Source organism: Paenibacillus sp. FSL R7-269 (genome assembly GCF_000517865.1).
GTDB lineage: Bacteria > Bacillota > Bacilli > Paenibacillales > Paenibacillaceae > Paenibacillus_AQ.
In genome coordinates this window covers 1-115343 of the sequence record NZ_ASPS01000031.1, presented here as the reverse complement: position 1 = coordinate 115343, position 115343 = coordinate 1, and the positions used below count along the sequence as shown (strand labels likewise).

General features: G+C 52.9%; 107 protein-coding genes and 1 pseudogene (1 of these 108 running past the window's edge). 33 read left to right on the top strand and 75 right to left on the bottom strand.

What is annotated here, in order from left to right; genetic code table 11:
• The 20 genes from C162_RS16525 to C162_RS16430 all read right to left on the bottom strand — a co-directional run.
• A protein-coding gene (locus tag C162_RS16525; RefSeq protein ID WP_036695603.1) for a cysteine protease StiP family protein crosses the window boundary here: on the bottom strand, positions 1 to 866 show its 5' portion. The gene continues 289 nt to the left of window position 1, outside the view; the window shows 866 of its 1155 coding nt (coding positions 1-866); its start codon is at positions 864 to 866; the stop codon falls past the left edge of the window.
• A complete protein-coding gene (locus C162_RS16520; protein ID WP_036695640.1) occupies positions 863 to 2155 on the bottom strand; it encodes a phosphoribosyltransferase family protein in 1293 nt (430 codons plus the stop codon). Before C162_RS16520 ends, C162_RS16525 begins: the two co-directional genes overlap by 4 nt.
• Positions 2156 to 2231: 76 nt before the next feature.
• Entirely contained in the window at positions 2232 to 3440 is a 1209-nt protein-coding gene (locus C162_RS16515; protein ID WP_051493581.1) for an HpcH/HpaI aldolase/citrate lyase family protein, read from the bottom strand.
• A 232-nt stretch (positions 3441 to 3672) separates the two neighbouring features.
• The gene (locus C162_RS16510) at positions 3673 to 4416 is read right to left on the bottom strand and encodes a TerC family protein (protein WP_036695602.1); all 744 of its coding nucleotides are present in this window, start codon (positions 4414 to 4416) and stop codon (positions 3673 to 3675) included.
• A gap of 27 nt (positions 4417 to 4443) precedes the next feature.
• Positions 4444 to 5766: a TerD family protein gene (locus C162_RS16505; RefSeq protein WP_036695601.1), complete on the bottom strand. Its 1323-nt coding sequence runs from the start codon at positions 5764 to 5766 to the stop codon at positions 4444 to 4446.
• Positions 5767 to 5860: 94 nt separating this feature from the next.
• A complete protein-coding gene (locus C162_RS16500) occupies positions 5861 to 6442 on the bottom strand; it encodes a TerD family protein (protein WP_036695600.1) in 582 nt (193 codons plus the stop codon).
• Positions 6443 to 6492: 50 nt separating this feature from the next.
• A complete protein-coding gene (locus C162_RS16495; RefSeq protein ID WP_036695599.1) occupies positions 6493 to 7068 on the bottom strand; it encodes a TerD family protein in 576 nt (191 codons plus the stop codon).
• Positions 7069 to 7097: 29 nt separating this feature from the next.
• Positions 7098 to 7694, bottom strand: a complete 597-nt coding sequence (locus C162_RS16490) for a TerD family protein (RefSeq protein ID WP_036695598.1) — start codon at positions 7692 to 7694, stop codon at positions 7098 to 7100.
• Between the two features lie 112 nt (positions 7695 to 7806).
• Positions 7807 to 8253, bottom strand: a complete 447-nt coding sequence (locus tag C162_RS16485) for a tellurite resistance TerB family protein (RefSeq protein WP_036695597.1) — start codon at positions 8251 to 8253, stop codon at positions 7807 to 7809.
• A gap of 257 nt (positions 8254 to 8510) precedes the next feature.
• Positions 8511 to 9233 (bottom strand): amino acid ABC transporter ATP-binding protein, encoded by a 723-nt coding sequence (locus C162_RS16480; protein WP_036695638.1) that lies wholly within the window; start codon positions 9231 to 9233, stop codon positions 8511 to 8513.
• A 14-nt stretch (positions 9234 to 9247) separates the two neighbouring features.
• Complete coding sequence (locus C162_RS16475; RefSeq protein ID WP_036695596.1) at positions 9248 to 9895, bottom strand: amino acid ABC transporter permease; 648 nt, start codon at positions 9893 to 9895, stop codon at positions 9248 to 9250.
• Between the two features lie 96 nt (positions 9896 to 9991).
• Positions 9992 to 10807, bottom strand: coding sequence for a transporter substrate-binding domain-containing protein (locus C162_RS16470; protein ID WP_036695595.1), 816 nt, complete (start codon positions 10805 to 10807; stop codon positions 9992 to 9994).
• A gap of 220 nt (positions 10808 to 11027) precedes the next feature.
• Positions 11028 to 11903 (bottom strand): N-carbamoylputrescine amidase, encoded by an 876-nt coding sequence (aguB, locus tag C162_RS16465; protein ID WP_036695594.1) that lies wholly within the window; start codon positions 11901 to 11903, stop codon positions 11028 to 11030.
• A gap of 28 nt (positions 11904 to 11931) precedes the next feature.
• On the bottom strand, positions 11932 to 12960 hold the full coding sequence (locus tag C162_RS16460; protein ID WP_036695637.1) for an agmatine deiminase family protein: 1029 nt from the start codon (positions 12958 to 12960) through the stop codon (positions 11932 to 11934).
• 241 nt (positions 12961 to 13201) lie between these two features.
• On the bottom strand, positions 13202 to 13753 hold the full coding sequence (yfcE, locus tag C162_RS16455) for a phosphodiesterase (RefSeq protein WP_036695593.1): 552 nt from the start codon (positions 13751 to 13753) through the stop codon (positions 13202 to 13204).
• A gap of 506 nt (positions 13754 to 14259) precedes the next feature.
• Positions 14260 to 15744: a glutamate synthase subunit beta gene (locus C162_RS16450; RefSeq protein WP_036695592.1), complete on the bottom strand. Its 1485-nt coding sequence runs from the start codon at positions 15742 to 15744 to the stop codon at positions 14260 to 14262.
• A 293-nt stretch (positions 15745 to 16037) separates the two neighbouring features.
• A complete protein-coding gene (locus C162_RS16445) occupies positions 16038 to 17018 on the bottom strand; it encodes a permease prefix domain 1-containing protein (RefSeq protein WP_036695591.1) in 981 nt (326 codons plus the stop codon).
• A 5-nt stretch (positions 17019 to 17023) separates the two neighbouring features.
• Entirely contained in the window at positions 17024 to 17350 is a 327-nt protein-coding gene (locus C162_RS16440; RefSeq protein ID WP_036695590.1) for a PadR family transcriptional regulator, read from the bottom strand.
• Between the two features lie 307 nt (positions 17351 to 17657).
• Entirely contained in the window at positions 17658 to 17837 is a 180-nt protein-coding gene (locus C162_RS16435) for an aspartyl-phosphate phosphatase Spo0E family protein (RefSeq protein WP_036695589.1), read from the bottom strand.
• Positions 17838 to 18098: 261 nt separating this feature from the next.
• Positions 18099 to 19490, bottom strand: coding sequence for a helix-turn-helix domain-containing protein (locus tag C162_RS16430; protein WP_051493580.1), 1392 nt, complete (start codon positions 19488 to 19490; stop codon positions 18099 to 18101).
• Positions 19491 to 19746: 256 nt separating this feature from the next.
• Between C162_RS16430 and C162_RS37620 the strand changes: the two genes are divergently transcribed.
• The 3 genes from C162_RS37620 to C162_RS16420 all read left to right on the top strand — a co-directional run bounded on the left by C162_RS37620 (position 19747) and on the right by C162_RS16420 (position 22278).
• Positions 19747 to 20178, top strand: coding sequence for a helix-turn-helix domain-containing protein (locus tag C162_RS37620; protein WP_442792445.1), 432 nt, complete (start codon positions 19747 to 19749; stop codon positions 20176 to 20178).
• A 570-nt stretch (positions 20179 to 20748) separates the two neighbouring features.
• A complete protein-coding gene (locus C162_RS16425; RefSeq protein WP_036695588.1) occupies positions 20749 to 21270 on the top strand; it encodes a TetR/AcrR family transcriptional regulator in 522 nt (173 codons plus the stop codon).
• Between the two features lie 114 nt (positions 21271 to 21384).
• Positions 21385 to 22278, top strand: coding sequence for a hypothetical protein (locus tag C162_RS16420; protein ID WP_036695587.1), 894 nt, complete (start codon positions 21385 to 21387; stop codon positions 22276 to 22278).
• Positions 22279 to 22294: 16 nt separating this feature from the next.
• Here the strand turns inward: C162_RS16420 and pulA are convergent, their stop codons facing one another.
• The 3 genes from pulA to C162_RS16405 form a co-directional block, all read right to left on the bottom strand.
• The gene (gene pulA, locus C162_RS16415; protein ID WP_036695586.1) at positions 22295 to 24247 is read right to left on the bottom strand and encodes a type I pullulanase; all 1953 of its coding nucleotides are present in this window, start codon (positions 24245 to 24247) and stop codon (positions 22295 to 22297) included.
• A 573-nt stretch (positions 24248 to 24820) separates the two neighbouring features.
• Positions 24821 to 25447 (bottom strand): C39 family peptidase, encoded by a 627-nt coding sequence (locus C162_RS16410; RefSeq protein WP_051493578.1) that lies wholly within the window; start codon positions 25445 to 25447, stop codon positions 24821 to 24823.
• A complete protein-coding gene (locus tag C162_RS16405) occupies positions 25444 to 28917 on the bottom strand; it encodes a PAS domain S-box protein (RefSeq protein ID WP_063829031.1) in 3474 nt (1157 codons plus the stop codon). Before C162_RS16405 ends, C162_RS16410 begins: the two co-directional genes overlap by 4 nt.
• Positions 28918 to 29222: 305 nt before the next feature.
• Here C162_RS16405 and C162_RS16400 point away from each other — a divergent pair, with 305 nt between their 5' ends.
• The 3 genes from C162_RS16400 to C162_RS16390 all read left to right on the top strand — a co-directional run bounded on the left by C162_RS16400 (position 29223) and on the right by C162_RS16390 (position 31869).
• Positions 29223 to 30047: a hypothetical protein gene (locus C162_RS16400; protein ID WP_156949643.1), complete on the top strand. Its 825-nt coding sequence runs from the start codon at positions 29223 to 29225 to the stop codon at positions 30045 to 30047.
• 104 nt (positions 30048 to 30151) lie between these two features.
• Positions 30152 to 31258 carry a glycosyltransferase family 4 protein gene (locus C162_RS16395; RefSeq protein ID WP_036695585.1) on the top strand — a complete coding sequence of 369 codons (1107 nt, stop codon included), beginning with the start codon at positions 30152 to 30154 and terminating at the stop codon, positions 31256 to 31258.
• 284 nt (positions 31259 to 31542) lie between these two features.
• Positions 31543 to 31869: a P-II family nitrogen regulator gene (locus C162_RS16390; protein WP_036695584.1), complete on the top strand. Its 327-nt coding sequence runs from the start codon at positions 31543 to 31545 to the stop codon at positions 31867 to 31869.
• Positions 31870 to 32089: 220 nt separating this feature from the next.
• Here C162_RS16390 and C162_RS16385 read toward each other — a convergent pair whose 3' ends face one another.
• Positions 32090 to 33331 carry a DUF445 domain-containing protein gene (locus tag C162_RS16385; RefSeq protein WP_036695583.1) on the bottom strand — a complete coding sequence of 414 codons (1242 nt, stop codon included), beginning with the start codon at positions 33329 to 33331 and terminating at the stop codon, positions 32090 to 32092.
• A 395-nt stretch (positions 33332 to 33726) separates the two neighbouring features.
• Between C162_RS16385 and C162_RS16380 the strand changes: the two genes are divergently transcribed.
• Positions 33727 to 34602 carry a Cof-type HAD-IIB family hydrolase gene (locus C162_RS16380; protein WP_036695582.1) on the top strand — a complete coding sequence of 292 codons (876 nt, stop codon included), beginning with the start codon at positions 33727 to 33729 and terminating at the stop codon, positions 34600 to 34602.
• A gap of 13 nt (positions 34603 to 34615) precedes the next feature.
• Here the strand turns inward: C162_RS16380 and C162_RS37340 are convergent, their stop codons facing one another.
• Positions 34616 to 34741 (bottom strand): hypothetical protein, encoded by a 126-nt coding sequence (locus tag C162_RS37340; RefSeq protein ID WP_256707949.1) that lies wholly within the window; start codon positions 34739 to 34741, stop codon positions 34616 to 34618.
• Between the two features lie 136 nt (positions 34742 to 34877).
• On the opposite strand from C162_RS37340, the gene C162_RS16375 reads away from it, so the two are divergent.
• Complete coding sequence (locus C162_RS16375; protein ID WP_036695581.1) at positions 34878 to 35348, top strand: Imm30 family immunity protein; 471 nt, start codon at positions 34878 to 34880, stop codon at positions 35346 to 35348.
• A gap of 93 nt (positions 35349 to 35441) precedes the next feature.
• Positions 35442 to 37787: a UvrD-helicase domain-containing protein gene (locus tag C162_RS16370; protein ID WP_036695580.1), complete on the top strand. Its 2346-nt coding sequence runs from the start codon at positions 35442 to 35444 to the stop codon at positions 37785 to 37787.
• A 156-nt stretch (positions 37788 to 37943) separates the two neighbouring features.
• Here the strand turns inward: C162_RS16370 and C162_RS16365 are convergent, their stop codons facing one another.
• The 3 genes from C162_RS16365 to C162_RS16355 all read right to left on the bottom strand — a co-directional run bounded on the left by C162_RS16365 (position 37944) and on the right by C162_RS16355 (position 39830).
• Positions 37944 to 38525, bottom strand: coding sequence for a 50S ribosomal protein L25 (locus tag C162_RS16365; protein WP_036695579.1), 582 nt, complete (start codon positions 38523 to 38525; stop codon positions 37944 to 37946).
• A gap of 95 nt (positions 38526 to 38620) precedes the next feature.
• On the bottom strand, positions 38621 to 39568 hold the full coding sequence (locus C162_RS16360; RefSeq protein ID WP_036695578.1) for a DUF1861 family protein: 948 nt from the start codon (positions 39566 to 39568) through the stop codon (positions 38621 to 38623).
• Complete coding sequence (locus tag C162_RS16355) at positions 39534 to 39830, bottom strand: helix-turn-helix domain-containing protein (protein ID WP_063829030.1); 297 nt, start codon at positions 39828 to 39830, stop codon at positions 39534 to 39536. Before C162_RS16355 ends, C162_RS16360 begins: the two co-directional genes overlap by 35 nt.
• A 198-nt stretch (positions 39831 to 40028) precedes the next feature.
• Between C162_RS16355 and C162_RS16350 the strand changes: the two genes are divergently transcribed.
• Genes C162_RS16350 through C162_RS16340 form a run of 3 tightly spaced genes read left to right on the top strand, consistent with a single transcriptional unit; the run spans position 40029 to position 43391 of the window.
• Positions 40029 to 41210, top strand: a complete 1182-nt coding sequence (locus C162_RS16350) for a glycosyltransferase family 4 protein (protein ID WP_036695577.1) — start codon at positions 40029 to 40031, stop codon at positions 41208 to 41210.
• Positions 41210 to 42316, top strand: coding sequence for a glycosyl transferase (locus C162_RS16345; protein ID WP_036695576.1), 1107 nt, complete (start codon positions 41210 to 41212; stop codon positions 42314 to 42316). The genes C162_RS16350 and C162_RS16345 overlap by 1 nt, the downstream gene beginning before the upstream one ends.
• Positions 42309 to 43391, top strand: a complete 1083-nt coding sequence (locus C162_RS16340) for a mannose-1-phosphate guanylyltransferase (RefSeq protein WP_036695575.1) — start codon at positions 42309 to 42311, stop codon at positions 43389 to 43391. Before C162_RS16345 ends, C162_RS16340 begins: the two co-directional genes overlap by 8 nt.
• A 148-nt stretch (positions 43392 to 43539) precedes the next feature.
• Here the strand turns inward: C162_RS16340 and C162_RS16335 are convergent, their stop codons facing one another.
• The 11 genes from C162_RS16335 to C162_RS36930 all read right to left on the bottom strand — a co-directional run bounded on the left by C162_RS16335 (position 43540) and on the right by C162_RS36930 (position 52864).
• Positions 43540 to 43776, bottom strand: coding sequence for a DUF6953 family protein (locus C162_RS16335; protein WP_036695574.1), 237 nt, complete (start codon positions 43774 to 43776; stop codon positions 43540 to 43542).
• Between the two features lie 121 nt (positions 43777 to 43897).
• A complete protein-coding gene (locus C162_RS16330) occupies positions 43898 to 44941 on the bottom strand; it encodes an ABC transporter ATP-binding protein (RefSeq protein ID WP_036695573.1) in 1044 nt (347 codons plus the stop codon).
• A 41-nt stretch (positions 44942 to 44982) separates the two neighbouring features.
• Positions 44983 to 45783 carry an ABC transporter permease gene (locus tag C162_RS16325; RefSeq protein ID WP_036695572.1) on the bottom strand — a complete coding sequence of 267 codons (801 nt, stop codon included), beginning with the start codon at positions 45781 to 45783 and terminating at the stop codon, positions 44983 to 44985.
• Entirely contained in the window at positions 45780 to 46709 is a 930-nt protein-coding gene (locus C162_RS16320; protein ID WP_036695571.1) for an ABC transporter permease, read from the bottom strand. Before C162_RS16320 ends, C162_RS16325 begins: the two co-directional genes overlap by 4 nt.
• Before the next feature lie 98 nt (positions 46710 to 46807).
• On the bottom strand, positions 46808 to 47914 hold the full coding sequence (locus tag C162_RS16315) for an ABC transporter substrate-binding protein (RefSeq protein WP_036695570.1): 1107 nt from the start codon (positions 47912 to 47914) through the stop codon (positions 46808 to 46810).
• Between the two features lie 228 nt (positions 47915 to 48142).
• On the bottom strand, positions 48143 to 48919 hold the full coding sequence (locus tag C162_RS16310; RefSeq protein ID WP_036695569.1) for an ABC transporter permease: 777 nt from the start codon (positions 48917 to 48919) through the stop codon (positions 48143 to 48145).
• A gap of 18 nt (positions 48920 to 48937) precedes the next feature.
• Complete coding sequence (locus tag C162_RS16305; protein ID WP_036695568.1) at positions 48938 to 49726, bottom strand: ABC transporter ATP-binding protein; 789 nt, start codon at positions 49724 to 49726, stop codon at positions 48938 to 48940.
• 22 nt (positions 49727 to 49748) lie between these two features.
• On the bottom strand, positions 49749 to 50777 hold the full coding sequence (locus C162_RS16300; protein ID WP_036695567.1) for an ABC transporter substrate-binding protein: 1029 nt from the start codon (positions 50775 to 50777) through the stop codon (positions 49749 to 49751).
• Positions 50778 to 50824: 47 nt separating this feature from the next.
• Positions 50825 to 52279, bottom strand: coding sequence for an aryl-sulfate sulfotransferase (locus C162_RS16295; protein WP_036695566.1), 1455 nt, complete (start codon positions 52277 to 52279; stop codon positions 50825 to 50827).
• A gap of 42 nt (positions 52280 to 52321) precedes the next feature.
• Positions 52322 to 52696 carry a hypothetical protein gene (locus C162_RS36940; protein ID WP_268748805.1) on the bottom strand — a complete coding sequence of 125 codons (375 nt, stop codon included), beginning with the start codon at positions 52694 to 52696 and terminating at the stop codon, positions 52322 to 52324.
• Between the two features lie 15 nt (positions 52697 to 52711).
• Positions 52712 to 52864 (bottom strand): hypothetical protein, encoded by a 153-nt coding sequence (locus C162_RS36930; RefSeq protein WP_235218452.1) that lies wholly within the window; start codon positions 52862 to 52864, stop codon positions 52712 to 52714.
• 331 nt (positions 52865 to 53195) lie between these two features.
• Here C162_RS36930 and C162_RS16285 point away from each other — a divergent pair, with 331 nt between their 5' ends.
• Complete coding sequence (locus tag C162_RS16285) at positions 53196 to 53789, top strand: RNA polymerase sigma factor (RefSeq protein WP_036695565.1); 594 nt, start codon at positions 53196 to 53198, stop codon at positions 53787 to 53789.
• Positions 53755 to 54903 (top strand): DUF4179 domain-containing protein, encoded by a 1149-nt coding sequence (locus C162_RS16280; RefSeq protein WP_036695564.1) that lies wholly within the window; start codon positions 53755 to 53757, stop codon positions 54901 to 54903. The genes C162_RS16285 and C162_RS16280 overlap by 35 nt, the downstream gene beginning before the upstream one ends.
• Before the next feature lie 110 nt (positions 54904 to 55013).
• Here the strand turns inward: C162_RS16280 and C162_RS16275 are convergent, their stop codons facing one another.
• From C162_RS16275 to C162_RS16265, 3 genes are all read right to left on the bottom strand, one after another.
• Positions 55014 to 56135, bottom strand: coding sequence for a TolB family protein (locus tag C162_RS16275; protein WP_036695563.1), 1122 nt, complete (start codon positions 56133 to 56135; stop codon positions 55014 to 55016).
• 103 nt (positions 56136 to 56238) lie between these two features.
• Complete coding sequence (locus C162_RS16270) at positions 56239 to 57711, bottom strand: sensor histidine kinase (protein WP_036695562.1); 1473 nt, start codon at positions 57709 to 57711, stop codon at positions 56239 to 56241.
• Positions 57708 to 58400 carry a response regulator transcription factor gene (locus C162_RS16265; RefSeq protein WP_036695561.1) on the bottom strand — a complete coding sequence of 231 codons (693 nt, stop codon included), beginning with the start codon at positions 58398 to 58400 and terminating at the stop codon, positions 57708 to 57710. Before C162_RS16265 ends, C162_RS16270 begins: the two co-directional genes overlap by 4 nt.
• Positions 58401 to 58638: 238 nt before the next feature.
• Here C162_RS16265 and C162_RS16260 point away from each other — a divergent pair, with 238 nt between their 5' ends.
• The gene (locus tag C162_RS16260; RefSeq protein WP_235218451.1) at positions 58639 to 59049 is read left to right on the top strand and encodes a hypothetical protein; all 411 of its coding nucleotides are present in this window, start codon (positions 58639 to 58641) and stop codon (positions 59047 to 59049) included.
• A 200-nt stretch (positions 59050 to 59249) separates the two neighbouring features.
• Positions 59250 to 59699, top strand: a complete 450-nt coding sequence (locus C162_RS16255) for an SMI1/KNR4 family protein (protein WP_235218450.1) — start codon at positions 59250 to 59252, stop codon at positions 59697 to 59699.
• 4 nt (positions 59700 to 59703) lie between these two features.
• On the opposite strand, the gene C162_RS16250 is transcribed toward C162_RS16255, so the two are convergent.
• Together C162_RS16250 and C162_RS16245 are read right to left on the bottom strand one after the other, a co-directional pair.
• Positions 59704 to 63291, bottom strand: coding sequence for an ATP-binding cassette domain-containing protein (locus tag C162_RS16250; RefSeq protein ID WP_084648942.1), 3588 nt, complete (start codon positions 63289 to 63291; stop codon positions 59704 to 59706).
• Between the two features lie 197 nt (positions 63292 to 63488).
• Entirely contained in the window at positions 63489 to 64178 is a 690-nt protein-coding gene (locus C162_RS16245; protein ID WP_036695558.1) for an ArsR/SmtB family transcription factor, read from the bottom strand.
• A 95-nt stretch (positions 64179 to 64273) separates the two neighbouring features.
• Here C162_RS16245 and C162_RS16240 point away from each other — a divergent pair, with 95 nt between their 5' ends.
• Positions 64274 to 64894: a flavin reductase family protein gene (locus tag C162_RS16240; RefSeq protein WP_036695557.1), complete on the top strand. Its 621-nt coding sequence runs from the start codon at positions 64274 to 64276 to the stop codon at positions 64892 to 64894.
• Here C162_RS16240 and C162_RS34405 read toward each other — a convergent pair.
• From C162_RS34405 to C162_RS16205, 7 genes are all read right to left on the bottom strand, one after another.
• Positions 64891 to 65415, bottom strand: a complete 525-nt coding sequence (locus C162_RS34405; protein ID WP_051493573.1) for a helix-turn-helix transcriptional regulator — start codon at positions 65413 to 65415, stop codon at positions 64891 to 64893. The genes C162_RS16240 and C162_RS34405 overlap by 4 nt on opposite strands.
• 196 nt (positions 65416 to 65611) lie before the next feature.
• On the bottom strand, positions 65612 to 68485 hold the full coding sequence (locus C162_RS16230) for an S-layer homology domain-containing protein (RefSeq protein WP_036695556.1): 2874 nt from the start codon (positions 68483 to 68485) through the stop codon (positions 65612 to 65614).
• A gap of 245 nt (positions 68486 to 68730) precedes the next feature.
• Positions 68731 to 69846: a DUF4037 domain-containing protein gene (locus C162_RS16225; RefSeq protein ID WP_036695555.1), complete on the bottom strand. Its 1116-nt coding sequence runs from the start codon at positions 69844 to 69846 to the stop codon at positions 68731 to 68733.
• Between the two features lie 207 nt (positions 69847 to 70053).
• The gene (locus tag C162_RS16220) at positions 70054 to 70611 is read right to left on the bottom strand and encodes a hypothetical protein (RefSeq protein ID WP_036695554.1); all 558 of its coding nucleotides are present in this window, start codon (positions 70609 to 70611) and stop codon (positions 70054 to 70056) included.
• Positions 70612 to 70626: 15 nt separating this feature from the next.
• Positions 70627 to 71511: a DegV family protein gene (locus tag C162_RS16215; protein WP_036695553.1), complete on the bottom strand. Its 885-nt coding sequence runs from the start codon at positions 71509 to 71511 to the stop codon at positions 70627 to 70629.
• 250 nt (positions 71512 to 71761) lie between these two features.
• Complete coding sequence (locus C162_RS16210) at positions 71762 to 72775, bottom strand: S66 family peptidase (protein ID WP_036695552.1); 1014 nt, start codon at positions 72773 to 72775, stop codon at positions 71762 to 71764.
• Between the two features lie 171 nt (positions 72776 to 72946).
• Positions 72947 to 73981, bottom strand: a complete 1035-nt coding sequence (locus C162_RS16205; protein ID WP_036695551.1) for an AI-2E family transporter — start codon at positions 73979 to 73981, stop codon at positions 72947 to 72949.
• A gap of 233 nt (positions 73982 to 74214) precedes the next feature.
• Between C162_RS16205 and C162_RS16200 the strand changes: the two genes are divergently transcribed.
• Positions 74215 to 75054, top strand: coding sequence for an SDR family oxidoreductase (locus C162_RS16200; RefSeq protein ID WP_036695550.1), 840 nt, complete (start codon positions 74215 to 74217; stop codon positions 75052 to 75054).
• A 59-nt stretch (positions 75055 to 75113) separates the two neighbouring features.
• Here C162_RS16200 and C162_RS16195 read toward each other — a convergent pair whose 3' ends face one another.
• The 8 genes from C162_RS16195 to C162_RS16160 all read right to left on the bottom strand — a co-directional run bounded on the left by C162_RS16195 (position 75114) and on the right by C162_RS16160 (position 81789).
• Positions 75114 to 75560 (bottom strand): hypothetical protein, encoded by a 447-nt coding sequence (locus tag C162_RS16195; RefSeq protein WP_036695549.1) that lies wholly within the window; start codon positions 75558 to 75560, stop codon positions 75114 to 75116.
• A 53-nt stretch (positions 75561 to 75613) separates the two neighbouring features.
• Positions 75614 to 76531: an ABC transporter ATP-binding protein gene (locus C162_RS16190; protein ID WP_036695548.1), complete on the bottom strand. Its 918-nt coding sequence runs from the start codon at positions 76529 to 76531 to the stop codon at positions 75614 to 75616.
• The gene (locus C162_RS16185) at positions 76528 to 77538 is read right to left on the bottom strand and encodes an ABC transporter ATP-binding protein (RefSeq protein ID WP_036695547.1); all 1011 of its coding nucleotides are present in this window, start codon (positions 77536 to 77538) and stop codon (positions 76528 to 76530) included. The genes C162_RS16190 and C162_RS16185 overlap by 4 nt, the downstream gene beginning before the upstream one ends.
• A 14-nt stretch (positions 77539 to 77552) precedes the next feature.
• Entirely contained in the window at positions 77553 to 78398 is an 846-nt protein-coding gene (locus tag C162_RS16180) for an ABC transporter permease (RefSeq protein WP_036695546.1), read from the bottom strand.
• A gap of 4 nt (positions 78399 to 78402) precedes the next feature.
• A complete protein-coding gene (locus tag C162_RS16175) occupies positions 78403 to 79353 on the bottom strand; it encodes an ABC transporter permease (RefSeq protein WP_036695545.1) in 951 nt (316 codons plus the stop codon).
• 85 nt (positions 79354 to 79438) lie between these two features.
• Positions 79439 to 81052 (bottom strand): ABC transporter substrate-binding protein, encoded by a 1614-nt coding sequence (locus C162_RS16170; RefSeq protein WP_036695544.1) that lies wholly within the window; start codon positions 81050 to 81052, stop codon positions 79439 to 79441.
• A gap of 96 nt (positions 81053 to 81148) precedes the next feature.
• Positions 81149 to 81574 (bottom strand): peptidylprolyl isomerase, encoded by a 426-nt coding sequence (locus tag C162_RS16165; RefSeq protein WP_036695543.1) that lies wholly within the window; start codon positions 81572 to 81574, stop codon positions 81149 to 81151.
• Entirely contained in the window at positions 81571 to 81789 is a 219-nt protein-coding gene (locus C162_RS16160) for a hypothetical protein (RefSeq protein WP_036695542.1), read from the bottom strand. The genes C162_RS16165 and C162_RS16160 overlap by 4 nt, the downstream gene beginning before the upstream one ends.
• 232 nt (positions 81790 to 82021) lie before the next feature.
• Here C162_RS16160 and C162_RS16155 point away from each other — a divergent pair, with 232 nt between their 5' ends.
• The 6 genes from C162_RS16155 (at position 82022) to C162_RS16135 (ending at position 86890) form a co-directional block, all read left to right on the top strand.
• Positions 82022 to 83791 carry a glycosyltransferase gene (locus tag C162_RS16155; RefSeq protein ID WP_036695541.1) on the top strand — a complete coding sequence of 590 codons (1770 nt, stop codon included), beginning with the start codon at positions 82022 to 82024 and terminating at the stop codon, positions 83789 to 83791.
• A gap of 208 nt (positions 83792 to 83999) precedes the next feature.
• Positions 84000 to 84341, top strand: coding sequence for a sigma factor-like helix-turn-helix DNA-binding protein (locus C162_RS16150; RefSeq protein ID WP_036695540.1), 342 nt, complete (start codon positions 84000 to 84002; stop codon positions 84339 to 84341).
• Positions 84284 to 84505, top strand: a complete 222-nt coding sequence (locus tag C162_RS35985) for a hypothetical protein (RefSeq protein ID WP_156949642.1) — start codon at positions 84284 to 84286, stop codon at positions 84503 to 84505. The genes C162_RS16150 and C162_RS35985 overlap by 58 nt, the downstream gene beginning before the upstream one ends.
• A gap of 187 nt (positions 84506 to 84692) precedes the next feature.
• On the top strand, positions 84693 to 85583 hold the full coding sequence (locus tag C162_RS34400; RefSeq protein ID WP_051493572.1) for a diguanylate cyclase domain-containing protein: 891 nt from the start codon (positions 84693 to 84695) through the stop codon (positions 85581 to 85583).
• Positions 85584 to 85616: 33 nt separating this feature from the next.
• Positions 85617 to 86321 (top strand): MBL fold metallo-hydrolase, encoded by a 705-nt coding sequence (locus C162_RS16140; RefSeq protein WP_036695539.1) that lies wholly within the window; start codon positions 85617 to 85619, stop codon positions 86319 to 86321.
• Positions 86322 to 86440: 119 nt separating this feature from the next.
• Complete coding sequence (locus C162_RS16135) at positions 86441 to 86890, top strand: GNAT family N-acetyltransferase (protein ID WP_036695538.1); 450 nt, start codon at positions 86441 to 86443, stop codon at positions 86888 to 86890.
• Here C162_RS16135 and C162_RS16130 read toward each other — a convergent pair.
• The 5 genes and pseudogenes from C162_RS16130 to C162_RS16110 form a co-directional block, all read right to left on the bottom strand.
• Positions 86887 to 87267 (bottom strand): hypothetical protein, encoded by a 381-nt coding sequence (locus tag C162_RS16130; RefSeq protein WP_156949641.1) that lies wholly within the window; start codon positions 87265 to 87267, stop codon positions 86887 to 86889. The genes C162_RS16135 and C162_RS16130 overlap by 4 nt on opposite strands.
• Before the next feature lie 324 nt (positions 87268 to 87591).
• A complete protein-coding gene (gene clpB, locus C162_RS16125) occupies positions 87592 to 90234 on the bottom strand; it encodes an ATP-dependent chaperone ClpB (RefSeq protein ID WP_036695536.1) in 2643 nt (880 codons plus the stop codon).
• Positions 90235 to 90311: 77 nt separating this feature from the next.
• A complete protein-coding gene (locus tag C162_RS16120; RefSeq protein WP_036695535.1) occupies positions 90312 to 91307 on the bottom strand; it encodes a DnaJ C-terminal domain-containing protein in 996 nt (331 codons plus the stop codon).
• A 268-nt stretch (positions 91308 to 91575) separates the two neighbouring features.
• Positions 91576 to 92028, bottom strand: a pseudogene (locus tag C162_RS16115) (Hsp20/alpha crystallin family protein).
• A 175-nt stretch (positions 92029 to 92203) separates the two neighbouring features.
• The gene (locus C162_RS16110) at positions 92204 to 92758 is read right to left on the bottom strand and encodes a GNAT family N-acetyltransferase (protein WP_036695534.1); all 555 of its coding nucleotides are present in this window, start codon (positions 92756 to 92758) and stop codon (positions 92204 to 92206) included.
• A gap of 105 nt (positions 92759 to 92863) precedes the next feature.
• On the opposite strand from C162_RS16110, the gene pdxR reads away from it, so the two are divergent.
• Positions 92864 to 94321, top strand: coding sequence for a MocR-like pyridoxine biosynthesis transcription factor PdxR (gene pdxR, locus C162_RS16105; RefSeq protein WP_036695533.1), 1458 nt, complete (start codon positions 92864 to 92866; stop codon positions 94319 to 94321).
• Positions 94322 to 94642: 321 nt separating this feature from the next.
• Here the strand turns inward: pdxR and C162_RS16100 are convergent, their stop codons facing one another.
• Complete coding sequence (locus C162_RS16100; RefSeq protein ID WP_036695532.1) at positions 94643 to 95605, bottom strand: helix-turn-helix transcriptional regulator; 963 nt, start codon at positions 95603 to 95605, stop codon at positions 94643 to 94645.
• A 114-nt stretch (positions 95606 to 95719) separates the two neighbouring features.
• On the opposite strand from C162_RS16100, the gene C162_RS16095 reads away from it, so the two are divergent.
• Together C162_RS16095 and C162_RS16090 are read left to right on the top strand one after the other, a co-directional pair.
• Positions 95720 to 96145: a VOC family protein gene (locus tag C162_RS16095; protein ID WP_036695531.1), complete on the top strand. Its 426-nt coding sequence runs from the start codon at positions 95720 to 95722 to the stop codon at positions 96143 to 96145.
• A gap of 67 nt (positions 96146 to 96212) precedes the next feature.
• Entirely contained in the window at positions 96213 to 96452 is a 240-nt protein-coding gene (locus C162_RS16090) for a hypothetical protein (protein ID WP_036695530.1), read from the top strand.
• Here C162_RS16090 and C162_RS16085 read toward each other — a convergent pair.
• Genes C162_RS16085 through C162_RS16075 form a run of 3 tightly spaced genes read right to left on the bottom strand, consistent with a single transcriptional unit; the run spans position 96449 to position 98484 of the window.
• Entirely contained in the window at positions 96449 to 97348 is a 900-nt protein-coding gene (locus C162_RS16085; protein ID WP_036695529.1) for a DNA-3-methyladenine glycosylase family protein, read from the bottom strand. The two genes, C162_RS16090 and C162_RS16085, sit on opposite strands and share 4 nt — an antisense overlap.
• Complete coding sequence (locus tag C162_RS37455; RefSeq protein WP_083677835.1) at positions 97329 to 97913, bottom strand: methylated-DNA--[protein]-cysteine S-methyltransferase; 585 nt, start codon at positions 97911 to 97913, stop codon at positions 97329 to 97331. Before C162_RS37455 ends, C162_RS16085 begins: the two co-directional genes overlap by 20 nt.
• Positions 97894 to 98484 carry a bifunctional transcriptional activator/DNA repair enzyme AdaA gene (locus C162_RS16075; RefSeq protein WP_051493571.1) on the bottom strand — a complete coding sequence of 197 codons (591 nt, stop codon included), beginning with the start codon at positions 98482 to 98484 and terminating at the stop codon, positions 97894 to 97896. Before C162_RS16075 ends, C162_RS37455 begins: the two co-directional genes overlap by 20 nt.
• Positions 98485 to 98707: 223 nt before the next feature.
• Between C162_RS16075 and C162_RS16070 the strand changes: the two genes are divergently transcribed.
• Together C162_RS16070 and C162_RS16065 are read left to right on the top strand one after the other, a co-directional pair.
• Positions 98708 to 98974, top strand: coding sequence for a hypothetical protein (locus C162_RS16070; protein WP_036695527.1), 267 nt, complete (start codon positions 98708 to 98710; stop codon positions 98972 to 98974).
• 22 nt (positions 98975 to 98996) lie between these two features.
• Positions 98997 to 99875: an AraC family transcriptional regulator gene (locus tag C162_RS16065; RefSeq protein ID WP_036695526.1), complete on the top strand. Its 879-nt coding sequence runs from the start codon at positions 98997 to 98999 to the stop codon at positions 99873 to 99875.
• 121 nt (positions 99876 to 99996) lie between these two features.
• Here the strand turns inward: C162_RS16065 and C162_RS16060 are convergent, their stop codons facing one another.
• Complete coding sequence (locus C162_RS16060; protein WP_036695525.1) at positions 99997 to 100479, bottom strand: hypothetical protein; 483 nt, start codon at positions 100477 to 100479, stop codon at positions 99997 to 99999.
• A 134-nt stretch (positions 100480 to 100613) separates the two neighbouring features.
• Between C162_RS16060 and C162_RS16055 the strand changes: the two genes are divergently transcribed.
• Positions 100614 to 101471, top strand: coding sequence for a copper amine oxidase N-terminal domain-containing protein (locus C162_RS16055; RefSeq protein ID WP_162174466.1), 858 nt, complete (start codon positions 100614 to 100616; stop codon positions 101469 to 101471).
• A gap of 5 nt (positions 101472 to 101476) precedes the next feature.
• On the opposite strand, the gene C162_RS16050 is transcribed toward C162_RS16055, so the two are convergent.
• Positions 101477 to 102109, bottom strand: a complete 633-nt coding sequence (locus tag C162_RS16050; RefSeq protein WP_036695524.1) for a copper amine oxidase N-terminal domain-containing protein — start codon at positions 102107 to 102109, stop codon at positions 101477 to 101479.
• A 269-nt stretch (positions 102110 to 102378) separates the two neighbouring features.
• Between C162_RS16050 and C162_RS16045 the strand changes: the two genes are divergently transcribed.
• Together C162_RS16045 and C162_RS16040 are read left to right on the top strand one after the other, a co-directional pair.
• Positions 102379 to 104016: an SWIM zinc finger family protein gene (locus C162_RS16045; RefSeq protein WP_036695523.1), complete on the top strand. Its 1638-nt coding sequence runs from the start codon at positions 102379 to 102381 to the stop codon at positions 104014 to 104016.
• Positions 104013 to 107054, top strand: coding sequence for a DEAD/DEAH box helicase (locus C162_RS16040; RefSeq protein ID WP_036695522.1), 3042 nt, complete (start codon positions 104013 to 104015; stop codon positions 107052 to 107054). The genes C162_RS16045 and C162_RS16040 overlap by 4 nt, the downstream gene beginning before the upstream one ends.
• A gap of 112 nt (positions 107055 to 107166) precedes the next feature.
• On the opposite strand, the gene C162_RS16035 is transcribed toward C162_RS16040, so the two are convergent.
• Positions 107167 to 107961, bottom strand: a complete 795-nt coding sequence (locus tag C162_RS16035) for a hypothetical protein (protein WP_036695521.1) — start codon at positions 107959 to 107961, stop codon at positions 107167 to 107169.
• 613 nt (positions 107962 to 108574) lie between these two features.
• On the opposite strand from C162_RS16035, the gene hflX reads away from it, so the two are divergent.
• Positions 108575 to 109846, top strand: coding sequence for a GTPase HflX (gene hflX, locus C162_RS16030; protein ID WP_036695520.1), 1272 nt, complete (start codon positions 108575 to 108577; stop codon positions 109844 to 109846).
• Between the two features lie 348 nt (positions 109847 to 110194).
• On the opposite strand, the gene C162_RS16025 is transcribed toward hflX, so the two are convergent.
• The 4 genes from C162_RS16025 to C162_RS16010 form a co-directional block, all read right to left on the bottom strand.
• Entirely contained in the window at positions 110195 to 110506 is a 312-nt protein-coding gene (locus tag C162_RS16025) for a hypothetical protein (protein WP_036695519.1), read from the bottom strand.
• A 94-nt stretch (positions 110507 to 110600) separates the two neighbouring features.
• Entirely contained in the window at positions 110601 to 112616 is a 2016-nt protein-coding gene (locus C162_RS16020) for a hypothetical protein (RefSeq protein WP_036695518.1), read from the bottom strand.
• Positions 112613 to 113872 (bottom strand): glycoside hydrolase family 88/105 protein, encoded by a 1260-nt coding sequence (locus C162_RS16015; protein ID WP_063829029.1) that lies wholly within the window; start codon positions 113870 to 113872, stop codon positions 112613 to 112615. The genes C162_RS16020 and C162_RS16015 overlap by 4 nt, the downstream gene beginning before the upstream one ends.
• 27 nt (positions 113873 to 113899) lie before the next feature.
• Positions 113900 to 115343, bottom strand: a 1444-nt coding sequence (locus C162_RS16010; protein WP_036695517.1) for a glycoside hydrolase family 3 N-terminal domain-containing protein, incomplete at its 5' end; no start/stop codon positions are given.

Here is a 115343-nt window from a genome sequence, read left to right as displayed (position 1 = left end):
ATCTCCGCAGCCTGTGCTAGCGCCTCTGCCGCTACTTCAGCGAAATACGGGGTAATTGCTTCAACGAATACGTTGGACAGGTCACTGTCCAGCCATTCCTTGTAGAATTTGGCCCCGTGGAATTCCTCAGGCCCGATCAGATCATCACGGAGCACCGTACGGCTCATCAGGCCGGATACCGTGGAGTTCAGGCAGGCGCTTGGAATCAGATAATCCTCCCGGGTTCCGTAGGTACCCGAGCAGTGACCGGGATCAGCAAGTACCGCCAGATCATCATTTAGCGTAAGGCCATATTTCTTATACATACTCTCACAGGCCTCTATCAGCACCTGCCGGATGGCCCCCTTGCCGGTCCAGCCATCGATGAATTGCAGCTCGGCATCCCCTCCATGCTGCTGCAGCATATAGAGCACCGCATTCTCATCAATCCCCTTGCCGCGGATAATGGAGATGCTATAATGCGGAAGGTCCGCTCCATATTTCTCAAGAATATAACGTTTGATCAGTACCCCGATCGGAGTGCCCGCTCTCGCCAGAGAGACCAGCACGGTATTCGCCGTTCCCCGCCGGGCAACAATCATCTCGGACACCCCAGCTACAGCCAGCGCCACCTTCCTCGCAGTCTGCTGCAGCGTCTCATGAAACAATTCGATATACTGCTCTGTCGGCTGGTATTCCACCGGAAGCATCTCCGAATAATGCACGCCGGACTGGATCGCTTCCTCCCGCTCCGCCGTCCCCCGCTCAAGGGATACATTGCTTAGATCCTTGAGCAGGAAGGTAACGTCGGAAGCAGGATAGCTGCCCAGTGCCACCGGAGGAGATATTCTTCTATTGTGAATGGCTTCGATATCTATTCCCTTCATAGCCCTGAGCCTCCCGTAACTGGTTCTGGGCTGAACACAACAAGATGTACCTTATTGCCCGCCAGCCTCTGTAAAATATCCGTCATCGGCGCAATCCGCTGCCGGGGCACCTCGCGCTCCAGCAGGACGAAGATATCGTCATACTGGCCGGGGTCCACATTATAGATGAAATTCGTGATCTCCGTATCGCCTGCGGACGGATAGGCAGCGGCGCTGTGCACACCGTAATCCGCACGCCGCTCGGGATGGATCGGACTGCGGGTCGAGGACTGGTACAACACGCCCTCTCCCATCTCTGCGGCGATCCGCATCGGCAGATACATGAACTCGCCTACGCCCATCACCAGCGTACGGGCACCTTCACGCAGTCCCCGAAGCTGCCTGGCCACATGGCTTACAGCTACATCAATCTGCGCATTATCCGCAGACTCCAGACCGAAGCGGCCGCTGTGCTTCAGATATGGCGATGGATTGATAACGCCCTGCCCATCCGCCGAGGTTACAAGAAGCCGCTCTAAGCCGTCGAATGCATAAGTGGTTACAAGCTCTGCGCCTGTGGAAGCAGCGGCTCCGCTATCAGCTGCGGCTTGCAGCTGCGGTATTCCCTCAACCTTGATACTTCCCTGAAGCAGGGATAAAGCGGTTATACGAATTCCCAGCTCCTGCTCCAGATCACGGTAAGCCTGGATATTAGCTTCACTCCGCCAGTCCAAGAGAGAGGCCACTACATAGTCCCTGCGCGGAAATTTGGACTGGATGTCACGGATCGTATTAATCGCCGTATTACCGGTCGTAATCTCGTCATCCACCAGCACAATCGGCTCTGTCCCCGATAACAGTTCAGCATTCAAGGCATAGCAGAGATGATCTACGGCGTGGGAATGCTCCTCTTCAAAGGTGACCACCGATTCCAGCTCAGGAATCAGCTCACGCGTGGTATGAATATAAGACGCACCGCCAGCGAACGCATTATACATGCTATGGCCCAGGGCGGTAGCGGTTTCGGCGAACCCTATAAACAGAACCGGCTGCGGCAGAACCAGGCGCGCAGCAAGCAGCGCATGATAAGCTTCTTCCGCAACTTCAGGATGGATCAGGCCATGAACGGCCTGGTTCATCAGCGGGTCCATAATCTCCCGGTCAACGGTATCCGCGCCCATCTCCAGATACAGAAGCAAGGCGAGTGCAGCTCCGCTGAGCAGCGGGGTATACGGTCCTACGGGAATATGCTTGCCAAGTACTTTGCTGACGAACAGGAAGGAACGCTTCTTATTGATTCGTGCAGCCATGGAGAACAAGGAATCCACAGGCATATGAAAAGGATTCGAGGTTTCTGTTACCGTAACCTGCAGATTCTCGACGATATTAAACGTGTGTGTATTCGTTCTCGGGTAGTAATCCGACAAAATGCTGTTGTTCATGTAACACCCCGTATATTTGAGATCGTAATAAAATTCGTCTGGCCCAGTTCAAATGAGGCTTGATTTCATTCATTTTGTTATAATATTCACTCTTGAACACGCCGCGGCTGCCATCGTTGCTGTCTACAATACTTAAGGCGTCCACATACTCTTCATGCATTACAGTATACATGGCCTGCACCGGTCTGAGGTGGGAGGGGTGGATAATAGTTTTGCCCACAATGCCGTTCTCCTTGTCCAGAATCACTTCCCGGATCAGTCCGTCCATCGAGCTGGAGATGAAATTATTGCGCATCTCGCGGCCATGCTTGCCGTAGGTATCCTCGAAGGGCGTCTCCCGCAGCTGCGGGCGGAGGACACGGTGTCCTTTGCTGGCAAAATACTCCCACACAGGTCCCGAGATCACGTAGCCTTCCTCTACACGGCCAAATACGTTAATGATATCCGACATGCAGTCACGGATCGGCGTCAGGTCATAAATACTGATATCCGGACTGCGCCGCAGTCCGAACAGACTGGAGAAGTCCGTCGCCCCAATCCGGACATTCAGCACATACTCGCGGTATTGCCCGAGCAGATCCCGGACCCCAAGCAGAGTGTCCATCCGGCTCTCCCGGTAGATGATCGGCGCATTCTCCAGAATCGGCATCCCGTACAGCACCGGGGCGGAATAGCTGCGTGTGTCATTGTAATCGGCAATAGCCTCGAAATAATCTGTACCGTTCTCTACGGAGAATTTGGGGAAGACGAAGCCGGTCAGCATGGTGATTAATGATCCCAGCCGGAAAATCAGATCTCTTAGCTGTGCAGGGTTACGTACGCGGATGAACAGCAGCGGAAGACTGCCGAGCTGGTCCGGCTCATTCTCCGCATAAGCGGACAGGAACGCCAGATGCCTGACGATGGACTCTTCGGCATAATCCACTTCACCGTCCCCGATGGCATCCTCCAAATCTATGATTACCGTGATAAGCCCCGAGGCTCTCAGCTTAATAATATCTTCGGCAACACTGGCACGGGTGGCCGGCATATACAGGGCTGCTCCGACGGCATAAGCCAGTAAATCCTTACGGGTAGTATGATCAAATGAAACCGGCGGAACATGGAATAATGAGGCTTCCTGTTCTTGTGTGAGGTAATCGAAATATCTCAAAGCCCTTCCCCCTTAATGTTGTGCCAGCACAATACAAATGGCCTTTGGCTTCGAGCAGAACCAGCTATGCCGTCCTCTCGGGGACGGTATCCGGCTTTCTTTGAACCCAAGCAAAGGCCATGCTATAAACACCTATTACGATTACCCGAAAGGCGCGCCGGAGTCCACCCTTCCCGTGAACCCCGCGCCTTCCTGCACAGCTATAAGGATAAAAATATGAAGCAGAGGTGAATCAGGCTTTGTGGTTCTCGGCCTTCTTCCGTTTGCTTGCGCTATACACGATAGTACCTGCAAACACCGCAATTAGAATACCGAAGAAAATTACATGCGGCAATTCATAGCCGAAGGCTCCGGCAAGCATTTTACCGGCAATCAGTGCAATAAGCAGGAATGCCGTTTGTTCCAGTTCAGGATATCTTGCGATCAGCTTGAGGAACACCTGTGCCACACCGCGCATCATCAGTACGCCGAGAATACCGCCAAGGAAGAGTACCCAGACTTCAGAACTAAGACCGAATGCTGCTACCACGCTGTCAATACTGAAGGCAATATCCATTAATTCAACCAGAAGGACCGTCTTCCAGAAAGAGGCACCTTTATTCTTAATCTCGCCATCTTCACCGCTGCCCTTGAACAGCCCTTTGTAGGCAATATAGAAGAGATACAAGGCCCCGAGCACCTTAACCAGCGTAAATTTGACGAGATAGGTCCCCAGACCAATCGCCAGGAATCTGAATAAATAAGCGCCGAGTATCCCGTAGAACAAAGCCTTACGCTGCTGCTCCTTCGGAAGGTGCTTAACCATAACCGCCAGTACAAGCGCGTTATCAGCGGACAACAGACCCTCCAGCAGAATCAGACTTCCGATAATTCCCCAGCTGACAGGGTCGGAGAGCGTTCCTGCAATATCACTCCATGAGAAGAAATGCCCGTAATTCTCACCGATACTCCTAAAAAAATCACTGAACCAGTCCATTCCACTTGCGCCTCCGGTAATATCAAATTATTTGCTTCCCGCTACCCAGCGAAGCCCCCAGCCATAAGCCTCATCCATCTCCCGGTGACCGCTGAAATATTGCACGAGCCGTTCAATACTGAAGGTCTCATTGTCCACATTCCGGATCAGCGCGATGGCACACATGCCTTTACGGTTGTTATGCTCGTCCAGATTAACGATAATATCCGGTCCTCCATCCTGCTTCAGGGTAACCACTCCATCCGCCTCAGACCAGTTGGTAACTCCTTTGTAAATAAAGGCAAACACCAGAATCCGTTCGATCTGGGCAACCTTACTTCCGTTTATACGCAGATTCTCGCCGGATGTTACGGAGCCGGTCCGGTCATCTCCATCGAGCATCATATAAGGCTGCTGCTGCAGGTTACCGAACGCATTGCCCAGTGCCTGCACCACGCCTTTGCTGCCGTTCTTCAGCTCATACAGACAGGCCAGATCGAGATCCACCCCGCCCTTGTTACGGCTGAACAGCCCTCCGCCCTGCTTCTGGTTCCAGTTGAGGTTAATCAACAGCTCACCCAGTCCGGAGGCGGATTTCTTCAGGTTAATCGAATCGCCCTTCTTCTTCAGCTCAATCTTCTTCAGATTGAGATTCAGCGCCGGTGCGGGAGCAGCCTCCTGCTTAGGCGGTGCCGGTGCAGGCGGTGGCGGAATCACAATATTCGGTCTGGATGACTCCGCGCGGGGCGGCGGCACTTGAAGCGGCGGGCGTCCCGGCGGCGTCTGTTCCTGCGGCTTCGGTGCCGGTGCAGGCTCATCCTCAACTTCTATGCCGTAGTTGCCGCAGAGCGCCTTAAGCCCGCCCGAGAAGCCCGCAACAATCGCACTGTATTTCCATTCTTCACCATGTCTATATAATTCTCCAACTACAACAGCCGTTTCCACAGAGAACTGATTTCCGAGGTTACACCGCAGAAGCTGCGCACCTGTCGCCTGATTTACGACCCGGCACTCCGCTTCGCTCATTTGTCCGAACATCTGCTTGCGGTTTTCTCCGTCATACAGAGTAAGGGTGAAGGCAATCTTCACTATGTTTGCCGGAATCCGCTCCAGCGAGACCTCGAACTGCTTCAATCCGCCCGAAGCCGTCCCCGGCACATCCTTATAGGTGATATAGGGAGTAGACGGGTTATTATAAAAAATCAGATCATCGTCACTGCCCACTTTACCGCCAGCTCCAAGCAGGAATGCGGAAGCATCAATATCCATGGAAGACGGAGCTTTCCACCCGATCTCAACCGTAATGCTGCGGAGCCCCGGGCTCCCTTTGGTCAGGTCTGCTTTCTGCCCTTTGACTACTTCTGTATTCATTCTTACGCCACCTTTATACATGGATAAGAGCGCAACTTATCAGATTTTGTGTATAAAAAGGGCAGGATCGATGATGATCCCGCCTTTGAAGCTCTTATTGCGCGTCCAGCCCGTAGTTTTTGCATAATGCGCTTAGTCCGCCGGCGAAGCCGCTGCCGATCGCCTGGAATTTCCAATCCGCCCCCTGGCGGTAGAATTCACAGAAGACTACAGCCGTCTCGGTGGAGAAATCCTCGCCCAGATCGAACCGCAGAACCTCACGGTCGCTGGATGCATCTACAACGCGGACAAAAGCATTGGAGACTTGTCCGAAGTTCTGCGCCCGGGTCTCATAATCATAGATCGTGACCGTGATCCCGATACGCTGAATATTCGCAGGCACCAGACTGAAGTCTACGATGATCTGTTCATCATCCCCGTCGCCTTCACCTGTACGGTTGTCGCCTGTATGGGTTACAGAGCCTGTACCGCCAGTCGGGTTGTTATAGAATACAAAGTCATTTTCGCTTTTGGCTTTGCCGTCCTCATGCAGCAGGAATGCTGATGCATCGAGGTCGAAATCCTTGCCGCCGCTATACTTGTTTGTATCCCAGCCCAGTCCTACTACAACTTTGGTCAGACCCGGATTCGTCTTGGTAAGATCAATCCGCTGTCCTTTGGAAAGACTGATCGTCACTGTCAAAAACCCTCTTTCCTTACAGATTTAATTCCCGTAATGTCAGAGTCTTATTGCAGGCCGTAATCACGGGTCAAGCCGGCCAGACCGTCCTTGTAGCCGCTGCCGATCGCGTTGAATTTCCATTCTGCGCCGTTACGGTACAATTCACCGACAACTACGCCTGTTTCAACGGAGAAATCTTCACCCAGGTCAAAGCGGATCAGTTCCTCACTATTCGCATCGTTAACGATACGCACATAAGAACGGGAGACTTGTCCGAAGTTCTGGCTTCTGGACTCTGCTTCATAGATGGTAATGGTGAAGGCAATCTTGTCCACATCTGCAGGAACATTAAGCAAATCGACTTGAACCTGCTCATCGTCTCCGTCGCCTTCTCCTGTACGGTTATCGCCGGTGTGAACGACAGATGCGTTCTCGTTCTGCTTGTTGTTGAAGAAGATGAAGTTGGTTTCTTTATCTACTTTACCGCTGGCATTGGTCAGGAACACGGAAACGTCAAGGTCAAAGTCCTTACCGCCATCGTATTTATTCGTATCCCATCCTAGGCCGACTGTGATTTTGGATAAGCCCGGGTTGGTTTTGGTCAGATCGATTTTTTGTCCCTTGGATAAGTTGATAGCCATGAATAGAGCCCTCTTTTCTCAAATTGGATTTAGATATAGCGTTCTGCCAGCTGATTGATATGCGCTGCGTGGGCGCCTTCACCGATGGCGGCGAATTTCCACTCATCGCCGTGACGGTACAACTCACCGCAGATCAGTGCCGTGAAGCCTGTATAATTGTCTGTCAGATTAAACTTAACCAATTCTGCGTTGCCTGCCGCATTAATAATGCGGATATACGCAGATTTGATCATCCCGAAATCCTGCTTGCGGTTCACAGCATCGTAGATGTTGACTACAACCAGAACCTTATGGACATCGGCAGGAATCGACTTCAGATTCACATTAATCTGCTCGTCGTCCCCGTCTCCCTCACCCGTCAGGTTATCTCCCGAGTGAACCACGGAGTTGTTCGTATTCTGTTTGTTGTGAAAGCAGACGAGGTTCAGCTTATTGGTCAGCTTGCCGTTCTCATTCAGCAGCAGCGCTGAGGCATCGCAGTCCACGTTCGCCTGTTTCTTGACGCCAAAGAATCCTCTTGCCGGTTCGGCAGGGTCCCAACCCAGTCCTACAATTACGTTAGACAGTCCGGCATTGCCTTTGGTTAAATCGATCTTCTGACCTTTTACCAGATTAATTCCAGCCAACTTGAAGTACCTCCGTTTCCAGATAGAAGTGTGCTTGCGGGTGTTACATCAGTGATACGGCGATGAATCGCCTAAAGTTTCACCTAATTAGCAAATGGAATCCAGCCTGTAATTACAGGCTGAATTCACTAGGGCTAAGTGACAGCACATTGCAGATATTCCGCACAACCGCTTTCTCATGCTCATCGAAGTCACCGTCAGCCGCACCAATCGCGGAGCATACGCCTACAATAACGCGGCCAATCTCCGGTTTGCTGCTGAACTTTGCAATCGCCTTGAGCGCTTCCTGCTTGCCGATTTCGGGCGAGAATTCGAAGTTGCTCACATAGAAATTAAACTGGGCGATGACATCTCTCATATCAAATACCTTAAGTTCATTGCTGAGATTCATGTACCCCGCCATCTTGTTCTTCTCGGATTCCTCAATCTTGCCGTCAGCCGCAGCCACCAGTGCGCAGCCTGCCACTACAGCATTCATGAAGTCTTTATTTTTAAATTTCTTAACCTGTTCTGTCAGTCCGTTTTTTGTCGTATTCAGCCAATTTTTAAATGTGCTCATCGTATTCTCCTTCTATCATTATGGAATTATGACCAGCAGAAAGCCTATGCGGTCTTATTAAGCACCCTATCCTTGTCTGCCGGAAATATAAGGATAAATCATTATGCAGAACCGCTGTCATCCTTATACTTTAAAAAAAGATATCCCCGAGCCTCCTCCCCGCCACCCTGGGCAGCTATTCACGCTTGGACTTATTGCCTATTTCTTACTCTTCTAATATAACCGATTAAATAACAATATTCTACTTTGGGCGATTCTTACAGCACCTTGGACAGAAACTCCCGTGTACGCTCATGCGACGGGCTGCCGAACAACTGCTCCGGCGCACCCTGCTCGACTATGGCCCCTTGCTCCATAAAAAGCACCCGGTCCCCCACTTCACGGGCGAAGCCCATCTCATGGGTCACCACAACCATGGTCATCCCCTCGCGGGCCAGCTCCTTCATAACCGCCAGGACCTCGCCCACCATCTCGGGGTCCAGGGCCGAGGTCGGCTCGTCGAACAGCATGATCTTCGGCTCCATCGCCAGCGCCCGGGCAATCGCCACCCGTTGGGCCTGACCGCCGGAGAGCGAGGAAGGGTACATCTCCGCCTTCTCGCTAAGACCCACCTTCTGCAGCAGCTCTAATGCCTTCTGCCTCGCTTGATCCGCCGTCCATTTCCGCACCTTCATCGGGGCCAGCATGATGTTCTCGATCACTTTCCGGTGCGGAAACAGATTGAACTGCTGAAAGACCATCCCCAGCTCGGTACGGATATCGTTAATCCTTGTGCTCTTGGCGATCAAGGAAGTGCCTCCAATGATAATATCGCCCGCTTGCGGCTGCTCCAGCAGATTAAGGCAGCGCAGAAAGGTCGATTTGCCCGAGCCCGAAGGCCCGATGATGACCACAACCTCCCGGCTGTGAATGTCGACGCTGATATCCGTCAGTACCTGATGGGCACCGAATGATTTGTACAGATGCTTGACTGAAATAATCGGTTCCATAGGGGTTACACCTTCCGTTCAATATAATTAAGCAGCTTGCTGAGCGAATAAGTAAGAATGAAATAGATCAGTGCAGCGGTCAGATACGGCTCCCAGATCCGCAGGTATTGGCCTTTCATGGTATTGCTCCAGTACATAATCTCAGGGGCGGCAATCAGCGCCAGCAGCGAGGAATCCTTAACCAGCACAATGAATTCATTCCCGAACGCGGGAACCATCCGTTTGATCGCCTGGGGCAAAATAATGAAGCGCATCGCCTGCTGCCGGGTCATTCCGAGGGACAGGGCCGCTTCCCGCTGTCCGGGGTCGATGGACTGGATACCGGCGCGGAAGATCTCCGCAGAATAGGCGGCGGAATTGAGCGACAACGCCACGAATGCGCTCATCAGTACGTAGGTTTTGCCGTAGAACAACGGGATCAGGCCGAAATGGACGATCAGAATCTGCACATAGAGCGGCGTACCGCGGAAGATGTTGATATAGGCATGGAAGGGCCAGCGGAAATACCATTTGGGCGCCATTTTACCGAAACCGATAATCAGCCCCAGCAAGGAGCCGCACAGAATGGAGACCAGCGATACGCCGATGGTGAACAAGGTCCCTTTTAGCAAAACCGGTAAATAATGAACGATGATGTCGAATCTGAAATCCATAGAATTCTTCCCTTCTCTTCTGCTTCTGACTTACTCAAAAAAAGAAGCACGCGCAATAGCAATCATTACGCATGCTTAGTTGTTGCGGTTCTTAGGCTACTTCGCGTTCATAAGCGCCGCCGTGTCCGGCTCTTCGCCGAACCATTCCTTGTAGATCTCCGCATATTTGCCGTTCTCGATGACCTTTTTGATCGCCGGGTCCAGCTTCTCCTTCCATTCGCTGCCCTTCGGATACAGGATACCGTAGTACTCGGAGCCGAAATTCTCCTTGTCGATAATGCCTGTCAGCTTCTCCTTCGGGTTGTTCTTGATGTATTCGTTCACGATGGCGATATCCGCGACCACCGCATCCGCCCCGCCGCCGTTCAGCTCCATCAGCGCTACCGCATTGCTGTCGAACCGCTTCAGGTTGCCGTTGTCGACGCCCATAATGCCGCTCATCAGCTCATCTGCTGTCGTAGCCGCCTGAACCGCAACCTTCTTCCCCTTCAGGTCCAGGGCGGATTTGATGTCGCTGCCTTCCTTCACCATGATCATGTTCGTAGATTCGAAATAAGGGATAGAGTAGTCATAGGTTTCCTTGCGCTCATCTGTAATCGATACCGAGGATACGCCCGCCTGATATTCAGTGCCCTGCTTCACACTGGTCAGCATGGTATCCCAGCCTGTGTTGGTGAGCGTGTAATCGATGCCGGCCTCCGCCATTACCGCCTTGATGAAATCAATGTCAAAGCCCTTGATCGTATCGGTATCCATATACTCCATTGGTGCATAGCTGGCATCAGTAGCGATTTTGAGGCTTTTCCCGTCCGCACTGCCGCCTTTTGCATCATTATCAGAGCCACAACCCGCTATTGCCAAGACCAGGAGTGCCACCATACCTGACATCGCCCACTTTTTTCGGATTCCCATTCTCCAATCCCCCTACTTATTTGTAAAATAACTTAAGGAGATTTTATCAGATTAAAGTAATGATGACAATTAACTTTATCCATTCATGTAATATAATATGACACTATTATCGATATATTGTAACATATCATGCAAAAAAGCAGCCAAAACGTCCCGGAGAGAGCTCCCCGGTAGCATTTTGGCTGCTTACTGAATTGGTCAATACATATTAGCGCATAAGTTAGAAGGTCAGATCACCGTCATACGAAGCAATCATCCGGTACAGCTCCGGACGGCGGTCACGGAAGATCCCCCATTCAATCCGTCCTACCTCAAGAGCATCCAGATCGAATTCGCTGACCAGCACGGTCTGCTCATCCCGTCCGGCTTCGACAATCTTGTTGCCCTGCGGACCAGCAATGAATGACGAGCCGTAGAAATCAATGCTGGAATCCTCGTCAGTCTCCTTGCCGATCCGGTTGGAGGCCACGACAGGAATCAGGTTAGCGGCAGCATGACCGAGCATGCAGGTCTGCCAGTGATCCTTGGAATCAATCGACCCGTCCTGCGGCTCCGAGCCGATGGCTGTAGGATAGAACAGAATCTCCGCCCCCATCAGGCTCATCACCCGGGCAGCTTCCGGGTACCATTGGTCCCAGCATACACCGACTCCGATTTTGGCATAACGGGTATTCCACACCTTGAAGCCGGTATCGCCCGGGTTGAAGTAGAATTTCTCTTCATAGCCTGGACCGTCAGGAATATGGCTCTTGCGGTATTTGCCCATCACGGTTCCGTCCGCATCAATTACCGCCAGCGAGTTGTACCGCGCATAATTCTTCTTCTCATAAAAGCTGATCGGCAGCACCACCTCAAGCTCCTTGGCGATAGCCTTGAAGTGGTTCACCGCCTTGTTCTGCTCAAGCTCCGTAGCATAGGCATAGTAATCCGACTTCTCCTTCTGACAGAAATACGGCGTCTCGAACAGCTCCTGCAGCAGAATAATCTGCGCGCCTTGGGCAGCCGCCTCTCTAACCAGTGTCTCCGCTTTGCGGATATTCTCATCAATGTCGCCGGAACAGCTCATTTGCGTCGCGGCTACTTTTACTTGTCTCATGGTTGTTCCTCCTTGGTTGGATCTCAGTCTAATCCACCGCAGGCATCTGCTGGGTGGTGCAATGCACGTTCCCGCCTTCGCCGATCACGGCCATTCCGTTCACGGTACGGATGCGACGGTCCGGGAACAGCCCGGCCAGCGTCTCTTCAGCCAGCTTGTCCGTTTCAGCCGCTGTACCGCCGAAGACTGGCAGGATAATTCCGCCGTTCACGAAATAGAAATTCAGATAGCTCAGCGTCAGGCGGCTGCCCTCGAAGTCCACGCGGGGCGGCTGCTGGATGCGGATAATCTCCAGCTTCCGGCCTTTGGTATCAACCGTCTGCTCCAGAATACGCAGATTCTCCTGCGTAATCGCATAGTTCTCATCCTGCGGGTCCTCGCAGACCTGGATAATCACCTTACCCGGTGCCGCGAAGCAGGCGATATTATCGACATGCCCGTCCGTCTCATCCCCGCTGAGGCCGCGCTTCAGCCAGATGATGGACTCGGTCCCGGTATATTGCTTGACATAATCAGCAATCTCTTCGCGGCTAAGCTCAGGATTACGGTTCGTATTCAGCAGGCATTCCTCTGTGGTCAGCAGGGTGCCCTCGCCATCTGTATGAATGGAGCCGCCCTCCATCACCAGCGGAGCATCGAACGCATTGACCTCCAGGTGCTTCAGAATCTGCGGAGCCACCTCATCATCGAGATCCCAAGGCGAATATTTGCCGCCCCAGGCATTGAACTTCCAGTTGACCCCGGCCAGCTTGCCGTCAGGACCCGAGAGGAAGGTCGGCCCATTGTCCCGCAGCCAGGCATCATTGTGCCGGATCGGGAGCAGCGTCACGTTAGCGCCAAGTGCTAATTCCTCAACAGCTTCCAGCTCATCCGGATTGACGATAACCGTCACCGGCTCGAATTCGGCAATCGCGCGGATAATCTCGGCATAGCCCCCGCTAACCGCTTCATGATTATCAGGGTGTACCATCGAGTCCTTCACCGGCCAGGAAATGAAGGTCCGTTCATGCTTGGCCCATTCGGCAGGCATTGTATAGTGTAAATCACGTGGATGCATCATTTAGTTACCTCTGCTGTTTAGTTTTTGAAGCCCGGGATCTCCCCCGCAAGCTCCTCACCCATCATACATGAATATGCTGCTGGGCTCAATTGCTGCGCAGCAATAATCCCTCTGGAAATATCCAGAGGGACTGCCATAGAAGCATAATAATCTGCGGTACTGTAATCAGAAAAACTGTGAGACTCTAATCAGAGAGATTGCGAGACTACAATCAGAGAACCTCAGGGATGAATCGATTTTACAGAGTGATACGCTTGATTATATTCCCCTCAAAATCCTTAATGCTGAACTCCCCGTTCTCCAGAATGCCATAGGAATTCGGATTGTTCTCCTTGGGCAGCGCGATCGATCCGGGGTTGAGCAGGGTAATGCCGTCCTTCACCTCTGCCACAGGCAGATGCGTATGCCCCTGAATGAACACATCCTGCGGGGTGAGCGCCGGTAAATTGTCGATGCTGAAGCCATGCCCGTGGGTGGCGAAGATTTTGCGGCCTTCATGTAGAATCAGCACATAGTCGCCCATCATCGGGAAGTGCAGCAGCATCTGATCCACCTCGGCATCACAGTTACCTCTTACCGCCGCCAGTGATTTGCCCGATTCGCTGTAAGCATTCAGCCTGTCGGCGACCCCCTGCGGATTATACCCCTCCGGCAGCGGATTCCTCGGTCCGTGATACAGGAAATCCCCCAGAATAACCAGCGTGTGCGGCTGCTCCTCGTCCGCCTTCGCCAGCGCCTGTTCCAGCCAGTACAGTGATCCGTGAATATCGGAAATGAACATCAGCTTCATTCTTACGCTTCCTCTCTATCCATATAGGTTGAACAACTGCTGTGACTCTCTATAAAATCCTGCCCTAAATGCAACATTCCGCGCACCATTCCGGCACAAATCAGCTATTGTTGCATAAAAGGCAGGATTCCTTCTCCTCGCAGCGAAAATACATTATAAATCCTGCAGTTTGTACAACAATCCACCTATATGCCGCATATCGTTAAACCAAAATTGTACTATATACAAAAATCGGATGCATCACAGCGCACGTAAGATAAGACTAGAATATCCGGGTAAAAGCCTGCCTCCATTGTAAACGCCTCAGCCGGATGAACGCAAAGCAAGACGCCCTGACGGGCGTCTTTTAGCAGGCCTTCTCGTAACAGGGCGTTCCGTAACAGAGCCTCTCGTAACAGGACGTTTCTTGCCAGGGCGCCCCGTAACAGGGCCTCTCTAGAAGAGACATTCCTTGAAGGGTAACGCTTGCCTTAGCGTCTACTTGCAACTTACTTAATCAGCAAGCCTCAAGGCAGATTGGACGAGCCCATCAGGAAGCGGTCTACCTCGCGGGCAGCCTGGCGGCCCTCGTTAATCGCCCAGACCACAAGGCTCTGGCCGCGCCGCATGTCGCCGGCTGTGAAGACGCCCTCCACATTCGTTGCCTGCGCGCCGAACTCTGCCTTCACGTTGGAGCGCTCATCGCGCTCCACGCCAAGCTGTTCCAGCACCGTCTCTTCCGGTCCGGTGAAGCCCAGCGCCAGCAGCACGAGCTGCGCCTGAACAACCTCTTCGCTGCCCGGCACTTCTACCGGGGCCATCCGCCCGTCTTCCGTACGCTTCCATTCAATACGCACTGTATGCAGCTCCTGCACATGTCCGCCTGCATCGCCCACGAAGCGCTTGGTATTGACCAAATAGCGGCGCGGATCTTCTTCATATAACGAAGCCGCCTCCTGCTGTCCGTAGTCCACCTTCAGCACCTTCGGCCATTCCGGCCACGGGTTCCCCGGCTGGCGGGTCAACGGTGACTGCGGCATAATCTCCAGTTGGATCACACTGCGGCAGCCGTGGCGGATCGAAGTGGCTACACAGTCCGTCCCCGTATCTCCGCCGCCGATAACGACAACATCCTTGCCTGCCGCGGACAGATACTCTCCGTCAGCCAGTTCGGAATCCAGCAGGCTCTTCGTGTTCAGCGTCAGGAACTCCATCGCCTGATGAATGCCGCGCAGCCCGCGGCCTTCGAGCGGCAGATCACGCGCTTTGGTCGATCCGCCGCAGAGAACCACTGCATCATGTTCCTCCTGTAACTGAGCCGCTGTAATATCTCTGCCGATCTCGGTCCGGGTGACGAAGGTCACGCCTTCCGCAGCCAGCAGATCTACCCGGCGCTGCACCTTCTTCTTATCCAGCTTCATGTTCGGAATACCGTAGGTCAGCAGTCCGCCGATCCGGTCAGCCCGCTCATAGACCGTTACACTGTGTCCCGCCTTGTTCAGTTGGGCAGCGCAGGCAAGCCCGGCAGGGCCGGAGCCTACGACGGCAACCTTCTTGCCTGTCCGGGTAAGCGGCGGCTCAGGAACGATCCAGCCTTCCGCGAACCCTCTATCTACAATCGCTTTCTCGATCGATTTAATCGTTACCGAATCACCGTTCTTCCCTACTGTGCAAGAGCCTTCACAAGGCGCAGGGCAGACGCGTCCCGTAAATTCCGGGAAGTTATTCGTCTTGTGCAGGCGCTTCAGCGCAACCTGCCAGTTGCCGCGGTAGACCATGTCATTCCACTCTGGAATCAGATTATGCAGCGGACAGCCGCTGGCCATCCCTGACAACATACGCCCGACATGGCAGAACGGTGTTCCGCAATCCATACAGCGGGCACCCTGCTCACGCAGCTGTTCTTCCTCCATCGGAACCGAGAATTCATTCCAGTTCTTAATCCGCTCCAGCGGCTCGCATTCAGCAGGCGTGCGCCGCTGATATTCTATAAATCCGGTTGTTTTACCCATCCCTGTCATCCTCCGAGTCTCTCTGATTGGCCGCCGAAAGGTAATAGACGGCATTCATGCCCACACCCGGCTCCAAAAAGAAACACACTCTTCTGTCACCGTCCGTTATTCTGTCACTGTAAAGCAGCGAAGCAAGAGGCTATAACGGGGCTTCATATCACCCCGGTACAGGCTCTTGCACGGTTATAATAAGGGGAATAAATGCCTTCATATTACCACCTACCCGCAGGGAGGGAACATGAGCAATATCACCTTTTGTGTTAACGTTATGTGGCAAATCGTGCACAGCAGACTCAGGCAGCATCCTTTTTCTTGAACATATTGTAGACCGAGCTGAACACCCCGAACAGAATGCCAGTTAACGGGAAGACGATCCAGTTGATCTCCCACTGGTCGAACACAAAACCGCTCACCAGAAAAACACAAGTAACCAGCGGCCAGATCACAGCGGCAACCGCACCGACAAACCGGTCCTCCTCCTTCTTCGCTTCACTAAAATCCCCGGTCTTCAGCAGTCTCTGATAAGCCCCCCGGATATTCCCGTAATACACAAAGAGGAACACGGCAACAGCCACCATAATCAATAGAACGGCTACCCCGTAGGAGCTGTATTCATCTCCGAACGCAGCAGATACAAAGATGGCAATCGGCGATACTACGCATAAACAGACCCCCATGATAAGCGACAGCGTATAGGTGGCGGCAAAAGCCGACTGTCTCTGCTCAATATATGCCTCCAGCGGATACGGCAGACTGAACCCGGACTCCAAATATTTGTATTTCTCCATTTTCGTGCCACTGTAGATGAATAACGCGATAGCAGGAACGAGGAGCAGTAACAGGGAGACCAGCCCGATCATGCTCATCGCATCCTCAGAGAATACAGAGTCCATGAACCCGTTCTCCCCCAGACCTGAGATCAGGATAAGCAGAGCAGCGCCTAGCATAATCAGCCCTACACCCCAGCCTACGAGCAGGCCGGATCTTTTTTTGGCAGCGATAAATCCCTCTACAGCAAGCTCATCCAACATGGGCAGCCCTAGTCCTTCCTCCTTACGAACCTCTCCAAGCCCCAGCTCGCTTACCAGCTCATCAATGTTTCCGAATTCGGAAATGACGATGCCGACCGCCTCATTCTCCGACTTCCCTTCACTCTTCTGTTCATGGTATTTCTCCTCCATGTTGCCAAGCAGCTCCTGCTTCAGCATAAACATCTGTTCTGTTCTGGGCAAAGATGCGAACATATTGTTCAAGTATCCAATGATGGTATCCAAGTTCCTCACAGCTCCTTTATGAATTTGTTGATAACTTCCTGCGTTACCTGCCATTCTTCGCATTTTGCCCGGTAGTAGGCCAGGCCCAGGGGAGTGATGCGGTAGTAGGTGCGTCTTTTGCCAAATGTCTCATCCAGATAGAAGGAATCGATATAACCGTTCTTCTCCAGCCGGGTGAATGCCGAATAGAGTGTGGTCTCCTTCATAATGTATTTCTCATCCGATAGCTTCCGTATATTCTTGGAAATCTCATAGCCGTAAGACTCCCCGCCCAGAAGCATGTAGAGGATCATCGTGTCGTTGTATCCCCTAATCACATCACTGCTGATCAATTGCCTGCCTCCTATTACTTCATCTGTCGTAGTAATTAAGTTCAGTTTAGCACAATTACTACGACAGATGAAGTAGTTTTTTTACGTGGGAATACTATTTATATTAAAAGCGGGCTTATGGGCGGTTTCCGTGCTAAAGCAGGCTCGGATAAACCCTTGACATAAAAGCGCCCCTTGGAGAGTTTCCTCCAAAGGACGCTTAAAATGAATCTTATTCCTGGACTTTGATGTCCCGTTTTTCGGAATCATCTGATACACTAAAGGGGCGAGCGAACCCGACAAAGTTTCTCGCCCAAAAGTCGATTGTTCACCCAATCGGCTTTTTCATTTGCTCACCTATCGAATTGTACTGATTAATCAATTCATCCAATACCATTGATTGCTTGATTACAGCCGGATGCTGAAAATTCTCGTGCTTTGTTGTAAGAGCATGAAGGCGATTCCTGGCACGTTCAATACGTAACTGTATGAGCATGCTTTTTTTCATCGTAAAGCAACATCTCCTTTCTGTGATATTTTAGGTTTTTATGTCAAATAATTGCACAACACTCAGATGACAACTCTCCATTTATTGTTAATAATGGTTGAAACAAATTTAAATTGCCTCCTTAATATACAAAAAGCTTTCTCTCAGGAGAAAGCTTTTTTTGTGCAAACCGATGAAGTTGTAATATCTTAGCCCCAGCCAACGCCATGCCCCATTGTGGTTAATGTAGTCATAACAGGAGCCACAGTAGCAACAAGACAACTAAACGAAACTAAGAGGAACCATGTTTTTTTCCGCATTGATTCGATGCACCTCACTCACAAGTTTTTTAAATATCCTTTTCGCTTCTTGATCCGCATGATCACGATATTGTTCAAAAAGAGTCATACAGGTGATCATATTCCGTACACTTTTTATATTAACAGAAAAATCCAATCCTTCTAATATAAGATTAATTGCATTGTCCGGATTTTCCGGGCTTTTATTGAATTTATAAACACCCAAGTCACTTAAAAACTGAGCATACTTTTCTCCTAAAATTGATTTGTTATATTGGCCGTATTGACCCTCGATAGCTTGAAATGGAATAAATGCCTTAAACCGCTCCAATATGTCATCAATGTCGAAACCAAATTGATTCGCCGCTTGAACAATGTTACCCAAAGCAACAAAGATTTCTTCCGGATGATCGGCCACAAAATTAGCATAATCATATACTGCCTCAGCTTCACCAGACCATATTCGATACAGATATGTATTGGCTTTACCCCACTCAACGAATTGATTCATAAGGAATATAGCTTCCTCGTCATCTTCACGTATCCAAGACCTCCCTTCTGAATATAAAGCGACATATTGCAATGCTCCAGTGTAATCCTTATATTCTTCGCATACAGCGGAACGAACCAGCCAAGCATAAAAGATGTAGAAGTAGACTGGTCGTTCAGACTTCTTTTCACTTTCTCTAACGTTGTGTAAGTCATACTGGATTTGAGAAATCCGAAGCATTTCTTCAGCTAATTCATCTACCCTTTTCCACTTATGTACAGTAACCAGCACATCAATAAGGCACTTTAGTGCTTCCAACTGATCGGCTTCATGCAACCGATTCACGTAATCTTCAAATACCATCGCTGCTCTATAGTTTTTTTCCAAATCATTACCTAGCTCAACTAAAAATAAGCGATAACGGCAAAACGCCAACCGCTCGGAATGCTGAAATTTTTCAGCTTTACTCACATTATCATAGAGCAATGCTGCAGCTTGATGATACTTACTAGCAAACAGTTCTTCAGCAACATCAAACAGCGCTGGAACATAAGACAAATTATCAAGTAACCGCGTGACTATCCGCTCAATACAATCCAGACGCCCTAGAACCGCACACTTGATAATAAACGGACGTATTCTACGCATCGATGCGAAAAAAGCAAAACACTCTTCTACATATAAATCAAACAGAGCGTCCTCCTCTAATCCCAGCGCACCTGTAATTAATTCTAACTGCCTAACAGAGATTGGCCTGCTCCCCTGGAGTATCCGGCTAAGTGATCCAGAATTAATTCCAGAGAATGCAGAAAATTGAGCGTAGTTCATCTTCTTGCTCCGCATGTAGTTCAACAAAATCTGACGTATTGATTGTTCTACATCCAAATAGACACAATCCCCTTTCATGAAATACCCATATTTTAGGATGTTCATATTAATTATAGTAGTTCTTAATCGAACGGTGGTCAACAATGCAATTTGGTGACTATTTAAATGATTAAAACTACCAGAAACCAGGGTGATTTGTTAAAGAAAAACTCAATCATCAGAAGAAACATAGGGTTCGCCTCTCGCTGTTACATGTTATATGAATGATAACTATTAATATATACATCTTATAAAATAAATTCAATCATATAAAGTGTATTTCATTCCTGATTTCAATCATATATCCATCTGCCTATTTATCCCTTTCTTACCTACACTTTTAGTCAAGCAGTCTTCTGAAAGGAATGAATACATAGTGGATTACTCCCTCACATTAGTACGCATCGGACAACTGGTACGCCAATGCAGACTCAGTCAAAACTTGACTCAAGAACAATTAGCTGAGTTGGTCGGGACCAGCCACACGACCATCGGAGCCATCGAGCGAGGGGAACGTAATGTCACCGTCCGCTCGCTGCATCGAATAGCGGATGCATGCCAAACAGATCTGTTCTCCATGCTCTTGGTAGACCAACCTAATAACGAGCAGTTGTCTTCCATCATTGCGCTACTGATTGATCGAAGCCCCAGCGAGTTGCGCACAGCCTTGAACGTGCTTCAAAGTATCTTTCAACCACCTTCCTAGTAGCCCATCAGATTTCAACTTGTGAAAATCACTTTAACTAATGGCTTGCTGAGGGTTTATCGCGCCCCGTTTAGTGTGCAAGTGTGAGGCTTAATTGTAATTTGTACAACTAAATCGCCCTATGTGCCGCCGAATCTCTGTTTAGCTGTATTTCGTGCAATTAAAATGCCTCTATATCTGGATTTCCGTCCATCGTGGCAGATTTAGTTGTACAGAATACAGTTAGAAGAGGAAAGCCTCTCGTTTCACTGTTTTTAGTTGCACAGAATACATTTAACTCTCGTTGTTTGCTGCGAACTGAATGCATTATTTACACCTTCCAGAATATGAGCTCATCCGTCAAGTCCATAACACCGAGTCCTCCAGTAGAAGGGAGCCCTGACTCTACCATTTTAAATTTGTTGCTCAGATATGGCCTAATAATCAAGAAAAAGAGCAGGTTATCGAAGAGATAGTCCGCTCTTTTTGCACCAATAATAAGATTAGACCATCAGTTGGGATTGACAGAAAAATCATACTTTTATATGATTTATTTATCGCACGATAAATAAATGATTGGAACTGATCACAATGGCAGCAAAGGAAGATAAGAAGCAAAAAATTATGGAAAGTGCCTTGACCTTATTTGCAGAAAATGACTACTACAGGACAACAACCGCCATGGTAGCTAAATCAGCGGGAGTTACACAGCCCTACATCTTTCATTTTTTTGACAACAAAGAAGACTTATATGTAGCAGTGTTAAAACATGCCTACGATCGGATTCATGACACTTTTATGGAAGTCGAGGCACCTGCTGATCAGTTGGTTGGCGCGATGGGCAGCAGTTTTTTCAACTTAATGGAGACACACCGTTCCGAAGTATTAATGGTTATGCAGGCTTATACCATCTCGGAAGCGGGGATCAAACAACATTCTGCTAAGCTCTATAAGACTATTTTTGATGAAGTGACTGCCAAATTTCAGAAAGCAGGGTTACCCAATGCGGAAGAAAATACGATCCGTTTTATGAGTATGGGGCTGCTGGTCACGTTATCCGAGGTGCTTGATTTATCAGAAATAAAACAATCCATACTAATGACTAAGAATTGAATCAGGGGCAAGCAGCAAACGGATAAATCTTATCTGTTACTGCTTGCAATTATTTTTGATAATTATTTATTGATTGATAAATAAATTTGAGAGTGTGATCGAACCGTGCCTACTATGTTCAACGAATTGATGACATCTGCCGTATCTATTTTCAAGCGTGAACAAGCGCTCGTTATGCTTGGACTGCTTGGGTTTGTTATTGCGGGATGTGCTGCTGTCTATATGTTCTTTCAAGGAGCAGTTGTTCTGCCGGAGGGTAATATTAAAAATGTATTCTCGTTTGCAGCAGCACTAGGAATTTTTCTGTTATCCATTGCTGCGATCTTACCCTTTGCAGGCTTTACCGTTCGCATGAGAAAAGTGGTTCGCCGGCTTCTTATCGCTGCTGCTTCATACAGCTATGTAATTGAAACCCTGCAGAATTTCCGGGGCTTCAATCCCCGTTTCTCTAAAGCCGGCGGACCGGTGGATATCCTTGCGGGAGCTTTATTTGGCGTCGTATCTCTTTCTTTTGTCATCTCGGGCATCCTGCTTACTGTCCAATTTCTGAAAATGAAGGCTCCATTATCGCGCCCTGTAATTATCATCGGTATCCGTTATGCCTTGCTGTCGGTATTCATAGCTAATCTCGCAGGACTGATCATGATGAGTTTACAAGGCCGTTTTTTCGGAGCTGGAGGCAATTATATTGTACTACATGGAATTGGCCTCCATTCGCTCCAAACCCTACTGTTACCCGCCTGGCTGCTGGAACATTCGAATCTACTGCCCGGCAAACAGCGTCAGCTCCTGCATACAGGCTGCATAGCTTGGTTGATTGGCATAATGTTTATAGCCGTTCAGAACAGTCTTGGCTGTTCTATGTTTGAGATCAGCTTGTTCCCGATACTTACCGTCCTCTGTTTACTGGTTTGGCTGCTTACTGTCATTTCAGCATACATTAAGCATATTTCCGCCACAGCAAAAAGCAGACTGCCCCGGCAGCCTGCTTCGACGCGTTATCTATAATCGCGATACCTATCAGTTAGTTTACAGCAAGTACAATCATTCCTATTCCAGCAGCAGTTAAAATGCCGCCCTCCAGCCCGCTGATCTGCTCGCCGAATACAATGCCCCATGCTCCCAGTTCGGGCAGCTTCAGGGCTGCACCGTCCGGGTTGGCATTGTACAGAACGTACAGATGCTCCGCAGAATCTCCTCCGGCATGATCGCGGAGTGTGAAGGCCACCGCCTGCATCGGTGCGTCCTCGAACACCAGATGGTCACGGATCTCCTCTGCGGTACGCAGCCGGAAGGCGGGGTGAGCCGCGCGCAGCGCGATCAGCTGCTTCATGTACGCTACGGATTCAGCATGCTCCGCGCAGCGTTCCCAGTCCAGCCAATTCACTTCCACTGGCGATTTATAGCTGTTCTCCACACCATCCTTGGTCCGCAGGAACTCCTGCCCGGCATGAATGAACGGTATCCCTTGACTCGTCAGCACCATAGCCGAGGCCAGATGGTGCATAGCACGGCGCTGCCCGTCTTCTGCTCCAGCCGTAGACAAGACCAGCTTATCCCACAATGTATGATTGTCATGGCACTCCACGAAGTTCACACTCTGCTGCGGCTCCTGGGCGTATTGTCCAAGGCCGGGCCCATAATAGATTGCTCCGGCAATGCCTGTCTTCACATTGCGCTCGAAGCCGATCCCCCCGCCGATGAAGCCCTTTTGGTCATGCAGAAATATGTTTCCCTTCACCGCATCGCGGAAGCCGTCATTAAAATGCCCGATGCCCGGCATCTCATTGGCCTGACGCTGGTTGGCCCGCAGCTCTTCTGCCAGTTCCGTATCCATCACCCAGCCCTCGCCAATGGTCATAATCGAGGGGTCCAGCTCATCCAGACGGCAGCGGATCTCATTCATGGTTCCTACATCATGAAGTCCCATCAGATCGAAACGGAAGCCGTCAATATGGTACTCCTTAGCCCAGTACAACACGGACTCCACGATGAAACGGGACATCATCTTCCGCTCAGAGGCAGTGTCATTCCCGCAGCCTGAGCCGTTCGACAACCGCCCGTCCTGCTTGTACCGCAAATAATAGCCGGGGACCAGCTTGGTGAAATTGACGCGGAAGCCGTCATACACATGATTGTAGACCACATCCATGATCACACGCAGGCCGCGGTCATGAAGTGCCTGAATCATCGTCTTCAGCTCCCGGATGCGCAGGCCCGGAACATACGGATCTGACGCATAAGAGCCTTCAGGAGCATTGTAGTTCTTGGGATCATATCCCCAATTATAATGAGGCTCCATAAGAAGGGTCTCATCTACGCTCTCTGTTGCATAATCATAGATAGGCAGCAGCTGCACATGGGTAACACCGAGACTGCCAATATGATCAAGACCGGTGGCAATGCCCTCAGGACCCCGGGTGCCGGCTTCTGCAAGACCCAGGTATTGCCCTGTATGCGTAATCCCGCTGGCAGGATGAACCGATAAGTCACGCAGGTGAAGCTCATAGATCACCGCATCCACCGGGTCCGCAAGCGGCGGCTTATCCTGCGTCCAGCGCGCGGGATCGGTCTTGCGCAGATCCAGTATAGCCCCTCTGTCCCCGTTCACGCCGACCGCGCGGGCGTACGGGTCCACTGCTTCATTCCATAGATCACCGATGCGCACCTTATAGGTGTAGAACATTCCGTCCAGATCGCCCGGAACGCTGAGTCTCCAGGTTCCCCGGACGTCACGCACCATGGGAATCTGCCGCTGCGCAGCATCCTTCCAGGATGGATAGAGCACCAGCTCCGCTTCCTGGGCCGTCGGGGCCCACAGACAGAACGCTGAGCCGGACGCCGAATAGGTTAGGCCAAGATCCTCACCGTCATAGCTGAACAGCTCATCGAAACTCCGGTCGAAGACGGAGATTCCGCTGGTAGCCGCCGGGTCCCCGTAATCAATCGGTTCCTTCATTTCCTTCTGTACTGACAAGGCATACCGCCTCCTTTACCCTTAACTAAATATACGGCACAATTTCAAGTATTTATTCAACTCTGTTTTTCTCTATATGAAATTTTATCCTAACCGCCATGTTTGTGCAAACGTTTGAATCACACGCTGCAAGTGGAAACTGCATTGCCGTCCTTTGTAAGGACGGTACCGTTTCAGCGAGAAAGATAAAGATAGGGCGAAGCATATACATTCTTATCTTTCAAAAAAGCCGGGGCACAGCAGATATCCTTCCCCAGCCCGGCCACTATCTTGAAGCAGACTAGTAGCTCATGAGATTTAAAAGGATGGATAAGGTTGTTAAACCGTATCTCAATTAGAAGAGGGAGTCCACCCGTCTCACTGTTTTTAGTTGCATAGAATACATTTATCTCTGATATGGTTCGCTACGAACTGAATACCTGTCTCTTTACTCCAAGGAGTTCTTTACTTGCTAAAGGTGGCTTCCTTCCAGAATAGGAGTTTCTCTCCGTTCGTTGCACCGATTCCTCCAGCAAAGGGGAGCCCTGACTCCAGCATTTTAAATCTGATGCACTACTATCTCCTGCTTGTCTGTTACTGCACATCTGGAGATTCCGGCAGGTTGAGCGATACCATCGTAAGTATTCTTTTATTCGCTGAATAAGAGATCTGCCGTTCTCTGCCCGGAGTATAACCGCCGCCCGGATGCCGCACCCCGTTGTCATGGACAACCAGCTTGCAGGAGCCGTCCTCTTCATCCTCATAGCCGATTCCCAGCACCCAATGATAATCATACGCATATCTTCCGCGCCAGCGGAGGCTGAACCACTTGTCGAATTTGAGCGCGACCGGACGCCCGGCATCAATCTCGGCCCGGTAGCGCCCGATATCATTGAACACGGATACCTTAATCAGGCCGGAGCGGTTACTTAAAGGCGGCAGGGCTGCGCCGATGTAAGCCCGGAGGCCTCTGACAAAGCTGCGTGTGCTCATGCCCCAGGGCGTCCCGCCATGATGGGCGTAGATGTAGTTAATATGCGCGGCCATGGAATCAAAATGACGGGTACCCGGAATAAACGTCCGGCCCCTATGCGAATGCCAATATTCCACGAGGGCGGCCATGGTCGCCGGCCCGCAGGCTGAGGAAGGCGAGGCTACGCCTGTCTCCCACTGTGTATACGCCTTCGCCTTCAGGCGCTCCCCGGAAGGCTTCCGGCTCATAGAGATACCCTATGGCTGCAATGCTCCAGCACCCGGTCAATATCGGCAGCCAGGAACGGCTTGCTGACAAAGTCATCCATGCCCGCCGCATAGCAGCGCTCCCGGTCCTCTTTTCTGGCATACGCTGTCACGGCTGCAATATACGGCTGGTGCGGAGCAGGGGCCTGTTCGCGGATTCTGGCCGTTGCCGTAAGCCCGCTCATCCCCGGCATCTGAACATCCATGAATACCAGATCATACCGCTCACGGAGCACTGCCTGCACCGCCGCTTCGCCATGATCGACCAGATCGGCGGCATAGCCTCTTTTGTCCAGCATAGTCACCAGCAGCTTCTGATTCACCGGATGATCCTCCGCCACCAATATACGCAGAGTCCCAAATTCAGAGGCGGGTTCGCCTTCTTCCGGACTGCTAATCCGTTCAGAGGCCGACGCTGGTTCAGAGACGATCACCGTATCCTCCCAGACGCCTTCCGGTTCCAGCTCTATATCTACAGGCAGGATGAAATAGAAATTAGATCCTTCCCCGACTACGCTCTCCACAGTGATGGCACCGCCCATCAGCTCCACCAGCTTTTTGCAGATCGCCAGACCCAGTCCGGTTCCCCCATACTTGCGGTTAATAGACGGGTGCAGCTGCGAAAAGGACTGGAACAGCAGCGGCTGCTTCTCAGGAGGGATGCCAATGCCTGTATCGGCCACGCTGAATTTGAGCGTCAGCTTCCTGCGGCCCCTGCTATATTCTCTGCTCAGCAGAATGGAGACCTGTCCCGTCTCGGTGAATTTCACGGCATTGCTGACGAGATTCACCAGCACCTGGCGCAGCCGGGCCGCATCTCCCATAATCAGCTCCGGCACATCCGCAGCCATGCGGCAGGACAACTCTATATTCTTTTCACGGGCCTTCGGCATGAACAGCTCCGTAATATTGTCGAGCAATTCCGCCAGACTTACCGGTTCGTGGGTAAGCGTCATTTTACCGGCCTCGATTTTGCTGAAATCCAGAATTTCATTAAGAATATATAACAGGGATGCACTGCTATCGCTGATAATCTGCGCATATCCCCGCTGTTCTTCCGTCAATTCCGTCTCAGCCAGCAGATCGGTCATACCCATAATTCCGTTCATCGGTGTACGCAGCTCATGGCTCATGATGGCAAGGAACTCCGATTTGGCCTGGTCGGCTTTCTCCGCCAGCTCCTTGGCTCTGATAATCTCCTTCTCCCCTGTAGTATCACGGAAGACAACGACCGCACCCTTGCGCTCACCCTTGTCGAACAGAGGGGTAACCTGGTACTCTGCCAGGAAGCTGGAGCCGTCCTTGCGCCACAGCACCGCATCCAGACTCTGATGGGCTTCTCCTGCCCGGACTGCCCGCATCAGCGGAGACTCATCCGGCCGGTAATGGTTGCCGTCGAGCGCGGTCTGCTGGATAGGGTACAGGTAAGGTTGCCCGGTAATCTCATCACATTCGAAGCCCAGCATATGCGCCCCCGCAGGATTAATAAAGGTGACCTTCCCCTCGTTGTCCAGACCGAATATCCCTTCGGACACGGCATTGAGGATCAGAGTGTAATCATTGCTCAGCTTCTCGATCTGCTCCGTGTACCTGATATGATCTGTGATATCGCGGGAAATTCCATACACCCCTACCACCTGATGATCTACAACAATTGGAATATTAATCGTATTGATCTCCACCGGGTGCCCGTCTTTGTGAATCAGCGTCAGATCATAGCTCTGCGGCTCCCCCTGGCTGGCAAGGGTGAAATGATGCAGCGTCTTCTGAATATCTTTGCCAGCGACCAGCGGTCCAAAATAATTCCCCAGCAGCTCCTCCAGCGAGTAGCCGCTCAGCTTCTCCAGATTGGCATTCGCCGTCAGATAATCCCCCTGCAGATTCATGGAATACACCGCCGCCGGATTATACTCGAACAGGGATTTGTATCGTTGCTCATTCTCCTGCAGCTTCGATTCGAATTGCTTGCGTTCAGTAATGTCACGTCCTACCGCAATAATCTCTGTCTTCCGGCCCTGCGCATCAAAAATATAACGGCTGTTCGTCTCAAACCAGACATAGGTACCGTTCTTGTGGCGATAGCGGTAGGACGCCGGGGGAATCAATCCAGAATCTTCGCTCTCCGCCATCTGATTCAGAATCATTTCCAGATCATCGGGATGCAAATAATCGTAGGCACTGGTGCCGATCATCTCTTCAGGCTCATAGCCGAGCAGCGACCGGCTGGCCGGCGAGCAGTACAGGAAGATGCTATCCTCTATCCCATGGCGTGAGATCAGGTCAAGGGAATTCTCTGACATCAGCCGGAAGTTCCGTTCACTCTCCCGCAGCTGCTCCTCCATATGCATACGCTCGGTAATATCCTGCATCATGCCGAACAGCTGGGCTGGCCTGCCTTCCGGTCCCGGGATAACGTCCCACTGGACATGCACCATCAGGACCTCCCCATCCGGCAGAATCATCCGGAAAGCCGTATTCCCCGGCTCCCCCAGTCCCCTAGCCCGTTCGACGGCCTCCCTCAGAATCGGAACATCTTCCGAATGGACCAGTGCCAGAAAGGCATTCTGATTCACATGGCCTGTCTCCACACTGTATTGCAGAATACGCCGCAGCTCATCGGAGAACGTGACTCTACCCTTTAGCAGATCCCAGCCCCATGAGCCTATTCTGGCTACCCGCTGAGCGGACGCAAGGGCCTCCTCGCTGTGCTTGCGCCGGGTGACGTTACGGCCAATTCCCATAATCCGTGTGATTTCATCCTTCTCATTGCGAATCACATGGAAGGAGGTCTCGAACCACAGATAGTGACCCTCCTTATGGCGCAGGCGGCGGCTGGAGATATTGTTCTTCAGCAGACCGCCGGAGCTGTTGATAGCCTCAACATCGTCCAGGTGATAGAATTCTGCGCGGTTCCTGCCGATAATCTCCTCCGGATGATACCCGATCAGGGAGTAGGAGGACGGTGATATGAACGTTATCGTCCCGTCCGGCAGGGAGAAGGAGATCATGCTCTGATCGTCTTTTATGAATAAATTGTACAGATCACGGCTGTCTACGGTTAGCTGATCTGCAATTTTGCGGTCTGTTATATCCTGTGCATATACAATAACAGTCTGGCCGGACAGCTCCTCTTGCGCCGGAATGAAGGTCAGGGAGAGCCAGAACGGATACCCGTCACGGCCGGAGAACCGCTGATCTATCTGGAGATGCTGTCCTTGCTGTTGTGCAAGCTCTATCCCGATTCGCTGAATAGAGAATTGCTCGTGCAATTCCCGGCCCGCCCCCGATAGAGTCCCTGAGAGAAACTCAGCTTCAGTGCAGCCCAGCATATTGCAAAAAGAAGGGTTAATCTTCATCCATCTGCCTCCTTCCGGAGACAATACCGCCATCCCCACCGGAGATAATTCGAAGGCTTGATCGAGAATGCTGTTATTACTAGCCAAGTTATCCATTACATAGGACCTCCTTCATCCCGGGCTGGCGTTCGCTTCCGCAGACCCTCTGCTGTTCTTCATCTGCCATTTCTACCTTCACAGTATACGCTATGACTGTCACAGAATGAAATGGAAGCCCAGCCCTTGATTTCTAAAAGTTAAAATTGAAATTATTGACAAAATATACGGTTATCCCTATATTTAAAAGCAAAACTATCTTCGTGACTCATTACGCCGGAAGCACCCGTAATAGAGGCCTGTTGGCCTTTACTGCGGGTGCTTTCTTTGTGTTCCGGGACATGAAGACAAGCGGAGGAATGTTAATGAACAATCTGTATAAGCCAAGTTGTCTGCTGCTGTCCGTCTTGATTGCCCTTGCCCTAAGCTTCCCGGCCGGTCCGGCTTCGGCAGCGGCGGCGGTGATTACCTCATCGGTTCAGGCTTCCTTTGACCTGACTGCTGCTAAGGCGGACAGCACAGCCCGCGCCCGGATGAAGAGCCAGTTCACAGAGTTAACCGTCCTGTCTGCCGGGTATGACAGCCGGGAGGTGCAGATCAGGACTCTTCATGATCAGAATACTGAGGCGCTGAATGCAGTCCGGGAGTCCATCAAGAATATGGACCAGGCTTCCATCACCAAGCTGAGCGCCGCGCTCAGCAGTGCCAAGCAGCGTTATCAGCCGCTGTTCGATCAATACAGCGCGCTGAACAAGCGGATCTCCCTGCTCAAGAGACTGAAGGACAAGACGCTGAATTCCGTCCTGAAGGCCCAGTCGGAAGCCATGAAGCTGCTGGTCCAGATAGCCCGCCAGGAGATTCGCGATAAGGAAGCGCTGCTCAAGGCCGCCAAGGATACCCGTACGCGCCGGATGGCCGCTGCCCGCAAGACCCTGTCCGGCATTGACAGGCCACAAGGCCTAATCAAATCGCAGAAAAGCGCAGTCTCTGCCCTGAACAAGCGGCTAACAGCAGACTGGAGCGACTTCAAAGCGGCTATCCGCAAGCAGAATCCGGCTCTGGCCGGACAATCCTTATCTTCTATGGTCTCCGGGTACAAGCAGATCGCGGCGGGAAAGCTGAAGATCCTGGAGTATGAGCAAACGATTGCCGGAGTCATTGCCGTTACTCTTAAACAGACGGGCAGCTAGGCCGCAGACGGCCGTTCCCTGCTTGCTCCTGTGTCTTCTGCACGCCTGAACGCATATGTTAGGTTAAGAACCCTATCTACTATGCAGCGGGAGGAGCAGCTACAATGCACATCTGCATGATTGCACCGGAGCAGTTCACGGTTCCCGGGGACGGCTCTGTAGAGATTTGCATCTGGAATATCGCGCGCAGGCTGGCCAAGAGACATAAGGTAACCGTCCTAAGCCGCAGAGCTGCCGGTCTTCCTGACACGGATGAGCTCGAGCAGGTCAGGTTCATCCGGCTGCCCTCAGGCACCCCTTCCAGGTACCGCAGCTCCGTTCTTACATTCCTGGAAGCCGCCGAGGCGTTCGATCTTATTCAGATCGATAACCGGCCACGGCTGGCGGCGGCTGTGAAGCGGCAGTCACCCGGCACTCCGGTGATGATATTCCTTCACTCTCTCACATTCGTGCCCCAGGAGCCCGCCATTGCCCGCAGCCTCGCCCTGGCCGATGCCGTCACGGCCAACAGCAGCTCCCTGGAACAGCGGCTTACCCGGAGATTCCCCGGCATCCGCAGCAAGCTTCACGTGGTTCCTCTGGGGGCAGACCTGTCGCGCTTCACCCCTGTGTCTGTGCAGGAGAAGGCGCGTCTGCGCACGCTGCATGGTCTTGGCCCCGGCTTCACGGTCCTGTTCGTAGGCCGGGTCATTCCGCGCAAGGGAGTGCCTGTGCTGCTCCGGGCCATGCACCGCTTGAACCGGCATATGCCCGCCCGGCTGCTGATCGCGGGCAAGGGGAAGCCGCCGTACCTCAGGCAGCTGAGAGCCCTTGCCCGGCGGCTGGGCGTACAGGTGTCTTTTCTCGGCAATATTCCCCATGAGGATATCCACAGTATGTATCAGGCTGCCGACTGCTTCATCTGCCCCTCCCAGCAGCATGAAGCCTTCGGGCTGGTGAATGTGGAGGCGATGGCCTCGGGGCTGCCGGTGATTGCCTCCAGCAACGGCGGAATTCGGGAGATTATCGATTCGGGCCGTAACGGCTTTCTGGTGAAGCAGTACAGGAACCCTGCTGCTTTTGCCAGCCGTATGCTGCAGATCGGCCGCAATCCCGACCTTGCCGCCAGGATCGGACTACAAGGCAGAAGTGATGCGCTGCTGATGTATGAGTGGCAGCATACCACAGAGCTGCTTGAGAATATTTATTTGAAGCTGACGGGATCACGTTAACCAGAGGAGGCTTTCTTATTCAGGGTTCCACTGGTTAACGAAGGGGCATAACACTTTACCTTGCGATATTTTTCTGGATGGCGGACAGCCTCTAACTGTAACCCAGTCAGGATGCGACAATGTGTCATATGGATTTTGTGATCCTTCTCGCAGGATGCAGCCGAGAGTTAATAATATACTACACATGTAAGCGTTGCCATTAAACAAATGCACTGCACAGTAATCCACCGAGATATTGGCAACCCCCTACAACCTATTATTCGCTGTAGAAAGGGTGCATCGTTATGTTAATGATCAAAGCTATAGTAAGACCTGAGAAGGCGGATGACGTGATGGCCGAATTGCTGCTGGCCGGCTTCCCCTCCATCAGCAAAATGGATCTGCTCGGGCGCGGCAAGCAAAAGGGTATTCAGGTTGGAACCAACCATTACAATCAAATCTCCAAGAAGCTGCTGATGATCGTCATTCAGGATGAAGACAAGGATGACGTGATCAGCATTATTATGCGTACAGCTAGATCTGGTGAGCATGGCTCCTTCGGCGACGGCAAAATCTTTGTCCTGCCGGTACAGGAGGTCTTCACCATCAGCAACGGCAAGAACCAGCTATAGAGTGTCTTCGCTCTGCTATATTCGCGCCTACAAGTGGAAACAGCTTCGCCGTCCTTTTAAAGGAAGGTACCGTTTCAGCGAGAAATAGAAGGATAAGTTATCGTGTGAAACATATAACTCCTTATATTTTGAAAGAGGCAGCAAAGCATCCCCCGCTCTCCGTCATCACGGACGACCGGGGACTGCCTTGCTGCCTTTATGAATTGCTGATATATCAATCTCAGATCAGCTGGATGACAGTAAGCACCAGCCCGACCACAAAGCCGCAAACGGCCCCGTTGACACGAATCCACTGCAGATCCTTGCCAACCTTCTCCTCCAGCATATTCACCAGAGCGGCATCATCCATCTGATCGAGGTTCTCCTTAACCAGCTGCCCGATCCGGTAATGATTAGCTTCCACGAAGGAGATTAGTGTACCGCGAATCCGGTCCTCCGATGTCTGAATCCATTCCTTCTCCTGGCTAACCCGCCGGACCAGCGCGGCATACAGCGAGAACAGCCTGCGTCCGCCACGGCCCCGGTCCTCTTCCAGCAGCGTAACCGCCTTGCCGCGCAGCCCTTGCAGCTGCTGCAGTACAAATGCGGCGGCCGCTTCCCCTTGAAGCTCATTCAGCGCCCAATTCTTCAGCGAGGCAATCCGCTCTTCATCGCTCAGCAGCTGGAACAGAGCCACCCGGATCTCCCGGATGACCTCCTCCCGGTAGGGGCTATCCTCTTCCTTAAAGTCACGAATCGTAGACTGCACCATACCCTGGAGCATTTCCCCCAGCATATCGGCATCCACGAACCCGACGAAGGCCTGAAAGGCCATTCCTTTCAGTCCGCCCAGCTTAACCTCGGCCAGCTTCTCACTGGCAATCTTACCCAGCATGGCCCGCGTCTCCGGGCGTCCGCTCCAGGCGGAGATCCCTTCCAGCGCAAAATCAAGGGCTGCAATGTCCTTGCCCTCATTCATCAGGCTGGTGGCGATGGTATCTGCTGCGACTCCAAGCTTAGCTTCACGCAGATAGCTTGCCGCTGCCGATTGAATATACGGAACGGCCTGCTCTACCGGAAGCCGCAGTACGAAGCCCTGTAGCTGCTCCAGCACTTCCTGCCGCGCTTTCTTTCTGGAGAAGAACCGGGTCAGCACGGTAGCTCCGAGCGAGACTATATTGAATGTGCGCAGCTTATTCTCAATGCTCTCCTTGTTCAGCAGCTCATTCTCCATCGCAGAGATCAGGGACTGGATCAGCTTATCCCGGTTCTTCAATAGCAGCGAGGTATGCGGAATTCTAAGGCCCAGAGGATGGCGGAACAGCGCCGTCACGGCAAACCAGTCGGCGATGCCTCCGACCAGACCTGCCTCGAATCCCCCTCTTAGCAGAATAACTGCAAGATTCTCCGGCAGAAATAAGGTGAACAGAAAGCCGCAGGCCATAATAGCCAGAGAGATCGTAGCTAAATTTCTGGATTTCATCAGTATCTTTTCCCCCTTACATAGCGACCCCATGCCGCTTGCATCCCGGTCATCATCTCTTGCACATGCAGAAGACGAACCAGGCTGTCAGGTTACAGGTCTGCCTTACATTGTACCACGTGAGCACTCTTTTCTGAAAATCCATCAAGCTGCATGCAGCAGGGAACTGTTCTGTAAATACTATAGATGAACACTTTAATTTTAAGTTTCTGAGTAAATAATGATAAAATACAAGTGGAAACGGCTTTGCCGTCCTTTTAAGGGACGGTACCGTTTCAGCGAGAAATAGAAGGATAAGTTATCGTGTGAAACATATAAATTCTTATTTTCAGGCAAAGCCTACGCGCCCTTGAAGGGGAAATTACAATAAACAGATAGAACAGGAGAACAATCACATGCTTATTGCACTGGATATGGACGGAACACTGCTCAATGCGGAGGGTGAAATCAGCAACGAGAACAAAGAGGCTATTCTTCAAGCACAGCGCCTGGGGCATATCGTGATTATCGCTACGGGCCGTTCCTACATGGACGCTGAGCGGCAGCTGCGGCTGGCTGATCTGGAATGCCCTGTGGTGAGTCTTAACGGTGCTGTAATCACGCTGGCTGACCGGAGCGTGGCGGCAAGCACTCCGCTGAATAAAGAGAATATTATTCCCGCGCTGCGCTGGCTGAATGAAATTCCTGAATTGTATTACGAGGTATACACTGAGGATAACGTATATGTTGAGCTCGACAAGCGGGTACAACTGGAAAAGCTGGCTACTCATAAGGATACTGAGGTTCCCGAGGAACTGGCCTGGCTGCTCCAGGCGATGGTCGATCAGCAGTTCCAGCAGGCAGCTGTAACCTACGTGGAGAAGATGGAGGACGTCTGGAGCAAGGAAGAGAATCTGATCTATAAGACTCTGGTCTTCTCGCTGAACCGTGAGCTGCTGAAGGAAGCCTCTGTGCGGTTCGCCGCCATCCCCGGACTGATTATTACCGCATCGCATGTCAACAATATCGAGATCAACCATGAGGAAGCGAATAAGGGTGCCGGTGTAAGCATGCTCGCTGCCCATTACGGGATTCCTGCGGAGCAAGTGGCGGTGATGGGCGACAGCTACAATGATCTGCCTATGTTCGAGATGGCGGGGTACAAGATTGCCATGGGGAATGCCGCCCCCGTGCTGAAGCAGACCGCCGACTTCATTACGTTAAGCCATACGGAGAATGGTGTAGCGGCAGGGCTGCAGCATCTTCTGGACAGAAGAACAGCCTTCAAATGAAGGCTGTTGTTTACTAACGGCGGTCGGTTCCCGAGCGCCGGAAGAGGCATAATGAGATGGCTCCCAGGTTGAGTGCCAGATATAGAATAAGCGTTAACCGTTCGGCATTGGTTAATTCCATAAGTACCGGAATAAACATAATATCCCTCCATACCTTACTTCTATTTGTACATCTGTTATAATCAGCTAGTCCTTTGTCCAATATATTAGCCTTATCTGTCAAAAAATGGACCTTATGATAAATGGCGTTATTTTCTGCTGGGAGGAATTACTCTATGAACCACCTATACCCCGGGATTGCCCGGCTATATGAGAACCGGCTGCTGCGCACCGAGCTGGAATGCGAGCAGTTCGATCAGGCACTGGAGGGTCTGGCCGGTGATACGGAGGATGCCGTCATTCACCAGATCTTCAAAGTATTCGATGATGATACGGAACAGCAAGAGGTGATGTTCAGCCTTGTTCATTTTGTAGAGAGTATCCAAATGGAGATGTATCTGACCCAGCTGCTGGAATCACTGCCGGAAATGCTGGAGCATGCCCGCAACTGGGCGATTGTGCTGAATCAAAGAATTCTCCAGGACGACACTTACCGCAGGGATTACGCTGAGATCGCTGTGCGCATGCCTCCTAGAATCCGGCAGTGTCTGGCCTTCCTGCTGGAGGAGATCAAGGAAGATCAGCCGCGGCTGTACGAGCGCAAGGTGAATTCTCTTCTTGCCAAGCTGAATACATCCGGGAGATAGCCTCGTGCAGAAAAGAGTGCAGAATGGTATAGTGTATACTGGCCAAAACCGCAGGACTGATTATGCATTCAGAAACATACGAAGGTGAACATAATGAACAAGCTCTTATTTCATAATATCCCGCTGGGAGCCAGCGGTGAGAATATACCCCAGGCCAAGGTAGCCTCGGCCCGGACGAGCCGGGAGACGGTGCAGCCGGGGGACAGCGATGCGGCTTATTTCAGGCGGCTGGAGGCTGGAGGCATTCTGCTCAATCCCCCGCAGATCTCGGCGGTGCGCCATCATCTGGGGCCGCTGCTGACACTGGCTGGAGCCGGCTCCGGCAAAACCTCGGTGCTGATCTGCAGAACCGGGTATTTGCTGTCTGTGCGCGGCATCGCCCCCGGACGCCTGCTGCTGCTGACCTTCTCCAGCAAAGCAGCGGCAGAGATGCGCGAACGGATCACCCTGTTACCGGGGGTGAACGAAGGGGATGCTGCGCGCCTGCAGGCGCGTACGTTCCACTCGTTCTTCCTTTATTTCCTGCGGCGGCAGGGGCTGCGGCAGGATATTTTCAGCGAGACCCGCCGTCAGCATATTCTGCTGAAGCAGATTATGCGCGAGCTGGGACTGCCGAAGGATGCCTATCCTCCTGAGAATCTGCTCAGTCTGCTCTCCGCCTGCAAGATGAACATGGGCTTGCCCGCACAGCTGCCGGAGACTACCGAGGCAGAGAAGGAGATGAAGGCTATCCTGGCTCTATACGAGCAGTGGAAGGCCGATCATTTCAAAATCGACTTCGACGATGTGCTGCTGCTCGCCTACCAGATGCTCCGTGAACAGCCTGCGCTGCTGCGGGAGCTGCAGCAGCAGTATCAATATGTGATGGTCGATGAATTCCAGGATACGAATGCGCTGCAATATGAGCTGGTGAAGATGGTTGCTGCTCCGCAGGATAATCTGATGGTGGTCGGCGACGATGACCAGACGATCTATTCCTTCAACGGAGCCCGCAGCGAGTTCATTCTGGAGTTCGAGAAGCTGTATCCGCAGGCCAAGGTGATTACGCTGGATATCAATTACCGCTCCGGACCGGCGATCATCGGGCTGGGCAACGGTATCATCCGCCATAATTCACGTCGCCGCGCCAAGACGCTGCAGGCAGCCCGCAGCAGCGGCCTGCCGCCCCGTTATCTGCGTCCGCTTACAGCAGATGACGAGGCCTCGCAGATTGTGGAGCATATTGAGCGTGAGACTCAGAGCGGGACCCGGGAATTCCGTGATTTCGCCCTGTTATACCGCGCGACAAGCAGCAACCGGGCGGTCCTGGAGCTGCTGCTGCTGCACGATATTCCTTATATAGATTATGGTGAAGGCCAGCTGTTGTATGAGCATTGGCTGATCTCTCCGGTGCTGGATCACCTGCGCCTGTCGGTGAACCGCCGCGACTTCGCCGCCATGGAGAATATTCTGCCGACACTCTACATGAACCGGGACAAGGGGATGGAGTATATCCGGCGCATGGAGGCGGTGCAGGCGAAGCAGGGCCCGCTGATTCATCTGCTGTCCATGCCGGGCATGGAGGATTTCAAGGGCGTCAAGCTGCGCGAGCGGCTGGACCTGATCCGCGGCCTGCGGGAGCTGACGCCAGTGCAGGCAATCCGCCAGATCCGCACAGTATTCTACGATTATTTCATCGAAGGCAGCGAGCGCCATCAGGCTACGCTGCACCGGGAGACACTGAAGGAAATGCTGGATGAGCTGGAGTCCTCGGCGGAGCGCTTCGCCACGATTCCGCTATTCCTCGAATTCATCGACAACGTAACAGAGCGTAATGAGCAGAACCGGCAGCCGGGGCTGAAGGAGCAAGGCAACCGGGTGGCGCTGATGACCATCCACAAATCCAAGGGACTGGAGTTCCCCGTAGTCTTCCTGATCGGAGCCTCCGAAGGGATTCTGCCGCATAGCTCCGCTCTGGAGGAGGACCGTTCGAAGGACCGCAAACCAGCGAAGGCCTCGGTCAAGGTGATCAGTGCGGCGGCTGCAAGAGCCGCGGCTGAAGCAGGCATTGCCGCATTGGAAGAGGAGCGCCGGCTCGCCTATGTAGCCGTTACCCGGGCCAAGGAGGAGCTGTTCATCAGCTCGCCCGCCCGGCATCGGGGTAAGAAGGCGGAGGTCTCGCGCTTCATGCTCGCGGCCTTCCGCTCGGCGGCCCGCCCGCAGGCACCGGCTCCACCCGCCGGAGGGAGCAGCGCAGGCAGATCGCCTATAACCCGCAGCAGCACCCCGGGTTCAGCCGCAGTGAGAACGCATACTGTCCCGGTCTGGAAATGCACCGGCAAAGCCTGTCCGGGCTGGACCCGGAAGAAGGCGGGCGGGGCAGAGGATCACCTGACCTCGAAGCCGTGTCCGCTCTGCAGCTCCCCGATGGAACCAAGCACCCGCGAGGTCCCGGTATAAGCGAACATCCGGCTGCCTTTTCAGCTAACCTGCCAGATGTAAGTTTCCTCCCAAACAATAAAAAGCCCCTTCCAGCAGACGTAACCGGAGTCATGATATGTTCATGAATTCCGGGTACGCTCTGCCAGAAAGGGGCTATTATTCATTAATCTATATTTAAGCCGGAGTGACTTCCGGTTCTGCTGCTTCTTCATGGACCGTCTTGATCTGAATCATGACTGTGCCCGGAGCAGTCAACACTTCAATTCCATCCTTGAAGATCAGATCAGACACCAGCAATTGGTCGCCGATGGCCAGGCCGCTGATATCCACTTCCATCGATTTCGGCAGAGCTCCCGGCATGCAGCGGACTTCTACTTCATATATTTCCACCTGCAGTACGCCGCCTTCTTTGACACCCGCAGCTTCGCCTGCAAAATGAATCGTAACCTTGCTGTCCATACTGATGCTCATATTCACATGCTGGAAATCGACATGTAGCACTTTACCGGACATCGACTGCTTCTGAATGTTCTGAACCACTACCGGAAGGGTCGTTCCATCCGGCAGCTTCGCCTGCAGAATCGCCCGCGGATTCGTTCTCAGCATCTCCAGCAGTTCCTTCTCGTTCACTTCAAGACTGAGAGTATCTTTACCAATGCCGTACAGTACAGCCGGTATGCGGCCCTGCTTTCTTGCTGCATTCAGGTTGGACTTTGTTTCCGATGTACGATTGCTTAATTGAATAAATGTACTCATTGCTTGGTTCCCGCTCTCTTTGACCATAAATTCTTGTCAAACATAGTGTACCATGACCATATAATCTAGTCAAACTTACTACCATCAGACCTCCATCAGACCTCATACTCAGCAAAAGGATCAGGAATCTCAATACGATAGGCTTCCGCATCGCTGACGCCTACCGACAACACCGACCGGCCGTCCTCCCCCCGTACCAGTCCGCCGCTGAAGATCACATCCTGCAGATCAGGCCGTTTCCCCGGACCGACCGGGAAATCGCTTCGGGCGGCAATGATTTTGAGCGGAGTCGTCTCGAAGGTGTCCGGGTTGAGCGAGAAGACCATAGCGTAATAATGCTTCTTCCCCAGAGGATCGAAGCAAGCGATATGCCCAAGCACACCGACATGGCCGTTGCTTAGCAGATGGGCTTCATTGGCGCCGCCCCACTCTTCCTGCACGAACTGATGCTGTAGAATTTCTGCTTCCACGAGCGTCTGTTCATTCAGCTCTTCCAGAGAATCGATAACCGTGAAGCCGATCTGCCCTCTGCCGCCACGCTCCCCCTGCGGTCTCGTAAGCACACCGATTCTCCCGTCCTGCAGCTCTATCAGCCGGATGTCCTTCATCTGCTGCGGACCGGAGGCGAAATGGTTCATCGAATCGATCCGGTACCCCCGGTAGAACTGCGTGACCCAGGAGACGATTTGCGGCGGATGATCCCCGGCCGTAATGACTTCAACTCCGCCGACAATCAGTTCGCCCTTAATCCGGGTGACACAGGGGTCCTGCAGGTTATAGGTATGCGTATGTGCCCTGGGAACCCATACCCCGTCCCCTCGGGATGTAAAAAAGAAGACTTGAGAGAACTCACTGTCGCGCTCCTCAACTCTTCCCAGTATGACCTCCTCCCCGTCATGCGGGAAAGGGGCCGTTATATTGTATACATCACGCCCGCCTACACCGGAGAAGACCAGCTTCTCCACGTGTACGGTACGGAGATTGGCGTAAAAGGTATCCAGCAGTTCGCTACAGGCTGCTGCCATTGCCGGGCTCCTTGTCATTGCCTTCCTCCTCATATTCATTTGCCTTATCTATTGCCCAATCGTTCTCATCTGATTCCATCCGGATCAATTCCCCAGGCTGAATATTGAAGTAGGTACAGAGCTTTAACAGCAGATCCCGGGGATACTGCACCATCTCATCCTTGTACATCCGCCGGACGGAATCAAAATGGTAGTTAATGTCTTTGGCAAGCTTGCGGATCGATAATTTGGGGTCATGTTCTTCCATAACCTCACTTAGTTTACTGCGAATGACTGGCATCCATACACCTCCTACAATACTATATCTGGAGATTTTAGGAGAGTCAATAAATTGACAAGATAAAATGGTCATGTTATAGTCGATTCAGGAAATAAATTGCAGAAACGAAAATTCATACCACTCACCCCTGGAAAATAAAGCTCTCTTTATTTTCTTTTTTTATCCCCAAATTACGATAATCCATAGGGAGGCTCTATCATGAACCGCAGCAACCGCAATAAAAACATAGTTTTCCTGTCCACCAGCCTGCCTAGAGAATGCGGAATTGCTACCTTCACCCAGGATCTGCTGGATGAGTTCACGAAGCTTCAAGGCTTCAACAAACCGCGGATCATCGCCATGAACAACAACAGAGATTACCGTTACACGGATCAGGTCATGAGGGAAATCAACCAGCAGCAGCTATCCGATTATATAGATTCAGCCCGGGAAATTAATCAGTCGGATACCAATCTGCTCGTCATTCAGCATGAATTCGGCATCTACGGCGGAGAGAGCGGTGAATATCTCCTGCAGTTCACGGAAGAGCTTCAGGTCCCTTATGTGGTTATCTTCCATACTGTCTTAACCAAGCCTACACCGAAGCAGCATGAGATCATTACCCGGCTCGCTGAAGGAAGCGTCCAAGTGGTCACGATGGCCCAGTCCACAGCACAGGATCTGATCTCTGTCTATCATATAGAAGCCGCCAAAATCGCCTTCATTCATCACGGTGTGCCCTTTGTGCAGACAGCTACCCGCGCGGAGCTAAAGACCCAGTATAAGTTCGGAGACCGCAAAATTCTCTCCACCTTCGGCTTCCTGAGTCCCGGCAAGGGCATTGAATATGCAATTGAAGCGATGAGCGGAGTGGTGAAGCAGCACCCGGACGCGCTCTATATCATCTGGGGCAAGACCCATCCGGTCGTTAAACAAGAGGCAGGCGAAGTCTACCGGCAAAAGCTGACCGATCAGGTGTATGAGCTAGGACTGGTCAATAATGTGCTGTTCGTCGACAAGCTGCTGACCCAGGAAGAAGTCATCGAGTCACTGGTGATGTCGGATATTTATATGACTCCATATCTGGGCAAGGATCAGGCTGTCAGCGGCACCCTCGCTTACGGCATTGGCTATGGCAGAGTCATTATCTCCACCCCTTACCGCTATGCCGAAGAGATGCTAGCTGAAGGCCGGGGGTTGCTCGCGGAATTCCGCAATTCAGCTTCTCTGGAAGCCTGTATTCTGGAGCTGCTGGATGATCCGGCCAAAGTCGAGGATATGGAGCAGCGTACACAGGCGCTTGGCAGTAAGATGATGTGGAGTGAGGTTGCAAAGAGCTATGCAGCCATCTTTCACGATAAAATAGCCCTCTCCACCCCGGCTGACCGGAGTGTGATTTGATGCATCCACCAGCAGTGTTGCAGCTCAAACCGGACTATATGCGCCGGATTACCGATGACACGGGGATTTTTCAGCATACGAAGTTCGGTGTTCCCGACCGTGCCAAAGGCTACACCACCGATGACAATGCGCGGGCTCTAATTGCAGCCGTACTGATGTACAAAAAAAATCCCGAGGCCGCTGCCCTCGACCTGATCCATACGTACCTCTCTTTCGTCCATCATGCACAGACGGAGGAAGGCAACTTCCGGAATTTCATGGACTACAGCCGCTCCTTCCTGGAGGAGCGCGGCTCCGAGGATTGTCAGGGACGCACCCTCTGGGCGCTGGGCTTCGCCCTCTCCTATTCTTCCATCCTGCCGGATAATCTGCTGAATACCTGCCGCTATCTAATCAACCAGGCGCTGCCTCATATCGGCGGCATTCGGTCTCCCCGGGCACTTTCCTATGCACTTGTCGGGCTAAGCTATCTGCTCAAAACTCCCGGAGCACTCACCTACTCCTTTCCGTATCCGCATACACCAGGCACAGAGGAAGAACAGGCCTTCCTGCCCGAAGCCTTCATTAGTGAGCTGATCGAATCCATCGCGGTCCGGCTAAATGACCAGTACAACCATACCAAGGGCGAGGGCTGGAACTGGTACGAAGACAGCCTGACTTACGGGAACTCGATGCTGCCTTGGGCACTATTGAAGGCCTACAAGATCTCCGGCAATCCGGTGCTCCGAGCTACGGCCCAAGAAAGTCTGGATTTCCTAATCTCCCGGACCTTCGCGCCGGAAGGCTATTACAAGCCCATTGGCAGCCATGGCTGGCTGCTGCGCGGCGGCACGCCTGCGCTCTATGACGAACAGCCGATCGAAGCCTGCGAGATGCTGCTCGCCTGCCGGGAAGCCGCCTCGGTGCTGAAGGACCCTGCTTATCTGCGGAAGGCTGACTTATGCTATGCCTGGTATACAGGGAATAACTCCTTGCAGCTCAGCCTGATAGATCCCCAGACCGGGGCTTGCTACGACGGGATTCACAGTTCGGGACTGAATCTCAATCAAGGCTCGGAGAGCATTATCTCCTTCTTGATTGCCCATCTGGTGACCCATCATGGATAAATTCGCAACCATTCTCGCAGGCGGGGGCGGCACCCGCTTCTGGCCGCTGTCGAGACAGGAAATCCCCAAGCAGCTGCTGAACATCAGCGGCAACGATATTATGCTGAACGATACGATCGAACGCTTCAAGGGCATTATTCCGCAGGAAAATACCGTTATTGTAACGAACCGAACCCAGGCGGTACTGCTGGAGAGCATTATGCACAGCAGTGTGCAGAAGAGCAATATCCTGATTGAGCCGGTGGCCCGAAATACTTCGGCGAGTATTCTATTCGCCGCTTTCGCCATCCAGCAGATGAGCGAAGGGGACTCCTTAATGGTCGTCCTGCCTTCCGATCACTATATTACCGATGAGCCGCAGTTCCGGCTTACGCTGGACGAAGCTTGCACCGTAGCCATGGAGAGCAATACCATTGTCACGATCGGGATCAAGCCGACCTTCCCGTCCACCGGTTACGGCTACATCGCTTATGACAAAGAGCCGATCGCAGTCAAGCCGGTTGCCGTATACGATGTAGCTGAATTCGTGGAGAAGCCGGATTTCAAGAAGGCACAGGGGTATCTGGCCTCAGGCAATTATCTCTGGAACAGCGGGATCTTCATCTGGAAGACCTCGGTCATTATCGATAACTTCAAGCGTTATTTGCCGCGGTTGTATAACACGATGCTGCCGATCAGAGAGGCATGGGGTACGGATCAAGAGCAAGAGACGATTAACCGGATCTACCCGCTGCTCCAAAATATATCGATCGACTATGGCATCCTTGAGCGTTCCGACGAAGTTGTGGTCCTCTCCGGACAGTTCGGCTGGAATGACATCGGCAGCTGGGATGCACTCGGTGCCATCTTCCCGCCTGATGGTGAAGGCAATATTATCAAAGCCAATCATTTGGGCATCGATACCCACAACTCCATCATCTATGGCAACGGGCGGCTGATCACCACTATAGGCGTTGAAGGTTTTATTATCGCAGACACGGGGGATGCCCTCATGATCTGCCCTAAGGACAAGGCACAGTCCGTCAAGGACATTGTGGATCTGCTCAAGGACAAAGGCATGCTGGAATATGTATAGGAGATGTCACTCGAAGAATAATTTGGGCCAATGGGGCTAGTACAGTATTGCTCCCCTTGTTCTAGCAGAAACGGCTACGCCGTCCTTGTCAAGGATGGCGTAGCCGTTTTTGCTCATGTTATTAAGGTGGTCTTGTGACCGTTCAGCCTCAGGTCCAGGCCCACAGGAATCCGTCGCGGTCCCAGGCAATCCGGCCGCCATGCAGCTTGCGGAAGGCCTTCTTCACTTCCTTGGATAACGAAGCATTGCCGTTCTCATTCACGAATACAAACTGTTCACCGAAATTTGCCTTCACATATTGGGTCGCAGCGGTCTGGTATAACGTCCCTGTGAACTTGATTTCCTTCACCATCCACTCCGCCACTTCCTGTGCGGTTACTTCCATTGGGGGTACTGCTCCTTCCTGTTCTTCTTGCTTGCTTGCAGATTTCCCCATTATACCACGAATCCCGCTGCTTCTATCCGATCCATTCCGGACTAACGGCGGAACCTGCTTGAACAGACAACTACGCCCCTTCCTGCTCCAGATGCAGCAGCTTAGCAGCGTCCATGAGAAGGGTCACGCGATCCCCTTCCCGGACCTGCAGCCAGCGCCCGTCATTCAGCAGGTCTACTGTTAAGGGGATACCTTCCGCCGTCACGCTGACCCGGATAATGCTGCCCAGAATGGATACCGCCTGGACCTGACCGTGCACATCCACCATACCATCGGCGTCATCCTGGATCGGCTCCCCTGCCGCCAGCAGGGTTACGGTCTCCGGCCGGATGGCAAACCGGTCGGCCCGGCTCTCGATGCTGCGGAAGAGCGACAGCGCCTCGGCCCGGCTCAGCACATTGTAGCTGCCCATGAACCGGGCGGCAAATTCCGTACGCGGCGCTGTGTAGAGCTGCTCCGGCGAGCCTTGCTGAACGATCTGCCCCTTATTCATGATGCAGATCCGGTCCGAGAGGATCAGTGCTTCCTCCTGATCATGGGTGACGAACAGCGTCGTCATGCCAAGCCGCCGCTGGATGTCGCGGATCTCCGCGCGCAGATTCTTGCGGATTCGTGCGTCCAGTGCGCTGAGCGGCTCATCCAGCAGCAGCAGCTTCGGCTGGACGGCCAGCGAGCGGGCCAGCGCCACGCGCTGCTGCTGCCCGCCGGACAAGGACTGCGGGTAGACATCCCGCTTGTCCTCCAGATCCACCATCGCCAGCAGCTCTGCGCTGCGCGTCCGCCTTGCTGCAGGAGCGATGCCGCGCATGCGCATGCCGTATTCCACATTTTGACGGACCGTCAAATTGGGGAACAGCGCATACGACTGGAACACCATGCCGATGTCCCGGCTGCGCGGCGGCAGCTTCGTCAGCTCCCGGGACTCCAGCAGCATACTGCCGCTATCCGGTTCTGTAAGCCCAGCGATGCAGCGCAGGAGTGTGCTTTTGCCGCAGCCCGACGGTCCCAGCAGCGTAACCAGCTCCCCTTCGGCGATACTCAGATCCACCCCATCCAGTACCCTGGCATCGCCGAACCTTTTATGGATACCCAGCAGCTTCAGATAATCATTCATTCCTGTCCCTCCCTATTAATGCCGGGTCTGCCCCGGCTTCCTTACTTCGATAACCGGCCCATCCGCTGCCCCAGCTTCATCAGCACGGCCGACAGCAGCAGAATGAAGAAGAAATATGAGATGGCAATGGCGCTGGCCAAATGCCCGCTTTCTCCGACTCTTTTATACAAATAGACCTGAATCGTCTGGATATGGCCCCCGACCAGCATATTCGTCAGCACAAACTCCCCGAACAGCACCGAGAACGACAGCAGCGCCGAGACGATAATCCCAGGCCATATATTCGGCAGAATGACCGTGAGGAAGGCCGTACGCCTTCTGGCTCCCAGCAGTTCAGCGGCATTCAGCAGCTCCACCGCCGATACACTAAGCAGACTGTTACGGATGCCCTGATACATATAAGGCAGCACGACTACAAAGTACGCCCCAATCAATAAATAAGCCGTCCCCGAAAGGTTAAAAGGTCCCGAGGAATATGCGCGGATCAGCCCTACGGCAGCTACCACCCCAGGCACGGCATAGGGCAGAACGACGATTCCCTTCATGAAGCTCTCCCAGCGCGGATAATAGACCGTAATGACAAAAACAGCCGGCAGCATCACAGCGAGACTCAGCGCCACACTGATGCCGCACAAATACAGGGAGGTCCAGAGCGCTTCCAGGAAGCGGCTGTCCCGGAACATACCGCTGAACCATTCCAGCGTCCAGCCTTTAGGAAGCAGCGTATTCTGCCAGTCCCGGGCAAAAGCATACAGCCCTGTAGCCGCCAGCGGCAGCAGCAGGTAGACCATCAGCAGCAGCATGAAAACGCGCGGGCCGATCCCCGCTCTGCGTGTATTCATTGTCCTGCCTCCTCCCGGGCGATCCGCCAACGGCGCTTCCATGCCTGGCCGCTGCTGCTATGTTCCCGTCTGGACTGCAACGCACCGCTATAGACGTCCATCCGGCGCACCATCCGCTGATTCAGGAACACCGCCAGCAAAGTGCTTAACGCCAGCAGGACAGCAAGGGTGCTGCCCATCTCCGGCTGGGTGACCACATTGCCCGCTACCAGGGAGCCAATGCGCACAGACAACAGATTATAGTTGCCCCCGACCAGCGCATAGGCTGTTGCGTAGGCACCCATCGCATTGGCGAAGAGAATGCCGAGCGTCCCGAAGATCGCCGGGGAGAGCACGGGCAGCCCAACCGTCGTCCAGAACTGCCAAGGTCTTGCCCCCAGCAGGTCCGCCGCTTCCCTCCACTGCTCCCGGATGCCATAGAAAGCCGGATACAACAGCAGTAATGCCAGCGGAATTTGGAAATAGACATAGACCAGAATCAGACCGGACCAGCTGTACAGGTTGAAGTCGCCGAATACATTCCAGCCCCATTGCTTGAACAGCAGCGTGAACACGCCGTTATTGCCGAGCAGAATAATATAGGCAAAAGCTAGCGGAACTCCGGCAAAGTTCGAGGTCATATTCGAGAGCAGCAGCAGCCGGTCGCGCGCAGCCGGGGCAAAGCGCGTGACGCAATACGCGCAGGCCAGGCCCACCCCCAGCCCGATCAGGCTGGAGAAGACAGCGATCAGCAGGCTGTTCTTGATTGCCTGCATGTAATAAGCACTGCTGAGCGCATGGATATAGTTGCCCAGCGTGAAGCCTTCGCCGCCAGAGCTGCGAAGACTGCCCAAGAGCATCGACAGGACCGGCACGGCCTGGAAGGCCAGCACCAGCAGCACAAACGGAGCCAGAGCCAGCAGACTACTCCATTGTCGTTGTTTCATTCCGTACACTCCTCTCTTCTTAAGATACGGAAGTAGCAAGCGGGCGCCCCGGATACTGCAAGGCGCCCTTCATCTGTTGCATACAGTTCAGTCTGAGGTTAGTTCAGGTGGACCAATACGCGTTCCTGCCAGAGCTGCGGAATCGTCTTGGCGGTTGCCTCCCACACCTTGTAATCGCCTACCGGCTTCACGTTCGCGTATTGCTCCTGGGGAAGCAGCTTCGCAGACACCTCCTCCGGCAGCTTCACACTCTCGCGGATCGGACGGGCGTAACCTTTGGCCAGGTTGATCTGGCCTGCATCGCTGAGAATATACTCACGCGTCAGCTTGGCGGCATTTGGATGCGGAGCCCACTTATTGATAATGGTCGCATAACCGCTCACTACGCTGCCTTCCTTCGGAATCGCCACATCGAAGCTGCTCTTATCAATCTGATCCTTATAGTTCAGCGCATTGAAGTCCCAGAGCAGGGTTACCTCCACCTCGCCCTTCTCAATGTTCGCAAGCGATGCTTCGGCATTCGAGAGACGGCCCTTCTTGGCCAATTCCTCGAAGAAGGCGAGTCCCGGCTCAATATTGGATTCATCCCCGCCAAAAGCAATCGCAGCCGCCAGCACGGCCATCTGCGCCTGTGCAGCCTTCGTTACATCGCCTACAATGATTTTGTAGCTGCCGTTCTTCAGGTCTTCCCAGCTCTTAGGCGGACTAGCCACCAGCTTGGTATTGGTCAGGAAGGCGATGCTGCCTTGATAACCGACCACCCAGTGGCCGTCCTTATCCTTGGCCCAGGCGGGAATCTCATCCCAGTAAGAAGTTTTGTAAGGCTGGGTTACGCCTGCATCTGCTGCAACCGGACCGAAGGCGATACCCACATCGCCAATGTCGGCGGTCGGCTTGTCTTTCTCGGCATCGAACTTGGCAATTTCCTCCGCGCTCGACATATCTGTATCGGTATGTGTAAGTTTGTATGTTCCCGTAATGTCCGTCCAGGTATCCTTCCAGTTCGCCCAGGTATCCGGCATCCCCACGCTGACCACCGCGCCTTCCTTGGCTGCTTCGGCCTCAATGTCGCTCAGACTCAGCTCTGCGGTGCTTGCGGTGCTGTCATCAGCTTTCGCCTCCGAGTTGGCACAAGCAGCCAGCAGCAGGACGAGCAAGCACAACAGCAGACTCATAGACCCTAACCGTGCAAATCTCTTTTTCATGATTTCCCTATCACTCCTATTTCTGATTTGCGGGCTAATCTCTGAATGGAAGCTTGTTCGGTGCCCACCTGAAGTATAGAGGTCCATTATTTGCCCGGCATTAAGCTCAGTAGTAACCTTTGTAAACCCGCAGCATTTGTGGCAGACCGGAGAGCCTTAACCACGCTGCCTTCCAGGTAACACAAAGAGCCCCCGGAATAACCGGAGGCCATGCGCTACTCTCTCATTTTATCTTCTGTGCGCACCCACGCTGACCACACCGTAGCGGTAGAGCACCTTCCGGCCGAACCAGCCGAAGGCCCGGTCTGTGAAGAAGCCCATGAAGCCGAGGCTAATCAGCCCTACGAAGATCCAGTCGGTACGGAAGAACAGCCGCGAATTCCAGATTAGGTACCCCACCCCTTCGTTCGAGGCAATCATCTCCGCGCCGATAATCGCCATATAGGAGGTGCCCATCGCCAGCCGCACACCGGTGAAAATATACGGAATCGTCGAAGGCACAATGACATGCAGCAGAATCTGCCACTCACTGGCCCCCATGCTGCGTGCGGAACGGATCTTGTCCTCCTCTACCGACATGACCCCGGTCAGGGTATTCAACACCACAATGAAGAAGGTGGCGTACATAATCAGCGCGATCTTCGACTGCTCCCCGATGCCGAACCAGACCAGGAAGAGTGTAATGAAGGCAATCGGCGGAATGAAGCGGATGAAGTTCAGGAACGGCTCAGCGAACAGGCGGACTACATTCACCTTGCCGGTGATCAGTCCTGCCGGAATAGCCAGCAGACTGCCTAGCACCCAGCCGATCAGCACGCGGTACAAGCTGACCCCGATATATTGCACCAGCGTCCCGTCCTCCACCAGCTCACGCCCGCCCCGGACCGTTGCCCACGGCCCGGGAATGATATCCGGACCATACACCCAGGCGCCAAGCTGCCAGAGGAGCAGTACGGCAAGCCACAGCAGGGATACGGATACCCATTTCTTTTCCAACCATCTCATCAGGTATCACCTCCCGTCCTATTCTTCAAAATGGCTCTGAATCCGGCTATACAGCCAATAGAATTCAGGTGAAGCCACATCCCGGGGGAAGGGCAGCGTATTGTCGTAGATGTCTGTGATATTGGAGGAGGGCCCTACCGACATAATGCCGATGCGCTCCCCCAGCAGCAGTGCTTCCTGAATATCATGGGTCACGAAGATCACCGTCTTATGCGTCTCCCGCCAGATCTGCACCAGCTCCTTCTGCATCGTCCGCCGGGTCATGGCATCCAGCGCGCCGAACGGCTCATCCATCAGCAGGATCGCCGGATCATTCGCCAGCACCCGGGCCAGCTGTACCCGCTGCTTCATTCCTCCCGACAGCGCCTTCGGGAATTTGTCCTCATGGCCGTTCAGCCCGACAAGCCCGATGTAGCGGTCAGACAGACGCCTGCGTTCGGCCTTCGCCGTCTTCTTCATCCGCAGTCCGAACTCTACATTCTCCCGCACCGTCAGCCAGGGGAACAGGGACGAATCGGCCTGCTGGAACACCACCGCCCGGTCCCGGCCCGGCTTATCCACCTCGATGTTGTCTACCCGCAAATGTCCGCCAGACTTGGAGACGAACCCGGCAATCATATTCAGCAGCGTGGATTTGCCGCAGCCGCTTGGGCCGAGCAGTACGAAGAATTCTCCGCCCTTGATCACCAGATCTACATCCTTAATAATGTAGTGAACATCTCCGGCTGCCGGTTCACTGTAGCTCTTACGCAGCTGCTCGATATGAATAGCATGCTGCCTTGCCGCTGGTTTAGCAGATAAAGACATGGGGCACCTCCTGTAGTTTCATTTATTCCGGGTAGGTCACTTTATCCGGCAACGCCTGCTTCAGCGGCTCCAGCTTAAGCTTGCTGCCAAGGTCAAAATCCTGCGTGATAATCCCTGTATCCACCATATACTTCTTCTGTCCGGCGAGGCTGTCGTATGCAGCCTGGGTGAAGCCCACCTTCCACGGATTCGCCGGCAGATCCTTCAGCGTTGCTTCCTTCGGCTGCTTCACTTCCTTGTACATCAGCTCCGCTACTTCCTCGGGATGCTCCTGTACGTACGCCGAGGCTTCATCCACCGCTGCCAGGAAGGCTCCAATGCCTTCACCATGCTCCTCTGCAAAAGCATCCGCAGCTACGATTCCCATCCCCAGCCGCACCGGAGTCTTCGACATATCGGTCAGCTCATGCACGCCCTTAAGTGCAGCCAGCTTATCGGTCAGCGCTGAACCGCTGAACCAGGCGGCATCGACATCCCCCTGCTTCAGGGCGATGAAGGCTTCGTCGAAAGCACCCTGTCCTGTAAGCTTCACACCGCTGAGTGCGATGCCCTGCTCCTTCAGATATTCGTCCCACAGATACGGCAGGAACGTCCCGCGCAGGAAGCTCAGATTCTTACCCTTCAAGTCCGCGGCAGACTGAATATCGTCTCTGACGTACAGCTTCCATACTGCCGCTGCCTGATCCGTGGCCTGACCAGCGGAAGCAATGATTGAATAGTCGCCCTTGGCAACGGCATTCAGCACCGGGAAGTCCGCACCGAAGGCCACATCCACCTGCTTGATGAACAGCGCATTCACTCCCTCGGCCGGTGTCCCGAAGTTGATCATCTCCGCATCGATGCCGTGGCTTGCGAAGATGCCTTGCTTAAGGGCTACCCGGAAGGTCGGATTCGTGTTGATATCGGCAATCCTGATCTTCAGGGTCTTCGGTGTACCGCCGCCCTCTCCCGCAGAGGCTGCCGCATCTCCCTTGGAGCTGCAGCCGGAGAGCACCAGTACCAGAGATAAGGATAAGAGCAGAAGGCTTGAGCTGTACCATGATTTTGTCACAAGAACGCACCTCTTCGTCTATGAATTTCTGAAGCCTGCCTGAGTCTCTACCTGGCCCGCCGGACGCTGCCTTCATCCGTAGTGGCTACACAGGCTGCCCCCTCTGTAAAAGGCAGCGTCGTCGCTACCTGCACGACCGAATCCGATCCCTTCGGAGCGGCCCCCGGTACCCTGAAGCTGGACACATCGAGCGGCTCAATCGCATTCTCCTGCGGCTTCGTAAGCTGCGGCACCCAGGCATAGGGTACCCGGTAAGAACGGTAGACCATATTCGTATTGCGGCGGTCTGTGTACGGGGAGATATACTCCCAGACCAGCTCATGCGCTGCCGTGACCTCGAACAGCCGTCCATTGGAGCCTTCGGTAATCAGCGTGTTGCCGTTGGCAAGCCGCTGCGCCGAGCTGATATACGGGCTGTAGAACTTATAGGAATCCGTCGGAATGGAGAATCCGGCCTCCGCCGAAGTATACTGCCACTCAATCTCCAGCGTCACCGGGTTAATCTCCAGTACGCGTGAGTGATCACGCAGCGCGTTCTTCTGCCCGAACGGCGATGCCGGATTCGGCAGACCGTAGCCGCCCCAGCCGCCGTTATCGAATACAAGCAGATTGCCTTCCCCCGGCAGTCCCTTCGGAATGATGTGGGCGTGATGCTGGCCGATAATCCAGCCGATATGCTTCACTTCGGGCAGGGAATAGTCCGGGCCCAGACGCCAGACGATAGCCCCGCTGCGCTTGTCGGTGATGGCGATAATATTCGCCTCGCGGGCATCCCAGATAATGTTATCCGGGTGGAAGCGCTCGTCTCCCTGATCATAGAACCGGTTCGGCCCCACATAAGACGCAGAATTAATATGCAGCCAGTCGCCTACGCCGCCGCCCAGATCCCCGAAGGAGCGGGTATTGGGGTCGCGGAACAGGACATTGCGCGCCGCCTGGTCGAAGCCCAGCTCCGCGAAATGATCGCTGGCTGCCCACTCCCAGAGGATATTGCCTTCCCAGTCCACTTCAATAATCGTGTCATCCAGCAGCTCTTTGTCGGAAATCTCAGGGTTATGCAGATTTTTATGCGCCAGGATTAGCGTTGTCCCGCTGTTAACCGAAGGTTCAAGCCCGCGAGCATAGTATCCCGCAGGATTGCCTTCCCGCTGGTAATCATGGTGCTGGCGGGCATACCACAGCGGCTCAGCCCCCGGGTCCGCGATCTGCTCATAGCTGTTGTATCTCCAGACCACATTGCCGTCCCAGTCCACCTGCACCAGATCGACATTATCCTGAATGCCGAATTTGGGATCTCTTCTGCCGGTGCTGCCCAGGACATAGCCGCCGGGAAGGATTTTGGCCGGGAAACCGATCAGTCCTTGCCATAGATGTACCTCCTTGCCGCTCATGTCGATTAGCACTACGCCCTCATCGCCTGCCTGAAATACCGTGTAGCCGCTCCATGCCTTGGCCGGGTTATATACAGTTGCCCCTGTCGGATATATTGTGGAATGTCCCATGCTTATCTCTCCTCATCATTGGGTTGGTATTCTCTTCATTTCTCAATAGCTAAGATAACTACTCTTCGTGCCTCCGCGCCGCTTCTGTTCAGGCTCTGCGGGAACGGGTATGGTTGCATTCTGCCGGGCCAGCTCCAGCAGCGTCTCTGAGAACCCTTCCAGATTCCCGGTCATCCGCTGATAGAACCGGCTCTGCTGCTCCAGCTCTTCCTCCGTAAAGCCCTCGAACAGAAGCATAATACACCTGGCACCGATGTTTCCGTTCCGCTCCGCCATCTCCCGGCCGCGGGCGGTAATATCCAGCAGCACAGTCCGGCGGTCATCCTCCTTACGCCTGCGTACCGTATATCCGCCCGCCTCCAGCTTGTCACTCAGCGCCGTTATGGCGCCTGAGGTGAAATCAAGCTGCTCCGCCAGATCGCCCAGACGCTGCTACCCGTCACGGATGATTTTGTGCAGAATCAGCATTCCCGGCAAGGCTACTCCCTCCACGTTTACGCGGTCACGCTCCTTAACGAACCTGCGTACCAGCTTACGGAACAGATGATCCGCCTGCTCCAGCTGCTCCCACTGTCTATCCTCCATGCCCTCTCTCCTCTGCTATTCATCCACGGGACGCAAATAGGCCCCCGGTCCATTCCCTGTTCGGGAACTGTAGCGGGAGCCTTTGGTGGTCCAATCAGCTCAAATCTCAGGTATGATGTTGACAACGATTCTTTCACTGTTCATTTAATTAGCGGTGAATGATTGCTGTTATCATATACCCCCTTAAACATACCTGTCAAGTATGAATTATAAAAACAAGTGTGGACCGGCTAACCGGCTAATAACCACAATTCCCTTATGTATAAGATTGTGTCACAATACGCGGCATTCCGATTGTTATATAGGTATCCAACCAAAGGAGGTGAGGTAAGTGCAATTAACCGTCCCCGGGGAAGCGGACGAACGAAGCTTAATGATCGAGCAGGCTGTAGAGGCTGTGAAGGCTGGAGATAAGCAGTCATATGAGATCATCATTAAACGGTTTCAACGCCAGATTTATACCTATTGCTTCTATATTCTCAAAGACCATACCGAAACAGAAGATGCCGTTCAGGAAATCTTCATCCGCGCCTATGCGAACCTTCACCGCTATAGCAGCAGCACTTCCTTCTCAGCCTGGCTGTACAAAATGGCTTACCACCATTTAATCAATTTGAAGAAAAAACAAAGCCGTTGGCTTAGATTAGTAGAGCATTACAAGGAGCAGCAGCGGCAGGAGCAGATCCCGCCAAGTGAATCGGTAACCTCCGAGCTAATGGCCTGTCTGACCACAGAGGAGCGCCACATCCTGCTGCTGAAGGCTGTAGAGCAGTACACCTTCGAGGAGATCAGCGAAATTATGGGAATCAAGGCGACAACCATCCGCAAAAAATACGAACGGCTGCGTAAAAAACTGCTGGAGCGTGCCGCCCAAAAAGGAGCGAGGAAGCATGGATCAATATCGGGAGCGAACAAGACATCGTGAGATGGAGGCTATTGAACAACATATTCGGGAATCCGTTAAGCCAAGAGCGGAGTTAAGCACGATCATTATGAATAAGATTGGAGAGGAAGAAATGAGCAGCATAACAAGATCAAGAGGATCGAAGGCCAGACCGGGGATTTTCAAAAAAACAGCTATCGCCGCCACCATCGCCGGGGTTCTAGGTGCAGGCATTCTGGGCGCAGGCTTCGTGTCACCGGCAATGGCAGATACGCTTAAGAAAATTCCGGGGATCGGCATTCTCTATCAGGGAACCACTCCGCACTCGCTTGAGCTTGCAAAAAGTCAGGGGATGTTGTCACAGCCGGGTCTCAGCGTAACCCATAACGGAGTTACACTCAAGCTGACCGATCTGCTCTATGACGGCACACGGCTCAGCTTCCAGCTTGAGCATGAGGGCGGATTAGATTTCTCGGGCGGAACTATAGGGCAGTTGATTGAGCCACCGGCCGTCTTGGCTGACGGGCAGCAGATTAAGTTCACTTCAGGAGCCTTCGGCGATATTCCTTATCAGGATCATGCTTATCTTGCCGAGCTGTCGGGCGATTTGAATCTGCCGAATGAATTCACCCTGACGGTGGAGGCTAAGGTCAAGCAAATGAATGAGACCTTTACATTCACTGCACCTGTAAAAATCATGGATACCGCCCTCACGGTTACCCCGAACATCACCAAAACAGAGGGTGCCTTCAGCTATACTGTCGAGCAATTAAAGGTCACTCCGGTATCCACCCGTCTGGTTCTGAACAGTCAGGGTGAGGTGCCGCAATCCGCAGAGCAGTCCGGCGAATTTCATGCCAGCATGATGTACTATGAGCTTGTAGACGACCAGGGCAATTCTATTGACCCGAATAGATACGGATTTTACGACAGCAAACCGGAGACAGAATACTATCTGAATGAGCTGTATCCTCCTTTTGCTAACACACCTAAGACCATAACCATCAAGCCGTATACGCTGACCGTTAAGAGCGATGACTTCACCATTGCGGGGCAGAAAAAAGACAGTAACGGCAACATTCTGCCGGGACGCGGGAATCTGGGCAAACGGACTTATCTGAAGAATCTGGAGACCACGATCACCCTCCAGCCTTAGTGTATTAGTTCTCCCGCTTCATGCTGTTCATCATCTAAAAAGCAAGGCTGTCCGGGTAGCCGTCATGCGGCTGATCCCGGGCAGCCTTTTGCTTTTGGCGTATAAAAGCGTTACGACAGGCTGACCACATAGGTCAGAAACTGATAGATATTATCCTTCAACACTGTGGCTGTGGCCAGCAGCTTCTTACCGGACGGACTCCAGTGGAGAGGATCAGACAGATGAAAATCATTCAGCACAGGCGTCTGCTCTCCGGTCTCCACCTCGATAATGAACAGGTCCTGCTGGTCATCCGTTGAACCAGACGCCGTGACTGCATAAGCCAGCAGCTTGCCGTCCGGCGACCAGCTGGTGCCGAAGATCTGCTGCCCCGAAGCTAGCTTAGACTGCTCATTGCCCTCGCTGTCACAGAGCTTCAACGTCATCTCTCCGCGTCCGGTACGCTCAACAATCGCCAGCATACTTCCGTCAGGGGAGGGAACGGCCCAGATCACATTCTTTAGCAGCACCTTAGTCTGCTTCGTCACTATGTCATAGGCGCTTAGCTGGCTATCTTCACCTGTAACATAGAGAATCCGGCTGCCGGTCTGAACCACCTCATGCACATAAGGGATGCCCGTCTTCAGGATCGTCTCCTGCTTGCCGGTTAGATCTGCACTTCGAATATTGCCTTCCATATCAGGAAAAATCACATGCGTATCATCCGCCCATTTCCCTTCCTCGATCTGAAACTCCGTCTCGCTAACCTTCACCGGAGCGCCGCCAGCCAGGTCCATAATGTATCCGATCCCAGTCATCTCGGACAGCTCCTTGAAGAAGATATGCGTCTTGTCCGGGGAGATTTGCGGCGCGCCATAATTCAGCTCTCCAACCTGCAGCGGAGCTTCCTCACCTGTGGACAGGGTATGCAGATAGAGATTCAGCGGATACCGTTCCTGTCCTTCAATCACCTGCGAGGGGAGACTGCGGTTCTCCTTGGTCACTACCATTACATCCTCACCGGCAAAATCCGTCCCCCGCACCCCCTCCACCTTCTGTATGCCCTCAAGCTTCAGCTTCGTATAGACCGGTTCGCTGATATTGTCGAGGACTGTAATTTTGCGGCCCGCCTTCTCTACAACCTCACGTGTATCTGTGTTCTCAGTACTACAGGCAGTAACCGACAGCAGAACAGCTCCGCAGAGCAGAATGCTCCAGATTTTGCCCCAGGCTCTATGGCTCATATAATTCATTCAGGCTTCCCTCCAGCTCATCGCTCATGTTGCCTCTTCAGCATACCGGACGCTTATTTCCAAACCGCATCTCAACTATATCCAACTTGTAAACATTATCCCTTCAGGTCACCAGCGGAAAAGACAGCTCAAACGCCGCCCCTTCGCCTGAGCCTTCCAGCAAGATAATGGTTCCGCCCTGCTTCTCCACCAGATTACGGACCAGCGAGAGGCCAAGCCCTGTGCCGCCCGAGGCTCTGGAACGGTCACGATTGACCGTATAGAACGCTTCGAAGATCTTCTCCCGCGACGCCTCCGGAATGCCGATGCCGGAATCCCGTACAGTAATCCACACCCGCTGATCCCTTACCTCGCTGTGCAGATGGATACTCCCCTGCGGAACATTATATTTGATTGCATTGTCCAGCAGATTGATGAAGATATGCATGAAGCTCTCCCGGTCAATCCAGATATGCGCGGGCTGGGCGTCAAGCGTGACTGTGAGGCCGTAGCGCTCCGCCTTGCCTTTCATCCGTCCGCAGATATCGCTCAGCGTACTCTCAACCTCCAGCAGCTCTGCCTGGGATTCAAAATCATACTTCGCAAGCGCCGTCAATTGCAGCACCTTCTCCACCATCTCGTACAGCCGCTCTGTTTCCTTGGCAATACTCAGCTTGGCATCATGCAGCAGCTTGGGGTCATCGTCATACATATTCAGCAGGTCGACATACGCCTTAATCGAGGTCAGCGGCGTCTTGAATTCATGGCTGATGTTCCCGATGTACTGCTTCTGCTGCTGCTCCAGCGCCTGAAGCTTCTCCACAGCCAGCTGCAGCTTGTGCCGTTCTTCATCCTTGGCGGCAATGCTGCGCTCAATCTCCCGGCTCATGAAATAAATGCCCTCGGCCAGCTCCCCCAGCTCATCCTTGCGCCTTACCGGCGGAGCCGTGATATAGTTGGCCCCGCGGATATCCTCCGCTGCCTTCTTCAGCCGCCCGATGGAGGCAGCCGCACGGTTGAAATACAGATACCCGAGGATGAAGCTGAACACCAGCACGGCGCCGCCTGTCGTCAGGAACAGATTCAGCAGTGTCTGCTGGAAGCTGCGGGCGCCCTCCAGGGAATACTGTAGCTGCACCACACCCATCTGCCCCTCCGGTCCCTGCAGCGGGGCCAGGTAGAACAGCTTGTCGCCTTCACTCTGGTAGGCGACCTTGTTATTCAGCGCGTAGTCCAGCGCTGTGCTGAGATCCGGCTTGCCCGGACCCGTCCCAGGCTCGCCTTGCGCTGAGGTGCCCGCCTGCTGTCCCTGGCTGTCGTACAGGGTCACCTCCAGGCCGGTGAATCCGGCCAGCTCGGCAGCCAGCGCCTTGCCGCGCTGCTGCATGAAGACCTGCGGCGTAAGGCGCGCGCCTGTATAATACGTCTGCTTCACGCGCAGATTGACCGTGTTGACATGCTGGGCCAGACTGCGCTCCGTCTGGCCCTGCTCATTGCGCTCCACGCCGCGCAGGACGAAGTAGCTCAGCACGCCGACGGCCAGAATCAGCAGCGCCGCCAGGAACAGGCTGAACTTCAGCTTAATGCTGATTCTCATGAGTAGCTCCCAGCAGGCACTGCCTTATAGCCTACGCCGTAGACGGTTTGCAGGATATTCTGGTAGGGCTCGCCCAGCTTTTTGCGCACCCGCTGAATATGAATATCTACGGTGCGCGTTCCCCCGGCATAGTCCATATCCCAGATCTGCTCCAGCAGCTCCTCGCGCATATACACCCGCTGCGGGTGCGAGAGCAGCAGATGCAAGAGATCGAATTCCTTCGGGGTCAGCTCCAGCAGCTCCCCGCCAAGCTCGGCGCTGCGCCGGTCCGGGTAAACCTGCAAGAGACCGTATTCGATCAGCTCACTTCGGACCTCAGCCGTATTCTTCTCCAGCCGGCGCAGCAGCGCCTTCACCCGGGCCAGCAGCTCGCGGATCTCAAAGGGCTTGGTCATATAATCGTCTGCACCAAGCTCCAGACCGACAATTTTATCGACAATATCATTCTTGACAGTCAGCAGGATAATTCCAATATCATCCCGGTCCTCCAGCTTGCGGCAGACATCATAACCGCTCAGCTTCGGCATCATTACATCCAGCACCAGCACATTTGGACGGAAGGTATTCGCCTTGCTTAACGCTTCCTCCCCGTCACCGGCAGTATCGACTTCATAGCCTTCACGCCGCAGCGCGTAGGCAATCGCACTCACAATGGCCGGTTCGTCATCAACGACCAGTATTTTTTTCATAGACGGCCCATCCTTCCGCTCTCGCTTGTTCAGTTCGGGTAATGTCCTTCAAGAATAACGCAGATGAAGAAGCCGGAGCAAGGAACCGGCAGAGACAAGCAAAGTTTAGGTTATCTTTAAGAAGACTTAAGCTTCATTTCAGTATTATTGGGTAAACTGTACTTAGCTGAAGTTCACTAGCCGCCGTAAATGATGAACCTTGACCGATATAACCAACCACGAAAAGAGGATTATACACATGAATATAAAACATATGAATATTAAGCGTGTAATGATTGTAGGAACAATGATCGTAGCCATGTCGTTCGGAGGAACGGCCTGGGGCAAGCCGGCTTTACATACCCTTCCTGTCGCCAAATGGTCCACCTCTGATGTGGCCGATACCGATGAGCTGCTGGATGCCCTGAACCTGAACCCTACCTCTGACGAAGAGCTATACGACGCCTTGTATGACGGAAAATCCCTGCGCAACATCGCCGAAGAGAATGGCGGCAACGTGACCCGGGTTATCAACTTGCAGGTCAAGCAGCTGACCCAGCAGCTCGAAGCCAGACTCGCCAGCGGCAGCATCACCCTGCAGCAGTTCAATGCACAGAAGGCCGAGCTCAGGGAGATAGTCGCGCAGAGTGTCGAAACTTCGTTTGGGTGAGTGAATGGGCGCAGCGACAATTAAATGTGGCTGAACGTATTTAAATAAGCTGTCCTACGAGCAGGCATACTGCGCGTGGGACAGCTTTTTTATATGCGGCTCATACGCCTTCACAGCTAAATACTCAGATCATTCAAAGCGCACTATTGACCTAAGCCCCGCTCTTGTTATGATTAATAGATACTCTTAGAAGCGGGGGAATGGCAATGCATAATGCGCTAATGGAACGTTTGCAGCTTTTTTTAACCAAAGAGGGGAATCAGAGTCTGCTCGGTACACCAGCAACAGAGGAACAAATCGCTGGGGCAGAGAAGCAGCTGGGTCTGTCGCTGGATCAGGATTATGTTCAATTCATCCGAAGCTTTGGCGGCGCCTATGCCGGGCTTCCCGTACACGCTTTCAGCAACGGCTCCTCCATCGGGCGGGAGAGTGTGACCGAGTTAACGTTGTCCTTCCGCGAGGATTACAAGGATACCCCTATGAGCGGGCTGCTTGCACGAAGTGCAGTCTTCTCTATGGACGGCTCAGGTAACCCGATCCTGCTTGACCCCGAAGGCCGCGTGCTGCTCATCGACCATGATAACGGGGATTACGAGGTGATCGCAGAATCGTTTGCTGCGCTGATTGAAGAGAATTTTATGGAGTGGTAGAGAATCATCCCATTCGTTTAAGCTTCATATCTTCAATATCCAAAATGTTATGATAAAAGTTGGACTGAGTATCTTTGTGTGAAATACCAATTACCATCGTATTAGGCAACTCCAGACTCAGTAGTCTGTATAGATCTGACTCATGCGTTCCATAAATATCGGTAGTCGCCTCATCAATTAATAACAATTCCGGCTTGAGGAGAAGACATCTCCCCATATTAAGGAGTTGCTTCTCGCCCTGGCTGAAGCTATCCAAATACTCATTGGTCTCTTGTTCAAGGGAGCTTACTCTGCCCTTAAGTTTCAACTTCTCAAGCATTGACCATATCTCCTGATCCGTACATTGCAGCTCGGGGTCCAAATTCTCTCTTAGAGTTCCGTGGTAGAGTACGGGACGCTGTGGTAAAGTCACGATTTTCTTCGCCAACAAATGATCTGGAATGGATTTAACATTCGTATCTCCAAGCAGAATCTCACCTTCATAGTCCATAAATTGGGTCAGGCAGTAAAATAACGTAGACTTGCCACTTCCCGTTCTTCCTTTGACAAGCAGGTTTTGATTTGGTTCAAGTTTGAGGGTCAGTCCAGAGATGATCGGCCTTGAATCATTATACTGAGCGCTCAAATTGCTGATTGTCAGGCCCCCTGCTGTATTTATAAAGGGCGGTAAGCTCTCATGTATGGTTTTTGGGGATTCTTCATTTTCAAGATCCAAGATTCTTTCAAGTGAATTCGTCCCAATCTCCATATGACGAAGGTCTCTAAGTAGGACCTCAAAATTAGAAAATGCTGTTAACGTATACGTTAAAGTAACGTAAATAACAACAGGATTTCCTGAAAACCCCTTTAAGCTCATAAGAATCAAGAAAGCAGAAAATGTAAAATACCCTGCAACTTCTATCCAGAACAGATAAAATCTATTAACAGACTGCCTTGTATACTCAGCATTTAGTGTATAGGATATTTTTTCTTTCCATATATTCAATAAATACACTTGAAGATTTTTCTTTCTCACATAATCAGAATCTGCTGCTGCAGACTTCAGAATAGCAAGGCATGGTTCGTGAGCTTCGTTAGCTAACTTAGAGGTAATTTTACCTGTAATACGAACTTCTTTCTGAATCTTATTGAAAAAAATCAGGAATACACCCAGGACCAGAACCATATATAAATCTGAATATGCTATTAATAGGGATGCAGTAATAATTTTAAAAAATGATTCCAGCAAATTACTGGTATAACCACTCATATCCATATCAATAACTTTCATATCATTGGAAAAACGGGCAGATAAAGAACCATTCTGCTGTTTGCTGAACTGCAAAAAGCTCATTTTGGATACCCTCTGTAATAACTGCTGATGAAAAGATTCGCCTGCTTTTACATTACCTAGATAAATTATACTTATGCGAACAATATTGGTGAGGACCAGCAAGAGGGCTACGCCAAAATAAATAGAGGAAAACAAAATTGGGTTTGCTGCATTCCCGCCGAATCGTGGCACTATATATATGGATGCAACATCGATAATCTGCGCTAAGATAAATAAAAATATGAAAAGAAATAATATCGGCCTGTTCCCAATCTCCAAAAAATAATTTTTGAGGATCTTTAAGCCGGATTGCTTAGTCCCTGTATTTTCGTCAGAATCCGGCGCATCCAGATTTAATTCACGTCCTTCAGACCGTTCATTTTGCGTGATTTCATTCTTGATTTGAATTGCAATTTCATCAGGGAGGAATTCCCGTAGTGTACTGTGATTGAGTTCACTATTTTGAAAGGAATGCTGAATACGCCCCTCTCTCATTACAATAACTTGGTCCGCTTGTTCGAATAATTCCTGGTCTATGGTTGCTGCTACCATAATTCTCGTTGTATCTTTCCAAAAATCTAAAATAAGATTTCTGAGCACTCTCTTCCGTACCTTTGCATCCAAAGAGTTTAAGATCTGGTCAAGCAGTACTACTTGGGCCCCCTGATATGCAGCCCGGGCTAATAGAATTCTTTTTATCTGTCCGCCTGACAGATTGACCATATCCGTATTAATAATAGTAGAGTCTCCACTCGCCCATTGTTCCAGATCCTCGCCTAACTCGCATGCATGAATAATCTGATCATAACGCGCTTCTTCATAAGGTCTGTCCAGGATAATATTATCCCTAATACTTACCGGAAATAATGGAGAATTATCCAAGACCTCCTCACATTGCTGAGCCAGGCGGCTCTCACCCTGAACGCATTCCAAATACCCTGCTATTGAACGTAGCAGAGTTGTTTTCCCAGATCCTGTTTCGCCCACTAAGACAACTAACTGTCCTGGAGCAATGGTTAGGTCTATATCTGTAAGCAGTATCTGACTTGGGTCCGTAAAATTACTAAAGGATGCTTTCTGTAGTGCGATTGTCTCTGCTTGTGGGGGAGTTGAATGGCTTCCCTCCCATGCAAATTCATCCAGACTAACATATTCCTGTACTAGTGAGATTGCCTTCATTCCTTGTCTAACCGTATTTATACTAACTAGGAAGTCGTTAATACAACGATCAAGGAGGCCAAAAACGATAAAGGAAGCCATGGTTTTTTCAACACTTAGCGGATAGCCCATGAGGGAGGAGAAACCGATACATATCATAGCTGTTAAAGGTACCATAGAGTAGTTAATGAGGGTTAATAGAATCTGAACCTTACTTTTTTTATGTAAAACTTCCGATTGTCGTGATCTTTCATTTTTAATCTTTTGAATGAAGTAGTTGGTAAAATTCATTTGTTTAGCTTCTTTAAACTTGTGAAGAAAGTCGTTAATTTCAAAGAGCCTCTTACTATTCACTTTGCTTAACTCTGTATCTACCTGATTCAGTGTACGAAGTAGCCGTGAGAACATTGGTGCTGCGAATAATAACAAGCATCCCATAAGACCCCCCACTCCTAAATACATTACCAGGAGTGCAACTCCAAATATAACACCAAGGGCGCTGCTTACACCGTCTATAAACCAGACAATTCCTCTTAACCAGCTAATCTGGTTTCCATACAAATCGATCAATTGTCCTGCTCGCTGAGAAGATTCTCTTTTCCGCAAAATATTTTTGAAAAGTATATTTCGATAATTAAATTCAATCGATGTAATTAGCTTCCAACGAAAATGTAAAAATTGAGAATTACAGATTACCTTAATCATCTGTATGGCGATAAACAGGAATATACCTCCTAGTGCTTTACCGTGCGGCTGCGAGCTTCCGTTAATAATTGAGCGAAGAATATCAGGAAACAAATACGGGATGGAGAATTGTAATGCCAGTGTCAGAAAAGCAAGCAGCGCATAAGCAAGAAAGGAGAACTTCAACTGACGCACAATATGCATAATCAGTGGCATCACATTTTTTTGTCTGCGAACGGACTCAGACTCTTCTTGAAAATGATCTATCCCATAGGCGGAGGGAATGACCAAACATGATTCTTGAACAGCACTTATTGGCAGATCCTTACGAATAGCTTTATTAATGAAGGGACGTGTCCACGTAAAAAAAACTCTTTGAATAGGATTTGATTTCTCTTCAATCGAGCGGCTCTGATTCGAATTAATCAAACGGTTCATCCCTTCAACAACTCATTTATGAAATAAAATCCCAAATGTCATAAAATATATTAATTCATGTTTTGTGGATATAATATAAAAAATGTCATGCCCGTTCTGGAGGATTGAACTCCTTCCAATTCGTCATGTAGGCCGTATCATTCCCGCCATAGAAATTCACCGCTACTTTGTTCTCACCAATCATTCATTCCTTGCACCTAATTCAAATCCAGTGAAAATATTTCTTCAAAACCCGCTTTCCCCTCATTGGTGACCTGTACCGCACGTGTACCCGGCAGACGCCGGACCCAGTCCAGCTCCAAGACTCTCTCCAGAAGGGCATTTCCTAGGGCTCCGGCCAGGTGGTGGCGGCGTTCGCTCCAATCCAGGCATTGATGTGAGAATTGACGGCGTTTCGTTGCAGCTTCGTTCAAATCAACGCCAAAGTCTGCAAAAAACTTCTTCCCATGCTCCGTCACCGTATACCTGTCCTCTTCTTCAAGTAAGATACCGCTGTTTAGCAAAGCATGGGTTAATTGTACCCCCACATTCCCGGCGAGATGGTCATAACATGTTCTGGCATAACGCAACGCCTTGTCCTGCGAGGATTGCCTTAATGACTTAACTGTCACAGGCGGAGCAATAGATAATAAGGACTCCATCACCCGCGCAACCTCTTGATCTCCAATCGCAAAGTAACGATGTCTCCCTTGTTTCTCTACGGTAACCACGTTAGCATCTATCAATTTCGCTAAATGAAAGCTTGCCGTTTGAGGCTTGATTCTTGCCATATATGCTAACTCGCTTGCCGAATGGAACCTTCCATCCAGTAAAACGGTTAATATTGCCGCCCGTGAAGCTTCACTTACTAGAGCTGCGATGATAGCAACATTCGGATTGGCCTGCATCCTAACCCTCCTTTTTGTATTCCATACTTCGATGAGTGTTGAATTATTTATATTATACACTGAAGTAGGATCTACAATATGGGAGGAGAAATACAATGAATCCTACGAAGCAAAGAATGAACACTGAAATGATACAACCCAAGATTTTATATTTTGGAACTCCTGTCATCTTACTGAACACCTTGAATGAAGATGATAGCGTAAACATCAGTCCTATTTCATCCTCCTGGGCTTTAGGAGACTGTATTGTACTAGGGATTGGTCTTGGGGGAAAAGCCATCGAGAACCTGGAACGGCTTCCCGAATGCGTCATTAACATCCCCGGCCCTTCACTATGGGAGAATGTGGAGCAGCTTGCTCCCTATACGGGTAAGAATCCTGTCCCTGATTACAAGCAACAACATGGCTACTCCTATCAAAAGGATAAATATGCTGCCAGCGGACTCACACCTGTTACGTCCATAACTGTTAAGCCTTCACGAATTATGGAATGCCCGTTACAAATTGAAGCAAGCGTCCAACATATCCGGATACCGGATCATTCGCCTGGCTTTGCAATCGTTGAGGCACAGGCTGTTCATGTACATGCGCACCAGGATATTATTATGGATGACAAACATATCGATCCGCTGAAATGGAGTCCGCTCATCTATAATTTCCGTCATTATTTTGGTCTGGGTCATCACCTTGGCAAAACCTACCGGGCAGAAACCTAATCCTTACGGTTGATGTCCCACGCTCCCATAGAGCAGAACTCGACCTTAAGGCCGGATATGCCTGTTATGTCTTCAAGAATCGGTACAATCAAACCCGAATAGCGTTGATATAACCACTCTGAAGCAAAACGGCTCGGACTGTAGACGCAGTAAGTCTCCCCCAACTGCTTCCCCTTCGTGCCCTTGAACCAGGTGTTGAAGCTGGGCGGTGAGATGCGGCCTTGGATACGATCCAAGGCCACAGTCCAGACCTCATCCGGGAGCTCGATGGGAGGGCTTACAATTTTATCAGAAGCTGAATCGCCGCTAACTCTCTCCCCTAACAAAAGCTCTTCCACCGACTTCCCGAAGACCTGTCCAAGCTTCAGCAACACCCCGATATCGGGCAGACAGTCTCCCTGTTCCCACTTGGAAACCGCCTGATGGCTTACGCCAACTAAGCTGGACAGCTCTGTCTGGGTTAGGGATAATCCCTTCCTTAAGTTCAATATATTCTGCCCGGCTTTGTTATTATCGATCAACGTGAGGACACCTCCATTCTACTATTACTCAACACAGCCAATAGTAGCATAGAGGAGCTGAGATCGAAATCGAGCGCAAGTTGAGTATTTTAAATATCTTCTGCAACTCTAGGTTGCACAAGGCTATGTAGTGGTTTTGAATGCTAATTCCATTAAAAAACGGCTGGTCAGGTTCCCCTGATCCAGCCGTTTACGGTTACTTCAACAGTACATTATCGATCAATACTGCCGTGTCAAAGACGCTGTCACCTTGATCCCATACATGGAACCGGAGGACAATCGAGCCCTTGCCGGCAAATTGGCTCACATCAAATTGGACATGCTTCCAATTCGTCATGTAAGCCGTATCATCCCCGCCGTAGAAATTAACGTCTACTTTGTTCTCCTCAATCCAATAAGCTGTAGATTCATTAATCGATTCCTGACCGACAATCACAGATTCCTGTCCGTAGACATTGGACGTCACCGTAGGTCCGCCGTTCAAGTGTGAGGTCACGAGAGAAGCCGGATTGATGTATACACTGGAAGTTACTGTCGCTCTAAATGTATCGTTGAATTTGGTCCCAACGTATTCCGTTGGCTCCTCAGAAATGAAATTGTAATCAAACGATAAGGTTGTGGCTCCCGCCGGGACCATGAAGCTCTGCTCGATATAACTATCCGAATTGTAGTCATATCCTCCCTTGTCATTGTTTTCAAACCCAAGGCCAGTACTGATAATCGCCATGTAGTTACCCTCTGTAGGCTTAAGCGGCCCCAGCTTTGAGATGACCCGGACATCTCCGTTTCCATTCCAGCCGGTCCATTTTCCGTTTTCAAAGGTTCCGTTGATGACCCCTTCGGTTTTCGTACCGATGCTGCTTCCCTTCATGACGAATGCTGCCAACCCGTCATTGGCTCCGTGAGCAGCCACTGCTGCCTCAAAAGCTTGTCCGGTTGTCATATTCTCATTGTTCAAGGCGTTGAATACAAATGGGGCAATGACCTGATCATAAGCAAGCTTTACATAATCGGTGTAACCATAATAAGTGCTGGCCCCATTGTTGAGGAACGCATCCGACATGGAATCGTTGTATGCGCTGCGGCAGCTGCCGTTATATACAATAGTACCAGGAAGCATATCATTGTACCGTGTAATGAAAGAAGGCGTAATCGCATAATAGCCCGATATGATAGCCAGTCTGCCCTTTTTCAGATCCAGTTCATAGGTCTTGTTGTTCTCAGCCGTTGCCTTCTCTCCGGTCAGGAACATGACCTGCGGCCCCGCATATTTGAAATCAACACCATATTTATCGTGGAATTTCTGGAGCACAATCTCATCATAGTACGTATCCCCATGGGAATCTAGGACCACAACACCATACTGATTAAGCCCTTTGAAGAAGTTAACGCCCGCTGCGCTGTCCTTTACTCTCTCCACAAGGAAAGGGTAATTCGACTGCTCGAAGCTTTGATATACAGCGTCATACACCGTAGAAGATGGAAGTGTGCCGGAGAACGGAGAAACCACAGCAACCTGCTGGCTTCCTATGGTGGCTACGGTTTGTTCCACATCTTGCGTGAGCGCCGTCAATGCGTTATTGGAAGCAGCCTCTTCGACTGTGTTGCTTAATCCTTTTGTATTCTCAGGGGCCGAGGATATTCCGCCTAGAATCCCGTTATCCAGCAAATACCAGATGCTTCCTCCCTCACCTGATATTCCTGCATGCTCTACTTCGTCCTGGGTTTGAAGCCAAGCCACTGTTTCTTCCTTGGCCTTTTGCAAGTTACCGCTAGAAGCAGCCAATTGATCAAGCTTACTCTGTGTATTATTTTCAATAATTTCTGTTTGTGCAAGCTGTTCATCTGTAAGATGTTTCAGTACAGACAGTTTAAGGACTGCACTGCTAGGCACATCTCCAGCAAAGGTCTGCAGATTTATGTAGCCTTCCGTACTTTCAGTTAATACTGCTTTGCCGCTATAGAGTCCGTCTGCTGCAAGGCTGTCTCCATGAATTTCTAAACCATCATCGTGCAGCAGGGTAATCTGTGACATCACTTTGCCGCTGTCATCTACCTGATAGACACTTGCAGTTACTGTCTCTGCCGCATTAAGCGTTGAACGGAAAATAACTTCAGTGGACTCTTCTGCATAAATAGCATCTGTACTCTCCCCCTTCACTACAATCTGGAGAGCATTGGCCGGTACTGGAGTCGGCTCCACTGGTGCCGGTGTTGCTGGTGCTGGAGTCGGCTCCGCTGGTGCCGGTGTTGCTGGTACAGGTGTTGCCGATGCTGGCGCTCCTGGACCCGGGGCTGCCGGAGCACTCACAGACGTATCACGGATAGCTTGTGTCGCTGTGGGAGCCGGAGTAACCACTGGAGTCTTACCCTTATCAGTCTCTTCAGCAAGAAGCTGCTTGGACTTCTCAACATATACTGCTTTATTCGTCTTGAACTCATATGCGAGACGGGCCAGAGCCTGGCGCTCAGCACGCTCTTTAGGTTTGAATTTCAGCGTACCGTCAATGCCCTGAACCCCGTTGATGAACCCATTGTTGAAGGCCAGGGATACTTGAGCTTTTGCCCATTCAGACACCTCTGACATATCGGACAGCTTGCTGCCAAGCGGAAGCTTCTTCGCTGTTTCATCTAATTCAAAGGCCCGGATGAAAAATACAACCAGCTCTTCCCGGGTTACACTCGAATTAGGACTGAACGTGCTCGCCGATGTCCCCTCTGTGATGCCTGCCTTCACCAACGCACCTACATAACCACGATACCAGCTGGTGGCGGCAACGTCTTTGAATGGTGCGGTCTCGTCACCACTTACTTCCAGTCCTAACGAAAGGACTATTATTTTCGCCAGCTCGGCGCGCGACATAGCCTTATTCGGTTTGAAGGTGTTATCTTCATACCCCGAGATTATTCCTGCTTCAGTTAAGGATTGAATCTCCTTCTGAGCATAAGAGCCTGCGATATCCTTCAATTGCGCGGACTCCCCGAACACCAGATGTGGCGTAAGGCTGCTGATTAGCAGGGCAAGTACAATCACCAGACTGAGTTTACGGCGTGCTGCTTGGAATAACAAAATTACTTCCCCCTCTTTCTTTTTAGAAAAATTCATAAAAACCATCGTCCTACAGAGTCCCATGGATGGAATATCGCTCCATAATTCGACAACTTCTTGATTCTACAATAGGACTATGTAAATTTACTATGTATATTGATACAAGGAAATTGTATAAATTGGAAGAATGGAGGGGAAAGATTAAAAAAGACCATCAAGCATAAGCTTGATAGCCTAAAGGCTGCTCGCACGAAGCGCAGTCTTCACTATACAATCATATCCCCCACCCCAGTTCTCTCTATATCAGACCTGACGCTGTATATTGACTTGAATTTGGAATAGTGATCCGCCCAGATTAATAGATGTTCACTTGTAATGAATTGATCCAGCGTACCCGGGATTTCCAGCTGCTGAAGTTCTTCGGGTAACGTAGCGAATAGAGCATCCTCCATATTGGTATAAGAATAGGATTGCAAGCCTCTTGCGTAGAAAATGGAGGGTTGAAGCTCAATATGATCCGTCAGCTTCATCTCGTTATGTTGATTCACTAATTCCGTTAATATCTCTTCCATTTGTTCAACGGCCCTTGTAACAGAGGGTTCCAGCAAAATAGCTTCAAGCTGCTTGGTCTGCCTGCTAACCTCAGGGCTGATCTGCACCAGATCCCTGGATATCCATTTGTAGGTTCCGGGCCGGAGCCTTTTGTTATAGAGAAAAATCAGTTGAACTGCCTGCTCCACCATGCGGTTGATGAGCAACCTGGCCGACAACGGTTCGCCCCGGAGGTCTGCAAGTCCTGCCACATACAGCTGCCGGAATGAACTCCAGGCATATTTCAATTTGTACCGCCATATCTCATCGGGCAGATAAGCCAGTCCCCTTCGCACTTCTGTTATTTCCCCAACAGGATCTGTAAAGATCCTTCCCCTTGTCCACTCCAGCAATTTCTGCTCAGGAATGACTAACCATTCGTATAAGGATGGATATGGGGTTAGCAGTCCCAACTGGATTCGCATGTGCCGGGAGACGCTGGTAATTGCAATATGATGAAGGTTGCTCTGCCCATTGTAGGGTATAAGCACCTCATGAGATTCATCTACCGAAAACCGGGAAGGATACCCTTTGAACAAGGCTGGCACCTCTTCATCGAATGCTTGGTCAAGGCTTACAGCATATTTATCGTAATCCGGGTCCAGCAGCCAAATGTAGCACCTCGCCCCCCATTCATGATCTCTGGAAAGAACGTCATCATAACCCAGAACATCCGAACCATATCCTATCAATCCGGCAGCATGCTTCTCCACTAGTTGCGGGAAACGTCTGGCTATCAGCGGCCTCACAATCTCCCAATAGAACTCCTCGCTCAAGTCTAAACCCTTCATTTGCAGACTCCATTTCATGTAACAGTGCGCACTCACATTTTATTTTACCGGTAACCTTATGTTAGCACTTCGCCCATAAATTACTAGACTATTCATTTGGGTTCTGTTATCATTTAGATTGAAGTCTTGATAATAATACTATTCCATTACAAAACGGCTGGTCAGGTTTCCCTGATCCAGCCGTTTTCTGGTTATTTCGATATTACATTATCGGTTCCGGCCCCGATCACTCAGATACCGGCTAACCGTCTCATCGCTCCAGATATGCGCTTCAACATACCGCTCGGGACCGTATTTTCCGTCATTGTTCCAGTTCTGCGGTAACCCGTACTTATCAATGATGCCCACAATCTCGGAATAGGTATACAGGGTGTGCCTGTACTCTTTGCCATCGTTAATCAACGGGCTGAAGGTCGGCATGGAGTCCCCATAGGTAAAAGAAATCGTGTTCACATCAAATTCCTCTATCGGAATCTTGAGGGATGCGCCATTCTCGAACCACGTGCTTAGCCACGGACTGTGTTCAACTACCATATAATGCGGGGAGGGCCGCTGGACCACACCGCCCTTACGTATAAATTCCGCCCGGATGATGCTCTCGCAGTTCCGCCGATATTCCACATACTTATCGTGTCTTTGCGCACTCTGGGCCTTGGGCTTGGTCTGCTTGATCGTCTCCAGTACGGCCTTGGCCTGCTCCACCGGCAAGTCCGATAGGCTGACAAACGGGCCTACAGATACATCATAATAATGGTATAAGAACATCGTTCCGCTCCTTTTCTAGAGCACAGACTCCAGCACTTCATCCTCAGCATCAATACTATTCAGAGCCGTACGGTTAATCCAAGACAGCGCCAGTGTTCCCTCGCCCATATGAGCACCTACCACCGGGATAAAGGGCATAATCTCTGTACGCACCGAAGGGGACATGGCCTTAATGGCCCACTCCAGGCTCAGCGCCTCTTCTTTATTGTTCGCGTGCATAATACATACATCCTGGAAGCGGCCGATTTCCTCCTGGATGGTCTCCAGCAGCTTTTGCTTCGTCTTCTTGAAGGTGCGGATTTTATCAACGACGACAATCTTACCCTCATCGAACCTCAGAAGCAGATGAATCCGCATCAGCTGGCCCAGCAGGAACTGAGAGCCGGAGAGCCGTCCGCTGCGGTGCAGCTGGCTCAGGCTGGCAGGGATAATATAGAAGGACATTTCCCCGATTATATTATCAATTCTGTTCTTGATCTCCTGTGCAGAGCAGCCTGCCTGCTGCCAGTGAATACCGCGCAGCAGCATCTCACGTATGGGGTATGCGCCTACTTTGGAATCGATACCAATTACGTTCACTCCAGCAATATCTGCCGCCTGCATTGAGGTGTTGAAGGTCCCGCTAAGCTCGGAGGAGCAGTGGATCGCGATAATCTCGTCATATTCTTCCTTCAGACGCTCGTATAATTCCACGAACTCGCCAATCGGCGGCTGGGAGCTGCCTACCTTGTCTTGCTGCCGCATTTTGTCATAGAACTGATCGGCGTTAATATCTATATTTTCTCTATAACATTCATTATTGACGATTAGACGGAGGGGAACGATATACACATGGTTATTCATAGCGAATTCAGAATCAATGGTGCTGGTGCTGTCAGTCACCCAGGCGATGGATTTCATAGTCACTACTCTCTTTCGTGAGGGATTCACTGCTCAGGAATCGGCAGCTATGGCTGTCTGTATATTCATAAATTATACAGGATGCTAAGCCTGTGCAGAGCATTCCTTGAATAATCCCATCACTTTTTTTCAACTAAATTCGACATAAATTCACATTATATATGACGAATATACCTGTTTAAGAGAGGTTTGATTATGGTATGAGAACAAGCGGAAATTAGAGTTCGTACGAGCATATTACTAAGTTCCTCTAATCCCGGAAGTACTGCGTCACCGTTCCCTTACCTGCGCCAACCACTACCTCTGCAAAAGCGCCATTCACCAAAGTAACCTGCGGCGGCAGATGCCCGCAGTCGATGTCGTATGCGACCGGCAGGCCCAGCTCATCAGCCAGCTCCTGGTAGACATCCTCTACGGTATAGTTGTCCATAGGGCGGTTAGCCGCGCTACGGCCGAACAGGAGACCGCTGCAATGCTCGAACCAGCCGGCCAGCTTCATCTGTATCAGGGAGCGGCGCAGGTCGGTCACAGACAGCTCACAGTTCTCTAAGTACCACAGAATCGGTTCGTTGTTGATATAATGCTGCTGGAAGTGCCGGACCTCTCCGTAGGGCGTGCCGATCAGATGACGGATAACGTCAATGCAGCCCCCCAGCAGGCGCCCCTGCATGGCGATAGCGTGATTGCCCACCGTCTTCCAGTTAGTTGCTTCTGTAAGGTTGAACACATGGGGCGACGGCTCGCCTCCCCATTCCAGCTGATATTGCGGTGAGGATTGCTGAACTACAGCGCCATCGCTTGGCGTAGACAATACCTTCTCCCACATGGAGGTTGTCGGGTCTGTCTGTTCCCCACGGAGGTCAATGAAGTTCGTGCCATGGGCAGTGGCAATCCCCGTCTTCAGAGTGACCGCCAGCAGCAGCACACTGATGTCGGAATACCCGAGAATCCATTTAGACTTCATCTTGCTGAAATCCACCAGCTCCAGCATCTCGATCAGCAGCTCCCCGCCCCAGGGCGGCATGACGAGTCCGATGGACTCATCGGCCATCATCTTGTTGAATTCAGCAGCACGTACAGCAGCCGGGGCCGATTTGGCCTTCTCCTGTGTCCACGCTGTGGGTCCGCAGACTACGCCGTACCCACTTTTTCGCAGCCGTTCTACAGCCAGCTCAAGCAGTTCACGAAGCGCCTCCCCCACTCCAGATGAGGGTGCAGTTACACCAATAACGGCTCCTGCTTCTAATACTGGATATCTGATCATCTTGTTATTTCCCCCTAAGGTAACCCCACAAAGTGGGGCTTTAGCTTTGATGATGACTCAGGTACTTTGCGGGGACCCCAAAACATGTAAATTCTATAAAAAGACGATACCCGAACCTTGAGCAGGTTGAATATCGCCCTATGCGTATTACGGATTATAGAATTGGCTGCGTCATTCCAGTGAAGGCTTATTGTCCCGGCTAATATCCAGGATATCCAGGAAAAAGACGAAGATCGGAATCCCGAGAATCAGCCCCCATACCCCGATATAATGCTCGGAGAACAACAGTACTACGAGGGTGTAGAACATCGGCAGGTTCATTTTGGAGGACATCAGCTTCGGATTCAGGAAGTAGCCTTCAATGACATGCAGAATGGCAATCATCGCCAGAATATTGATCGTCAGCGCCAGTCCGCCGGTGTTGTAGCCGATGATACATAGCGGAATCAGTGAAATGACAAAGCCGACGACCGGAATCAGACTAAGCATGAAGATCATAATGGAGAGGGCGAACAGATAAGGGAATGGCTGGAAAAAGAAACCAAGCACCCACAGCCCGACCACCGTAAACAAAGTATTGAACAGCGCAATCAGAATCTGTGCTTCAATCACCTTGCCGAAGGAGGAGATGAATTTTCTGCCGAAATACTCAAGCTCCACATAGAACCAGGAGATTTTGCTGTCTCTCAAACGGGAGGTAAAGTTGACGATCCGGTTCTTTTCCAGAATGAACACAAGGCTTAGAATCGTGGACAGGACGAAGGTGGTTCCCCAGTTGCTGATTTTGAAGACATATTCGATCCCCTGATTCAAATAGCTCTGATAGTTGAGCTCCTTGACCTTTCGGAACAAGTACTGCATAATTTCATTCTGCGGAATATCATCGGAGGTCAGCGTCCCGAGAAAGGTGGTTAACTGCTTGATCTGCGAGAATACCTTGGGCATATATTTGACGAGTGCCATGACGATCATGCTGATCAGCGCCACATACAGTATAATGATGATAACCTTGCTGTTCACCTTCACGAATTTGCCGATCCGCTTGCTCAGCAGCACCTGAAAGCTGTTCATTACATAAGCAATCAGGAAGGTCAGCAGCACCAGATTCAGCATATCCCTGATACTGTACAGCAGCAGTCCAATCAATCCCAGAATCAAGAAGCGCCGGACTGTTAAATTGGCGACATAACGCTTGAATACTTCCATTGTTCCCTTGTTCCTCTCCATTCGCAGGCGATTAAGATTTTAGTTATAGTGTACCGTACTGAAAACAATTATAGCAACTTTGGCATCGCCCAATTTCCGCGAAACAACGAACTTTATGTCGATTTACAGGAAGCTCTATTACTATATGCTATAATGTGGGCAAAATTGGATATTTTATACCTTTCCCAAGGTTCAAATCAATGAAGTTCAAACTAATGGAGGCGAAAGCTAGTATGAAAAAAGTAATCTGCATCACCGGAGCATCCTCCGGCATCGGCCTTGCCACAGCACTGAAGTTCGCCCATGAGGGCTGGACGGTCTATGCCGGAACACGCCATCTGAAGCGTGAACAGGAGCTGTACCAGAATGTGGAGGGTCTGCAGTTCGTAGAGCTGGAGGTGACACAGCCGGAGAGCATTCAGCAGGTTATTGACCGGATAGAAGCAGAGCAAGGCAAGCTGGATCTATTATTCTGCAATGCCGGATTCGGCTACCTGAGAGCGCTTGGACAGGCACCGTTCCCTGAGATCGAGGATGTCTTCAATACCAACGTGTACGGGGTAATGCATACGATCCGTGCTGCACTGCCGCTGCTGCAAAAGACTGGCTACGGCCATATTGTGGCGACCTCCAGTGTCGGCGGACTGGTCGGGCAACCGATGAACGAGGTGTACTGCGCCAGCAAATTCGCAGTGGAAGGGCTGCTGGAGAGCCTCGCCACCTACTACAAGCCGCAGTTCAACATCGACATCACACTGCTTGAGCCAGGGGCAATTGCCACGGAATTCAATTCAACTGTAATGGGGCATGTCGCCAGCACCGGCGGCGTTCTGGAAGACGAGTACAAGCCCATTCTGGATGCTTATAGAGCAGCCTTCCTAGAGCGCAATGTGGAGCCGCAGAAGGCAGACTCTGTTGCGGATGTGATGTGGGAGCTGGTACAGCTTGAGACCAAGCCGCTGCGCCTGCGCACCTCGGAGCGGGCCGAAGCCTTCGTGGCCCGCAAGGTTAGCACCGACCCTACCGGACTGGAAGGCGTACTAAGCACGCGCAGAATTCAGTTAAATATGTAAAAATGTAAGCAGCCGCTCCATTCCTGGAGCGGCTGCCTTTGGCTTTCCCATATCCAATTCTAGCGCTGAATCGGCTCAATCCGGTACGTTCCGGTATTGCCGTCTCCGGCAGGCACGCCGGTGACCGCCCAGCCGTAAGACAATACATCCTCCAGCCGTCCGCGCTCGGCCTCCGTTAATTCCGCTTCCACCGCTTCCTGCCCCTCTTCCAGCTCCAGCTTCGCTTCAATACCCAGCGCAACCTCTATCCAGCTGCGGATTCCGCGGATGGTATTGTATTTAATCTGGTAGCCTTCCAGAACGGCCTGCCGGAATCCCTCCGGCTGTTCCTCAGCAAGGACAGACAACTGCCCGTAATCGAATTCGTATTTACTCTCATCGGCCGGCAGATCCCCTTCGCTCACTCTGCGCAGCAGCTCTTCGTCAGATCCGGATAACGCGCGCAGCGATTCCAGCAGAAGGGCATCCCATTGTGATAATTTGACCTTGCTAGTCGGTATTGTCATTGTATCTCCTCCTTGATTCGCAGATGTGTATCTCCTAAGATTCGTTCACAGCATTAGTCTGCATATTCCCTGGCCACATAATGTCCGGGACTCACTTCCCGCAGTGCAGCGGTTTCCTCTGTCCCGCGCGTAGCCGGGTAGGCCTCCAGCTGGATTCTGCGGCTGGCCTTCATCGGGTCTGTCTCCAGAATGGAGGACAGCAGCGCTCTGGTGTAGGGATGGAGCGGATTATCATACAGCTCATCGCTTGGAGCCACCTCCACCAGCCGGCCGCCATACATCACGCCGATCCGGTCGGCAATATGGCGGACCATCGACAGATCATGGGCGATGAACAGATAGGTCAGCCCGAACTCGGCTTGCAGATCCTCCAGCATATTAACGACCTGGGCCTGGACAGAGACATCCAACGCAGAGATGGGCTCATCGCAGACGACGAACTCGGGCCGGACCGACAGCGCCCGTGCAATAGAGATCCGCTGGCGTTGCCCGCCGCTGAATTCATGGGGGAAGCGGTACAGATGCTCCCGCTTCAGCCCCACCTTCTCCAGCAGCTCTGCCACCGCTTCCTTGCGCTCTTCGCCCGGATAGAGACCGTGAATCCGCATCGGCTCACTGATCAGCTCCAGTACGTTCAGGCTTGGATTAAGGGAGGAATACGGGTCCTGGAAAATCGATTGAATCCGTCTGCGGAAGGGCTTCAGCCCTTTTTCGCCCAGCTTGCCAAGCGGCTTCCCGTCATAGAACACCTCACCGTCCGTATAATCGTACAGACGAAGCAGGCAACGGCCGACCGTGGACTTGCCGCTCCCGGATTCGCCAACCAGTCCGAAGGTCTCACCTTGACGGATCTGGAAGCTGACTCCGTCTACGGCCTTAAGTACACCCTTATCCCGTCCGCGCAAATCCTTGCCCTTCGGGAAATGTTTCTTCAGATTGCTAACCTCCACAAGCACCTTGCGCTCACTCAAGTGAAATCCCTCCCCGCTGTAACTGCCGTCTTCTCTTCTGTACCTTCGGTCAGCCAGCACATCGAGCGGTGCCCTGGTGCAAACTCAACGACCGGAGGACGTTCACTGCAGCGGGCGAAGGCATGCGGACAACGGTCCATGAACGGGCAGCCGGGCGGGGGATTCAGCAGATCGGGCGGTGTGCCCTCAATTGGAATCAGCCGCTCACGTTCACCGCCGCCGCGCTTCGGTATGGAACGCAGCAAGCCCTGCGTATACGGATGCTGAGGCCGGTAGAAGATATCCTGCACCGTCCCCTCCTCCATAACCAGTCCGCCGTACATGACAATGACACGCGTGCAGACTTGAGCTACCACTCCCAGATCGTGGGTAATAAGCGCAACTGCCGTATCTCCCCGTTCCTTCAGCTCTTTGAACAGATCAAGGATCTGAGCCTGGATGGTTGCATCCAGCGCGGTGGTAGGCTCATCGGCAATCAGCAGCTCCGGGCGGCAGGAGAGCGCCATCGCGATCATCACCCGCTGGCGCATCCCTCCGCTGAATTCATGCGGATATTGCTTCAGCCGCTGCTCCGGATCACGGATGCCAACCTGGCGGAGAAGCTCCGCTGCTTCGGTATACGCCGCCGCTTTATCAAGTCCCCGGTGTCTGCGGATCACCTCTGTTAATTGCTGGCCGATTCGCTTGACCGGATTCAGTGAGGTCATCGGGTCCTGGAAGACCATCGCAATCCGGTTGCCGCGTAAGCCCCGCCACTGCTTCTCCGTGAGCCCCTTCAGGCTCTTGCCGCGAAACTCCAGCTTCCCGGCTGTCATATGGCCCGGCGGCGTGATTAGTGACATGACCGCCTTGGCTGTAACGCTTTTGCCACTGCCGGATTCCCCGACAATGCCTACGGTCTCGCCCGCATCAATATGGAAGCTAACTCCACGGACGGCCTGATTCTCCCCGTCCCGGGTAGCGAAGGAAACCTGTAAATTCTCAACAGTCAGCAGCCGTTCAGTCATGATGTTAAGCCCTCCTATCTTCGGATCAGCTTGGGTTCAAAGCCGACCCGCAAAATGTCTCCCAGCACATTGAAGCTCAGCACAGTAAACAGGATCATCAGCCCGGGGAACAGCGCCAGATAAGGCGCCTGGGCAATATACCCCTGTGCGCTGTTCAGCATACTCCCCCACGTGGCATTCGGCGGCTGCACCCCGAAGCCGAGGAAGCTGAGCGACGATTCCATCATAATGGCCGAGGCAATATTATTCGTCGCACCTACAATAATCACCGGTATCAGCCCCGGAAGGATATGCCGCCAGATCATGCCGAAGGCACTCTGTCCCGAGGCTTTGGCATATAACACGTACTCCCGTTCCTTAATCGTCAGGGTCTCCGCGCGGACGACACGGGCCACATTCATCCACATCAAGAGAGCAATAATAATGATCAGGTTGCCGATGCTCGGCTTCAGATAGACGCTGAGCAGCAGCAGGATCAGGAAGGACGGGATCGACATAATAATATCCAGCATCCGCATCAGCAGATTATCCAGCCAGCCGCCGAAATAACCGCTGATGACCCCAACCACTACTCCGACTAAGGTTGCCACAATCATGGAGGCGAATCCGACCAGCAAGGACACCCGGCCACCGTATAAGGCTCTGGACAGATAGTCGCGGCCATAATCATCGGTGCCGAACAAATGCGCAGCGCCGGGCTTCGTGAGACGGGCCATGGCATCCATGGCATTTGGATCATAACCGGACAGGAAGGCAAAGATAGCCCCCAGGGTAAATACCGTTAATATCACAAGAGCAGCGACACCCAGACCGTTCGTAAACAGCTCTGACTGCAGGTTTTTCCATTTACTACGATTCATGAGGTCACCCCTTCAGTTTGATTCTTGGATCGACAACGCTGTAGAGAATATCTGCCACCAGATTTCCAAGGATCAGCATTAATGAGGAGAACAGGGTAATCCCCATAATGACAGGATAATCCATCCCCTTCACCGCCGTCATTCCCAGGGAGCCGATTCCCGGCCAGGAGAAGACCGTTTCCGTCACGATGGCCCCGGCCACCAGATCCCCCATTGACATACCGAGCAGGGTAATCACCGGCAGCAGCACATGCTTCAGCACATGGCGGAACAGAATAGTCGATTTCTTCGAGCCAAAAGCATACTGGATCTGCACATACTCCTCCTTGAGCTGTCCGATGGTGCTGGAGCGGATGTAGCGCACATATCCGGCCAGGAAGCCGAAGGCCAGCACCGTGCATGGCAATATCCCGTGCTTCAGCACATCAAGCGCTGATTCCACACCAATCGTACGCATACCCATGCTCGGAAGCAAATGCAGCTTGATTGCAAACAGGTACATCAGCAGGATCGCCAGCCAGAATAACGGAATGGAAATCCCCACATAGGAGATGAAATTGATCAGCTTGTCTATCCAGCGGTTGCGGTTCGCACCGGCCACGAGGCCAAGCGGAATTGCCAGGATTACTGCCAGCGCGATGGCGCTGCCCATTAGTCCCGCTGTCGCAGGCAGACGTTCCAGGATCTGGCCCAGCACAGGCTGGTGATTGACCAGTGAATAGCCGAAGTTACCCTGGACCATTTCCTTGATCCAGATGAAATATTGGATATAAGCAGGCTTATCCAGCCCCAGATTATGGCGGATGCGCTCAATATCATCGGCATGCATATTGGGCGTCACAAATGACAGCACCGGATCTCCCGGGGCCAGCTTGATCATGGTAAAGCAGACCACCGATACAAAAAACAGCATCGGCAGCGTCTGCAGCAACCTTCGGACGATGAGTTGTCTCATACGCAGCTTCTCCTAGCTCTTAACAGGCAAAAATAAGCTGGGGGAACCAGCTTATTTTTTTACCTTGCTTATTTTGTGAGGCGGATTATTTCTTGTAAATCTTGGACAGGTCTTCGAAGATGACGACCGGCTTCAGGACAGCCTCATCAACTCCGCCGTAAGTCTTAGAGATAGCTACAACAGTCTTTGTATAAGCGATCGGATAGATCGGAGCATCTTCGGCTACCAGTTCCTGTGCTTTCTTGTAGATCTCTGCACGCTTGGCCGGATCTGCTTCGCCTGCACCATCATTCATCAGCTTGTCAACTTCACTGTTGGAATAATGCGAGTAATTGGATGAGCTGCCCGTAGTGAACAGGATACGGTACGCATCCGGATCATACCCCATGATATAGCCGGTCAGGGCCAGCTCATAATCGGTAGCCTTCAAATCAATGAATTTCTGCACCCAGGCCGAGGAATCCATGTTCTGCAATTCAACCTCTACGCCGATTGCCTTCAGCTTCTGCTGCACATACAGCGAGATGGCTTCCTGCGCCTTGTTCCCGCTCTGTACGATATACCGGAGCTTCAGGTTGCTCTCACCGGCAGAAGCCAGCAGTTCCTTCGCCTTGGCAGCATCATTGTCAAAGGTAGGGACTTCGTTCGTGAAGTACAGCGCATCCGGTGTCAGGAAAGACTTTGCCGGATCAGCATATTCGCTGGAAGTGTAAGCTGTCTGGATCAGCTCGTCGCGGCTAAGGGCCAGGGACAGGGCTTGACGGACTTCTTTTTTGGCGAGGGCGCCGGTATCGCTGTTCGCATTGAACATGAGATAAGCGAGGCGGCCTTCGCTATACGGGAGAATCTCAAAATTATTCGTCGCTTGAATCGTAGGAACATCCTTCGGGTCCAGATACTGCACATTAATCTCGCCGTTCTGCAGAGCCAGATTCGCAGCATTGGTATCCTTGGCAATCCGGTAAGTGACCGAATCGAGATGCGGCTTGCCGCCGAAGTAGTTATCGAAGCGTTCCAGCGTCAGGTACTCGCCGGCCTTGTATTCCTTGAATTTGAAGGGACCGGAGCCGACAGGAGAAGCGTTCTTGGTGCTCTTCTCAATGTTGGTCTCATTCTCGTAAATGTGCTTCGGAATCGGGAACACCTGTACCAGCGTTGCTTCAAAAGCCGGGCTGACCTGAGGCAGCTTGAACTCCACAGTCAGGTCATCGACCTTGACGGCCTTGATCGCCTTGTCGCCGATCAGGAAGTTGGCCCGCAGGAAGCTGTTCTGCTTCTCGTCAAGAATACTGTCGATGGTGAACACAACGTCATCTGCCGTCAGCTTCTCTCCATCATGCCAAGTCAATCCATCCTTAAGCTTCAATGTATACGTCAGATTATCGCTTGACGGTGTTAGGCTGTCTGCCAGGTAGAAGGTCTTCTTGCCATTGTTCACCTGGAACAGCGGAGCATACAGTGCCTGGTCAATGGTTAGGCTGACACGGTCACCCGCATAGTTCGGGTTCAGTACCACCGGATCGGAAGCGACCCCTATAATCAGACTGCCTCCATCCTTCGGTTCGCCGGCAGCTGGCTCTTGTGATGCAGCCGGCGTCTGTGCGGCATTGGTAGATGAAGCGTTATTCCCATTGGAACATGCACTGATCATCAGTGTTAATAATATTAGAATAGCAACCCCGGTTATCCCTTTACGCATTGTCTCTTCCTCCATGTCTATGAGCATTGTTACTCGTTGTTGAGCAATTATATATCGGAATACTCGGAATTACAATGTATGAATTTACCATAGACTTTACCAGACGCGGACCTCCTGCATGACCGCTCCGCGCCGCAGGGCATCGACATGCTCCATGCCTTCTGTGACCCTGCCGAATACCGTATGCCAGCCATCCAGATAATCGAACGTATCATAACAGATAAAAAACTGGCAGGACCCCGTACCTGGTCCAAAATGCGCCATAGACAGCGCCCCGCGCACATGCTTATGGGGATTCCCCTGCGTCTCACAGGGAATGGGATCTGTGCCGCCTCTGCCGTTGCGCTCCGGGCAGCCTCCCTGGGCGACGAAGCCGCGAACCACACGCTGAAAGGACAGACCGTTGTAAAAGCCGCTGTTCGCAAGCTTTGCGAAATTGGCTACAGTTCCCGGCGCCTCCTGTTCGAACAGCTGCAGCCGAATCTCCGGTCCCTGCTCCAGACGGATCAGAGCCTGCTTCATGGCGACTCCTCCTCTACACGGCCTGCATTGTCTGACGGTGCACCGATATAGACGGCCGTCTTGGCAGGATGCAACGGCGCATAAATCTCCTCGATATCCTCGTCCACGAGTGGCCTAAGCTCTCCGCCCTCCATATGCAGGAACACCTCAGCGCGCGGATTCATCGCCAGGAGGACATTGATCAATTGCTGTACTTTTAACGTTGGCTTGTCCATCCTCTCACTCCTGCCTGCCCTCTTCCGGGAATTATATATATTAGCGGTATTGTACAACAGCTCAGGGCAGACGGCAATACGGCTCTCCTCTATACATACAGGTTATTATTTCGGGGAAATGGGGAAAGTCCGGTACTTCTCTGAAAATATCGAATACATATAATTGATATCAACTATTTGCGAATCCAAGGGGATGTTCTATCATGTTGACCTTATTCTGGAGTGGCCTGCTATGAATCCGAATAGAATCCGGGTGCTGCTCGGCAGCCCAATCCATCAAAAACCGGCGATCCTGGAGCAATTCCTGAACTCTCTGCTGCGTCTGAACCTGAAGGATATCGATCTTGATTTCTATCTGATTGACGATAACCCGGATGAAGCCGCAAGCGGGCTGCTGCAGCAGTTCGCCCGGAACGGCAGATCCGTCTTCCTGCAATCCTCCGGCTACCATGATGACTATATCCGTGATGAGCATACGCATGTCTGGCACTCCAATCTGATCTGGAAGGTAGCCGGATTCAAGAATCTGATGATCCGGCGGGCGGAGGCCTTCGGCTATGACTACCTGTTCCTGATTGATTCCGATCTGATTCTCCACCCGGATACACTGGTGCACCTGATCGGTACAGGCAAGGATATTATCTCCGAGATTTTCTGGACACAGTGGCAGCCGAATACACTGCTGCAGCCGCAGGTATGGATGCATGACGAATACAACCAGTGGGAGATCCATCCGGGGGAGCAGCTCTCGCCGGAGGAGATTCAGCGCCGCTTTTTTGCTTTTTTGCAGAAGATGCAGCAACCAGGTATCTATGAGGTTGGCGGACTTGGCGCCTGCACACTGATCAGCGGCTCAGCCCTCAGCTCCGGGATCAGCTACGATCCGGTCCGTAATATCTCCTACTGGGGAGAGGACCGTCATTTCTGCATCCGTGCAGCGGCGCTCGGCTTTCCACTTTTCGTGGATACCCACTTCCCGGCGCTGCACCTCTACAGAGACAGCGATCTGGATCTGGTGGCGGAGTTCATCCGGCACACCTCGGGCACGGAAGCAGAGCCGGAGGCCTCACACGAAGCACCCATCTTTGAAGATAGCGATACAACCGCTGATGATGATCTGCCAGATTGCGCAGAGACGGCTCAGCCCCCCGCTGACAAAAGAGTGCAGGAGGCAGCAGCGCAGTGGGAGGTGCTGTGGACCGAAGCCGAAGCCCGGCAGCACTTGTCCAAGGAGCCTCTGCCTTCTGACGCAGGCGGTGACGTAACCGGAGCGGAGAAGAATAATCCGGCAGTTCCTGCTTCCCGCCGGCCCAAGCTGACTCTCACGATGATCGTCAAGAATGAAGGCACCAGGTTCCTGCGCCAGGTGCTCGAGGAGCATCGTAAGTACATCGATGAGGCCGTCATTATCGATGATGCAAGCACAGATGATACAGCCGATATCTGCCGGGAGGCTCTTGAGGGGATTCCGCTCCACCTGATACAGAACCCTGTCTCCCGCTTCCATAATGAATCAGAGCTGCGCAAGCAGCAGTGGGAGGCGGTGGTTAGGACCCGGCCCGAGTGGATTCTCAATCTGGACGGGGATGAGCTGTTCGAGTCATGTTTTCCAGAGGAGATTGATTCCCTGCTACGGACAGCAGATTGCGACTTATTCTGCTTCCGGCTCTACGACTTCTGGGATGAGGCCAGCTACCGCGAGGACAGCTACTGGCAGGCTCACCAGAGCTACCGCCCGTTCCTGCTCCGTTACCGGGAAGACTTCAACTATGCCTGGAATGATCTGCCGCAGCACTGCGGGCGGCTGCCGGAGAATATCTTCGAGCTGTCCCATCAGTTAAGCAACCTGCGTCTGAAGCATCTTGGCTGGTCGAAGCCGGAATTCCGTCTGGAGAAATATCTGCGTTATATGCTGCTGGACCCGGACGCCCAGTACGGCTGGAAGGAGCAGTACCAGTCTATCCTAGATCCGCATCCCCGGCTGGTTCCTTGGAGCGAATAAGGCGCAAAACTAGTCATAAGAAGAACGAAAGAAGCTCCCTATCGGAGCTTCTTCTTTTTTTGCGAATAAGCTTCAGGAAATAAATTACTATAGGTGTGCAGGCAAATATGCTAAAATAACAGAACATAAGTTCGTATTTCGGTTGTAAAATATAGCCTAATATTTCCCTATTATTAGAAAGATATATAGATGAGGAGGCGTAACGGCAATGGAACAGCAAATGATACAGCGTTACCGGCAGGAAATCTATCGAATCGGCTGGCGCTTACAATACCGCAGCAAGCGAACCCGACGGCATGAATGTACCTTCATGGATATCCGCCCGGCTCAGCGGGATGAAACGGAGGAGATGATTAACCGGTTGTCCGTTGAGCAGCTATTAGATACACTTCCAACCAAAGGAAAGGTGATTCTGCAGAAGATTTATCTGCAGGAAATGACAGAAGCTGAGGTCGCGGCACAGCTGCATATGAGTCAACAGGGGGTTAACAAATGGAAGCAAAAAATGCTCCAGCAGCTATCACAGACAGCGAATTCGCAGACCTTCTGACAGGCGTCCGTCTGAAACAGCCGGAGGCCATGCTCCAGATCATTGAACTATTTCAGGAGGACATCGAAATGGTCAGTCAGTGCATTCTTCTCCCGCGGGAGGATGTCATTTCACATATTGTGACGGAGATTCTTAACTTCATACAGGCCGGGGATAGCACATGAACAAGCGGGCAAATGCCACCCTATAGTGGCACTGCCCGCTTGTTATCTATTAGGAATAGCTAATCTATCAGGCAAGACCGGCATTCATGCCGGCTGTACCCTAGGTATTGACATTCCTGCTAGGGTAAGGTTTATGGTTACTATAAGAAGTTCCGGCCGGAATAACTTATGAAAGGGTGTTCATGCGTTGAAGATCGGAGAGTTCGCAGAACTGAATAAGGTTACCACCAAAATGCTCCGGCACTACGACGAGATCGGTCTGCTTCATGACGCAGCGATCGATCCCGGGACAGGCTACCGCTTCTATACCCCGGAGCAATCACATCCTCTGAACTGGATCATGATTCTGAAGAGCCTCGATTTCACTCTGGGAGAAATCAGGGAGCTCTTAAGCGGACCTGTGGACAGCCTAATCCTCATCCGTCAGCTTGTACGCAAGCGCATCGGGATTACGTCGGCCTTAAATGAACAAATCCAGAAGAAACTGGCCATAGACCGTCTAATTACCCTCATTGAGAAGGAAGGGTTCGAAATGAATAAGACCATCCATTTACAGAAGCTAGGGCTAACAGATATACATGTAATCAAAAAGAACATGCCCAATATGGAAATGTTCCTCGAAAATGTAGCCGGTATTGCAGCAGAATCTGCGGGCAGTGATATCCACTCGGTGATCCGCTTCGATATCAGCCACTTCAAACAAGTGAATGACGACTACGGCTTCGACATAGGGGATAAAGTCATTGTCGCCTGCTATCAATTAATTAAAGCGGCCGTCCATAAGCATCTGGGTCATGCTACGATTGGACGCGCACACGGGGATGAATTCATTGTGTTCGCCATAGCGGACAAGGACAGTGCCAGCTTGGCTGCCCAAAGCATCATAAACGATATGAAAAGCTTCGATTTCACCGCTATCGGCTGCTTGAGGCCCATGGGATGTTACATCGGAGGTCTGGTCGGTCCGTTCGGAGCCGGCACCGATATCCGCACCATTATCGAGGCTTCCATCGAGACTCTAGACCGGGCACGGCGAAATGGGGTACACTCATTAAATATTGAATCTTACATTGTATAACTCGAATGCCACAAGAAGGGGCGGAACCCATCCATGGAACTCTACGCCGTAAAAATTGGTGAATCTTCATTTCGCTTAAGCAACATATACCGCGATATGAAACATTCGGAGGAAGCAGTCCAGATTGCGTGGTCATTTTATATTGCCAAGCATAATAATAAAACAATCTGTATCGATACAGGCTTACGCGATGAGAATGTGGCACAGCAATGGGGAATTACACTAACAGACGTTGCAGACGAGTTAAGAGGCATCATTGGCAATCTAAGCTCCGTAGATACAGTCATCATTACGCATAGTCACTTTGACCATATTGAGAATCTTGACTTGTTTGATAAACCTGAAATTATCATTTCAAAAACCGACTATGAAACTGCGCTACAGCAATGCTCGCCGGCCATCAAGGAGAAGCTGCTTCAAGGCCGGGTTGTCACCGTAGACAACGAATATATTTACGACAACCAGTTCAGATTCAAGGTGATCGGCGGGCATAGCCCTGGTTCGTCGGTGGTTTACTTTGAATCGGTTCATACCAACTATATAATTACCGGCGATGAATGCTACTGGTGCGATAATTTGCTAAGCAATCGGCCGAACGGGGTTTTTTCGAGTACAGAAAATAACGAAATGTTTCTAAATGAGGCTCATCACAACGGATTCATTCCGCTCCCATTCCATGATCTGCAAATATTCGAACACTATCCGGCTGTTTCTAACAATATAGTGAGAATCCTTTAGATTTTGGATATGGTCATCCTTTATGGATGGCCTTTTTTGTCGGATATGTCTATCACGTGTTGAGTTATTATACTAATAGTTGTATTATTATTCAATATTCACAAAGAAGGAGCACACCTATGCCATTAATAATCAGAAACGCTGAGCCTAATGATATAAGCAGTCTGACCGAGCTGATGTATGAATACATCGTTGGTTTTTATCAGAACCCCAAACCTCCTGCCGATAAAATCAGCTCTTTAATCCAGACCCTTTTTGACCAGCAGCAGGGGGTGCAGCTCGTGGCAGAGCAGAATGGAGAGTTGGTCGGCTTTGCTACCCTATTCTTTACATTCAGCACTATGAAAGCAGATAAAATCAGTGTTATGAACGACCTCTTCGTAAGAGAACCCTTTAGAGATACCGAAGTGGAATCACAACTATTCCTGGCATGTCAACAGTACTCACAGAATCATGGATATGCCAACATGACTTGGATTACTTCTACTAATAACAAACGTGCTCAAAGCTTCTTTGAAAACATGAACGCGGTCAAAGGGAAGGATTGGGTTCACTACTCCCTTATCTAAATCAACGCGTCGAAATGGCCCTCTGCGTCTACTGTCGCTGTCCGGGGATCGGTCAGACCGATGCCCTTAAGGCCTCCCTTTCCCTCAGTCCGCCAGGGCGGAGTATGATCCTGAAGCGGGGGAGCAGGTACAAATGAAGCCGAAGCGGTACTCCCGCTTTTCTGCACCAGATGGGCCTCCAGCTGCCGTATTTGCCGCTGCAGCTGCTCCCGGCGATAAGGAGTCTGCATCTCTCCGCCCTGCGCCGCATTCACCTTGTCCAGCTCCATCAGCAGCCGGTTGCGCTGCTTCTCCAGAGAACTGACATCACTCTGTGTGCTGCCATAAGCTGTAGTGGCCTGTACCGGGCTGATACCGGATACCGTCTGTGCCGCCATGATCTCTCCCCCCGTTTCCTTGGCTTCTGCTTCAAATCCAGCCATATTCGAAAGTTCTAATCATTTCTATTACCCGGTAGCCCCAGCCATGACAACATTTCAACCACATATTTACAAAGAATCGTCGTATAGTCTCAGTCAGATGCTGATTGGACTATACCAAAGGCCTAGCCGGGAGGTCTGTAAAAGCGCCAAAGGCCCATGCTAGCGTTGCCCCGCACCGCTAGCATGGGCAGTTCCGCCTCAATAAGGCAGAACGCTTTTTGTGGATGCTTTGTAGATTGCCGCTGTCTCCTTAGGGGAGGCGCCGGGGCCCATTACATTTCACATCGATCCTACTGTCTTCGCAGACTCTGATTTCGCTATTGCAACGGTCAGCTCGCCGTCCGCTTCGTCCACCGTCATTACCGAGCCTTCTTCCGCTTCTCCGGCGATCAGCGCGCGCGCTACCCGGGTCTCCAGGCTGCGCTGAATGAACCGCTTCAGCGGTCTAGCCCCATAGACGGAATCGAAGCCTTCCTCGGCAATGAAGCGGACCGCCTTGTCACTCAGCTTAAGACCGATGTTCCGCTCGGAGAGACGCAGACGCAGGCCATCGACCAGCTTAACCACAATTCTCTGGGTCTCGCCCAGTGTCAGCGGCTTAAACATCACGATATCATCCACCCGGTTCAGGAACTCCGGACGGAAATGTCCGCTCAGCTCCTTCATGACCCGGTCCTTCACGGCTTCGGTCAGCTCGCCGTTGTCGTCCGTGCCCTGAATCAGATGAGGCGAGCCGATGTTGGAAGTCATGATGATGATCGTGTTCTTGAAGTCGACCATCCGGCCCTGCGAATCGGTCATCCGTCCGTCATCCAGCAGCTGCAGCAAAATGTTGAATACATCCGGGTGCGCCTTCTCCACCTCATCCAGCAGCACCACCGTATACGGCTGGCGGCGCACCGCTTCGGTCAGCTGGCCGCCTTCTTCATAGCCGACATATCCCGGAGGAGCACCCACGAGGCGGGAGACACTATGCTTCTCCATATACTCCGACATATCGATACGGATCATGCCGTCCTCGCGGTCGAACAGCGATACCGCCAGCGCTTTGGCCAGCTCCGTCTTCCCGACCCCGGTCGGCCCGAGGAACAGGAACGAGCCGATCGGACGGTTCGGGTCCTTGATGCCGGCTCTTGCCCGAAGAACGGCATCGGCTACCAGCCGGACCGTCTCATCCTGCCCGACTACCCGCTCATGCAGCGTATCCTCCAGCCGCAGCAGCTTATCCCGCTCGCCTTCCACCAGTCTGCTTACGGGAACTCCCGTCCAGCGCGAGACAATATCGGCGATCTCCTCCTCCGTCACGGCTTCACGCAGCAGCCGGGTCTCCTGATCCTGCTGCGCCGCTTCCTCCGCGCCCTTAAGCTGCCGCTCCAGATCAGGAATAATCCCATAGCTTAATTCAGCCGATTTGTTGAGATCATAGATCTCCTGCGCATCGACCAGATCCTTGCGGGCCTGCTCCAGCCGCTTTTTCAGGTCGCGGATGCCCTGAATGGCCGATTTCTCCTTCTCCCAGCGGGCTGTCATCCCCAGATGCTTCTCCTTGAGGTCAGCCAGCTCCCGCTGGAGGTTCTCCAGACGGCGCGCACTGGCGTCGTCAGTTTCTTTTTTGAGCGCAGCCTCCTCAATCTCCATCTGCATCAGACGGCGGGTCACCTCATCCATCTCGCCGGGCATGGAGTCAATCTCCGTGCGGATCATCGCGCAGGCTTCATCGACCAGGTCAATCGCCTTATCCGGCAGGAAGCGGTCGGTGATGTAACGGTTAGACAGTACACCGGCTGCGACCAGAGCGCTGTCATAGATTTTGACCCCGTGATGCACCTCGAAGCGTTCCTTCAAGCCGCGCAGAATCGAAATGGTATCCTCGACATCCGGCTCACTGACCAACACCTGCTGGAAGCGGCGTTCGAGCGCCGGGTCCTTCTCGATATATTTGCGGTACTCATCCAGCGTGGTCGCCCCGATACAATGCAGCTCGCCCCGGGCCAGCATCGGCTTCAGCATGTTACCCGCATCCATGGCTCCCTCTGTCTTGCCTGCACCAACAATCGTATGCAGCTCGTCAATGAACAGGATAATCCGCCCGTCACTCTCGCGGATCTCCTTCAGCACCGCCTGCAGCCGCTCCTCGAATTCCCCCCTGTATTTCGCACCGGCAATCAGTGCACTCATATCCAGCGAGAAAATCGTCTTGTCCTTCAGTCCCTCCGGCACATCCCGGCGGACAATCCGGTGGGCCAGCCCTTCGACAATTGCTGTCTTGCCGACACCCGGCTCTCCGATCAGGACAGGGTTATTCTTGGTCTTGCGGGAGAGGATGCGGATCACCCGGCGAATCTCGGCATCGCGTCCGATGACCGGATCGATCTTGCCTGCCCGCACCTCGGCTACGAGATCGCGGCCGTACTTCTCCAGTACCTCATAAGTTGCCTCCGGCTCCCGGCTGGTCACCCGCTGGTGTCCGCGGATCTCCGCAAGCACACCGAGCAGCTTCTCCCGGGTAACGCCCCGGCTGGTGAATAATCCGCGCAGCTCGCGGTTCCCGCTGCTTGAATCCGAGGCCATCGCCAGGACCGCATGCTCCACCGCAACGAATTCGTCCTGCATCTTGGCCGCTTCCTGCTCCGCCTGCTCCAGCATGGCAATCAGCGCAGGCGAGGCATACCGCCGCATGGTGCCTGCTCCGCTCCCGCTTACGCTGGGTTTGCGCTGGAGCAACGCCTCCGTACCTTGCAGCAGCTCGGCTGCGGGAACATTCATCTTCTGCAGCAGCCGGGGCAGCAGGCCCTCATGCTGGTGCAGCAAGGCCTTCAGCAGATGAAGATTGTCAATCTCCTGATGCCCGCCGGAAGCCGCCAGCGACTGTGCCTCCGCCACGGCCTCTTGCAGCTTCTGGGTAAGTTTATTGAAATCCATTAGAATCATCGCCTTTCTACAATGTATATGTTAATCAGCCGGATGCCCGGCTGTTATTTACTGAATCAGAATATGCCTTACCGTGTTGCGGCTCTGCGCCGCTGCGCTCCGCCGGAGGTGCGCCGTTTCGCACCCGCCTGAAAGCTCCCGGACTCCGCCAGCTGGCGGTACAGCTTCTTCTCTGCCTCGGTCGTTCCGGCCGGAATGACCATCTCCATCCGGAACAGGATGTCACCATTCGTTCCGTCCGGACGTCTCAGCCCCTTGCCGGAGAGGCGCAGCGATCCGCCGCTGGCTATACCGGCAGGGATCTTCAGCTTCACGCTGCTGCCGTCCGGGAGCGCCACCTTGGCTTCCCCGCCAAGCACAGCCTGCCAGGGGGCGATCTCAACCGTGCCGAGCAGATCCCCGCCGTCAGGATCATAGATCTCGTGCGGCAGGAGATGCAGCGAGATTAGCAGATCGCTGCCCTGCCCGGCTCCGCTTCCACCGCCGGGTACCCGAATGACGGTCCCTTCCGCCGAGCGTGCAGGAATCTGTACATTCAGGTCCTTGCCTGCCGCCTGAACGCTGATATTACCGCCTTTGTAGGCCTGCTCCAGCGTAATCTCAAGCTGGGCCTGCATCGTACTGAACTCATCCCCCCACGGGCTTCCGCCTGGACGGGCGCCACTGCCGCCCGAGAAGAAGCCGGCGCGGTCAGCCGCGCCCCGGCTGCCGAAGAACATCCCGAACAGATCCTCTTCGGGTATACCACCGGAAGAGGCGGCTCCGCTGCTCCAGCCCGCGCCAAACGGCGATTCCCATGACGCAGAGGAGGCTGATCCATGGCTGCGCTGACCCCGTGAGCCTGCTGCGGCTCCATAGCGGAGCTCCTCATCATAGATTTTGCGCTTCGCTTCATCGCCCAGCACCTCATATGCCTCGGCTGCTTCCTTGAATTTCGCCTCTGCCTCCGGGGCCTTGTTGACATCGGGATGCCATTTTTTGGCCAGCTTCTGATAGGCCTTCTTGATCTCCTGCTTCGAGGCCTTCTGATCTACCCCAAGATGCTCATAGTAATTTGCCGCCACCGGGACCTCCTCCTTTCGTGTAATGAGAACCTTCCATCTTCCTCCGGGAAAAGACGCATTATAGCCGGAACCCCCACTACAATGCGTCTAATATGAAGTGCTATATGAAAAGCCCGGTAAAATCCTGCTGCCGCCCGGTGAACCGGATAGGCCAGCGGCTTCAGCCGCTAAGCCCTGAGTTCCTGCGGAAGCGGCAGCTTCAACCGGACTTGAATGTCCATCTGCTTCTTAAGGCTCCCCTGACGCTTACTGAAGCTCTTTCCGGCCCTTAAGCATCGCCGCCGTCCTGAATTTCGATCCGTTTGCCCTGGGACTTCTGCCGTTTCGGCACCTCCAGGCTCAGCACACCGTCCTTCAGAGAAGCACGGATGTCTTCCTCTGCAATATCCTGGACGTAGAACCGGCGTACATATTCGCCAACCCGCCGTTCGCGGCGCACCATCTAATGCTCCTTATTCTCCTCATTGCTCTCTTCTGTGCGAACCGCCTTGATCGAGAGGTAAGGGCTGGAATAATCAATGTCGATTTCTTCTTTGCGGAAGCCCGGAAGCTCGGCCTCGATCAGATATGCCCCTTCACTCTCCCGGATGTCGGTCCGGAAAGACAGCGCGTTACTTGTCAGCGGTGCGAAAAAATCATCATTAAACACTTCGTTCAGCGACTTCGCCAGCACACCAAAAGCATCATCTCTACGTTTACCAAAAGGAACCAAATCAAACATCTTTCATTCTCCTCTCATTTGACTTTGTCTGACCTATGGCTTTATTATAGCCTGCACCCCCGGAGAAAACAAAACCGGTATAAGCCGAAAATCCGGGAAAATCCGGCGTTTCGGCTCGTTTTTTATAATAAATTTTAACATTATTAAATATTTGACCTTATTTGACCTTCCTGTTCTACTTCAAATAACGCTCCCGGTATTCACTCTCCAGCATGCCCATCATAATCACATCATGATACTCATGGTTATAGAACAGCGTCTGACGCCGCAGCCCCTCCTGCACGAACCCGATGGACTCATAGACATGCGCAGCACGGGCATTATAACTGTAGACCTCCAGCTCAATCCTGTGCAGATTCAGAATGCCGAAGCCATAGTCCAGCATTAGCAGCAGCGCTTCACGCCCATATCCTTGTCCCTGATGCCGCTCGTCCCCGATGGCGATACGCAGATTGGCATTCCGGTTATCCCCATCGATATCCTGAATGGCGATGTCGCCGATAATCTCGTCGTTCTCCTTCAGCGCGATCAGCAGCAGCACCGTACTGTCATCCCCGGATTTATGGGCAATATACTGCTCAATCTGCTCCTTGGTGATATGCTTTTTCGTTCCTGTAAGCCTGCGGACTTCCGTGCCATAGAACATATGGTAATACATTTCGGCATCTTCCCCGTTAAGCGGGCGCAAATATACCTTATCCCCTGTTACAAGCCTTGAATGACCATTCATCTCTGTCCACTCCCACTGTCGTAATTGCTTTTATCGTAATATAAATCTGTATACTATAAAATATACAGAAACGTCCAATTTCAAAGGACAGATGGAAGGTGAAGCATGCTGCTTGTCCCGGATCTGAATGAACACAGCGAGACCCCTTACTATATACAGCTCTATGATTATCTGGCAAAAGCAATCCTGAGCGGCAGCCTCCAGAGCGGGATGCGCCTGCCTTCTATCCGCCGTCTGGCGGCGTTATGCGGAATCAGCGCCACTCCGGTGGAGCTTGCTTACCAGCAGCTTCTGGCAGAGGGCTTCATCGCCAGCAAGCCGCGCAGCGGCTATTACATCCTGCCCGTTCACCAGGAAGGCAGCACTGCTCCTGGCGGGGAACGGCCCAGTCCGGCCCCCCGCCCGATCACGCCCCGGGATTCACGGCACTACGCGTATGATTTCCATATGTCGCACAATGATTTCTCCCTGTTCCCGCATAAAATATGGCGCAGTCTCTACCAGGAGCAGCTGGCGAATCCAGACCTGCTCCAGTACGGCGACCCCCAAGGAGAGCCTGCCCTCCGCGCAAGCATCGCCGCCCATCTGCGGCAATTCCGCGGGCTGCGCTGCACGGAGAAGCAGATTGTAGTCGGCGGCGACCAGTATACGCTGTGTTCTTTGCTATGTCTGCTGCTGAAGGGAAGGGTTAACGGACTGGGTATCGAAGATCCGGGGTACCACCTGCTGCCAGCGGCATTCCGGCGGAGCGGATACAGCATCTTGCCGATTCCGCTCGAGGAGGACGGATTGCAGCTAGACAAGCTGTACAGCAGCGGGGCAAATGCTGTGTACATCTCGCCGTCCCACCAGTTTCCCCGGGGGATGACCATGCCGATCACCAAACGCCTCGCATTGCTGGAGTGGGCCCGGTCCACAGGCGGCTATATCATCGAAGATGATTATGACGGGGAGTTCCGTTATCACGGGCGGCCGATCCCTGCGCTGCAGGGGCTTGCCGAGGGCAGCCCGGTGATCTATATGTGCAGCTTCGCCCAGTCGGTGACTCCTGCCTTATGTATTCACTACATGGTTCTGCCGGAGGAGCTGCTGCCGGACTACCACAGCCTGAGAAGCGAGCTGTACCTGGAGCATTCGGCCTCCCGGCTTCATCAGATTGCGCTGCATTATTTCATGGAGCGGGGGCATTTCGAGCAGCACCTGCGCCGGATGCGCCTGCTCTATCAGCGCAAGCATGACCTGCTGCTGCGTTCGGTCAGGCAGCATTTCGGTGATGCCGCAGTACTCAGCGGAACGGATGCCGGATTCCATCTGCTGCTGACCTTTAAGCCGCCCGAAGCAGAAGTTGGCTCCAGAGTCAGCAGCAGAGTTAGCATTAGCACCAGCGCCAGAGAGCTTGCTGCCGCAGCGGAAGCCGAGGACATTCGCGTTACCCCCATGTCCTACACCTGGTGGGGCAAGCCGGACTACGATCAGCCTGAATTCATCCTGGGCTTCGGCGGGATCGCTGAGGACCTGATCGATGAAGGCATCCGCAGATTGGCGGTGGCATGGCTGGGCTAGCAGAGCATCAGATTTAAACCTCATTCCTGCGCAAACATTCGGATACTATAGGCGCTGGAACAGCAGTAACTGTATTCTATACAATGGAATGATGTCAAAACAGCTTCGAAATAGATTCTATTGTATTCGGTACAATGGATTGTTGAACAGAGACTATTTTTCGCCCAAAATGCCATGTTCTAATGTACGAAATACAACAGAATATCATTTTACGGTCAAATATAAGCTTTCTGTTGCAGGAAATACAATCAGCTACTTTTATCTCCAGCGAGAGGTCGGTGACGGGTGCAGGAGCTGCCTAATATCTTAAGGGCTTTTAGATCAACTATACTTCTCCAGCATATCCGCAAGCGTCCGCTTCACCTCAGCCACCAGCTCCGGCGGCTCCTGCACCGTAGCCTCGCTGCATAGGCCAATCACAAAACGCGCGAAGAAGCCCAGATCACTTCCCGGAATCTCGCCCTCCAGCCAGCCTGTGCCATCTTCACGCATATGCAGCAGCACCGGGGACCATACCTCCCCTTCGCAGGCCTGAACCCCCTCACTGCCCAGCTCCACGTATAGCTTGATAAGTCTATGCTCTGTCTGCGGCGGCGGCGGACTGCCGTATTCCTCCATATTGTCCAAGTGGATATGACGAAGATCAAGCGCGGCCGGTCCCGCTTCATCATATCCGGCAGACTGAATCCGGTCACAGCGGAAGATCCGGATGCCGCTCCGCAGGAAACAATACGCCGGACAATACCACAGGCCGTTACTGGCATAGATGCCAACGGGCTGAATCCACCTTTGCTGCCGCCGGGCCTTTGACTGGTAATCGATCAGCAGCACTTTTTGCCCGGTGGCCGCTTCCAGCAGTTGGGGCAGATAAGGGAATTCCGCCTGCCGCGCCGGGGTCAGGAAATCGATCCGGTGCTTCATCTCGTCAATCCGGTCACGGACATCGCCAGACATGTAGTTATAGAATTTGTGCAGGGCGGATAAGGATTCTTCCTTGAAGGGGAGATACTTATAATGGCGCAGGGCATGGCTGGCAAAAAAAATCGCCACCGCCTCTTCCTCCGTGAACGCAATCGGCGGCAGGATTCTCTCGCTTAGTACCTGATACCCCCCATGCGGCCCCACTTCGGAATAGAGCGGTACGCCCAGCTCCCCCAGCTCCTGCAAATCCCTAAGGATTGTGCGTGAAGAGACTTGGAATTCGTCAGCCAGCTCCCTTACGGTGAATTTGCGCTTGCGGTTGACGGTCATCATCAGGTCCAGCAGCCTTTTGGATTTCGACACAGGGTTCACTCCATTTATATTTTAACTATGACAAGACCTGTCACTATTAGAGTCTACACTATAACCATAGCCGGTTAGTACAGGCAAATATACCTTCCAAGGAGCGAACAAGACATGAAGCTGCAAATGAACCCTTATATTCTGGTGGATGGATCTGCTGAGGAGGCGATAGCCTTTTATCAGGAGGCGCTTGGCGCTGTGGTGCTGTTCAAGCAAACAATGGGCGAAGGCCCGCAGAATCCGGACGCCCCCATGACGGAGCAGGAGAAGGCGCAGATTGCCCATGCCGTGTTACTGGCGGGAGAGACGAAGTTTTTTGTGGCGGATTATGAGCCGGGTATGCCGCGCAGCCGGGGCAACAGCATCAATGTGTGTCTCTCGGTGGAAACCGAGGTTGAAGCACAGCAGCTATTCAACTCACTGAAGGCAGGCGGCACCGTCGATATCGAGCTGGCCCCGGCCTACTACAGTCCCGCATACGGCATGGTGACCGATAAGTTCGGCGTATGCTTCCAGATCTTCACGATGAACGGGCGGTGAGGCTGTTGAGGCTGAGGTAACATCGGGCCGATGGGCATTGCGGGCAACACACATTGGGGGAAATACTATGCTCAAAGCCGATGTGCCTGTGCGCTGGCCGAATGTAATCGGTTTTTCGATTACATTCGCCCCGGTAACCATCGCGCCGTCCAATATAATCGGTTTTTCGATTACATTCGGCCCGGTAGCCATCGCGCCGTCCATTTGTGGTCGGTTTTCCCACCACATCCGCATTGGGCAGATCAGCCGCAACAACGCAGACAAAGCCCTGTCCCCCGGAATCCGGCGAGACAGGGCTTTGTTCTAATATAACGCCCGCCACAAGTAAAAGGTGGCGTATGCTTCCCAACCCTGCCACGGCCGGGCCAGCTCCAGCAGCTCCGCCGGTGTCGGCTTGCGGTCCATGCCGGTCAGATGCTTGATCACGTTCTGCAGGCCAACATCGCCGACCGGATAAGAGGATGCATCGCGCAGGCAGCGCATACGGACATATTGCGAGGTCCACGGGCCGATCCCGCGGATCTGCAGCAGCCGCTGCTCGGCGGCAGCCGGGGACGGAAGCCCCAGGAGTTCCTCCCGGCTCAGCTCCCCGGCTGCGATCAGCCCGGCGACCGTAAGAATCGTCTGCGCCTTACTGCGGGTTAACTGCAAAGCGCATAATTCCTCTAGCTGCACCTGCGCGAACACCTGCGGTGCGGGGAACCGGTAGTAGGTCTGCCCCTCCCATTCCAGCGCTTCCCCGTATTCAGCGGTCAGCCGCTGCTTCAGCCTGTAGGCAAAAGCCAGATTCACCTGCTGCCCCAGAATCGCCCAGCATAACGCCTCGAACAGATCCGGGATGCCGATGATCCGCAGCCCCCGGTGCTCACTTGCCAGCGGCCCGAGCAGCGGGTCCGCTGCCGCCAGCGTGTAGAACGGGGCAAGGTCCCGGTCCAGATCAAACCACTCCACAATGTAGCGGGCCAACGCCTCCTGCTCCAGTGCACCAGGAATCGCCCCATGCAGCAGGGTTACACACAGCTTGTGATCCTCGGACACACTGAGCCTCACCAGAAGCGGGCCGCCCTCTATCCTGAACATCCGGCTGACGCCTGCTTCATCCGTGCGGAACAGGCATTCCAGCGGCGAGCGGTTCATGTACTCCAGACAGGCCCCCAGGTCAAAGTCTGCCGGCAGCGGCAGCTCAAAAAGCAAATCGTTCATGACCAGCCGCCTTTACATTCAGAATCCCCTCCAGCTGGAGTAATTCCTGCTTCATCTGGAGTCCGCCCCGGAAGCCGGTTAAGGTACCGTTCGCGCCAATCACCCGGTGGCAGGGTACAATAACCGGCACCGGGTTCTGCCCGTTGGCCGCACCGACAGCACGAACTGCCAACGGTCTGCCGATCCGCTCAGCTAATTGCTTGTAGCTGGCCGTCTCCCCATGCGGGATGGTAAGCAGCCCCCGCCACACCTCCTGCTGAAACGGAGTGCCCCACAGATCCAGCTCCACACTGCTGAAATCTACCGGCTCTCCGGCAAAATAACGCTCCAGTAGCGTTATCACTCCAAGCTGCTCAAATCTACCGGCATCCTCTATGAGCTCATGGGCAGGCGCATACATTTTCAACCATGTGGCAGGTAATTGCCCTTCGTCCTGCGGGAAGGATAAGCGGATCAGTCCTTTATCGCTGGCCCACAGGGTCCACTCTCCGTTTCCGGGATTCAGGGTATGATGATAAATCGTAATAGTATTTGTACTCCGGCTGTTATTCCGGCTTGGGTTCATGTTGGTTTCCTCCTTCGTTATGCTTGCTGCGGTACTCTGTAGGGGACAGCCCCGTCTTCTTCACGAACCAGGCGGCAAAATGAGAGGGCGTACGGAACCCCACAGCCCCGCCAACTTCAGCCATTCCCGCCGCAGTCTGCGTCAGCAGCCTGCAGGCTTCATCCGTGCGCAGCGTGTCCAGTCTGGCAGCAGGTGACAGGCCGGCAACCCGCTTATAGGTGCGCTGCAGGTGGAACGGGCTGACCTTCAGCTCTGCGGCCATCGACTGGAGGGTCAGCTTGCTGCCGAACCGCCCGTCCATAATGGCATCTGCCTGCGCCGCCAGGACCGCGTCCGGCCGGAGGGTGCCGCCTTCCTCGGGGCGGCATCTTTTGCAGGGACGAAAGCCTGACGAAATAGCCTCCTGCAAGGAGCCATAGAATATAACATTCGTTGCCTTCGGTGTTCTCGCCCGGCAGGACGGACGGCATACAATATGGGTCGTCAGCACCGCCGTATAGTAGATCCCGTCATAGGTCGGCTCGCGCCGCACTACCGTTTCATAGATATGCTCGAACAATTGCGGGTCCATCCCCATCACCTCTTACCGCCAGTATAAACGATTCGTTTCGGCTTATGCAGCCTATTGCAATAGGAGAGCAAGATTACGACAGTGAGGCAGATGGACAAACAATTGGAAAAACGTAATTTACCTAGCCGATTTCCGGGCAATACGAGGAAGAAAGTGGAAAACCGCGGCTAATAATGCTATTATTGACTGCTTGAATTAAAGTCAGGGAAGGACACAAAACCCAATGAAGTTATCAGATATCCGCTGCGAACGCCTAAGTAAGAAGGATTCTATCGCAGCCGCAAAACTATTGAGCCTGGACGCGGACACCGGTCCCGACCTCCTGCAGGTGCTGGAAGAGGAGCCGGAAGTGTTTATTGCCGCTTATGTAGGCGAGACGCTTAGAAGGATAATTTATAGCCTAAAGCATATAAATTCTTATATTTTAAAAACTCCGGACAACTCAGAGCATTCCCGGTCAGGCCCTTCCCTGCCCGCTTCTCTACAATGAATAGTGAAAGGGAGATGAGGAGATGGAGACGATACGGCTGCTCCAGCAGGCGATTGATTACGTAGAGCAGAATCTGCAAAACGCCATCGGCGTCGAGGATATTGCCGGAGCGGCGATGACCTCGAAGTACCATTTTCAGCGGATGTTCCATGTCTTGACAGGGTTCACTGTTACCGAATATGTACGCAACAGGCGGCTTACACTGGCGGCGGAAGAGCTGGCCGGAACGGACGGCAAGGTGATCGACATAGCGCTGAAGTATGGGTACGAGACGCCTGAGGCCTTCACAAGAGCGTTTCAGCGGGTACATGGGGTGACTCCCAATATGGCGAAGAAAAAGAACGTGAAGCTCAAATCGTTCTCCCGCATCTCCTTTCAAATTCAAATCAAAGGGGAAAGCGAAATGAATTACAGAATGGTTCAAGAGAAGGGCTATAGAGTCATGGGTAAGGAGGTTATTATCCACCAGGATGCTTATAGTGAAATCCCTGCGTTTGTAGAGAAAATCTGGAACGATGGGACGCATGACCGGATTAACGAATGTGCCGGAAGACCCGCAGGTTCACTGCTGTTCGGTTATTATTATGACTTCAGCGAGGACGGAACCAAACGGTATCTGATGGGAACGGAACTGCCGGAAGGACAGGACGTCCCGGAGGAGCTTGACCAACTGACTGTGCCTGACCAGACGTATGCTGTATTCGAAAGCCGTGATTCATTTTCCGGGGACACAGAGTTAGACCTTGCGATTCTGAATGTGTGGCGGCGGATCTATTCGGAATGGTTCCCGTCGTCAGGCTTTGAGCAAGTGGAGGGGCCTTGTCTGGAGAAGTACTACTGGACGGGCGACACACATGAGGAGTCAATCTGCGAGGTATGGATTCCTGTGGTGAAGAAATAAATACAAGATTACTGATAAGCCCTCTACCAGCCATAACGGCATCTGGAGGGCTTTTTTGCGGACAGTGGTAAGAAATCATACTCTCTCAGTTTAATCTTATAATCAGTGAATGTAATGAATTCTATGATTCTCCTATGAGCTTGTTTACTTTTGAAGCAAAAGCATCCCAGCTTGTATCATATCCAACACCGTAATTCCATCCGTTAGTACGCAGCCTTTGAGCTAAATGGATGTAATCAGCACGTTGCTTATCGTTTAGGCTAACATCAAAAGTACCGTCACCCGCCTTAAACGCATTCATGTAATCGTACAATTTCATTAGGATATCTTCCTTCCCCTTATCGCTTTCCATTCCACTGTGTAAGATAATCGAATCGATCGCATCATCTAGTTTCTGTGTTACAAGAGTTTCATTTTCCCAATTATGATCTTGTTGATACTGTATAGTTTCCTCAAGTTGAACTAGATCTCGTTGGATGTAAGCATTCAGTAATTCATGTCTCAACTCTTCATTCCTACTGACACGCTTAAACTCCATAAAAAACATAGCATTTCCGAATAGAGAAACTACTAAAGCTACTAAAATCCAGTCTTTTTTATTCATGCTTTCTCCCATACTTATCCTAATTTTAATTTCAAGTTATACTCAATATATACAAATTACTGGAAGGGAATGATTGGTCTATGTCTTCATTAAAAAGATGGTTTCCTGCCTGTTGCATTATGCTGTTCATGCTTATGCTTCCCAACGTTATTCTGGCAGCCCCTGCTTCCAGCCCGGCCCGGTCAACCACAAGACCTATACAGGTGAACATCGATGGTGCTTTTATCTCCGCTGATCGCAGTCCCTTCATACTGGCTGGCCGAACGATGATTCCCATCCGCACGCTTGCTTCCCTGGGGCTCCACTATTCCTGGGATGGTATCCGCCATACAGTAACAATTACGAATTCCTCCAATGACCAATTTGAAATGACTCAGGGACAATCGATTGCCTATAAGAATGGCGTACCGGTACAAATGGATAGTGAAGCCAATAATTACAACGGACGACTCATGGTTCCCGCAAAGTTTATCAGTGAGGCATTTGGATACAGTGTGTACTACGAAAAGATAAGAGAAATCATCTTCATTCAGTCCAAGAATTTCACTCCTGATACCCAGGCCATCCATTCAGCAGATCTTAAGCAGGCCCGCCTGGCGGCCATTTCGTTGCCGGTTCGCTACTCTTTCAAGCCTGGTACAAGTGTACAAAGTGATCGATCCCAATATTTCACCTACTCCTTTGCTTCAAAGGACGCCACCCGCTATGCCTACAGCAGTGGAGAAATAACCACTGTGGTTGAGATTACAGGCACAACGGCAACAGCCATATGGCAGGCTTCGGAGGCAGATATCCCCGGTTATCCGGCAACTACGTTCGGCGGTGTGCAGCCAGCGTATATTTCCGATCTGTTTCAGGATTCTTTTAGCTACAACAACGGGGTGTATGGCAGTTATCACAGGCTTAGCGACGGCACTGTAACAACAGCTAAATTCCCAGGTAAACACCCGGGTCTTACTGACGCTGATCTGATCCAGGCGATCCCGGAGTAGAGAACCTATATGCCGAAGTTAGCTCCCGGGAAAAGGGTGTACCGGTCCAGATATTTTGCAGTGTCCGGTACAACCTTCACGGATTTAATTTTCCCTTGCCCAAAAACAAAATTCCACCGCTCCACTTTCACCTTATACTCATCTTCAGCAGTTACTCTCTGCACAATCCGCACGGTTAAGGTACTGTCTGTACTTGCAACAGCCTTCATATCAACAATCGTCCCCATATTATACGTTCCCAACGGGAAGCTTTCGTTATAGATGTCCGTCTTGAAATCAGGCGTAACTGTATTGAGAACTCCTTGATGATCCCGTTCGTCATACGCCATAATCCATCTGTATGCCAGGTTCCGGTTCGCTACATAAGTCACGCTGCCGCGCTCCATTCCGAAATTCGGATCAGAATCCACATATACGGTTTTACTTGTGTTATCCCACTGAATACTGGCGTCAAATCCTTCTGAAACGGCCCGAATCGGGACATATACCGTACCATTAATAATCCTAGGCTGCGTCTGAGTTTTCACTTGATTACCATTTACGATTATTTTTGGAGCGACGGTAGCCGCAAAGGCTCCCGCACTAAACACTAGGGTCAAGGCTAATCCTGATATGCCTATTTTCAAAAGTTTGTTCATTCTTGATCTCTCCCTGGATGACAGATTTCTATCTTAGACGCCGCTCAAGCATATTTGTTTCTATAAAATCAAAATACTGTAATTATTCGTTTGATTGCCCGCAATGTTGCATTTTGTGCAGGATCACAGCTTCGGCCGCTGTTCCCCTAAATTTTCAATTTGGGGCATATCATACCTGCCAGGATTTCAGACTTTTGCGGGTTACGCTATACAATAATGATATAATGGAACGACGGATTCACCCAATCTGCTACAGGAGAACGATAGCGATGCAGTCAAACTATATGATGGATGCTGCCGGGTGGGATAAGCTCATCTCGGAGGTTGCCCATTCTTTCGATGATCTGACCCTGAAACGGGGATTTCAATATTATAAGCAGCAGCGCGTGCAGGTCTTCAGGGTGGTCACGCCGCACAGAATCATGTCGCTGGTCGAAGGCCGGGATGATTATGCGGTCTCCATTGACCTGGACGATCTGCAGGAGAGCCATTGCGATTGCCCCGTATCCGGGATGTGCAAGCATATGGCGGCTGTGCTGATGCAATATGCCGAGGAGCAGGAGCGGCCTGTACATTCCATCGCGAACGCCAAGGCGCTGATTGAACAGCCCAAGCTTCATCCGGCTAAGGCGTCCGCTGTCCCGGGACGGCGCGGGGAACAATTGAAGAAGCTGGCCGCCCTGATTCCTGAGGCTACGGTGCAGCAGTGGCGTGAATACATGGCGCTGCTGGTGGAGCCGCTTGCCCATACGGTGCGTAACCCGCAGTATGCGGACCGGGCGCTCGCCGCCATCACCGGGGGCCAGCCCAAGCTGCCTCCCGCAGCTGCCCAACTGTTCAAATTACACGCTCATCTCTGTGTGCTGGAGAGTATCCTCCGGCCTGGCGGGACCTCTCTCACGGCGAACCCCATGTCCCTTGGTTATTCCGTGGGCTATTACACCTCAATTGCGATTTCCGAGCTGCAAAAGCATATCACAGACATGATGAAGCGGGGTCTGCCGCTGGCGGAAGCCCCTGAGGAGTGGACGAGAGTCCACGATACGATTGCCTATCTGCGGACCGAGATGCTGAACGAAACGCGCGACCGCGCCAGAGAACAGCCTTATTTCTCAGCATGTTACAGCCTGCTGTGGATCAACTGGATTACCCCGAATCTAAGCGGACCGGAGCTGTACACCCAGGAGCTGGCGGAGCTGCAAAAGGCCGGAGAAAAGCTAAGCGCCGCGGCTCCCCGCCATGCCCTGCTGCTGGCTGAGAGCCGGATGCATGCGCTGCTGCATGAGGATGCGGACGCTCTTGAGAAGCTGAACACAGCGGCCGAACGGCCCGGGCTGCACCCGGAGGAGCTGATGAGCTTCCTGCCTCCGCTGGCTGAAGCCGGTCAGTGGAGACGCCTGACCCTGTGGCTGGCCGCGCTCGGTCCGCTGATGAACAGCCGAATGTACAATCTGCTGGATTATGCGGGCTACTGGGATGAGGCGGTCCGTCACCTGCCCGATGAAGAGCCGCTGATGTGGGAGACGCTGTCAGGGATGCTGCCGCTGTCACGCGAGATCTATGAAGTCCAGCTGCTCGCCTATGGCAAATGGCAGGAATGGATGGATATGCAGATCTCCTCCGGCCATCAGCCCTCTGACTTCCGGGTGAGCGATCTGCAGCCGATCGAGAAGAATGCGCCGGAGCTGCTCCTGCCGTTCTATCATCAGGCGGTGGAGCGTTTCGTGCTGGACAAGAACCGGCACAGCTATAAAGCGGCTGTGAAGCTTCTGAAGCGGCTAGCCAAGCTATACAAAAAACTGAAACGCGAAGCGCGCTGGGAAGTGTTCCTGGACGGCTTCACGGATAGACACAGCCGCTTGCGCGCCCTTCAGGAGGAGCTGCGGAAAGGAAAACTGATCCCATGAATATGAAGATGCGCAATATTACCGTCCAGCTCGCCCTTACCCAGTATGGCGATGCGCTGATCTACGGTGTGGATGACCGGGATGATTATATACCCGGTGTCCAGCTCAAGCAGAAGCTGTTCGCCTGGCATGAGGAATCCTTCTACGGCACCGAGCTTAGCACCTCGAAGGCCGATGAAGTCGAGCTGGTGGTGCTGCCTGCCGAGCAGGTCCTGCCGTTCTTTGCGGACCTGCGGCTGCTCCGGCATGTCGGCTGGAGCTGGCAGGGCGATGCCCAGCTGTTAACCCGGCTGGCCCCGCTGCTGGCCGGAATGCTGGAGGCCCGGCAGTATGCCCCCAGCTTCGCAGCGTACCGTGAAGGCCAGCTCCGCTGGGCCTGGACGGAGCAGGTGCTAGCAGAAGCCGCCGAGGCAGACTGGGACGATGCGGCCGCGCTGCATCGTCTTCAGGAGCGCAGCGGGTTCGCCGAAGGGCTGCAGGCCGCCTTCTCGGCGGCGGTCTTCCAGCGGTACTACAGCACCGAGGCGCAGGCCGGTGATCTGCGCAGTGAATTCCCGCTGCTGTTCAGCGCAGGCGGGAGAAGCGCAGCCGGTATGGACGAGGACAGCTGGCTGATGTCCATCGGCTGGAAGGCAGACACCGCGCCGTTCCGGCCGGTGCTGCAGCTGCTTGAGCCTGACGATGAGCTGCCGCACTGGCGGCTCCAGCTGCTCCTCCAGGACAAGCGCGACGAGTCCGCGCTTGTGCCGCTGCGGCTCACCGGGGACGGCGAGCCGCATGGCACTTGGCCCGCAGCGTGGACAGCGCATGTCCACGAGCGCGCGGGCGGGTGGCTGTCACGGCTGCGTGACAGCCTTCCGGAGCACATCGGGCGCGGCGCCGATGTGCTGGCAGAGCCGCTAAGCGACGAGGTCGCGTGGCGGTTCCTCACAGCCGACAGCCGGGCGCTGCTGGAGGCTGGCTGGCAGGTGCTGCTGCCGGCGTGGTGGGAAGCCGCCAGCCGCAGGAAGCCGCGCCTGCGCGCGAAGATCAGCTCCGGCACGGCTGAGGGCAGCCGCGGGCAGTCGCTGTTCGGCCTAGATGCGCTCGTCGATTTCGACTGGCGCATCTCCATCGGCGACGCCGACCTGTCCGAGGCAGAGTTCGCGGACCTTGTCGCCCGCGGAGAACGCCTAGTCCAGTTCCGCGGTAAGTGGATTCCGCTGGACCCTGCGCTGCTGGCGCAGATTCAGCGGGCCATGGCCGGGATGGACAAGTCGCGCGGCTTGTCCTTCCAGGATGTGCTGCAGCTGCACCTGCTGAACGAAGGGGCAGACGGCGATTCGGAGGAAGCGGAAGCGCAGCGTGCCGAGGAAGAAGCGGTCCGCGTCCGGCTGGAGGTCGAGCTGAACGAGCATCTCGTGAAGGTGATCGGCCAGCTCGGGCAGCGCAGCCAGTGGCCGAAGCCGGAGGTGCCGGCCGGTCTGCACGCCGAGCTTCGAAGCTACCAGCATGAGGGCTTCGCCTGGCTGGTCTTCCTCCGCCGCTTCGGGCTGGGCGCTTGCCTGGCCGATGACATGGGGCTTGGCAAGACGGTGCAGCTGATCTCCTACCTGCTCCATCTGAAGGAGCAGGAGGAGGAAGCGGCTGCTTCCGGCGCACCCGTGGCCCGGCGGCAGACCGAACCGGCCGGCTGGCCTTCGCTGATCATCTGCCCAACCTCCGTGCTGGGCAACTGGCAGAAGGAGCTGCAGCGCTTCGCGCCTTCCCTGAACGTGATGCTTCATTACGGAAGCAGACGGCTGGATGCCGGATACTTCTACGGCGCGGCTTCGCAGGCGGATGTCGTGCTTACCTCTTACGCTACCGCTGCACTGGACCAGGAGCTGCTGAAGCAGTTCACCTGGGCAACCGTATGCCTGGATGAAGCACAGAATATCAAGAATGCCGGAACGAAGCAGTCCGCTGCCGTGCGCAGCTTCCCGGCCCTGCACCGGATCGCCCTGACCGGAACGCCGATTGAGAACAGGCTGTCCGAGCTGTGGTCGATCTACGATTTCATTACACCTGGTTACCTGGGCAGCCCGAAGGGGTTCCAGGACCGGTTCGCAAATGCCATTGAGAAGGAACGCAATGCCGAGCGGACCGCAGATTTGCAGCGGCTGGTCAAGCCGTTCATGCTGCGCCGCAAGAAGAAGGACCCGGCGATCCAGCTTGATCTCCCGGATAAGAATGAGATGAAGACCTATATCAACCTGACAGCCGAGCAGGCCGCTCTCTACGACCAGAACGTGAACAGCCTGCTTGAACGGATGCAGAAGCTGGAGGGCATCGAACGCAAGGGGGCCATTCTCGCCGCCTTGACCAGCCTGAAGCAGCTCTGTGACCATCCGATGCTGCTGACCAAGGAGGCACTGCCTGAGCCGGAAGACGGCAGCGCTCTGGACACCACCTCCTTGATCGAACGCTCCGCCAAGCTGGAGCGGCTGCTGGCCATGGTCCGCGAGCTGCGCGAGGAGAACGAGCGCTGCCTGATCTTCACCCAATATGTAGGCATGGGTAAGATGCTCCAGGCCGTACTTCAACAGGAGCTTCAGGAACCGGTGCTGTACTTGAACGGCAGCACGCCGAAGAACACGCGCGACCGCATGATTGAGCGGTTCCAGGCTCCCGCGCTGCCTGCGGGGGAAGCCGCTGCAGGTGCAACTGCCGGAGCACAGCCGTCCGATCAGCCGAATGTATTCATCCTCTCGCTCAAAGCGGGCGGGGTTGGCCTTAACCTGACGGCCGCCAACCATGTGTTCCATTTCGACCGCTGGTGGAATCCGGCGGTCGAGAATCAGGCCACGGACCGTGCTTATCGAATGGGCCAGACCCGGGATGTTCAGGTGCACAAGTTCATCTCGCTCGGCACGCTGGAGGAGAAGATTGACGAGATGCTGGAGAGCAAGCAGCAGCTCAGCGACGACGTTATCTCCGGCTCCGAGGGCTGGATCACCGAGCTGTCCACGGACGCGCTGAAGGATCTGTTCACGCTGCGCCGGGAATGGGTAGGATAACCCGCTGCTGCGGATACCCCCTGTTCCGGCTATCTTTTATCTGCTACAGGTCTGGCATCGGTCTGTTACCAGTCAGCCAGCGTGGCAGTAACGGGCGTTCACCCGGCGGTCTTCACCATTGCTCAGACATTCTGAAGGTAACCGCCACATTGTCCTCACCGGCAAGCGAGCTGACCACCAGCGTGACCGGCAATAGCTGAAGATCGTAAGCGAGCCGCTGATTCAGCAGATTCGCCGCCACATTCTGGTACGCCCCGGATATGCCGGAGCCGATGCCTTGAGTCAGCACCCGTCCGCCGGTGACCGATGTACAGGTATAGTTCACCAGTAACGCTGTTTCAGTGACAGGGATAGCCGTAGTCGGTGTAGGGTAATTCACGAAAGCCCCGTTAACGGTCCCCCCGGCTATCACCTTATAGCGGATGGGGGTGGAGGCCAGAATCTCCAGCCCGTCTGGAACGATCTCGGCGGCCACTGCTTCAGGAACGGCGATCGTGGTGCTTCTGCGGAAGCTGAGGGCTGCGGTGTCGCTGCCGGTTACGGGAATATTGTTACGGAATTCAGAGGTAATCCGGCTCACCGCTATGGGCTGCAGGGAAACGGGAATCCAGAGCCCGCCGCTGTCCACCAGATAGATCCGGACCCGGATCTGCTCCTGGGAGTAAGCAATGTTGAATTGGAAAAAATTCTCCGTAATATTATACGTTTTGGTCATAACTTCCCGATAGTTCGACTCAAACAGCTCCTGCGCGAACAGCGTTGCGGGGCTTACATCATTATTTAACCCGGTTAAATAGACCGTTCCCTGTGCTACACCATTGTTCACTACCTTCACCACAGCCTGACTGATGGGCCCTGCTCCCGGGGTAGGGTTCTTTGTTAACATATTGGTTGTTAATATAGGCATAGTTATCACCCTCCGATTAGAGCCGTATTCAATAGGATATGCAGATGAAAATGGAAGTTTCTAGTCGGTTGACAGACCATGGCACATGTCAAATCACACACACTCCCGCTTACTGGGGGTTGTTGCCAGATGACAAGGACTGTGCTAAAATCAATGTAACTTTTTAGAACGGAGGGTTGCGTGTGATAGACTATATCCGGATTCGCACTTTGCGCGGCTAATTATTTTCCCATAGCGCGAAAGCTCTGCCTTGTGCAGAGGACTCAGGATAAGTCTGTCCATAACACGTAACCCATAGCATACACCTGTTAATCCGCAAACCGTACACTGATACCCGGAACCGGTACACTGTGCCCACTAGTGCATGTACCGCTTTGCCAGAATCTGTGTTTGCCGGGAGGATTAGCTTTATATCTTTTTAAGCTGCCGGGGCCTTTCGCCCCTGCCGCTTAAATCTTCATGGTGTCTATGGCAAGTATGGCCGTATAGCTGCTGCTCCCGTGCAGCGGGCTATACCAGACTTTATTCTGTTGTTCCTCCACCTACTGTTAGCACAGGCAGACTGCCTGTGCTTTTTTGATGCCCAAATTACACTATGGAGGTTGATCTATATATGGAACCCGTACAACAGAAAGCCGTTATCGTCGGCGTACAGCTGCAGAACGACACGAACTTCGCTTATTCCATGGAGGAGCTGCGTAATCTGGCAGCCGCCTGCGAGATTGAGGTCGTGGCTGAGCTTAGCCAGAAATCCAGCCGGGTGAACCCTTCGCATTACATTGGGTCCGGCAAAATCCAGGAGCTGGCGCTGCTGATGGAGCAGCATGATGCACCGGTCGTTATTTTCAATGATGAGCTGTCTCCCTCCCAGATCCGCAATCTGGAGTCATCACTGGACCGCCAGGTCATTGACCGGACCATTCTGATTCTGAATATCTTCGCCTCGCGGGCGAAGACCAAGGAAGCCCAGCTTCAGGTAGAGGTCGCACAGCTGCAATATATGCTGCCCCGCCTGAGCGGTCTGCGTGAGTCTCTCGGCAGACAGGGCGGCGGGGCCGGTCTGAAGAATAGAGGGGCCGGGGAAACCAAGCTGGAGCTGGACCGCAGACGGATTGAAGAGCGGATCTCCGCATTGCAGTTAGAGCTGCAGACGCAGGTCGCAAGGCGCCAGATCCAGCGTAAGCAGCGGCATAAGAACGAGGTGCCTGTGGTCTGTCTGGTCGGCTACACCAACACCGGCAAGTCCAGCTTAATGAACACCCTGGTGGAGACCTATCATCCCGGTTCGGGCAAAGGGGTGCTCGCCAAGGACATGCTGTTCGCGACGCTTGAGACCTCGGTGCGCAGCATTGTGCTGCCCGATCACAAGACCTTCCTGTTAACCGACACCGTAGGCTTCGTCAGCCAGCTGCCCCATCATCTGGTGAAGGCGTTCCGCTCGACCCTGGAGGAAGTAACAGAAGCGGATCTGCTGATTCATGTCGTCGATATTGCCGATCCGCAGCATGAGCAGCATATGGCTGTAACGAATGAGACCCTGAAGGCGCTGGGCGCCGACGGAATTCCTACCCTGTACGCCTACAACAAGGCCGATCTGAGGGAGGAGCCTTACCCGCAGGTGGAGGAGAATTCTGTAACCCTGTCTGCTAAGAAAAACCGCGGGATCGCCGAGCTGGTCACTCTGATCCGCAGCCGCATCTTCACCGACTATGTACAGTGTGAGATCCTGGTCCCGTTCGACCGGGGCAGCATTGTCTCCTACTTCAACGAACATGCCGATGTGCAGTCCGTCAGCTACGAAGAGCAGGGCACACGCCTGAAGCTGGAATGCCGGGCCGCCGATTACGAGCGGTTCAGAGATAATTTTATAGAGCTGCCGCAATAAAATCACTGAATGTCAAAGGAGCTGGTCCCCGCATTACGGGGGCCAGCTCCTTGTGTTGTAGCCGGTTTTCGCATACGTTCTGAAGTGTCCCTTCCTTTCATGGCAGTGCTCCGCCTATCTCTTGCCCATTCTGAGCATTGTCTCTCACCGACCGCTTGTATGGATCGCATTGTTGCACATCTTGCAGGATTCTTCCAAAAATGTTACTGCCTATGGTACATTATTGCATCATTTGCAGGAATTCCGGTGCTTAGTACAACTTAACGCTAGCTTTGTTGCATTTCGTGCTGGATTTCAGCATAAGCCGTTTCTATGGGGCAGTATTGCTGCACTTCTTACAGGATTTCTCTACGATGTTACGGGCTGCGGAGCATGGCGTCCATCCATCATCGCAACAGCACCAATTGTATTCAGTTTCTCGCATACATTTAGTCCAAGCGCGGTGCACTGGCCTATTGTATTCGGTTTTTCGCATACATTCGGATCATGTCCGGTCGCATCACCCATTGTATTCAGTTTTTCGCATACATTCGGATCATGTCCGGTCGCATCACCCATTGTATTCAGTTTTTCACATACATTCGGATCATGTCCGGTCGCATCACCCATTGTATTCGGTTTTTCACATACATTCGGATCATGTCCGGTCGCATCACCCATTGTATTCGGTTTTTCACATACATTTGGTCATCGGCCATTGTGCCAGCAAATTGTGTTCGGTATTTCGCATACATTCAGCCTTTTAGCGGTGATGTCATCGCTCTCCCGGAGCGGGCCGCAGGTTAAGTACGAATCCGCCCTTCATGCTATTCATGCTGTTCACGCCTCTTACACCCCGCTCTCCCTTCTCAACATTCGCTTCATTCTCATGATTCCATTCGTCGACCCTCTTCTCTCCCGCCACCTTCCTTCCTGCAACTCTCTGCGTTCTGCTCCCTCCGTGCTCTCCTCCGCCGCTTACCCGCAACGCGCCCTCATCCGTCGGCTCCAGAAGCGGGGCAAAGCTCAACTCCCCCTCCTCCCGAACCTCCAGAGAGAACACCAGCGCTGCCTGCTGCATGGAGGTGAAATCCAGACTCCTGCGCGGACCGGCGTAGAGAATCATATCGATATTCATGTGGCCGTCTGCCTTATGAACCTCCCATGCCAAGCGGTTCCTTGCATCCACTGGCCCGCTGAATGCCGCGAACCAGGTGGTCAGGCTAAACACCGTCCCTCCGATGCTGATCAACGCACCTTTCTCTGTTAATCCGGCTGTAACTCCCTCCAGAGCGCCGCCAACCTCCAGCCGCAGCCGCAGGTCCGAGGCCGCAATCACACCGCCGGTCCGGTCCAGATTCGGATGAGTATCCCCGCCATCCGTTATAAAATCGATCCCGAACAGCACATGGCCTGCCTCCTGCAGCGATTGGAAGCGTGCGGAGCAGTAGTCATAGCCGTCATGCAGGCAGCGGAGCCGGATATAGGCAGGCTGACCGTAATGATCTGCATAGATCAGCAGCGGCCGTCTTTGGTTCCACAGATCACTGTGGGTGAAGGAACCCATGCTCCACTGCGGAGTCATATGAGTGACCGCCCACTTGCCGCCATACTCCTGCCTCTGCCTATGCACCTGACCCAGACCCTGCTCCCCCTTCCATCCTTCCCCCAGCTCCAGTTCCAGCTCCACTCCCCGTTCCCGATCCTTACCCTGCTCTCCCCTCCGTCCTTCCTCCAGCTCCCGCCCTTCCCCTTTTCCTTTTCCTTCTCCCTCCCCTTCCAAGCGCTGCCTTACCTCCTTCGTATCAGGAACCTTGAATCGATCCAGATAAGCAGGGGGACAATGGATGCCGCTCATATACCATTCCTCTTCGTAGGGCAGCTCCTCCCATGGGAAGAACATCACGGCTCCTCCAGTCGCCAGTTGCAGAAACGCCTTGCTCTGGTCCTCCAGCAGCACCCCGTAGCAGCGGGAATGCGGCCCGGACCACTGGGCCGTGGCGGGATGATAATACCCGGCCACGGTCCTCCAAGTCAGTTCAAGCAGCTCGCCGGTCCAAGCCTTGACCCTGCTGTCCGAGGATTCGGACTGAAGCTTCGACAGCTCCAGAATGGCAATGTAGGTGTAGACCGGGCTGTTGTATTCCTGAAAGGCCCCATGCTTCAGGGTATGAGCATGTAGCCTCCTTAGCCGCTCCAGCCCATAGTCCGCATAATCCTTACGCCCCAGCTTCTCCCCGGCAATTCGGGTCACGAACGCGCCAATTATCGCAATATTGGTATAATCCAGTCCGACATTCCGCCGGATAATGGCTTCGCAGGCACACTCTATGGACAACACGGCCGCTTCCCGCAGATCATCCGGGAAGCGGTGGCCGTGACGTGAAAGGGCCTGCACCAGTCGGCTGCCGCAGAAGTCCGCCCAGTTCCAGTCCGGCGGAGCCATCTGGTCCAGCGGCTCTTCATAGAACCAGGACCAGATGCCGAAGGTATCATGCGCCGGGTCCATATCCTGCAAGGAGATAACCTGCAGGATAATATCGAATGCCCGCTGTTCATAACGGGCCAGCTCCGTGTCAAGCAGTCCAAGTGCATAGCTGAGCGAGTCTCTGGTGGAGTGGATGAACTCCGCCTGCTTCAGCGTTGTATGATAACCCGGGCTGCTGAGCGGGGAGCGCAGCATGCAGATCGCCGGATCATAGCTGGATTCCAGTCCCGCCATCTTATGGATCAGCCGTTGCCGCTGATCCAGCCCTCCACACCCCGCTTCTGCGTTATCCTTCACGGTCATCCCCCTGCCTCCCCTTCAACATTTAATGAACCCAACCCCTCGGATTGCGCCTGACGTTGCTGATCCTCCTGACGTTGCTGCCCCCCTTGACGCTCTGAATGTTCTTGACGCCCTTGGTCCTCTTGTCGTCCCTGGCGCTCCTGACGCTCCTCATGCTCTTGACGCCCCCGATGCCCTTCATACTGTTTCGTATGCCCCCCATTCAATGCCTCTGTCAGCAGCTGCATCACCAGCCCTTGCCCGTACAGTGCCGGATATCTCCCGATGGTGTTATAGGCGGCTATCGACGGCATGACCGGGGTGCCTCCCGAGACCCCCTGCACCTCACCGTCTTCACGGATAAGTGGAAGAATACCCGCAAGGGCCGCCTTCGCGTTCTCCAGATAATCCTCCTCCAGCAGTCCGCTCTTCACCGCCTTCAGGAAGCCGCAGGCAATCCCGGCGCTGGCCGAGGTCTCCTCGTAATAATCCGGCTGATCGAGCACCGTATGCCACAAGCCGCTGGCCCCCTGAGCCTGCCGCAGCGCAGAAGCAAGCCTGCGGTAGCGGCTGTACAGCTCCTGCGGAATAACAGTCAGGCTTGCGGTCCCGGCCACAATCTCCGGGACCGCAAGTGCCACCCAGGCATTGGCCCGGGCCCAGCGGGCTGCCGACATATAGCTGCCTGCCCGGCTGTTCCAGCCATGGAACAGCAGCCCCGTCGACGGGTCCTGGAGCAGCCGAAGGTGCAGCAGCGTCTGCTGCACAGCGGCGGCGGCAAGCTCCCGGTCTCCGGTTAGCACGGCAAGCCGGGCCAGGAACAACACGGCCATATACACCGTATCGGCCCATACCTGTTCCGGGAATTCCACCGCCTCTGTCACCGTATGCTCCAGTGCCCCTTCCCGGGTCCGGGGGGCAGTCTCCCGTATCCATCCGGCAATCTCCTGAGCCGTGCTTAGATACCAAGGGTCCCCGGTCAGCCGGTACAATTCAGGAAACACTGCATAAGGAGCCAGCGAATTAATGACCCGAATCCCCTCGGCCTGCTGCTTATTCTGGCCCACCCAGTGCAGCAGGTATTCGATCACCTCACCCTTACCAGCAACTGTACCGTATTCCAGCAATGAGATTACACCCACGCCGGGCACCCAGTCCCAATGATCTATATCCATGGCCCAATTGCCCTGGTGCCGTTCGGAGCGCATGTATTCCCAGATACGCTCCAGCTTCTGCTCTAATGCCTGCCTGTTCTCTAATTCCCGCTTGATAGTCAAGACGTCTGAAGCCTCCCTGAATCGTAATCACCCTCTGGAATCTCTGCCTTTACTGGAGAGCCTCCCTGAACCGTAATCGCCCTCTTGGATCTCTGCCTTTACCGGAGAGCTTCCCTGGAACGGAATCTCTCCGAACAGCGCTTTAACCGTCAGCTCCACCGTATCTTCATGCAGGGAGTACGCATTCACCAGGGTATTTAAGAAGGGAATGTCCTGCAGCAGATAAGGCGTAGCGAACGAAATACCGATCGGCCGGACTGTCTCCGCATGCTGCATGGCCCAGATGGCTTTGGCTGCTTCGCCCACCGGACGGGCAGTGTTCATCATTCCGTGCAGCGGAAGGAAGTAAGGGGCGAAGGCCGCATCCCAGCGTACCCCGGACAGCTCCCATTGCCGCAGCGTCGTCAGCGGCTCGAATTCATCCAGAATATCGACCGCAAGCCCCCTGGCCTTCAGCTGCTCCACGAACAGATTCATCCGCTCATATCTGCGCCCCTCCGTCACCTTGTTCAGCATGATGACCAGCACCCGCCGGACCTTCTGCGGATTCAGCGGCAGCTGGCCGGTGCGGTTGCGCACCAGGGTAATACAGCGTCCGGCCAGCTCGCGGCTGAACTGTCTGACCTGCCGGTCCAGACTGGGCAGCAGCTTGTCGTCCAGCAGCGGCAGCGCCCGGCCATCCTCTCCCCCCGCGTGGGCAGCATGCACGCCAAGCCGCGCCTTCAGCTCCAGAATCCGCCGGACACTGGCCTTCAGCCGTTCCCGGCTGACGCGTCCATCCTCCACCGCCTGCTCCATCACCGTGAAGTATCGCACTCCCGGCCAGAGCAGCACATCCGTACCGCAATTGAAGCAGTCTATGATGCGCTGCGTATAGTCTCCCCAGGATAAGAACCCGCCCATATCCAGCGCATCTGACAACACCACTCCATCGAAGCCCAGCCGCTCCCGCAGCAATCCTGTTGTAATCCGTTCAGAGACGGTTGCCGGAATCGGCTTCGATCCGGCACCGCCTGCCCCATCTTCAATCCAGGGAAGGGCGATATGTCCGGTCATATAGGACATCACACCCTGATCAATCATCTCTCCAGCCACCTGCCCGTACGTGGAGAACCAGTCCTCTTCAGATAAGCTGTTCACCGTAGTAATGATATGCTGATCCCTGTAATCGACCCCGTCACCAGGAAAATGCTTGGCGCATGCCGCAAGGCCATGCTCCTGCATGCCCCGCATAACAGCGGCAGCCAGGCGTGCCGCCCGTCCGGCCTCATCGCCGAGACAACGGGTCGTAATCACGGGATTCATCCAGTTCAGCAGCAGATCGGTGCCCGGGGCCAGCGCCCAGGTGAACCCCGCCGCCCTGCCTTCCAGCGCGGTATATTTGCCGTATTCATAAGCCAGCGCTTCATCATCGGCGGCGGCAAGTGCAAGGAGCGGCGGGAAGGCCGTGAGACTCCTCACGGCCGAGCCT

Coding starts and splice junctions, on each gene's coding strand:
- C162_RS16165 (WP_036695543.1), bottom strand. CDS start 81,574: ATGAAGCAGGCTCTGATCCGTCTGGAGCAGGGACCGGAGATTCGGCTG.
- C162_RS16210 (WP_036695552.1), bottom strand. CDS start 72,775: ATGATCAGATATCCAGTATTAGAAGCAGGAGCCGTTATTGGTGTAACT.
- C162_RS16160 (WP_036695542.1), bottom strand. CDS start 81,789: ATGGACAAGCCAACGTTAAAAGTACAGCAATTGATCAATGTCCTCCTG.
- C162_RS16370 (WP_036695580.1), top strand. CDS start 35,442: ATGAACAAGCTCTTATTTCATAATATCCCGCTGGGAGCCAGCGGTGAG.
- C162_RS16215 (WP_036695553.1), bottom strand. CDS start 71,511: ATGAAATCCATCGCCTGGGTGACTGACAGCACCAGCACCATTGATTCT.
- C162_RS16275 (WP_036695563.1), bottom strand. CDS start 56,135: ATGAATTATATGAGCCATAGAGCCTGGGGCAAAATCTGGAGCATTCTG.
- C162_RS16220 (WP_036695554.1), bottom strand. CDS start 70,611: ATGTTCTTATACCATTATTATGATGTATCTGTAGGCCCGTTTGTCAGC.
- C162_RS16460 (WP_036695637.1), bottom strand. CDS start 12,960: ATGCATCCACGTGATTTACACTATACAATGCCTGCCGAATGGGCCAAG.
- C162_RS16390 (WP_036695584.1), top strand. CDS start 31,543: ATGTTAATGATCAAAGCTATAGTAAGACCTGAGAAGGCGGATGACGTG.
- C162_RS16240 (WP_036695557.1), top strand. CDS start 64,274: ATGAATCCTACGAAGCAAAGAATGAACACTGAAATGATACAACCCAAG.
- C162_RS16520 (WP_036695640.1), bottom strand. CDS start 2,155: ATGGCTGCACGAATCAATAAGAAGCGTTCCTTCCTGTTCGTCAGCAAA.
- C162_RS16405 (WP_063829031.1), bottom strand. CDS start 28,917: ATGGATAACTTGGCTAGTAATAACAGCATTCTCGATCAAGCCTTCGAA.
- C162_RS16225 (WP_036695555.1), bottom strand. CDS start 69,846: ATGAAGGGTTTAGACTTGAGCGAGGAGTTCTATTGGGAGATTGTGAGG.
- C162_RS16380 (WP_036695582.1), top strand. CDS start 33,727: ATGCTTATTGCACTGGATATGGACGGAACACTGCTCAATGCGGAGGGT.
- C162_RS16045 (WP_036695523.1), top strand. CDS start 102,379: ATGCAGTCAAACTATATGATGGATGCTGCCGGGTGGGATAAGCTCATC.
- C162_RS16155 (WP_036695541.1), top strand. CDS start 82,022: ATGAATCCGAATAGAATCCGGGTGCTGCTCGGCAGCCCAATCCATCAA.
- C162_RS16420 (WP_036695587.1), top strand. CDS start 21,385: ATGTTCAACGAATTGATGACATCTGCCGTATCTATTTTCAAGCGTGAA.
- C162_RS16325 (WP_036695572.1), bottom strand. CDS start 45,783: ATGAATACACGCAGAGCGGGGATCGGCCCGCGCGTTTTCATGCTGCTG.
- hflX (WP_036695520.1), top strand. CDS start 108,575: ATGGAACCCGTACAACAGAAAGCCGTTATCGTCGGCGTACAGCTGCAG.
- C162_RS16140 (WP_036695539.1), top strand. CDS start 85,617: ATGGAACTCTACGCCGTAAAAATTGGTGAATCTTCATTTCGCTTAAGC.
- C162_RS16365 (WP_036695579.1), bottom strand. CDS start 38,525: ATGAGTACATTTATTCAATTAAGCAATCGTACATCGGAAACAAAGTCC.
- C162_RS16335 (WP_036695574.1), bottom strand. CDS start 43,776: ATGGAAGTAACCGCACAGGAAGTGGCGGAGTGGATGGTGAAGGAAATC.
- C162_RS16035 (WP_036695521.1), bottom strand. CDS start 107,961: ATGCCTATATTAACAACCAATATGTTAACAAAGAACCCTACCCCGGGA.
- clpB (WP_036695536.1), bottom strand. CDS start 90,234: ATGGATTTCAATAAACTTACCCAGAAGCTGCAAGAGGCCGTGGCGGAG.
- C162_RS16280 (WP_036695564.1), top strand. CDS start 53,755: ATGGATCAATATCGGGAGCGAACAAGACATCGTGAGATGGAGGCTATT.
- pdxR (WP_036695533.1), top strand. CDS start 92,864: ATGCTGCTTGTCCCGGATCTGAATGAACACAGCGAGACCCCTTACTAT.
- C162_RS16055 (WP_162174466.1), top strand. CDS start 100,614: ATGCTTCCCAACGTTATTCTGGCAGCCCCTGCTTCCAGCCCGGCCCGG.
- C162_RS16040 (WP_036695522.1), top strand. CDS start 104,013: ATGAATATGAAGATGCGCAATATTACCGTCCAGCTCGCCCTTACCCAG.
- C162_RS16095 (WP_036695531.1), top strand. CDS start 95,720: ATGAAGCTGCAAATGAACCCTTATATTCTGGTGGATGGATCTGCTGAG.
- C162_RS16255 (WP_235218450.1), top strand. CDS start 59,250: ATGGCAATGCATAATGCGCTAATGGAACGTTTGCAGCTTTTTTTAACC.
- C162_RS16180 (WP_036695546.1), bottom strand. CDS start 78,398: ATGAATCGTAGTAAATGGAAAAACCTGCAGTCAGAGCTGTTTACGAAC.
- C162_RS16185 (WP_036695547.1), bottom strand. CDS start 77,538: ATGACTGAACGGCTGCTGACTGTTGAGAATTTACAGGTTTCCTTCGCT.
- C162_RS16025 (WP_036695519.1), bottom strand. CDS start 110,506: ATGGGTGATGCGACCGGACATGATCCGAATGTATGTGAAAAACCGAAT.
- C162_RS16505 (WP_036695601.1), bottom strand. CDS start 5,766: ATGAATACAGAAGTAGTCAAAGGGCAGAAAGCAGACCTGACCAAAGGG.
- C162_RS16135 (WP_036695538.1), top strand. CDS start 86,441: ATGCCATTAATAATCAGAAACGCTGAGCCTAATGATATAAGCAGTCTG.
- C162_RS16295 (WP_036695566.1), bottom strand. CDS start 52,279: ATGGGACATTCCACAATATATCCGACAGGGGCAACTGTATATAACCCG.
- C162_RS16270 (WP_036695562.1), bottom strand. CDS start 57,711: ATGAGAATCAGCATTAAGCTGAAGTTCAGCCTGTTCCTGGCGGCGCTG.
- C162_RS16375 (WP_036695581.1), top strand. CDS start 34,878: ATGAACCACCTATACCCCGGGATTGCCCGGCTATATGAGAACCGGCTG.
- C162_RS16150 (WP_036695540.1), top strand. CDS start 84,000: ATGGAACAGCAAATGATACAGCGTTACCGGCAGGAAATCTATCGAATC.
- C162_RS16250 (WP_084648942.1), bottom strand. CDS start 63,291: ATGAACCGTTTGATTAATTCGAATCAGAGCCGCTCGATTGAAGAGAAA.
- C162_RS16400 (WP_156949643.1), top strand. CDS start 29,223: ATGAACAATCTGTATAAGCCAAGTTGTCTGCTGCTGTCCGTCTTGATT.
- C162_RS16060 (WP_036695525.1), bottom strand. CDS start 100,479: ATGAATAAAAAAGACTGGATTTTAGTAGCTTTAGTAGTTTCTCTATTC.
- C162_RS16305 (WP_036695568.1), bottom strand. CDS start 49,726: ATGTCTTTATCTGCTAAACCAGCGGCAAGGCAGCATGCTATTCATATC.
- C162_RS16470 (WP_036695595.1), bottom strand. CDS start 10,807: ATGGGAATCCGAAAAAAGTGGGCGATGTCAGGTATGGTGGCACTCCTG.
- C162_RS16495 (WP_036695599.1), bottom strand. CDS start 7,068: ATGGCTATCAACTTATCCAAGGGACAAAAAATCGATCTGACCAAAACC.
- C162_RS35985 (WP_156949642.1), top strand. CDS start 84,284: ATGGAAGCAAAAAATGCTCCAGCAGCTATCACAGACAGCGAATTCGCA.
- C162_RS16385 (WP_036695583.1), bottom strand. CDS start 33,331: ATGAAATCCAGAAATTTAGCTACGATCTCTCTGGCTATTATGGCCTGC.
- C162_RS16425 (WP_036695588.1), top strand. CDS start 20,749: ATGGCAGCAAAGGAAGATAAGAAGCAAAAAATTATGGAAAGTGCCTTG.
- C162_RS16075 (WP_051493571.1), bottom strand. CDS start 98,484: ATGGACCCGCAATTGTTCGAGCATATCTATGAAACGGTAGTGCGGCGC.
- C162_RS16345 (WP_036695576.1), top strand. CDS start 41,210: ATGCATCCACCAGCAGTGTTGCAGCTCAAACCGGACTATATGCGCCGG.
- C162_RS37455 (WP_083677835.1), bottom strand. CDS start 97,913: ATGAACCCAAGCCGGAATAACAGCCGGAGTACAAATACTATTACGATT.
- C162_RS16360 (WP_036695578.1), bottom strand. CDS start 39,568: ATGACAAGGAGCCCGGCAATGGCAGCAGCCTGTAGCGAACTGCTGGAT.
- C162_RS16410 (WP_051493578.1), bottom strand. CDS start 25,447: ATGAGCCGGAAGCCTTCCGGGGAGCGCCTGAAGGCGAAGGCGTATACA.
- C162_RS16085 (WP_036695529.1), bottom strand. CDS start 97,348: ATGAACGATTTGCTTTTTGAGCTGCCGCTGCCGGCAGACTTTGACCTG.
- C162_RS16265 (WP_036695561.1), bottom strand. CDS start 58,400: ATGAAAAAAATACTGGTCGTTGATGACGAACCGGCCATTGTGAGTGCG.
- C162_RS16310 (WP_036695569.1), bottom strand. CDS start 48,919: ATGAGATGGTTGGAAAAGAAATGGGTATCCGTATCCCTGCTGTGGCTT.
- C162_RS16070 (WP_036695527.1), top strand. CDS start 98,708: ATGAAGTTATCAGATATCCGCTGCGAACGCCTAAGTAAGAAGGATTCT.
- C162_RS16200 (WP_036695550.1), top strand. CDS start 74,215: ATGAAAAAAGTAATCTGCATCACCGGAGCATCCTCCGGCATCGGCCTT.
- C162_RS16395 (WP_036695585.1), top strand. CDS start 30,152: ATGCACATCTGCATGATTGCACCGGAGCAGTTCACGGTTCCCGGGGAC.
- C162_RS16330 (WP_036695573.1), bottom strand. CDS start 44,941: ATGAATGATTATCTGAAGCTGCTGGGTATCCATAAAAGGTTCGGCGAT.
- C162_RS16260 (WP_235218451.1), top strand. CDS start 58,639: ATGAATATAAAACATATGAATATTAAGCGTGTAATGATTGTAGGAACA.
- C162_RS16175 (WP_036695545.1), bottom strand. CDS start 79,353: ATGAGACAACTCATCGTCCGAAGGTTGCTGCAGACGCTGCCGATGCTG.
- C162_RS16090 (WP_036695530.1), top strand. CDS start 96,213: ATGCTCAAAGCCGATGTGCCTGTGCGCTGGCCGAATGTAATCGGTTTT.
- C162_RS16205 (WP_036695551.1), bottom strand. CDS start 73,981: ATGGAAGTATTCAAGCGTTATGTCGCCAATTTAACAGTCCGGCGCTTC.
- aguB (WP_036695594.1), bottom strand. CDS start 11,903: ATGAGACAAGTAAAAGTAGCCGCGACGCAAATGAGCTGTTCCGGCGAC.
- C162_RS16475 (WP_036695596.1), bottom strand. CDS start 9,895: ATGGATTTCAGATTCGACATCATCGTTCATTATTTACCGGTTTTGCTA.
- C162_RS16350 (WP_036695577.1), top strand. CDS start 40,029: ATGAACCGCAGCAACCGCAATAAAAACATAGTTTTCCTGTCCACCAGC.
- C162_RS16340 (WP_036695575.1), top strand. CDS start 42,309: ATGGATAAATTCGCAACCATTCTCGCAGGCGGGGGCGGCACCCGCTTC.
- C162_RS36930 (WP_235218452.1), bottom strand. CDS start 52,864: ATGGAGGATAGACAGTGGGAGCAGCTGGAGCAGGCGGATCATCTGTTC.
- yfcE (WP_036695593.1), bottom strand. CDS start 13,753: ATGAAGCTGATGTTCATTTCCGATATTCACGGATCACTGTACTGGCTG.
- C162_RS16435 (WP_036695589.1), bottom strand. CDS start 17,837: ATGAAAAAAAGCATGCTCATACAGTTACGTATTGAACGTGCCAGGAAT.
- C162_RS16130 (WP_156949641.1), bottom strand. CDS start 87,267: ATGGCGGCACAGACGGTATCCGGTATCAGCCCGGTACAGGCCACTACA.
- C162_RS16355 (WP_063829030.1), bottom strand. CDS start 39,830: ATGCCAGTCATTCGCAGTAAACTAAGTGAGGTTATGGAAGAACATGAC.
- C162_RS16020 (WP_036695518.1), bottom strand. CDS start 112,616: ATGACCGTGAAGGATAACGCAGAAGCGGGGTGTGGAGGGCTGGATCAG.
- C162_RS16050 (WP_036695524.1), bottom strand. CDS start 102,109: ATGAACAAACTTTTGAAAATAGGCATATCAGGATTAGCCTTGACCCTA.
- C162_RS37340 (WP_256707949.1), bottom strand. CDS start 34,741: ATGTTTATTCCGGTACTTATGGAATTAACCAATGCCGAACGGTTAACG.
- C162_RS16510 (WP_036695602.1), bottom strand. CDS start 4,416: ATGGACTGGTTCAGTGATTTTTTTAGGAGTATCGGTGAGAATTACGGG.
- C162_RS16110 (WP_036695534.1), bottom strand. CDS start 92,758: ATGAATGGTCATTCAAGGCTTGTAACAGGGGATAAGGTATATTTGCGC.
- C162_RS16450 (WP_036695592.1), bottom strand. CDS start 15,744: ATGGGTAAAACAACCGGATTTATAGAATATCAGCGGCGCACGCCTGCT.
- C162_RS16320 (WP_036695571.1), bottom strand. CDS start 46,709: ATGAAACAACGACAATGGAGTAGTCTGCTGGCTCTGGCTCCGTTTGTG.
- C162_RS16195 (WP_036695549.1), bottom strand. CDS start 75,560: ATGACAATACCGACTAGCAAGGTCAAATTATCACAATGGGATGCCCTT.
- C162_RS16170 (WP_036695544.1), bottom strand. CDS start 81,052: ATGCGTAAAGGGATAACCGGGGTTGCTATTCTAATATTATTAACACTG.
- C162_RS16245 (WP_036695558.1), bottom strand. CDS start 64,178: ATGCAGGCCAATCCGAATGTTGCTATCATCGCAGCTCTAGTAAGTGAA.
- C162_RS16485 (WP_036695597.1), bottom strand. CDS start 8,253: ATGAGCACATTTAAAAATTGGCTGAATACGACAAAAAACGGACTGACA.
- C162_RS16315 (WP_036695570.1), bottom strand. CDS start 47,914: ATGAAAAAGAGATTTGCACGGTTAGGGTCTATGAGTCTGCTGTTGTGC.
- C162_RS16065 (WP_036695526.1), top strand. CDS start 98,997: ATGGAGACGATACGGCTGCTCCAGCAGGCGATTGATTACGTAGAGCAG.